This is a genomic window from Azospira sp. I09 (assembly GCF_009177135.1).
GTDB classification, from domain to species: Bacteria; Pseudomonadota; Gammaproteobacteria; order Burkholderiales; family Rhodocyclaceae; genus Azospira; species Azospira oryzae.
Genome location: NZ_AP021844.1, coordinates 2,024,016 through 2,134,843 on the forward strand (window position 1 = coordinate 2,024,016; position 110,828 = coordinate 2,134,843).

The window sequence follows — 110,828 nt, forward strand, 5'->3', positions numbered from 1 at the left end:
CAAGACCGGCACTCTCACAGAAGGCAAGCCTACGTTTGAGTGTGCCATTGGTGCCCCCGGTGTCGATCAACAGGAGGTATTACGTTTAGCTGCCAGTCTTGACCAGGGGAGCGAACATCCCTTGGCTGTTGCGATTGTTCAAGCAGCCCGGGATCAGAGTCTCAACCTGGAAAAGGTTGAGGGTTTCGAGTCCGCCAGCGGCATTGGCGTGAGAGGTATGCTCGCCGGCAAGCAGCTGGCTTTGGGCAATACGGTCCTGATGTCCCAGGATGGTGTGGAGGTAGCCCCCATGGCAGGGCAAGCAGAGACGCTACGCCAAGGAGGGGCCAGTGTCATGTACCTGGCAGCTGACGGCCGCTTGCTCGGAGTCCTTGCGGTATCTGACCCGGTCAAGGCCAGCACTCCGGAAGCATTAGCGGTCTTAAGGGAAGCGGGCCTCCGGGTGGTAATGGCAACCGGTGACGGTGACACCACTGCCCGGGCTGTTGGGCAACGATTGGGGATCAGTGAAGTCCATGGAGAAGTGAAGCCAGCAGACAAGTTGGCCTTGGTTGAACGCCTGCAGAGGGAAGGAAGGGTAGTCGCCATGGCCGGAGACGGCATAAACGATGCGCCTGCACTGGCCAAGGCTGATGTTGGGATTGCCATGGGAACCGGTACGGACGTGGCAATGAACAGCGCCCAGGTGACTCTTGTAAAAGGTGATTTGCGTGGTATCGCCCGTGCCCGCCTGCTATCGGCTGCTACGGTGGGTAATATGCGGCAAAACCTTGCCTTTGCCTTCTTGTACAACGCTTTGGGGGTGCCGGTAGCGGCAGGGATTCTCTATCCAGCATTCGGCTTGGTCTTGTCCCCGATTATCGCTGCGGCGGCCATGAGTCTTTCATCTCTCAGCGTGGTGAGTAATGCCTTACGACTACGTGGCATTAAGGCGGCAAACCTTACATAAAAGTAATGATGCGGTAATGGTTTTGACGGTTTTTCCGGTGCAAGATGGAAATCGTCCGGGGGCAACCGGACGTGATCCCAACTCAACTGTTCAAGGAGATTGTCATGAAAACCAAAATTACTCTTGCTGCGACCCTGGTTGCTGCTGTTGCTCTGTTTTCTAATGGCGCTTTTGCTGCTGCGGACTCCGACAAGGTAACGGCTCCCGAAGCAACGGCTACCAAGACCAAGCCCCATTCCCACATGGAGGAGAAGACTGGCGTTACCGCTCCTGCAAAGGATCAAAAGGAAGCCACTCCTGCTGAAGGTCAGAAGAAGGTTGCCAAGAAGCAGCACTTTCATCCGCGTGACGGCAAGTAAGTCACTAAGGTATGGGCCGGGTATCCCGGCTCGTCATCCCTATGTCGCCATATGAAAACCCTGGACACGGTAATCTCTGTTCATGCCGTCTTTTGGCTGATGCAGTTGGTAGTGATCCCAAGGAAATACGCTTTGGCTTCTGTCGGAATGTTTTGATGCGACGCTGGCAGATCCAATGCAACCACGGCTGTACGAGGGTGCAACCGCCGGCAGATCCTAAGAGTTCCCATTGGAAGAATTTTGGAGAAATGGATTCCATCAAGGCCATCCTCATTCATAACGAGTAAGTGATTGGTTGAGGAACGCCATAAGGAGTACCACGATGAGAACTGCATCCCAGTCTTCCTCTGACAGGGCGTATGGTGAATGTACTGCCAACAGCCGCCTCGGCTTGGCACCTGTCTTCAAGAAACGCCGACTGCATTTCATATCTCCTGTTCCGGAGGCAATTCGTATGGTTTGCGGCTTTCTTCTTGGGATGGAAGGGGTGAGGTCAGCCATTCCGGAGGGAGATGCTCTGTTGGTCGAATATGACCTGTTCCGGGTCACCTTGGCCCAGCTGGAGAAAACCTGCGCTGGTACTGGGCTCGTTCTGTGCAGCGGATTTCATGGTTGGATGCGAGCAATATGGCGCTTTACTGAAGACAATGAAATTCAGAATGCGGCCCATCCAATTAGTAGAGGATGTTGTAACCATCCTCCGGCCCATACCCGCTAAGGCGCCAGGATAAGGAGCCGCGAAATGCGAACTGAAAGCAAGACAAAGGACGACTCTGCTCATGCACGACATGGGCGAAAAATATGGTGGGGACGGTGGTTCTTTGCTGCAGCTGGATTGTTCTATCTGCTGTCTGAACACCAAGCCCATTTATTCGGCGTTCTACCCTACCTGCTGTTGCTGGCTTGTCCCTTTATGCATCTGTTCATGCACCATGGCCATCACGAACGCCATGCGCAGGAGGACGGGCACAACAACGAGCAAGATGAAAAGAAGGAGACTGGGCTATGAACCATGGTGAATCCGGTTACGGACTTTGGACTCTCGTACTCCTGAACTCCGCCTTCTTCATTTTTTTTGCTGCCAGCTTTTTTAAGCCTCAAACGAAACAGGATTGGCGGACGCTTGGGATGTTTTCAGCCTTTCTGGTTGCGCTCTTTACCGAGATGTATGGATTTCCGCTGACCATTTATCTGCTGTCTGGATGGTTGACGAAGTATTTCCCTGGGATCGACTGGCTATCTCATGATGCAGGTCATTTACCGGAAATGCTGTTCGGTTGGAAAAGTAACCCGCACTTTGGCCCCTTCCATTTGCTATCGACCGTATTCATTCTTGGGGGCTTCCTACTGCTAGCGAATGCCTGGCCAGTTCTCTACAAAGCACAAAGGAGCAGTACGCTGGCGACGGAGGGACCATATCGGCGGATTCGGCACCCACAATACCTAGCCTTTATTCTGATCATGTTTGGGTTTCTGTTGCAGTGGCCAACAATTATTACCCTTCTATTGTTCCCTCTTCTCGTGACGACCTACGTCAAACTAGCTCATCGGGAAGAGCAAGTTGGCCAAGCTATGTTTGGTGAGGCATGGCGCGATTATGCTGAGCACACTCCAAGGTGGATTCCCATAATCCGGGTTGAAGAGACTGGTGACTCCGCATAGAGGGGGGGCTTCTCCCGTCTAGGCAACTGCTATGGAATCTGACCGAAACGTGACCGGTTTGTAATTTCCCCGTTATGGGGGAGACAGGTTACCCCAGGCAAACTCTCCCTATGAGGCAATGAGCCTTTATGTTAGAGGGAGAAATCATGTCTGAGGTGACCCCATTCAGTAGCGCTAGAGCCCAGGTTGAGTCTCATCTGGATTTTGCCGGTCAACTGGCTATTTTAAATCTAGAGTACGCAGCCAAAGCACTCTCAAATCATCTCTCTACGGCCAAAGAATTTCTGCGCCAGCCAGCAGAGCTGGCTATTCTTGACTATGACCGGCCTGGGAAATGGCTAGTGGGTTTTAGTTGTTCTGCGATTGATTATTGGAAGACGCATTCCATCGATTGCTTTGAATATCAGTATCGGATTTCCCAGGTTCTAACCGCATATTCGGCGAAGGAAGATTCTGGAAGATAGATAACCCCCTGATACCGACAAACTATCACTCTCATGGCTGGGGCATCGTCAATTCCTCCTGTGGCCAATGCCTCTATGTCTTCGGCTCAAGGCGGACATGAGGGGCATGGGAATGGGGGGGGGAATGCTGAAGGCGGAGCCTTTTCTGGGGCTTTGAGCCAGGCGATTGCGCAACAGGCAGGTAGTCCCATGAGCACCCATGCTGCTCATGGTGGAGTTGGGTCCAGTGGTAATAGCCAAGGAATTGGGCACTCATCTGGAATGCTATCCAATAATGCTGCGGGGCACTCCGCGCATTTCCCGATCGGACAAGGGGGACATGGCAGTCACGATTTTCAGCAAAAAATGCTAGGGGTGCGTGCTTACCGGCAGCAACTCATTGCGTCGAACATCGCGAATGCTGACACCCCTGGCTATAAGGCCGTTGATATTGATATTGAGCAGGCTGCTGAGATCGTCCGAGGAGCTTCAGCATCTCTCCCGTTGGCAAATACTGTGCAAGGTCACTTATCTGGAAGCAAGCAGCCCCCTCCTTTTCCCCTCAAATATCATGTTCCCTATCAACCAGCAGCTGATGGGAATACAGTAGAGATGGATGTTGAGCGAGCAAAGTTTGCAGAGAATTCGACGATGTATGAATTCTCCTTGGATCGGGTCAGCGGCCATTTCAAGCACATGATGGAGATGCTGCAAAATTTGAAATGAAGCGTTCGGCTTTTTATCCCTAAATACGCCGGGATATATCCGATAAAGACCTAAGTTGCCGAGCAACTATGTTAGGCAGAATTTATAGGAATGTATGAAACGAAAACGGCTCCCAAAGGGAGCCGTTCAGATGGACATCAAAATTGATTAACCGCGATGCCCGCTGTGCAACAGATTATCAAGGCGCATGACCTCGTCACCATGCATCATGATCTTCTGGCCGTCTTTGGTTTCCATTACGGTGTCCTTCTTCATGCGTGTGGCACGACCGAACTTGTCCTCCATGCTCATTTTCCCATCTTTGAAGATGTAGAGAGTAGAGCCATCTTTCAACTCGATCGATTTCTCAACTTGAGAGGCGTCGACGGCGAAGGCGGATACACATGCGGTACTCAGGGCGGCAATGATTAGTGCTTTCTTCAGCATTTTTATCTCCTCATTTAGGTGTACTGCAGTTCCGATATTAGGGGTTTCATCCTGACAAACTGCCGTCACCAAGGTGACAATTGTGTCACCCCGGTGTCAGTGCATTAGCCCCCCTGATAGCTCGGATTTTCAGCTACATAGACCGTAATGCCATCTGCGCCAGGCATGATTTTCGAAAGAGGAAACGCGGCAGTTCCCAACGTATCAAAGGTCCAGACAACAGTCTTGCCTCCGACATTGATCTTGACGGTTTCCAGGCGAGTGACATTTACGTGCTTGGTACCGCTATCCACAGTGATTTCTCGATCGGCACTTTTGGTGGCGGCGTATCCAAATGCTGCTTGCTGATTTGCCGTCGGGCTTCCCGTGCTTTCTGCAACATGGCTAAGCCAATGAATGGCACCTGCCTCGGAGTAGTCTTCGTGGGCATAAGTCGTACCGACAGCCGCTAGACTCATAGCAGCGATTGCCATCAGTTGGGAAATCTTCGTCTTCATGGTTTTCTCCTTGTGACATCTAGTTAATTGAGGCGGACTATCGCGTCCAACCGTGATGCCATCTTAGGAGTCGTAAACCAACAGAACGCTGACCCAGGCGTTACGTTTATGAAAGCATTTTGATAAGAATTGTCAGGAATGCTTCCATAAACATTAAAGGCTATAGAAGTAGTAGCCAGGCCGTGACGGTGCGCTCACCACTTTTTTCGCAGCGCCTCCTTAGCAATTTCATTTTCCAGGAGCGACTCGGCCAGCAGTTTCTTCAGCCGGGTATTCTCGGCTTCCAATTCCTTCAAACGTTTGGCGTCAGAGACGTTCATCCCGCCAAACTTGCTGCGCCACAGGTAATAGCTGGCCTCCGAGAAGGCGTGCTTGCGGCATAGCTCCGCGATCGGTATCCCAGCCTCTGCTTCCCGCAGAAAACCAATGATCTGCTCTTCGGTGAATCGCTTCTTCATGTCCAATCTCCTTGTCGTGAGGGATTGGACTCTAAAGTCAGGTGCTACTCAATTCCGGGGGGACGTCGGCCGCACCATTCTGTTTGCCTACACTTCGAAAGTCGGACCGAACGGCGGTCTAATTGGCAATGTAAAATGTTTTCTCAAACAGCAGCACCCGTTCCTTCAGTTCGTCGATCTTGGGGGATTCACGTACACGGGAGCCGGCGAAACAAACCTAAAGGCGCCAGACGATGACGACTTCATTGTCATTGACGTGGATATCGCCGCACTCTATGTTGCGCTTAACTTCATTCACAAGGCCCTTGCGAAGTGAACGGCTCTAACCCGCCGCTCCAGGGGACGCCCTGCCGGCCTGCGGCCTCCGGTCGCTCCTGAGCTAGCAGGTTAGCCATCAGACAGAACTCATGGACTTCACATCGCCGCCAGAACGTTACTGGCATTGCTCCGTAAAGATTGCCGGGAAGAAGGACTATTCAGTAGTCAATGACCTTACCTTCCAGGAATTAGATCGGACGATTGTTTCCCCGTGGAACACGGGACGCACGTTCACCGTGTCTGGCACTCTGATTCGGTCCACCGAATCCGTCGAAGCCATCAAGATCACCCACACAGATCAGCCACGGTCCTACTACGCCGAGCGTCACAACGAGCGTATGCGTGCCAGCCGAATATCAGATTTGGCTACGAACCGTAGCTTGTTGCCTCTTTCGCTGGGAACAGACCTGACGTATGAGCTTCTATTTTCTGGCAAACAAGAGGCTACTCCAGAGCCAGATGTAAGGATGGTTGAACAACTCTGCAAGCGACTACCCCAGGCCGCCCGCATCTTGGCGGTCCGCTCTCGCAAAGGGAAAAAGGCCTATGAAATATCGGACGAGTACGACGTTCAAGACCTTCTTCATGCGTTGCTAAGAGCCTATCTTAAGTATTCGGTTCAAGAAGACCCACTGCCGAAAGTCGCTGGCGCCAAGTCAAGCCGAGCGGACATCTCAATAGAAGAGTTGGGGGTTCTCATTGAGGTCAAGTATGTACACGGTCCCGAGGATCAAAAACGCCTTTTCGAGGAGTACTCCCAGGACTTGGTCCTTTATGCCCAGTGGTCACACCTCCGAACTCTCGTGTACCTGATATACAACTCTGCCGACCTTCGTGATGGTGAAGCCTTTGAGAAGCTGTCCTCCACGCAAGAAATTGGAGGCAAGAGATTTGATGTCAAAGTGGTACTCGCCTGATGGCTAACAGACCATCAGCCGGACCTGCGCGAAAAGCCACGCAGGCCGGTTATTTTGAACGTTCCTAAATGTCCGCTTACTGAAATCCTGACTGGCCGCACCGTTAGCCAGACAACCGAAACTGATGGTTGTCGTCAACATTGAATGCAAAACGGGTATCGCACTACAAATGTAACTATTTGTTTTTACTGAAGAGGCTGTCTTCCAGTATATTTTCAGAAACCAACAATTGTTGTCGCCAGGTATAGCGAGAGACAGAAAATTGCCGGGGGAAGGAAGCTAAGCAACTGATCCAAAATACAAACATCCACCCGACCCACGGAACCGATCAATCCCCCCTCCGGTAGGCGGCAGAGCCCAATGGCAGGATCAGGACAGGGGCAGGACGGCGCCTGCCGGCGTGATGGGCGGGTAGTCCCCCTCGCCATCGGGCCAGGGCGTCAAAATCTCGAAACCGGTTTCGGTCACCAGCACCATGTGCTCCCACTGGGCCGAAAGGGAGCGATCTTTGGTCACGACCGTCCAGTCGTCAGGCAGATGGCGGATGGCGGCGCCGCCCGCATTGAGCATCGGCTCAATGGTGAAGATCATGCCCGGCTCCAGTTTCAGCCCCTTGCCGGGCTGGCCATAGTGGGGCACATGCAGGTCGTCGTGGTAGACCGTGCCGATGCCGTGGCCGCCGTATTCGCGGACGACACTGAAGTTCTCCCGCTGGGCGACGCTCTGGATGGCGTGGCCGATATCGCCGAGGGTGGCCCCCGGACGGACCTGCCGTATACCTGCCCGCATGGCTTCATAGGTCGTGCGCACCAGGCGCCGGGCCAGGATGCCGGGGTTGCCGACCAGGAACATCCTGCTCGTATCGCCGAACCAGCCGTCCTTGATGACGGCAACGTCGATGTTGACGATGTCCCCGTCCTTCAGCTTCTTGTCGGACGGAATGCCGTGGCAAACCACATGGTTTACCGAGGCGCAAATGGTCTTGGGGTAGCCGTGGTAGCCCACATTGGCAGGAGTCGCCTGCTGCACATGGACAATGTACTCGTGGCACAAGCGGTCCAGCTCATTGGTGGTAACTCCCGGCCGGATATGGCCGGCAATCATCCGCAGGACATCGGCAGCCAACATTCCGGCGCGTCGGGCCATGGCAATCTCGACCTCCGCCCGGATGGGTACGGCTCGCGCTGCGCTCATGCCGCCTGCGCCACCGCTGCATCCTTGTCGGCAGAACCGCCTTCGGCCTGCCGTTCTGCCTGAATCAGCAACTGGCAGATATCAGCGTAGGCCAGGCTCGGGTTGAGTTCCGCGAGCATCCCCACACGTAGCCAATGTTCCGCTTGCGCGTTGATGGAACGGCTCAAAGCGCCGCTGGTGAGACGCAAATTTTCGTGCATCTGCTCTGAAATTTTGACGATTCCCATGACACCTCAGAATATACGATTCATATACGAATCGTATACTAGCAAAAATATCTGTGCTCTGGTCCATCCTGTCCCCCCGGGTCCGGGCCGGGCTTTGCGGCGATTCCCGGACTCGCCCCCGGGCCGGGGCCGCCCCTATAATGGCAGGCTTCCCAGTCCCGCTGCGGGGCCCCGGACAGCCATGCGCCCCTTGCCGGTGGCGGACGACGGCCCGGCGGCGGCCCCGCCAGATTCCGATGCAGCCCATTCGCCTGACCCTGCTTTGCCTCGCCGCCTGTCTTGCGGCCTGCGCCGCGCCCACTGCCCCCACCGTCGTCAGCGCGCCGCGGCCGCCGGCCCCGGCCCGGCCCAGCGTGCCGCCCCCGGCCGAAGTGGTGGCCACGCCCCAGGCCCCCAGCGTCTATTTCTCCCCCGACGATGCCGAGGTGCCGCCGGCGGCGGCGCCCCTGCTCGACCAGATGGCCGAGGAGCTGCGGGCCGACCGGCTGCAGCGCCTGGTGCTGCGTGCCCACACGGATCACCTGGGCAGCAAGGAGTACTGCCTGGCCCTGTCGGAGAAATGGGCCTCCCTGGTGGAGGCCGCCCTGGTACGCCGTGGCGTCCGCGGCACCCAGATACTCATCCGCGCCCGGGGCAGGGAACTGGCGCCGGCCTGCGACAGCGAAGCCTGCCGCAGTTCCTGGCGCCGTGTCGAACTGGTGCTGCAGCCCTGACCCCCCTTTGGCGGCCATGCCGCCGGCCCGCCCCCCTCCCTGGAATTCCGCCATGCCCATGACCTACGAAGAATATCTGGACGAAGTCACCACCCTGATCACCGAGAAGTACGACCTGGAGGACGAGGCGGCCATCGCCCTGGTCATGGCCGCCCAGGACAAGGAATACTTCTGCCCCCACGACGACGATCCGGCCCTGCGCAACCTGGAGCAGGCCCACGCCGATGCCCGCAAGCTGTTCAAGGAACAGCAGAACTTCCTCGCCTGAAAAAAATATTTTTCACAGCGGCACCGCTCCGGAACGTCCGTCACCCCCCTGATGGACACCCGCCGGACCAATGCCGGCGCCGTTCTTTCCGCATTTGCACCACCCCCTCCCCCTCCCCGTCCGCGGTTAATCGCGGACGCGGCCACCTGGGCTGCCAAGCCCAAAAACCGAATCAAAACAGCGCTTCCGCAATTTACGCATTAATAAATCGATTGCACTAGTCGACATGAAACGCCCCATTGCAACGGCATAACCACCAAGAAAAATTGACGCAGCGCACAAATCGTTTTTCCATTAAATCATTCACTTACCGAGACTCGAAATTCTTCCGTCCTGACGCAAAAAGTTCTCATTGGAGTAAGGGAACTGTAAGTCTTCGGGGACATAGTTCGGCTCCATGGCCATTCCTTCGATTGGCCCGGAGGTTTTTTAGGAGGAGACAAATGAGTCAACAAGAGCTGACCAAGCGGATTCGGGCAAACCCGAAATTCCACGAGCTGAAAAGCAAGCGCAACGTCTTTGGCTGGACCCTGACCGTCATCATGCTGCTGGCCTACTACGGCTATATCGCCATCATCGCCTTCGACAAGGCGCTGCTGGCCCAGAAGCTGTCCGAAAACGGCGTCATGACCGTCGGCATTCCCGTCGGTGTCGGCCTGATCCTGTTCACCGTCGCCATCACCGGCCTCTACGTCCGCCGCGCCAACAGCGAGTTCGATGCCCTGACCGAGCAGATCGTCCAGGAGGAAATGAAGAAATGAAAAAACTGACCAACACCCTCGCCCTCGCCGGCCTGGGCCTGCTCAGCTCCCCGGTGTTCGCCGCGGCGCTGGAAGGCCAGGCCGAAAAGCAGGCCACCAACTGGACGGCCATTATCATGTTCGGCGCCTTCGTGCTGCTGACCCTGTGGATCACCAAGTGGGCTGCCTCCAAGACCAAGACGGCGGCTGACTTCTACACCGCTGGCGGCGGCATCACCGGTTTCCAGAACGGCCTGGCCATCGCCGGCGACTACATGTCCGCCGCTTCCTTCCTGGGTATTTCTGCCGCCGTGTTCGCCAACGGCTACGACGGCCTGATCTACTCCATCGGCTTCCTAGTGGGCTGGCCCATCATCATGTTCCTCATGGCCGAGCGCCTGCGGAACCTGGGCAAATTCACCTTTGCCGACGTGGCGGCCTACCGCTTCCAGGCCACGCCGATCCGCGCTCTGGCGGCTTCCGGCACCCTGGTGGTGGTGGCCTTCTACCTGATCGCCCAGATGGTGGGTGCCGGCCAGCTGATCAAGCTGCTGTTCGGCCTCGACTACTGGATGGCCGTGGTGCTGGTCGGCATCCTGATGATGGTCTACGTGCTGTTTGGCGGCATGACGGCCACCACCTGGGTGCAGATCATCAAGGCCGTGCTGCTGCTCTCCGGCGCTTCCTTCATGGTGTTCATGGTGCTGGCCAAGTACGGCTTCTCCCCTGAAGCCCTGTTCGCCGACGCCGTGCGCATCAAGACCGACCTGGCTGCCAAGGGCCTGCTGGCCAAGGCGCTGGAAACCGATCCGAGTGCCACTGCCGAGACGGTCGCTGCCGCTGCTGCCGCCAAGGGTCAGTCCATCATGGGCCCGGGCTCCTTCATCAAGGATCCCATCTCCGCCATTTCCTTCGGTATGGCCCTGATGTTCGGTACCGCCGGTCTGCCCCACATCCTGATGCGCTTCTTCACCGTGCCGGATGGCAAGGAAGCCCGCAAGTCCGTGTTCTGGGCCACCACCTGGATCGGTTACTTCTACATCCTGACCTTCATCATCGGCTTCGGCGCCATCGTGCTCGTCGGTACCAACCCCGAGTTCCTGGATGCCAAGGGCGTGCTGAAGGGCGGCGGCAACATGGCGGCTATCCACCTGGCCAACGCCGTGGGCGGCAACGTGTTCCTCGGCTTCATCTCTGCCGTGGCCTTCGCCACCATCCTGGCTGTGGTTGCCGGTCTGACCCTGTCCGGTGCCTCCGCCGTGTCCCATGACCTCTACGCTTCCGTGTTCCGTCACGGCAACGTGGATAGCGCCACGGAAATGCGCGTGTCCAAGATGACCACCGTTGCCCTGGGCATCATCGCGGTGGTGCTGGGTATCGCCTTCGAAAAGCAGAACATCGCCTTCATGGTGTCCCTGGCCTTCGCCATCGCCGCATCCGCCAACTTCCCGGTGCTCTTCATGTCCGTGCTGTGGAAGGATTGCACCACCAAGGGCGCCTTCTACGGCGGCTTCCTGGGCCTGATCACCGCTGTGGTCCTGACTGTCCTCTCCAAGTCCATCTGGGTCGACATCCTGGGCAACAAGACGGAAATCTTCCCCTACGCCTCCCCGGCCCTGTTCTCCATGGCTGCCGGCTTCATCGGCATCTGGCTGTTCTCCCTGATGGATCGCAGCGAACAGGCCGCCAAGGAACGCGTCGCCTACCTGGATCAGGAAATCCGCTCCGAAACCGGCATCGGTGCCGCAGCGGCCTCCTCCCACTAAGAAGCAAACCGACCCACCTCACAGCCCGGGGCTCGCCCCGGGCTTTTTTTTGCCCGTCCGGCTCACCCCATTTTGAATATTAGAAAACGCTGAATTTGCATATAATGGGCGCCGGCCTCATTCCTGCCCATCCCGACAAGAAGCAGCCCAAGTCCGACCCCGCCGCGTTTATTCCGGCCGCCCGTTATACGGAACCCACCGCCATGACCCACACCGCCCCCACGCCCGCCCGGCTCTCCCTCTTTCCCGTTTCCTTCTTCTCCACGGTGATGGGCACCGCCGGCCTTGCCATCGCCTGGCAGAAGGCCCACCTGGTCCTGGGGGCGCCGGCGGAAGTGGGGCAATGGTTGCGCTGGCTGGCTACCGCCGTGTGGCTGCTGACGGCCCTGGTGTACGGCCTCAAGTTCCTCACCCACCGGGTCGCCGTCCTCGGCGAATGGCGCCATCCGGTGCGCATCAACTTCTTCCCCACCATTTCCATCGGCCTGCTGCTCCTGGCCATCGCCTGGGCCGAGGACGCCCCCGGCCTCGCCGCCCCGATCTGGGGCCTGGGCGCCGGGCTGCATCTGGCGTTCACCCTGGCCATCATGGGCGGCTGGCTGCACCACACCCACTACGAGATCAAGCACGCCAACCCGGCCTGGTTCATCCCGGTGGTGGGCAACATCATCGTGCCCGTGGTCGGCGTGCGCTTTGCCCCGCCGGAGTTGTCCTGGTTCTTTTTCAGCATCGGGCTGGTGTTCTGGCTGGTGCTGCTGACCATCGTCATGTACCGGCTCTTCTTCCACGAGCCCCTGCCCCTGCGCCTCACCCCCACCCTGTTCATCCTCCTGGCGCCGCCCTCGGTGGGTTGCGTGGCCTGGATGAACCTGACCGGGGAGGTGGACGCCTTTGCCCGCATCCTGCTGCACACGGCCCTGTTCCTGGCCCTGCTGCTGTTCTCCAATGTGTTGCGCTTCCTGCGCGTGCCCTTCTTCCTCTCCTCCTGGGCCTATTCCTTCCCCCTGGCGGCGGTGACCATCGCCACCCTGGCCATGGCCGGCCGCACCCACAGCACCTTCTTCAGCGCCCTGGGCATGATCCTGCTCTCCATCCTCAGCCTGGTCCTGGGCCTGCTCATCGCCCGCACCCTGGTGGCCATCCGCCGCGGCGAAATCTGCCAGCCGGAATGAGGCCGGCGGCGGGCCGCCCGGGCCCGCCCCGTCTTACAGGGCGTCGCTGCCGCCCAGCTCCCCCACCTCGTTGGCCCAGGCCATGGCCATGATCATGGCCCGGTTGGTGGCCTCCGCCTCCAGGCCGGCGGCCTGGGCGGCGCTTTCGATGCGGGCCGACTCCAGGCTCTCGCAGGCTTCCGCCACCTCCAGCAGCTGGGCGTAGGGCCCCTGCCGCTGCAGCAGGGCCTGCTTCACCGCTGGCGGCAGGGTCAGCTGCCCCACCACTTCGGCCAGGGGCTGCTGCAGCAGCCGGTCCAGCAGGGAAAAGGAGCCGCACAGGAAAAGGGCGTCGTGCTCGGCCGGCGGGAAGCGGCCGGCCCCCAGCAATTCCATCAGCCGGCCCCGGGTCAGGGCGTGCTCCACCACCAGCCACTCGCCGAAGCCGCCGCCCTGGGGGGCGAACAGCAGCAGGGACAGCCAGCGGTAGAAGCGCCCCAGGCCCAGCACCACCAGGGCATGCTCGATGGAGGAAACAGGCGTGGTCAGACCGATGCCGGGGGAGTTGATGTAGCGCAGGATGCGGAAGGAAAGCAGGGGGTCCTGCTTCAGGGTTTCCGCCAGCTCCTTGTTCTCCGCCTCGTTGCGCACCAGGTTGAGCAGCTGGATGATGCGCATGCGGGAAGCGGCGCCCTTGGCCGGCGCCCAGGCTTCCTTGAGGGACACGGCGCGGCCCTGGAAATAGTCGAAGCCGCGCTGGAAGCAGAGATTGAATTCATCCGCCGTCTGCACATTGTCGGCGATAAGGTGCACCGTGTGGCCGTCCACCGTCTTCAGGGCGTAGGCCAGGTTGCGCAGGCGCTCGCCGTCGAAAGCCGCCACATCCACCGCCACGTAGTCGAGATGGGGCCGCAGGGCGGCCAGGGCGGCCTTGTCCGGCGGCACGTACATGCCCAGGAGAAAGCCTTCCTGGCGCAGCCGCACCAGGGTCGCCGGCGGCGGCAGGGCCTCGGCCTCCACGTCGGGAGGCAGGGCCAGCATGAGCACCGTGTTCTGCCGCGGCAGACGGGCCAGGGCGGCCGAATCCAGGGCATCGGGACTGACCGGGACGAAGGCCAGGCGCTGCCCGAGCACCCCGGATTCGCCGGAGGCCAATGCCAGTTCGTGGAACAGGGCCTCCTGCAGGCTGCGCTGGACGACGGCGCTGCGCCCGCCCAGGCGGGAAGCGAGGCGGGCCTCCAGATTGAACTCGTAGGCGGCCACCCGCTGCTGGCGATTGACGATGGGCTCGCGCCGCACGAAGGAATGGCGCTGCTCCTCCCCCGGCAGGGGGGCAGCCGGCGGCGTGGCGGGCGCGGCCGCGCCAGAGGCGGCAGGGGCAACAGGCGCGGCGGCCTCGGCGGCGGCCGGCACTTCGCTGCGGGAGCGGAACAGGCGGGAAAACATGGGCGGGCGGCTCCTCGGATGAAGCCGTCATTCTAGACCGGGAAACCCGGCTGCGGCAGGATCAGGCCGAGGGTTGGCGGGCCGCGCGCCAGAGGCTGGCCACCGCCGGCGAGAGCCGCTCGATGACGACGCCGCGGCGCTCGGCGGCGACGACGCAGAGGGCCAGGCCGTCCGCATCCACGGTCGTCACCTCGGAGAGGTCGATCTCAGCCACCCCCATCTTGTCCAGGGCGTGGAAGAAGTCGTTGCGCAGGGACAGGTTGAGGGCGCCGGCGATGCGCATCACCTTGCGTCCGGCCAGGGTGTGCATGGACAGCACGGAGGCGATGCCGTTGCGCAGGGAGTCCTGGATCGCGCCTTCCAGCTGGATCTCGGAAGCCGGCCCCAGGTCGAAGCGCACCCCCACCAGATCGCCCAGGCCGCGGCTGATGACGATGGGCACGGTGTCGATGCCCATGCCCTGGAGCGCGAACTCCAGGCCGAAGCGGTCGCCGATGGCCAGGGGCAGCTCGGTGCGCAGCAGGGCGCCGCCGAGGGAAACGTTGTGCAGTTCCGCCCGCAGGTTCTGGCCCTGGTGCCCCACATAGGCCGGCAAGGGCTTGGCGAAACGGATGCGGACGTGGCGACGCTGTTCTTGCATGATGGGCTGGGCGGGGGACGGTGGGATTCGCGCTATTATCGCCCCAAAGCCCCTCCCCGAACGCCGAATAATGCGCATATTCCACCGTAGTCCCTCCGCCACCGGCCGCCTGGCGCTTGCCCTGTGGCTGACCCTGCTCTGCAACCCGCTCCACACCTACGCCGCCGGGCAGATGCCGCCGGACACGGCCACTGTCCTGCCTCCCGAGGTCACCCGGGCCCTCAACGCCGCCGGTCTGCCTCCCGGCCAGTTCGCCGTCGCCGTGCAGGCGGTGGACGCTGCCGCGCCGCGCCTGCTGCACAACGCCGCCCGCCCCATGAACCCGGCCTCGGTGATGAAGCTGGTGACCACCTACGCCGCCCTGGAAAAGCTGGGCCCGGCCTACACCTGGAAGACCGAACTGCGCGGCGACAACGCCCCCCGGGACGGCCGCCTGGAAGGCAATCTCTACCTGGTCGGCAGCGGCGACCCGGCCCTCACCCTGGAACGCTTCTGGCTGCTGCTGCGGCAGCTGCGGGACCGGGCCGAGGTGCGTCAGATCGGCGGCGACCTGGTGGCCGACCGCCGCGCCTATCGCCTGCCCCCCTTCGACCCCGCCGCCTTCGACAACGAGCCCCTGCGGGCCTACAACGTCAATGCGGATGCGGCCCTGGTGAACTACACCGCCCTGCGCTTCACCCTGGTGCCGGACCTGGCCGCGGGCAGCGTGCGCCTGGTCCAGGAAGTGCCCCAGGAAGGCCTCGCGGTGAACGCCCGCATCGCCCCCGGCGCCGGCGAATGCGGCGACTGGCGCGAAAAGCTGACGGTGCGCTTCGACCCCGCCGGCAAGCGCCTCGACATCGGCGGCACCTTCCCCCTGGTGTGCGGCGAAAAGCCCCTGCATCTGGCCCCCCTGGCCGGGGACGCCTATCTCGCCGGCCTCTTCCGCCCCCTGTGGCGCGAACTGGGCGGCCAGTTTGCCGGCCAGGTGCGGGAAGGCCCCACCCCCGTGGGCGGCGTGCCCCTGCTGCGCTGGGAATCCCCCAGCCTGGCCGAGATCGTGCGCGACACCAACAAGTACAGCAGCAACGTCATGGCCCGCCACCTCTTCCTCGCCCTGGCCGACACCCCGGCCGGCGAGGCCGCCACCCTGGCCGGCGCCCGCCAGGGGCTGCGTCAGGTGCTGGCGGAAAAGGGCCTCAGCTTCCCCGAACTGGCGGTGGAAAACGGTTCCGGCCTCTCCCGGGACGACCGCATCGCCGCCCGCAGCCTGCTGCAACTGCTGCTGGCGGCCTGGAAGAGCCCGGTCATGCCCGAGTTCGTCGCCTCCCTGCCGCTGGCGGGCAGGGACGGCACCCTGAAGCGCCGCTTCGGCAACGGCAGCAGCGCCGGCCGCGCCCACCTCAAGACCGGCTCCATCGAAGGCGTGCGCGCCTGGGCCGGCTACGTCACCGACGCCGGAGGCCGCCGCTGGGCCCTGGTGGCCCTGGCCGGCGGGCCCAAGGCCGGCGCCGCCTGGGGTCCGGTGGAGGCCTTGCTGGAATGGGTGGCGACCCAAAGCCCAACGCCCCAGGCAGCCCCCAGCACCCCACTCTCCAACTGATCCCGCCAGGCCCCGGCGCCTAGGGCGCCGCTGCGGCTGCCGGTGCCAGGGCGGCGGCCACGGCCCGCACCCAGGCCTCGTCGTCCGCCGCCTCGTCCTGCCGCCACGGTCCCTGGCCGAAGACCCGGCGCCCGGTGGCCAGCCCCAGCTGGCGATAGCTCTCGAACTGGGCCTCGTCGAACCACTGGTCGGCGGTGGACTGGTGGGGGAAGTCAGGGTGGGTGGCGGCGTAGTTGCCCACGTCCACCGGCTCGTCCCCCAGCACCATGGGTTTCAGGTACACCAGCACGCCGCACTCCGGGGTCGGCGGCATCCCGGCCAGGGCCTGCCGCCCGTCGTCCCAGTAGCGGATGCGCCCCACCGCCAGCCGCTGCCGCGGCGCCGCCCCGGGCAGCAGCGAGCGCACGTCGATGTCGATCTCGGCCCCCAGGTCCACCCGGCACTTGCGGATGGCGTTGCCCAGGTCCTCGAACTGGAAGTTCCGGTCCTGGCCGCCGTCGCTGACCACGATCAGGCGGCAGCGGCGGCGCACCAGTTCGTACAGCCCCAGGTTCTCGAAATGGCCGCCGTCGGAGACATTGACGAAGCCGGTGTCCTCATTGACGCTGCCGAACAGCTCCCGCAGCAGGTACCACAGCCCCAGGGGCGGACTGCTGAGGGCGGTGAACGGTCCTGCCGGATTGGGGCACCAACGCCCCAGGCGGACATTGAGCAGGGCCATGACGAAGGCCATGGCCGGCTCGGTGTGGTAGCCCATGTTGGGGTTGGCGGCGGCCCCGGAGACGGCCATGGCCATGCCCAGATGGGCGCCCTCCCGGCTCATGTAGTCCCGGCTCGGCGCCAGGAACTCGCGCCACTCGGGGCTCTGGGACGAGGGCGGCAGGAGGAAGCCGCAGCGGTCCGGCGAGAAGATGAAGGGGGCCGCCTGGCGCTGCTGCCATTCCAGGGGTTCGCTGCCGGTGAGGTTGAGGGCGCCGTTGAGCAGGGGGATGGGGCGCTGGGCCGCCAGGTCCTGCAGGGGCAGGTCGTCCGCCGGGTCGAAATCGGTGAAACGGTCGCTGCGCCGCTGCGGATTGGAGGCCCCCAGATAGCAGCGGGTCAGCCGGTTGCGGTAGAACTGGTGCATGGAAAAGAGATTGACGTCGATCCGCGCCGACAGGGCCCAGGCGCCCAGCAGGCAGACGCTGGCCGCCAGCACCACCGCCGCCAGCCCGGGCATGGTTAGGGACGGCGCCAGGAACCAGGGCTGCTGCCCCGCCCCGGCCAGGGTGCGCAGGCCCCATTCCCCCAGCCAGGAAAGAAACAGCAGCAGGCCGCCGATGAAAATGTAGGGTGCCGCCTGCAGCAGCCGCTCCAGCCAGGGGTTGGCCCTCTTGCCGCCGGTGGCCGGGCTGCGTCCGGCGAGGGCGCCGGCCACCGTGCTGATCAGCCAGGCGAGGCCGCCCGCCGCCGCCAGGGTCTGGCCCAGCCAGCCGAGGAAGGCGCTGCCGTAGAAACTGACCAGGGCCACCAGGGACCAGCCCAGGCCGATGCCGATGGACATGCCGCCGGCCCGGCCGGCCCACTCCCGCGCCAGTTCGGCCAGGGCCCGCTTCATCAGGCCGATGTGCAGGGCGACCGCCAGGCAGAGGAACTCCCACAGGACGAAGGCCCCCAGCCCCACCGCCAGCCAGGGCCGGGACGGCGGCGGCAGGGCGGCGAGGAGCCGCACATAGCCGTAGACCAGGACGGCAAGCAGGGCCCCGGCCGGCAGGGCGGCCGCCAGGGAGACGCGGAAGGCGGTGCCGCCGCCCCGGGGCAGGGGCAGGTCGAGGCCGGCCGCCAGCAGCCACAGCAGGGGGTAGGCCAGGACCAGGGCCGCCCACAGCGCCCCGTCGCCGCCGGCCAGGGCCGGCAGCCAGGTCCCGTCGTTGAACAGGGCGGCGGCCAGCAGGGCCGCCAGCATGCCCGGCAGCACGGCGCCGCGCAGCACCTGCCCCTGGCTCGGCCCGGGACGGGACGATCCATCGCCGTCGGCGGCCGGGCGCCGGTACCAGGTCATGCCCCGGTACAGGCCCCGGGCGGCGACGGCCAGCAACAGCAGCACCGCCCCCCACAGCCAGGGCGAAGGCGGGCCGCCCTGCCACAGGGCAAGGACGACGCCCCGCGGCAGGAACAGCAGGCCGAGGAGGAAGAGGATGAAGACGCTCTGGGTCAGCAGCAGGTTGCGCGACAGGTTGGCCACCGCCGCCAGGGTATCCACGCTGAAGAGGCCGAAGCGGGGCGTCAGGTAGTTGCTGTAGCGGCGCAGGAAGGCAATGGCCGGATGCTCGCTGGCGCCGGTGGCCGTCTGGCTGGCGTCGTCCCGGCAGCCACCGGGTTGGCCGGCGGCGGCCACCGAGGGCGCGATGCCGACGGGGCCGGGCTGTTCCAGCTGCCGCACGGCCCGGCGGCTGTCCGCATCGGTACGGTGGATCAGGGCGGAGAGCCAGGTACCGATGTAGCCGCCGCCGGAAACGGTGGACAGGTAATCCACCCGGCGCAGCAGGCGGGCCTCGGCCATGGCCTGCAGCACGCCCAGGGCGAAGGTGGCGCTGCGGATGCCGCCGCCGGACAGGGCCAGGCCGCAGAAGGCCGCCGTGGCGGCCGGCTGGGGCGCCGGTGGTTCGGGCGGAGTCGCGGCGGCTTCGCCGAACCAGGCCTGGGCCCGGACACCGGCAGCCGTCACCGACGGGGGGGCGGCCGGGCGCAGACGCCGGGCCTCGTCCTCGAACTGGCGCCAGCTTTGGCTTCGCTGCGGGCCATCTTCCGGCAACAGGGGCGCGCTCATGGTTGCAGCTCCGCGCAGGGCTTGAGCACCTTGCACACGGGGGCGCTCTCCTCCTGGGCGCCGCCGAGGCGGGCCAGGCTCTTGCACGACACTTCCAGGCGGTCGGCCACGGCCTGCCAGGCCCCTTTCAGTTCCTTGCCGTCCACCTTGTTCTGGGGAGCGATGATGTCCAGGGCGGCGACGAAGCCGCGGCGGGAGGCGGAGCCGTAGATGGCATCGGCCATGCCGTCCTCCAGCACGTCGCCCACCTCGGCCAGCAGGCTCACCGGATTGCTGGCCAGCCCCCGCAGGCGCCGGGCGGTGGGCTTGATGCCGGCCTTGACCACGTCGGCCACGGCGATCAGGGCATCGGCCCGCTCCAGGGGATAGATGGCGGCCTTGCGCGCCGCCGGGGTCCACGCCAGGACCGAGCAGGCCTCGTGCAGTTCGGCCTCGGCGGTGCGGATGCGCTGCAGCAGGGCCGGCGCCAGCACGCCCCGGTCCTCGTGCTCCTCCAGGGCCCGGGTGCCGGCCTCGGCGAAGGTCAGCACGACGAAGTGGGCCGCCAGCTGCCGCACCCGGGCGCCGTCGTCGCCCTGGCCGGCATCGCCCAGCATCCTGGCGCAGGCACTGTTGTCGGCGACGGCGGTCTTGCCGCAGACCAGCTTGAGAAAGCTGTCCTGCACTTTTTCCAGCCCCTTCCTTTCCTCTGCGGCGCCGGCGCCGGCGGCACCGAGCAAAAGGCCCAGCAGGGCAAGGCAAAGGGAATGGCGGAAGGCGGCGATGGCAGAGGGATGCATGGCGTTCTCCTTGGCAGCGAATGGGCCGACGGGTCGGGAAAATCCATTATGGATAACCGTAAGGGTTTTTCCATTAAGCCATTTGGCATAGCCAAAGAATCACGGCGTCAGCCGCCGGCCGCCGGGCCAGTCCCGGAGCGACTTTCCCTGCACCGCCCCAGGAAGCGCGCCCCTATTGAATGAAAAAGCCCCGCCATCCCTTTAGGGACGCGGGGCCTGGCCCAGCATAGAAATTTCTGCTGACGCCGGTTCAGCACACCACCGGCAGGGGCCGCCACAGCCGGATGCCCTCGGGGCGGACGTCGGCGCCGTAGGCCAGCACCTCCACCCCCAGCCCCAGGACCCGGCGCAGGGTGCGGCCGTACTCCGGGTCGATGTGGTCCGCCGGCCGCACTTCATCCACGTCGCCCCGCTGCACGCAGAAGAACAGCACGGCCCGGTTGCCCTTGGCCACCTCGTCGGCCATTTCGTTGAGGTGCTTGGTGCCGCGCTCGGTGACGGCGTCGGGAAAATAGCCGATGCCGCCGGCAACGGCGGCGGTGACGTTTTTCACCTCCACATAGCATGGGGGACGACCTGCTTCAGTCAGCAGCAGGTCGATGCGGCTGCGCTTGCCGCCACGGCCGTTGTCGCCGCCGTAGGGCACCTCGCCGCGGATCGCCCCATAGCCGGCCAGCTCGGCCACCGCGCCGGCCTCGATGGCTTCCCGCACCAGGGCGTTGGTGCGGCCGGTGTGCAGGCCCACCAGGACGCCGTCCGCCTCCACCAGTTCCCAGGTCCAGGCCAGCTTGCGCTGGGGGTTGTCGCTGGGGGACAGCCACACCCGGCTGCCCGGATCCTTGCAGCCCTGCATGGAACCGGTGTTGGGGCAATGGGCGGTGACCACGCTGCCGTCGGCCAGTTCGACGTCGGCGAGGAAACGCTGGTAGCGCCGCAGCAGGCGGCCTTCGGTGAGCAGGGGCAGTTGCATGGGGAATGCTCCGGCGGCGGCTCCGGGGCCGCGGCGTGGGCGGGTGGCAGAAAAGGGAAAAGGCTCAGGCCGGATCGCGCCGGCACTCCGGCAGGCGGGCGCCGCAGGCCTGGCAGTAGGCGGCCTCCGGCGCCAGCCCTTCGGTCAGGCAGTCCGGACAGGTGCGGCTGGTGGGCGTGACCTGCAGGCGCTGGGCGGTGATCTCGGAGGTGACGATGCCGGTGGGCACCGCCAGGGTGCCCCAGCCGAGCAGCATCATGGCCGAGGAGATGAGACGGCCCACGTCGGTCTTGGGCGTGATGTCGCCGAAGCCGACGGTGGTCATGGTGGTGATGGCCCAATAGACGGCGGTGGGAATGCTGGTAAAGCCGTTGGCCGGGCCTTCCACCACATACATCAGGGTGCCCATGACCAGCACGATCATCAGCACCACCGAGAGGAACACCAGAATCTTGCGCCGGCTGGCCAGCAGGGCGCTGCCCAGCATCTGGTACTCGCCCAGGTAGGCGGTGAGCTTGAGCACCCGGAACATGCGCAGCAGGCGCAGGATGCGCACGTCGATGAGCAGGTGGGCCTCGGGCACCAGCAGCGCCAGGTAGGTGGGCAGGATGGCCAGCAGGTCCACCAGGCCGAAGAAGCTCAGGGCATAGCGCCAGGGCCGGCGCAGACAGGTCAGGCGGGCCAGGTATTCGGCGGTGAACAGCAGGGTGAAGCCCCACTCCAGGGTGGCGAAGAGGTCCTGGTGGCGGACGTTGAGGCTATGCACGCTGTCGGCCATGACCACCGCGACGCTGGCCAGGATGGCGAAGATGAGGCACTGGTCGAACAGGCGACCGGCCCGGGTCTCCGACTCGAATACCACCGAGTAGAGGCGCAGGCGCCAGCCGGCGAGGGGCTTGCCCAGGGAATCGGCGGCGGAATGGACGGCGGCGGCAGGGCTCATGGGCGGTCGCTTCGGAAAGTCGGGAAACAGGGGAACCAGCCCGCCATCTTAGCGCCGGCCGCCGGCCCGGGGAACCGGCCGGGCCTACAGCAGCTTCTGCAGGAACAGGGCCTGGCCGGCGGCCGGATCGAGCACGTAGGGGGCGAAGCCGGCCCGCTCGTAGGCGACCAGGGCGCGCCGGTTGTTGGACAGCACTTCCAGGGTCAGCTTGCAGCAGCCCAGTTCCCGGGCCCGCCCCTCGGCCCAGGCCAGCAGGACCTGGCCGATGCCGGCACCGCGGCGGGCGTCGCGCACGGCGATGTCGTGGATGTTGAGCAGGGGCCTGGCGGCGAAGGTGGAAAAGCCGGCGAAGCAGTTGATCAGGCCCACGGTCTCATCCCCCTGCCAGGCCAGGGCGCTGTGGAAATGGGGCACGCCGGCCAGGGCCGGCACCAGGGCCTGCCGTACCGCCGGGTCCAGCCCGCTGCCGCCGCCCATGGGGTCCCGGGCGTAGTGGTCGAGCAGGTCGAGCCAGGCCGCGGCCTGCTGCGGCTGGCTCAGGTCGGTGGGGCGGACCTCCACGGGCGGCATGGTCGGCATGGCGTCAGCCGGCCAGGGACTTGAGTTTGCCCAGCAGCTGGGGATAGCGCTTGTCGGCGGGAGCCAGGCGGTGGGCGGTTTCCAGGTACTGGCGGATTTCGTCCACCAGGGAGGGGCTGACCACGGTGCGCTGCATGAAGGTGATGCCCATGTGGGCGAAGTTGAACAGCACCCGCACGTTGCCCGGCAGGCGCTCGCAGGCGGTGCGCATGGCTTCCATGGCCTCGTCGAACTTGCCGTCCCGGGCCAGCAGCACGCCCTGGTTCATCAGCTGCACCGCTTCCTTGCGCGAGGCTTCCACCAGAGCCACGCCCTCCTCGCTCATGGCGCCGGTGTCGAACACCTGCTGGATGCGCTGCAGCAGGATGGCGTCGTCCGGGTTGTTGCGCACTTCGCCCTGGAGCAGGGCGGCGGCCTTTTCCTTCTCGCCGGAGACCATCATCAGCTCGGCCATCTCCACCACCGCGGCGCTCTCCAGGCGGGGCGCGCCGGGCTGGGCCAGCACCTCGTCCAGCTTGAGGGCCACCTTGCGTGCGGATTCCAGGTCACCGGCCCGGTGGTAGACCATGCCTTCGGTGGCCATGGCTTTGACCTTGACCTCCTCGGCGTCGAACTGCTTGGTCAGGGTGGACAGCACCTGCAGGGCTTCCTTGCTGTTGTTCTGGGCGCTGCAGGCCCGGGCCAGGCCCAGGTAGGCATCCGGCGTTTTCAGCACCGAGTGCTCGCCCAGGGCCACGCTCTTGCGGAAGGCCTTTTCGGCGTTTTCCACCTTGCCCAGCTGCAGGGACACTTCGCCCAGGTTCTTCTGCCGCATCACCGACAGGGGCGAGAGGCGGGCGGCGTTTTCCAGCACTTCCTCGGCCTTCTGCAGGTCGCCCCGGGCGTTGTGCACATTGGCCAGCCAGTCGTGGGCTTCCAGGTAGGTGCGGTTCTCCGCCACCAGGGTTTCCAGCAGGGCCTGGGCGTGGTCCAGTTCGCCGGCGGCCACATGCACCCGGGCCAGGCCGAGCTGGGCCCAGGGCACGTCCCGCTTGGCCAGCAGGGCGTTGTAGAGCAGGCGGGCCTGCTCGTGTTCGCCGGACACCAGCAGCAGGTGGCACTTCAGGCGCAGCAGTTCGCCCGCATTGGCCTTGTCCACCGCCAGGCGCTCGTCGCAGAGGCGGATGGCCAGGGGGAAGTCCATGGCCATGACGGCCTGGTCGATGTCCACGAAGGCGGCCTTCTTCACCCAGATCTTTTCCAGGCGCAGGCGCAGGGTGGATTCGGTGATGGGTTTGAGCAGGTAGGCGTCCGGCTGGTATTCGGCGGCGCCCATGACCACGTCGGCGGTCTTCTCGGCGGTGATCATGACCCAGGCGCAGCTGGGTCCCACCAGGTTGCGGTACTTGGCCTCCTCCAGCACCTGCTGGCCGTTCTTGCCGGCGCCCAGGTTGAAGTCGCAGAGGACGCCGTCGAAGCGGGTCTGGCTGAGCTGGCTGATGGCTTCGTTGCCGTTGGCGGCGGTGGCGATGACCTTGGGGTTCACCCCCATGGAGCGCAGGATGTCGCGCAGCACGGTGCGCATGCCCTGGAAGTCGTCGATGACGAGGAAGCTCTTGCTGCCGAAGTCGATGTTCTGGAAGTTGCTCATTGTTGTTCTGTTTTCCCTGGAGATGGGCCGTTCAGGGCAGGGTCAGGACGAAGCAGCCGCCGCCCCAGGCGCCGCCGTTTTCCAGGCGGATGGCGCCGTGGCGCCCCTTGTTGCGGTGCAGCCGGGCGGCCATGGCGGAGAAGTAGAGGCCCAGGCCGGTGCTGCCGCCCTGGAAGTCCACCCCGTTCATGGCGGCGACGCCGTCATCCAGCATTTTCTGGGGATAGCCGCGGCCGTCGTCCTCGACGCGCATTTCCAGGCCCTCCTCCGTCTCCCGCACCACCAGGCGCACCTTGCCCTTGGTGTAGTGGATGGCGTTGTTGAGGGCGTGGCCGATGATGCCGCCCACCAGGTCCGCATCGAAGGGCCACACCAGGTCCGACTCCACCACGGCCTCGAATTCCAGGCCGCGGAAGCGCAGCAGGGGCAGGTGCTGGGACACGGTCTCGGCGACGAAGTCCTCCAGCACCCAATCCTCCGGGGAGAAGGGATAGAGGTGGTTGCCCAGCTTGTAGAGGGCCAGCAGCTGGATCAGGTTGCCGTTGATCCGCTTGGTCTCGTACATCATGTGGGTCATTTCGCCGAACTCGGGCCGGCTGGGGTCGCTGTCGGCCAGCAGCTTCTCCATGCTGCCGATGAGGATGCTGATGGAGTTCTTCATGTCGTGCACCGACGAAGCGAGGAACACCGACAGGTCGGGGGAAGTATCGGGCGGGTTCATGGGCAGTATCCTGGCGTCACCGGAAGCGGAAAAATGCCAATTTTGTCACAGAGCGGCACTAATACCAAAGTAATATCGAACACCCTGCACCAGACCGGACCGCGCCGCCTCCCCGGGCTCTGGGGTCCAGGCTGGGCGCGGCCCAGCCCTCAGCGGCCGCTTACAGCCCGAGGCTCTGCCACAGTTCGTCCACCCGGGTCTTCACCGCCTCGTCCATGACGATGGGGCGGCCCCATTCCCGGCTGGTCTCGCCGGGCCACTTGTTGGTGGCATCCAGGCCCATCTTGGAGCCGAGGCCGGCCACCGGGGAGGCGAAGTCCAGATAGTCGATGGGGGTGTTGTCCACCAGGGTGGTGTCCCGGGTGGCATCCATGCGGGTGGTGAGGGCCCAGATCACTTCCTTCCAGTCCCGGATGTTCACGTCGTCGTCCACCACGATGATGAACTTGGTGTACATGAACTGGCGCAGGAAGCTCCAGATGCCGAACATCACCCGCTTGGCGTGGCCCGGGTACTGCTTCTTGATGCTGACCACGGCCAGGCGGTAGGAGCAGCCTTCCGGCGGCAGGTAGAAATCGACGATCTCGGTGAACTGCTTCTGCAGCAGGGGCACGAACACCTCGTTCAGCGCCACGCCCAGCACGGCGGGCTCGTCCGGCGGCTTGCCGGTGTAGGTGCTGTGGTAGATGGGGTTCTTGCGCATGGTGATGCGCTCGACGGTGAACACGGGAAACTCGGCCTGCTCGTTGTAGTAGCCGGTGTGGTCGCCGTAGGGCCCTTCCAGGGCCGTCTCGCCGGGGTGGATCACCCCTTCCAGGACGATCTCGGCGGAGGCCGGCACCTGCAGGTCATTGCCGATGCATTTGATCAGCTCGGTCTTGGCGCCCCGCAAAAGGCCGGCGAACTGGTATTCCGAGAGGCTGTCCGGCACCGGCGTCACGGCGCCGAGAATGGTGGCCGGATCGGCCCCCAGGGCCACCGCCACCGGATAGGGCTGGCCGGGATTTTTCTGGCAGTGGTCGCGGTAATCCAGGGCCCCGCCCCGGTGGGCCAGCCAGCGCATGATGAGCTTGTTGCGGCCGATCACCTGCTGCCGGTAGATGCCCAGGTTCTGCCGCTTCTTGAAGGGGCCCCGGGTGATGGTCAGGCCCCAGGTGATCAGGGGTGCCACGTCGCCGGGCCAGCAGTGCTGGATGGGCAGGCGGGAGAGATCCACCGCGTCGCCCTCCCACACCACCTCCTGGCAGGGGGCGGAGGACAGCACCTTTGGCGCCATGTTGAGCACCTGCTTGAAGAGGGGGAATTTCTCCCAGGCATCCTTCAGGCCCTTGGGCGGCTCCGGCTCCTTCAGCATGGAGAGCACCGTGCCCACCTCGCGCAGGGCCGAGACCGAATCCTGGCCCATGCCCATGGCCACCCGCCGGGGCGTGCCGAAGAGGTTGGCCAGCACCGGAATGGTGAATTCGCCGTTAGGCCCCACCGGCTTCTCGAAGAGGATGGCCGGCCCCTCGGCCCGCAGCACCCGGTCGCAGATTTCGGTCATTTCCAGGCGGGTGTCCACGGGCACGCTGACCCGCTTCAGTTCGCCCTGCTGTTCCAGTTGCGCGATGAAGTCGCGCAGGTCGCGGTATTTCATGGGAAGCCTATTTCAGGGGCAGCACGCCGAAGGGGTGAAGCCAGAAGTCCACGGCGATGCCGGCGAAAATGCTGGCACCGACCCAGTTGTTGTGCAGGAAGGCCTTGAAGCAGGGGCCGCCCTCCCGGGTGCGGATCAGGGTGTAGTGGTAAATGGCCAGGGCCACCGCCCCCAGCAGGCCGGCGTAGAAGGCCCAGCCCCGCTGCAGGCCGTAGCCAACCCAGGCGATGAGGGCGAAGGTGGCGCCGTAGCAGAACATCACCGCCGCCACGTCTAAGCGGCCGAAGGTGATGGCGGAGGTCTTGATGCCGATTTTCAGGTCGTCGGGGCGATCCACCATGGCGTACTCGGTGTCGTAGGCGACGGCCCAGAAGACGTTGGCCAGCAGCAGCCACCAGGCTTCCGCCGGCACCACGCCGAGCTGGGCGGCGTAGCTCATGGGGATGCCGAAGCCGAAGGCGATGCCCAGGTAGGCCTGGGGAATGGCGAAGAAGCGCTTGGTGAAGGGGTAGCTGGCGGCGAGGAACACCGCCACCGCCGCCAGGGCGAACACCAGGGGCGTCAGCAGCGGCAGCAGCAGCAGGAAGGAGAGCAGCACCAGGACGGCGAAAAGGCCCAGGGCCTCCCGCGGCGACACCGTCCGGGCCGCCAGGGGGCGGCTCTTGGTGCGGGCCACGTGGGGATCGAAGTCCCGGTCGGCGTAGTCGTTGATGACACAGCCGGCGGAGCGCATCAGCAGGGTGCCCAGGGCAAAGATCCACACCACCCACCACTGGGGCTGGCCCACGGCGGAAAGCCACAGGGCCCAGAGGGTCGGCCACAGCAGCAGCAGGGTGCCGATGGGCTTGTCCAGCCTCATTAATCGCTCGTAGTTATCGAGCTTTTCGCGGATTAAAGCTATATTTGTCACAGTCATGTCACAGGAGCGGTAAAACGTGGGCACAATCAGAACTCGGGGAGCTTACCAGTACCAAGCCCAAGTCAGAAGAGCGGGGTTCCCGCCACAGTCCAAGACCTTCGAGACGCGACGCGACGCTGAAAAGTGGGTGCGCTCGGTGGAACGAGAGATGGATACCGGCTCGTTCATCCCTCGCGACGAAGCTGCGCGAACCACGATCAAGGATCTCGCAAAACGGTACCGGGAAGAACTGACACCGAAAATGCGTGGGCAGCGCCAAGAGGAAAGCCGACTCAAGGCGGCAGAAGAAAAGTTCGGCGATTACAACCTGTCAGCCGTCACCCCGGCGATGGTGGCCAAGTGGCGCGACGAGTTGGGTAAGAAGCTGTCTCCGCAGACAGTCCAGCACTATTTGGCTGTGCTAAATCGCCTCTATAAGGCCGCAGCTCGCGATTTCGGCATCCCGTTGCCTCTTGGTAATCCCGTGGCGACCGTGCGCATGCCAACGATCGCCAACGCCCGGGAGAGACGACTGGAGGACGGTGAGGAAAAAAAGCTGATGGCTGCGCTTGACGCCAGCCGGGGAAAGCATCTCAAATCAGTAGTGTTGCTCGCGCTGGAGACCGCTATGCGGCGCGGCGAGCTGCTGGCCCTGCGATGGGAGTATGTGGATCTCAAGCGTCGTGTGCTGCACCTGCCCGAGACCAAGAATGGCACCTCCCGCGATGTCCCCCTCTCAACGAAAGCGGTAGCCGTCCTGGAGGGCCTCCCGCGCCACATCACCGGGCGGGTATTCGATACCAGTGAAACCGCGATTACAGAGGGTTTCCAGCGCGCCGCCAAGCGGGCATGCATCCCCGATTTCAGGTTTCATGATCTCAGACACGAGGCCACGAGCCGATTGGCCGAGAAGCTGCAAATGCACGAGCTGGGAAAGGTGACCGGCCACAAGTCACCGAGGATGTTGATGCGGTATTACCATCCCCGCGCCGAGGACTTGGCAAAGAAACTAGGCTAAACAGAATTCCAACGTACTAGTAGAATATTCCGCTTCTTACACGACAAAAGGGAGTCAAGGATGAGGTTTTTCCTCTTTGGGCTGGCGCTGCTCTCATCGATGCCGGCACTTGCATCGGACTGGCAATCTACCTATTACAACACGCGTCGAGGCAGTCTCTTCATCGATAAAGATAGCGTCGTCGAGGTGCAGGGAAGCGTGAGAAAGTTCTGGACTCTGTTTGCTCCACGAGTGACCGTAGGACAGCCAGGCGAAGGCTATGCGTACCACAAAGCGCTGCGCCAAATCGATTGCGCAAGCCGCACCTCAGCCCTTGTTCGTTCGATCTACCATGACGAAAACAATGCGCCGCACGAAGCCCAAGTCGACGACAAGGCGATGCGTGACATCGCCCCTGACAGCGAAGACGACTACCTGTGGCAGTACGTCTGCAAGCCTGAACGGCAAGGCAAACTCGGCACACCAGCCGGGAACATCTCACAGTTTCTCGATGATCAGGTGAAATTCACCAAAGAGAACCTGCTTACTCTAAAAAGAATGCAGGGTAAGTAACTATTTTTGACTACGCGCAACGGGAACCCTGATGCCATACCACATCCTCGAAGTGCAGAAAGTTGATGAAGATGGGCGCGTCCTATCGCGAGAGTATTTCGTCGTGAACGAAGAAGGCGACGTCATCGACGGACCTTTCATAACTCTAGCTGCAGCGGTCGAAGCTTTGAAGGAACTGGAAGCCGAGGATGCACCGCCGCCGCCAGGCGGCGGCAGCGGTCCAGGCTTTCACATATAGGGAAGGCGTAGCTGTTTTTGACCACGCGATGTCAAAAACAGCTACGTCATGCCTGCGCCGTGGTCGTTATTGACCACGATTCGCGTGGAATGCGGGAAGCGTGGTCAATAACAGCAGCAACTCCCCGCCGCCGTGGTCGTTTTCGACCACGGCAGCGAAAGTGAAGCCAAAAATGGCAACCCAGCAACTACGCCTCGTCTTCGCTAGCAGATTGCGCTTGCTCCCACGCCAGGAATTCCTCAATGTCCTCCAGGTAGTAGGCGCAGCCGGTCGGCGGCACCCCCATCCTGATGATGCGGATCTCCATCGCCCAATGCCATACTGCCTCGCGCATGCCGGGCGGCATGTCCGCGATCTGGATCTTCTCGAAACCGACCGGCTGACCACGATCATTAAGATCCGCCGTGACGGGGACTTCATGCCCCTGCCAGGTGACAGCGCCGACTTGCTTTTCGTGGATACCAAGTAGCCCCATAACCTTTCACCTTTCAGCTCGTACCTTCTGGCTCTTCATCGTACTGCAGCCCCCGGAACCCAATTCCCAAAAGGCGGCAAAGGTGGTTCGACCCGTAGCGCACCGTTGCCAAGAGGCGCAATCGGCGGAATCACCTGGTACTGAGCCGAGACAGCGCCGGCCGCATCGAAGACCACGGCCACTTGCATCTTCGCACCAGCCTGATCCACCCCAGGAACCGACCAGACCCAGACCGGACCGATCTCTGTCGGGGCGCAGCCCAGGACGCCGCTCACGGCGGCGGGCGACATGTGGGGACGAACCATCTGCACGGCTCCTGGGTTAATTGTGGCCGGCGTACACATAGCCCCACCGCTTGCAGCGCTACGTGCCGCACCACTCGCCGCTGCCATCAAGGCAATGGCCACAGCCGCTTGGGTGTCACTGTTATCCTCCCGAGCCGAAGATCTACCCGGCAGCAGCGGAATTTCCTGGTAGCGTGCCGAGGCTGCCACGCCAGCGCGATCGAACTGCACGGCGATCTGCTTTCTTAGCGCACCATCAACAAACCCCCACGTATAGATCTCTGAGGCCTGCGGCACACCTGACGCCGGAGGCAAAGCCGTGGGCGTACAACCAAGCAGCGCCGAGATACCATCCTGAGCCAACCCGACGACTCTTGGAGGCATGCCACTATGGATCGTCGTCGCCGTACATTGGGCCTCGGCGTTGGTGGTCACCACTGCCACCGCGCACAGCAGCACACGATAGAACGAAGTCATGCCGGTTCTCCCCGCATCTTTTCGACTGGCAGCCCCGACCCCACCATCAATCGCACGGCGTTGATCCAGAGCAACAAGCCGAGGCCTACGAGGAACATCGTCGGGAAACCAGCGATGGCCAGCATGAATGCCTGCCACGCCCGCGAGCCATTCCAATACCTACGCGTTTCCTCGACTGCCTTGTAAAGCGTACCCTCGACCTCGATCGCGTAAATTACGCTCGTCACGGTCGAAAAGAACAACGGCGTCGGCACCTTCACCCTGGCTACCCAAACGGTGCAGATCTCACCATCGCGCAACAGCGGCGCGAGTTCGCCAACGATCTTCACCCGCTTGAGATGGATCGAACCCACCCGCATGAAGCCGTAGAAGTCGGCGGCCTGGCCGTGCTGTACGGCCCCCAAAGCCAGCCGGCCGGAGATTTTTTCCACAGCGCTCATAGCGTTGCCTCCAGAATGAAATTTCCGTCAACTGTATGCATCCGGACATAGGCGATCAGGTGAGCCATCGCCCTACCGAATGCCTTATCGTCGTTCAGCAGCATCCGAACCGCATCTTGATTGCCGTCTTCCCCACCTGCCCTTTGGTGGGCCTCGGGGGGTGCGGGGGGAACGCCCGCGTCGTTGGTGGTGCTGGTGGTTTTCGTGGTCATGCTTGTTCTCCTTTCCTTGATGGTTCTGCCCTTCGGAGCCGCCTCACAAATCGCCGCGCAGGGAGCGCCCCGCAGGGCGATGGCGGGGTTTCGGGCTGGAGCAACGGGGCATGAAAACCGGGGCAGTCCGGCAAACGGAATAAAGTCCGGCGTAGCCGGTGGCCGCAGGCCATTTATGCCGGATCGCCGGCCGGTTGGCGTGACCCGTTGCAGGCGACGGTCTCACCGTCGCCGGTCTAAGCCCGCCGCCATCGAGCGACTGAGCAGCGATGGGCGGCTTTGAAGGGCAATCAAGGAAAGGGGAACGACCACGGAAACGGGTTCCAGCACCACGGCGCGGCCGGCCGTGCGCCGCGAGGCGCACCCAAGGGCTGCGCCACTCCCTCGCGACGCCGCAGGCGTGGCGAGGCCATACAGGCCCTTGGCAAGCCCGAACAGGGCGCGCAGCACGTGTCCGCGCAGCGGTGACGTGCGCAGGGCAAGCGGAGCGCGCAGCGCCTCTGGTGCGGAGGCGGCAGGGATCAGAAGGGCGCATAGCGTCCCCGCAGGGGATGAGCGCATAGCGAAACCCTGGCAGAGCCCGGCCGGCGTCAGCCGGGCTGCCCTGGATGTAGGGAACTTGCCCCATAAACATTCACCCTTGCCGATCCTGGGCATCTGGTAGCAGCTCGGCATTGGAAAAGCCGTTGGCCTCTCCGCCTGACTTACCGCCTGCCCCGGCTCCTTTTGGACTGGCAGCCCCTTTCGACCCCGAGGCGCCCTGCCCGGCACCTTTGGAACCCTGCTCCAAGCCGCCAGTGGTTTTCTCAACCTCCTTGATCCCAACACCTTGAGCACCGGCCTGAGATCCCACCCAGCGCATCACGTTGTCCGGCACTGACGAGATCAGCGCAAAGCAGGCATGGATGGCCATCGTCATCATCCCAACGTAAAGCGCTACCCAAGCCACCAGCGCGATCAGGCCGACACCGTTGGAGCCCGTTACGCCGGAAACCATGCCCAGGAACACCATATTTACCAATGCACCCGCCGGATACAGGAGCGCGGCCGACAGAACCAGACCAAGCACCAGCAGAGCCGGCTGGATCACCATCGCCAGGATGAGCATGTACCCCGGCCCCGCACGTCCAACCAGGTCATCACCGCCGGGATGGACGTGCATCGCCGCCATCAGCGGCGCCGCAAGGACGGCCTCCGCCACCGAGGCGAGCCAACGGATCACCCCTGCCACCCACCAGATGGTGGGCACGGCAGGCAGGTAGAAAGCCAACATCGCTCCCAGCGCCCACAAGGCCGAGGATGTCCACTCCACGGTGCCGTTGATCGTTCGCAGCGCTTCCGATAGGTCAAACACGTTGCCAACCGTGATACTGGCCAGCCGCGAGCCAGCGAAGCCGGCGATGGCGAAATACGCTGCCTTGAGGCCAGCTCCGATCAGCACAATATCGTTGCCCAGCACCCTCAATTGCTCAACCGGCGCGGTATTCGCACCAGCAATCCGGTCTGTTAGCGCCTCCAGGCCCTTCATCGCCGGAATCGAAAGCAACCGCCACACGTCCTCGACGCTGCGCACGTTCTTGGCGTCCTCGATGCTCATCTCCTGGAAGGCCTGCCGCGGCGCTGCCGAGCGATCCAGCATGTATTCGTCGGTGAACGCGATTGCGTCTCGATAGGTTTGCAGGGTCTCTTTCACCTCCAGGTCTTCGATCCGTACCGGCGTCGAAGCCGGCACCGTGTTCACGGCGGCCTGGATCGAGTCATTGACCTTGACCATGTGCGAATACCACGTTCCCGCCAACACCCAGCCTCCCTCCCGCGCCTTGTCCAGGAAGGCCTGCCTGCCAACGTCTGGCGAGGCATCCACGGCTGCCTTGGCTGCCTTGGCCAGGGCGTCTTCGTACCTGGCAGCCGCCTGGTCGAGGGCGCCCGGGGCCGGCTTTTTCCACGCCACGATCTGCCGTGCCACCGGACGGAGATCGGTGACCATCTGCCAAACGGCATTGGTATGGGCATCGAGGATCGGCTGACGCAGTACCCGGGTAGCGTCGCCATCCTTTTCGTCGGCGGCTGACGGCACCCACGAGACCGAGCCGCAAACGGCGGGATTCTGATAGTCGAGGGAACCCCAGCGGAACCGCGTCGCCTTCGCACCGTTTCCCTGGCCAACGTCTTCCAGCGGCAGGATTGTGATTCGGGTTTTCCGATCCGAGGCCTCAAATTGGGCATTCATCGCTGCCATGCAAACTTCTGCGCGGAGGATGTTGGCTGCCAGCGGCCGTGCATCGGGCACGCTGACCCTACCAAGGGTGCCGGTCTGGGTGAAGCGGTCGATGCCTGCGGTCCACGCCTGGTTGGCGACTCCGACCCCCTGCATGGCCAACCAGATCACCGCGCCCTGCAGCAAGCTGAACCCGCTGGCCAGCGGCAACAGCAAGGCGGTTCCGCCAACCGTGCGGAGGGGCACATATATTTCCGACATTTGCTTGCCCAGCATGACCCCATCATGCGCGGAATCAATCGTGCCTTTGATCGTCGTGTAGCAAACGAAGATCATTGCCAGGAATAGGATGGCAAGGTTGAACACGCCCATCATCGCGCCCAACATGCTCATACCGTCGCCGGTGCCGGCACCATCGACAATGGAACCGAAAACCTGGCGCAGGAAGCCAACGGAAATATCGTTGGCTGGCGGCGTAAAGGCGTGCAGACCAGGCGTGGCCGACGTAGCGTCGGCGGCCAGTGCTGGCACGGCTAGCAAAGCCAACAGGATAAGAATCGCGCGCATCACCACCTCCCCGGCGAGAAGAACCAGGGGCCAAAGCTGTACAGCTCCGCGTCGCGGATCTGGCATGCCCGGAAGCGCCAGGTGATGGCCTTGGAAAAGGCCAGGATCATCACACCAAAGCACAGGATGACGTGCAAGAGCGGCGCATCGCTCCAGGCTGCTCCTGCGAGCCACGCTGTGGCCAGCAGCAGCGCGGCTATCCAGGAGTGCGCCCGAAGGTTGAAGATGCGCCCTTGGTGAATAAGGTGTGCCTCATCCAGGCCAAGCCTGTCTACTGCTTCCTGGAAGGTCTCATGCCTGTAATTTCCGGGGCCGTCAGCGAGCTTTCGCCGTACCCAGCCGCCGACGGCGGCAACGTTGCCACCAATCCGCCCCAACTCGTGGGCCAAGCTGGTGATGCCCAGGGAGTAGGACCAGGCTTTGGCCACGCCCACGACGGCCCGGCGGGCGACCCCATGTTTCTTCTGTTCCATGATTTTCAAGCCTCCGCTTCCAAGAGATTCGAGAGAAAAATCCTTGCGGCATCGCGGCCGAAGGGCGTGCGGCAAGCCCGGTGATAGGCTTGTGCGAGGTCTTCGAGCGCCGGCGCAATCAGCACGGCGGTCGCGTCGGTAAATGCATGAAAGACCTTCGGCCGATCCTCAATGCCGGGGCCGTGGCGCTCGATCACGATTTCCGCCGCTAAGTCCTCCAGGATGCGGGCGTCGATTCGGTGACTTCCATTTGCTAAACTGGCTGCAGCCATGGTCAAACCTCCGTAATAGGTTGATGGTGGTGAGGCCGGCGCTGGGTGACCGCCCAGCGCGCGGCCGATATAAGCCCCGCGCTCACGCGATTAACGAGGACGCGGGGCATGGTTAGGGTTTGCGGCGCGCTCCCGGGCTTCCGCCTCATCGAGACCGGCAGCCAGCGCCGTGTAAAAGCGATGCTGTTCCTGCAGCGCATCTTCCTGGGCAGCGCTCAATCCCGGCTTGTTCATCAGATCCAGCAGCTCGTCCGCCTTCTGTTGCGCAACGATCTCGCGTTGCGCCTGGGCCTGACGTGCCTGTACCTTGAGGGTTTCTGCGGCGTCGGCCTCCGCCTGCAGGCGTGCACGCTCGCCGGCGGCGTCGGCCTCAAATACCGGCGCAATCGCCAGCTCCTGCCAGCGCTGCAGAGGCTTGAGCTTGCGCCGTTGCCAGACCTGCGCGAACTCGGCCTCCGGGTTTCTCCCTTTTTGGATCTCTCGCTGCCATTGCTCGATCTCACCCACACCGATCTTGATCGGTAGCAGGGATGCCATTAGTTGCTCACGCTCACGGTTCTGGCGCTGGGCGTCGGCCAGGCGCTGAGCTACAGCAGGTACTGCCAAGGCTTTCGCATGCACCGCCAGGAAGCCTTGCCAAGCCTTCTCTCGTTGGGCCTCCGCGCGCTTGCGCGTCAGGAGGCCAGCGGCTTTGGCCTTGGCGTCAGCTTCTCGGAAGGCCTGCCGGGCAGCGCGATATTCGGCACCGCCATGTTCGGCCGCCAGATCCTTCTCCAGCTTCGTGATGTCGATGTCGCGCAGCTCGGCAAGCCGTGCCTGTGCGGCCCTGTGTTCATTCAGGAGCGCTTGGCGGGCGCGTTCCAGGGCGTCGCCCCAGCGCCGCGCAGCGGCGTTCCGTTGATGGTCTGGTGTGGCGTCAGGGGTGAGCGACATTCCCCCTGCAGGTGTTCCGAGCATGGTTTTCCTCTCCTTTTCGAGTTGCGCGCGAAGAGCCGGCGACGGGACGTAGCCGGTGACCTGGAGACCGGCACGCGCTGCCTCCAGCCAGGCGCGGGCTTTAAAATCGTCCGTGCCAGTCAAATTGATGTTTTTCCAGTTCTTCAGCCGTGCCAGGGCAACGGCGGCCAGGATTTCCGGGTCACGTCCAGATTGGGTGAGCAGGCGATCGCCATGGTCTACGACATGGCCGCCGCCCTTGAGGGTGATGGCGATGCGGTCAGGCTGGCGATCGACGTAGGCCAGGCGCGCGGCCAGCGTCGCCTGGATCTCCTGCTGGTACTGCTGTTGCAGGAGGCGGGCCTTGTAGACTTGCCGGCGATCTAGCCCTTCGAAGGCGTAGAGTCCTCCACCACGAATGCCGTGCAATCGATGATTTCTGTCTCGATGTCCCGATACAGGGCGCTGCAGTACAGCGTCGCGCGGTTCTTGCTGTCCATGGCCAGGACGCGCGTCGCACAGTGTAGGCATACGCTGCGGGCCAAGGTGTCTGCTAGCCCGCAGGCCTGGACGATCCGCTCCACGGTCGTTCCAGGTTGAGAAGGCGCGCTTGGGCGCGGCGGCGGAGCCGCCGACGCCGGCGCGGTGCTGCTGCGAGCGAGGTTTTCCAGGTCGTCCAGGACGCTTTCCATTGCCATTCTCCTTCTGGTGGATGTTGGAACGAACCTCCCGGAGGGAGGCATTGAGGTGCTGAGCCTCACGGTTCTTGATGCCGCGCCAGGTAGCTTTACCGGCCTTTTCGAGCCGATGGGCCTTGCGACCGAGGTGTACGCCCGGGGCCTCGTCGAGGCCTCGGGCCTTGTTGCTGCGGTGATCAATCCGCGCATCGTGGCCAGCGGCGGCGAGGCGATGATTGGCTATCTCCTGCCAGTTCTCTCGCACGCGGCCGACCCACTCAGGGCCGCGCGCTTCGCCGCTGGACTCCTTCCGGCAGCCGCCTTTCTCGGGCGTCTTGGAGTTGTAGCGCTTGAAAAACTGGCCAGTGTCACGCTCGATACCGTCGAGGATGCGACCGCTAAACATCAGATGCGCATGGGGATTCCCCGACTTGTCATGAAGGCCCCATGAGTAAGGATGCAGGTCGCCGCATATCGAGCGTGCCAGCTCACGCGCCGCCTCGATTTGCTGTGCTTGCGTCAGCTCGCGAGGGAGCGCGAATTCAACCTCGTGATAGAGAGTGGCGTTTGCCCGCTCACGAACATCAGATAGCTCCCAGAATCGGCGCGGGTCACCGGCAGCCCAGGCGGGCATATTCCCGCTCTCGGCATAAGCCAACTCACCGTCATGGCGCTCGGCAAAGCGCCCAAGCCGCATGATGTAATCATGCTTCGCGACAGCCAGCCGATTCTCGGATCGACTGCCGCGCTTGACGGTAAGATGAAATATGCTCACGTTGCCGCCACGGTCAGCTCACGTTGCTGTTGCCCGCCGCAGGCGCGCACTGTTTCTCCGCAGGAGAAACAGGTAAGTGCGCCTCGTCTGCCGACGAGGAACGGATTTCCGCTGTCGCAATCTCAAAATCGCGAGCAGATAACACCTCGCGGCACGCCTCAACCCACTCGGCAGGATCAATCTTCCCGCCCTTCATCATGGCCTCGATGACAACACCGTAACGAATCAATCGTGCGGTTCGCTGCTTGCGCTCGGCCGATTTCTGGCGGGCCTGAATCTCGGCGATTCGGCGTTTGATCTGCGCTTCTCGGGCGCGTAGCTTTTCGATTTCGCCGCTCATGCTGCGGCCCCCTGTAACTTTGAGAGAAGGAATTTCACGAACTCGGCCTCGACTGGTTTTGATTTCAACCCATTGCGCCGGAACATCTGGAAGACGCACGAATTCGCACCGGCCAAGTGCACCGAGAACGCCTCAAGCACTTCTGACTGAGCCGTGCGATCAAGCGAATGGAAATGATCGAGTGCAGACGCCGCTTGCTCGGCACGCTCGGCTTCACGCGCGGCATCTATATCAAGCTGTTTCTGCCGGGTTTCGGCCGCTGCTGCCTCGGCCTCGGCCTTTTCGAGCTTCTGGAAAGCCGTGACGACAGTACTCAGGTATGGCGCGCGGTGGCCGGCAGCAGGAGCAAGGGCGTTGGCTACTTCCTCAACACGCACCGCGCCATAGCGCTCGGCAAGGTCCTGCAGGCCCTCGGCATCTGCCGGAGTCCAGATCTCAACACCGTGCTGTACCGTCTCATCGCCGCGACGCGGACGAACCTGTTTATCCAGAGCTGTAGCAGCAGCACGACCGGGACTGCCAGGCGCCTCCGCGCCTGGTGCTGCTTCTGCGTTGTTGTTGAAGTTGCTGTTGCTGTTGGGGGTCGGGGCCTTTGATTTTTCAGGGAAAACGGTATTTACCCCCTCGTGGCGTACCAAGACCCCTTTGATTACCGGCGACTCAATCTTGTCAAAGGCGATCCGCGCGGCCTGAGCCCACCTTCCGTTAAATTTGTGGAACCGGCACCAGCGACGAATAGCAACCTCGCGCGTCTGCTCGTCAAGGACAACGAGGCCTCGACGATGTAATTCGCGCAGGGCCTCGACGATGACGGGCTCATCCTGGCGGGCTGCGCCGGTCAGATGCTCAATGATTCCTGGGCGACCGACACCTATAACTGACACAAGGCTCGACGGTGCCGACCACAGCACATGGAGGATGTGCTTGTAGGAGACGACAAGATCCGTCACGCCAACCCAACCGTCGAGGTTAGTTGGCACCGGACGCGTGTCACTCATACCGAGGCCTCGACAGCGGCGGCGCGACGCGCCGCAACTTCTTCGGACTTGGTACGCCGGCCGACCTTCCTGGTCTGGTGCTGCTGGCGCTTTGCTTGAGCCTCGCGGTGCAGGGCTAGCCAAGCCAGAACGTCGGTTAGCAGCCAGCGCGGAGATTTTGTGCCTGGCGGGGTGCAGGCAGGAGGAAGCGTTGTCGGCTTGCGGCAGCGATCAGCCTGAAGCGACGCAACGGTACGACCAAGCAGGAGGGATAGATGGTCGTACCCGAAAGCTGGCGGGAAATCGACCTTGATTGCCGGCTCGCCGGCAGGATCATGGTTCGCAACGGACATGACTCAGCCCCTACGAAGCTCCTCCCCCAGTCGGTGGAGCAATCGAAGCGCTGAATCAAATGCACAGGCCTTACCCCAGTGCGCCCGCCCCTGTGCATTAGGGTCGCCTTATCGGGGATGCCGTTCGTTCGGTCTCGCTATGCTGGGCGAGCCAACCTACTAGGCTGCGTACTCTGAATACGCCAATGTAATTTGGAGGGAACACCCTTTATCAGCACCGTGGAGCCCTCCTTCATGGTGCTGCTCTTCTCAGCTACGGATGACTGGTCACGTAGCGCCGGGTCGGCTTCAAAACAAGGGCTAAGCTACCAAAGAAGAAAATGCATGTCAATAGATTGCTGTGACAAAGCATATTCCTGATTGCAATGATTCAAAAGGCCTGTCACTGCCACGTCACAGTAGACTGTGACAAACAAGAGAAAACGGTTGTCTATCGAATGCAAGCCAATGCAGCGAAATTCATTGCTATCACTGGAACTATGCCACTTGATGACCGCATGAATAGATGCCATGATGCGGCTTGTCCAGCCGCATCAGCTTTTCGTATTGGTCGAGACGGTGGCGCAGGGAAAGCGGGGCTTGGGAAGTGGTCATGGTCGGCAGGAAATCGCAGTCCGCAAGAACGGGATTTTAGTCCATCGCTCCGGGAGCGACGTGCGGCTCCACCTCGCCGCGCCGGCGGGCCAGCCACTTGCGGCCGAGGATTTCCCAGAAGACCCAGAGGCCGATGCCGGTGATGACCAGGGAGAAGATGGTTACCTGGAAGCCCTTCTGGGGATGCTCGCCCAGGGCCAGGACGCCCAGCACCAGGCTGGCCAGGCCGCCCACCAGCAAAAAGCCACCAATGGCCAAACCCACGAATCGCAGCAACAGGGACACGGCAGTCCTCCCTCGGCAAAAGCCGCATCCTAACATCCGCCCCCCGCCTGCCCCTAGGCGGACCAGCGGCGCTGCAGCGCGTCGGCGAAGGCGGCGGCCAGGGCCGAGGGCCGGGGCGGCAGCAGCAGGGCGGCCCGGGCCAGGGCGTCGGCATCGGCCAGGGGGACGAAGTGGACCCCGGGAGTGGCCAGGGAGGCCATGGCGGCGGGCACCACGGCGATGCCGAAGCCGGCCGCCACCAGGTTGAGCATGGCCGTCTTGCGCGAAGTCACCGGCGCCAGGCGGGGCGCAAAGCCCCGGGCCAGGCAGAGGTCGGTGACCCGCCGCGCCAGGCCGCCCCGCTCCCGGTGCACGGCGAAAACGAAGCATTCGTCGGCCAGGTCGCCAAGAGCCAGCAAGGACGCGCCTGCCAGGGCATGGCTGGCCGGCAGGGCCGCCCATAGCCGCTCTTCAGGCAGGGGCCTGATTTCTATACCGCCCTCCCGGCGCAGCAGGGGCAGGCGGGCCAGGCCCAGATCGACCCGGCCCTGGGCCACCGCCTCCTGCTGCTGCTCGGAGGACAGCCGGTCCACATCCACCCGCACCCGGGGCTGGTCCCGGGTGAAGTCCTGCAGGGCCGCCAGCAGGGGGCCGGCCAGGGGCGTGGAGCTGGAGTGCAGCAGGCGCAGCACGCCGCCCTCGCCCCGGTGCAGGCGGCGGGCATCCTCGGCGGCGCTGCGCAGTTCCTCCTCCAGGCCGCCCACCCGCTGGCGAAAGAGGGCGCCGGCCTCGGTCAGGCTGACGCCCCGGGGCTCCCGGCGCAGCAGGGCGAACCCCAGTTCCTCCTCCAGCTGGGCGATCTGGCGGCTCAGGGCCGGCTGGGCCACGTGCAGGGCAGCGGCGGCCGGGGTGAAGCCCCCCAGGTCGGCGACGCTGAGGAAGTAGCGGATCTGGCGCAGGCTAGGCATAACGAATCGGCATGGATGGCTAACAAATTTGATATTGGCGTTATAGCCAGACGCCGACCATCATGCAAGCCATCCGGGCCCGCCCTGTTTCGCGGCCAGCCGCCGCCGGGAGCCCGCCAGACAAGGATTCCATGCCATGCCTTTCGATACCCTGCTGCCGGCCGCCCTCCACGGTGCCCTGGCGGACCAGTTGCCCGCCCCCTCTGCCCTCGCCTTCGCCGCCCTGGCCCTGGTGGCGGCCTACACCATCTTTGCCCTGGTGGGCTTCGGCTCGGCCATGGTGGCCTCCGGCCCCCTGGCGGCGGTGATGCCGGTACCCCGCATCATTCCCCTGCTGGCCCTGCTCGACTGCGCCGGGGCCGCCGGCCGGGGCTGGCGCCAGCGCCGCCACATCGACCGGGCCCAACTGCTGCGTCTGGTACCGACCATGGCCCTCGGCCAGGCCCTGGGCATCGCCCTCCTCGGGCGCCTGCCGGGCCACTGGCTGGCGGCGGCCCTGGGACTCTTCATCCTGGCCTACGGCCTGTGGGGCTTGTGGCAGCCCCGGCCGCCGGCGCTGCTGCTGCGCTGGGGCGGGGTCTGCGGTGTGATCGGGGGGATTTTCGGCGGACTGTTCGGCAGCGGCGGCTTTCTCTACGCCGCCTATCTCAGCCGCCAGCCCCTGGAGCGGGAGGTGTTCCGCGCCACCCAGGCGGTGCTGATGGCCCTCAGCACCGGGCTGCGGGTGATCCTGTGCGCCCTGGCCGGGCTGCTGGACCCGAGCCTGCTGTTGCTGGCCCTGCTGGCGGTGCCGCCCATGCTGCTCGGCACCTGGCTGGGCCACCACCTGGATCTGCGGCTGTCGCCGGAGCGCTTCCTGCGCCTGCTCAACGGCACCCTGGCGGCCGCCGGCCTGGGCCTGCTGGCCCGGGCCGCCCTGGGCTAGGAACGGCAGCCCCGGGCCGGCGCTCCTCCGTCAGGTGCGGAAGTGGTGCACCGAGTCGCTCAGGCTGCGGGCCAGCTGCTGCAGCTGGGCCACGGCGCCGGCACTGGCCTGGACGGCGGAACTGTTCTGCTCGCTGATCTGGGCGATGAGCTCGATGCGGCGGGCGATCTCGGTGCTGGCGGCGCTCTGCTCCTGCAGGGCATCGCCGATTTCGTGCACGGCGCCGACCACCTTGTCGGCATAGCCGTGCAGGGCGGAAATGGTGCTGCCGGCCTCGGCCACCTTGCCCGATTCGCCCTGGACCAGGGTCACACCCCGTTCCATGTGCTCCACCGCCTGCTGGATGCCGTTGCGCACCACATCGACGGTGACGCCGATTTCCACGGTGGACTGGGCTGTGCGTTCGGCCAGCTTGCGCACCTCGTCGGCCACCACGGCGAAACCGCGCCCCTGTTCGCCGGCCCGGGCCGCCTCGATGGCGGCATTGAGGGCCAGCAGGTTGGTCTGGTCCGCCACTTCCTTGATCACGCCGACCACGGCGGCGATCTTCTCCGACTCGTGTTCCAGGGTGGCGATGCCCTGGGCCGACTCGGTGACGGAGGAGGCCACCCGTCCCATGCCTTGCACCACATTGCCCACCACTTCGTTGCCCTGGTGCGCCATGCGCCCCGATTCCTGGGCGTAGGAGCGGGCCTCGGCGGAATGGTCGCGCACCTGGGAGATGCCCACGGTCATCTCTTCCATGGCCGCGGCCACGGCGGACACCGCCTCGGTCTGTTCCGAGGTGCGCCCCACCACTTCCTCGGAGCTGCGCGCCAGGGTCTCGGCGGAGGCCAGGAGGGAATCGGCGTTCTGCCGGATCTGGGCCACCATGGCGGCCAGGCGGGTCTGCATGGAAGCCATGGCGGCCATCACGCTGCCCTCCTGGGGATTGGCGATGTGCAGGGTGAGATTGCCGGCAGCCACCTGCTCGGCCACCTGCATCACCTCGGAAGGATCGCCGCCCAGCTGGCGCCCCACCACCTGCAGCACCCGGGCCAGGAGGACGATGGCGATGACGATACTGGCCAGGGCCAGGCCGATCACCAGCCGCTCGGTACGCTCGATCTCGGCGATGCCCGCTTCCTTGCTCTCGTCCAGCTGGGTCTTCATGGCCTTCATCTGGTCCAGCAGATGGCCGCGGATCTTGCGCCAGAGGGGCGTCTCGCTGCTGTTGATGAGGGCCACCGCCTCGCTGCCGGCACCGCCCACCGCCGTCTCCACCACCTTGTCGATGAGGCTGCGCCGCTCCGCCGCCAGAGCCGCCACTTCCTGCAGCACCTTGGCCACCGGTGCCTCCGCCGGCACCAGGGCGCGGGCGTTCTGATAGTAGCCGTCGAACTCTTCCAGGGCCTTCTTCAGGTTGCCGTGACCGGTCTTGTTGGCCGGGTCCAGCACCACATTACGCAGGGCCTGGCCGCTCTGCAGCCCCTGGGCGTACATGCCGACGATGGCCCGTTCCAGGGCCATGTCCACCTCCACGTGGCGGATGAAGGTCTCCTTGGTCTGGTGCAGACCGTAGAGGCCGAAGCCGGTGGACAGCAAAAAAATGGCAAACACCACCCCCATGGCCCGTGCGATACGCGCTTTCAATCCCATGCCAGATATTCCATTCGATTATTAGAGTATTGGAAGATTAGAACTTACCAGCGGAATGATAGGGGCAAGCGCCCGGATTAACCAAGTGCCGCTCACCCCGGCGGGAATGCCGTACGGCGCACCCCGGGATGCTCAGACAGAGGGTTTGCCAGGCTTCCGCCACAGCCAGTTACGGCAGGCGAGCAGGAAATCAGGCGCCCGCAGGCAAAGGAAGATACAGACCACGCCATTGAGCAGGGCCGCCAGCAGGAACAACCGGGGAATAGAGAGGCCGGCACCCAGCAGGGCACCGGCGGCGAGGGAGCCGACCACCATGAACAGGGCATTGAGGATGTTGTTGGCGGCGATGATGCGGGCCCGGCAAGCCGGTTCGCCTCGCACCTGCAGCAGGGCGTAGAGGGGCACGATGAAGAGGCCGCCGAAGACACCGATACCGAACAGGGCCAGCACCACCGGCAGCAGGCCGGCACTGGCCAGCAGGGCGCCCAGGGCCAGGGGCGCACCGGCCGGCGCCGCCGCCGGGGAGACCAGGGAAACAGCTACGCCGAACAGGGTCAGCCCCAGTCCGCCCAGGGGCACCAGGCCCAGCTCCAGGCGGCGGGCAGAGAGGCGTTCACAAAGCAGGGAGCCGACGCCGATGCCGACGCTGAAGGTGGCCAGCAGCAGGGTCACGGTGGACTCGCCGCCCCCCAGCACCTGCTTGGCGAAGGCCGGAAACTGGGCCAAAAACAGGGCGCCGTAGAGCCAGAACCAGGAGATGGCCAGGATGGCGAGGAACAGCCGCCCATCCTGCCGGGCAAAGCCGATGTTGCGCCAGGTCTCCGTGAAAGGATTGGGGTTGAGCCGCAGCCCGGGTACCGGCGCCGGCGCCGACGGAATGGCCCGGCTGCACAGATAACCGGCCACGGCCACCACCAGGCCGCCCAGGCTGATCCAGCCGGGAGCGTTGCCGAGCCCGGCCAGGATGCCGCCGGCCAGGGTACCGAGCAGGATGGCGACGAAGGTGGCCGCCTCCACCAGGGCATTGCCGCCCACCAGCTCCTCCGGATAGAGATGCTGGGGCAGGATGGCGTACTTCACCGGTCCGAACAGGGTGGAATGGCAGCCCAGCAGGAACAGGGCCCCCAGCAACACGGGCAGGCTGTGCAGGACAAAGCCCAGGGTGGCCACCGCCATGATGGCGATTTCCAGCAGCTTCACCAGGCGGGCCAGGGCCGCCTTGTCGTACTTGTCTGCCAGCTGGCCGGCGCTGGCGGAGAAGAGGAAGAAGGGCAGGATGAAGATGCCTGCCGCCAGGTTGGCCAGGAGGCCCGGATCGAGGGCCGTCCAGCTGGCGGCCTGGAAGGTCAGCAGCACCACCAGGGCGTTCTTGAACAGGTTGTCGTTGAAGGCTCCGAGGAACTGGGTACCGAAGAAGGGCAGGAAGCGGCGTTGCCGCAGCAGGCCGAACTGGCCGGCCATGCTCAGCGGCCCCGGGCCTTCGGAGCGGCCTTACCTCCCGGCCGCCCGGCCCCGCGCCGGCCGCCCGGGGCCTTGGCACTGCCGGGGCCCTTGCCCCGGCTGGGCCCGCTGCCGATGCCGTAGTCCAGGTGCTTGGGCATTTTTGGCTTCTTCGGCTTCTTGATCACCTGGCCGGCGGGGCCGGTCTCGGGCACCCGGTGGTCCGGCTCGAAGCCGTGCTGTTCGATGCGGGAAAGGGGCTGGCCGATCAGCACCTCGATGGCGCCAAGCAGGTTCACTTCGTCGGCACAGACCAGGGACACGGCCTCGCCGCTGGCGCCGGCCCGGGCGGTGCGGCCGATGCGGTGCACGTAGTCTTCGGGGACGATGGGCAGGTCGAAGTTGACCACCCGGGGCAGGTCGTCGATGTCCAGACCACGGGAGGCCACGTCGGTGGCCACCAGCACCCGCACCTGGCCGGCCTTGAAGCTTTCCAGGGCGCGCAGGCGGGCCGGCTGGGGCTTGTCCCCGTGGATCGATTCGGCGGCGATGCCCTTGGCCGTCAGGGTCTCCACCAGCTCATCGACGCCCTTGCGCGTCTTGACGAAGACCAGCACCTGGTCCCACTTCTTGTTCTTGTAGAGATGGCAGAACAGGGCGCTCTTGCGCTTCTTGTCCACCGGCACCACCCACTGCTTGATGCCCCGGGCGGTGGCGTTGGGCCGGGCCGTCTCGATGGAGAGGGGCTTTTTCAGCAGCTGGTTGGCCATGCTGCGGATGGCGTCGGAGAAGGTGGCGGAAAAGAGCAGGGTCTGGCGCTGCTTCGGCAGCAGGGCGAAGAGGGCATTCAGCTCCCGGGCGAAGCCCAGGTCCAGCATGCGGTCGGCCTCGTCCAGCACCAGGGTGCGCACCTGGTCGAAACGCACCGCGTTCTGCCGGTGCAGGTCCAGCAGGCGGCCCGGGGTGGCCACCAGGATGTCCACGCCCTTGCGCAGCTTCATCATCTGGGGATTGATGCTGACCCCGCCATAGACGGCGTAGCTGCGCAGCACCAGGAACTGGCCGTAGGCGATGAAGCTGTCGCACACCTGCTGGGCCAGCTCCCGGGTCGGCACCAGGATCAGGGCCCGGGTGCTGTTGCTGGCGGTGGGTTCCGGATCGTGGGCCAGCCGCTGCAACAGGGGCAGGGCGAAGCTGGCGGTCTTGCCGGTGCCGGTCTGGGCCGCGGCCATCAGGTCGCCCCCGGCCAGGACGGCGGGAATGGCTTTCTCCTGGACCGGGGTCGGGGTCTGGTAGCCGAGCACGTCGAGGGCTTCCAGCAGGGGCGGCACGAGGTCGAGATCGGCGAAGGTCATGGGCGGTGTTTGGCTGGACATAGGGATTGCAGAATAAGGGGCGGCGCGGCTCAGTCGGCCAGGGGGCCGGCATGGGCGCCGTGGGTGGCCTCGAAGCGGCGGGCCAGTTCCTGGCGCAGCTGGCGGCGGGTGCAGGCGGCCTCGAAGCGGCGAAGCTCGTCCGGCGTCCGGGGCTCCAGGGGCGGCACCGGGGTCGGCTTGCCCTGGTCGTCCACCGCCACCATGGTGAAGAAGCAGCTGTTGGCGTGGCGCACCACCTGGGAACGAATATCCTCCGCCACCACCTTGATGCCCACTTCCATGGAGGAGGTGCCGGTGTGGTTCACGCTGGCCAGGAAGGTCACCAACTCGCCGACGTGGATCGGCTGGCGGAACATCACCTGGTCCACCGAGAGGGTCACCACATAGGCGCCGGCGTAGCGGCTGGCGCAGGCATAGGCCACCTGGTCGAGAAGCTTGAGGACGGCACCGCCGTGGACCTTGCCGCTGAAGTTGGCCATGTCCGGCGTCATCAGCACGGTCATCGACAATTGGTGGTTGGGCAGGCTCATGGCAGGTTCCGGGGCTGATCAAGGGACGGGCCGACGCAGCGTCGGCACCCCGCATTGTACCTGCCCCCGGCGCCTTGACGTCCCGCCCCTCTCTCCGCCAGGGTGAGACAATCAGGCCGCCAACGACAAAACAGGAGCCCACCCCATGGGCCCAGGAACCATGCCGAACCACCCCTCCCGCCGCCCCTTCGCCACCTCGTCGCGAGGGACGCCGTGATCGCCGGATTCGTTGCCGACTACGGCTATCTTGCCGTCTTCCTCGGCACCCTGCTGGAAGGGGAAACGGTGCTTCTGGCGGCGGGCTTCGCCGTACACCGGGGCATGCTGGACGGCAACCTGGTCTTCGCCACGGCGGTCCTCGGCGCCACTACCGGAGATCTCGGCGCCTTCCTTCTGGGACGTTGGCAAGGGGCGGCCCTGCTGGCCCGCTGCCCCGCCCTGGCCAGGCATACGGAGCGGGCCGAGCTACTGCTGGAGCGCTACCACGCCCCCTTCATCCTGCTGATGCGTTTCCTTTACGGCCTGCGCATTGCAGGCCCCCTGATCATGGGCCACGGCAACCTGCCCCTGCCCCGCTTCGCCGTCTTCAATCTGCTTGGCGCCATTCTGTGGGCCGCCCTGGTGATGGGTGCCGGCTACGCCTTCGGCATCGCCATCGAATCCTTCCTGGCCGACGTCAAGCGCCTGGAGGAGCCCCTGCTGCTGGGCATTCTGGCCGTTGGCCTGGGCGCCCTGCTGCTACGCAAATGGATGGGGGCCGCAGGGAACCGCAAGCACCGGCACTGCCGCCCCTGATGGGGCTGGCCCAGGCCGGCCCGTCCCTCAGGCCTTGAGCAGCTCTTCCCGGCTGCCCAGCCAGCGCCGCAGATGGCGCTCGGCCCGGGGCGGATCGTCCCGCAGCAGGCGTTCAGCTAGGTCTCGCGCTGCCTCCACCAGGTCGGCGTCCATTTCCAGGTCGGCGTAGCGCAGCAGGGGCACGCCGCTCTGGCGGGCGCCGACGAACTCGCCGGGGCCGCGCAGCTGCAGGTCCTGACGAGCGATCTCGAAGCCGTCGGTGTTCTCGTAGATGATTTTCAGGCGAGCCCGCCCGGTCTGGGACAGGGGCGTGGCATAGAGCAGGACGCAGGCCGACTCGTGGGCGCCCCGGCCCACCCGGCCCCGCAGCTGGTGCAGCTGGGCCAGGCCGAAGCGCTCTGCATGCTCGATCACCATGAGGCTGGCGTTGGGCACGTCCACCCCCACCTCGATCACCGTGGTGGCCACCAGAACCTGGATCTCCCCGGCGGCGAAGGCGGCCATGGTGGCGGCCTTCTCGTCGGGCTTGAGACGGCCGTGCACCAGGCCCACCGACAGTCCTTCCAGCTCCTCGGCCAGGATGGTGTGGGTGTCGATGGCGGCCTGCAGGTCCAGCTTCTCGCTTTCCTCGATCAGGGGACAGACCCAGTAGGCCTGGCGTCCGCTCTCCACGGCGTGGCGCACCGCCCCCACCACCTCGTCGCGGCGGGCGTCGGAAACCAGCTTGGTGCGGATGGGGGTGCGTCCCGGCGGCAGCTCGTCGATCACCGAGACATCCAGGTCGGCGTAGTAGCTCATGGCCAGGGTGCGGGGGATGGGCGTGGCGGACATCATCAGCTGGTGCGGGATGCCGGCCTTGCCCTTCTTGCGCAGTTCCAGGCGCTGGGCCACGCCGAAGCGGTGCTGCTCGTCCACGATGGCCAGCCCCAGGCGCAGAAAATCCACGTCGGCCTGAATCAGGGCATGGGTGCCCACCACCAGCTGGGCGCCGACGGCGGCCGCCTGCTGGGCGGCCTTTTTCTTCGCCGACTTGAGGCTGCCGGAGAGCCAGGCGACGGTAATGCCGAGGGGCTCCAGCCAGGCCGAGAGCTTCTTGTAATGCTGCTCGGCGAGGATTTCCGTGGGCGCCATGAACGCCGCCTGCCAGCCGCACTCGATGGCCTGGCAGGCGGCCAGGGCGGCGACGATGGTCTTGCCGCTGCCCACGTCCCCCTGCAGCAGGCGCTGCATGGGATGGGCCTCGGCCAGGTCCCGGGCGATTTCCTGCCACACCCGTTGCTGGGCTCCGGTGAGCTGGAAGGAAAGCTGGGCGAGCAGGCGCCGGGCCAAGTCGCCGGACGCCTTCAGCCGGGGCGAGCCCTGTTCCCGCCGCGCCAGATAGGCCCGGCGCAGGGACAGTTGCTGGGCCAGCAGCTCGTCGAACTTGATGCGGCGCCAGGCCGGATGGCGGTGGTTCTGCAGGGCGAATTCATCGACCCCGGGGGGCGGCGCGTGCAGCAGGCGGGCGCTGGCGGCGAAGGGCTCCAGGTCCAGGGTCCGCAGCTGCTCCTGGTCCAGGGTGTCGGCCAGGTCGGCCTCGGCCAGGGCCTTGCCGATAAGCTTGCGCAGGGCGGACTGGGCCAGGCCGGCGGTGGTGGGATAGACCGGCGTCAGGGACTGGGGCAGGGCACTCCCCTCCTCCACCGACTTGTAGCGGGGATGGACCATCTCGCTGCCGAAGAAGCCGCCCCGGATCTCGCCGAAGACCCGCAGCTTGCGGCCCTCGTCCCGGGCCGTTTCCAGTTGTTTGACCTGGCTGCCGTAGAAGTTGAGGAAGCGCAGCCACAGTTCCCCCGAGTCGTCCTCGCAACGGGCCACCAGCTGGCGCCGGGGACGGAACTGGATGGAGACGTCGGTGACCCGCACCTCCACCTGCACCGACTCGTCCCAGGGCGCCTCGTCCACCGGTACCACGGCCGTCTCGTCCTCGTAGCGCAGGGGAAAATGCAGCAGCAGATCATTGCGCGAGTGCAGCCCCAGCTTGCCCAGTTTCTGCTGCAGGGCGCTGGCCCCCTTGGCTGGCGCCTTGGCGGCCTTGGCCGGCCCGGCCTTCTTTTCCGCCAAGACGGTTCTACGCTTTAGCCGAGCACCAGCACGGCGTCGGCTTCCACCAGGGCGCCCCGGGGCAGGGACGCAACGCCGACGGCGGCCCGGGCGGGATAGGGCTGGCTGAAGTACTGGGCCATGACCTCGTTCACCTTGGCGAAATTGCCCAGATCGGTGAGGTACACATTGAGCTTGACGGTGTCGGCCAGGGAGCCGCCGGCGGCCTCGGCCACGGCCTTGAGGTTGTCGAAGACGCGCACGATCTGGGCGTCGATGCCTTCCACCATCTGCATGGAAGCCGGGTCCAGGCCGATCTGGCCAGAGAGGTAAACGGTGTCGCCAGCCTTCACGGCCTGGGAGTAGGTGCCAATGGCGGCGGGAGCCTTGTCGGTGGCGATGATCGTTTTGGCCATTTTGCTGTCCTTTAGAATGAAGCCTTGGAAAAAAGGAAATGGTAAATGACGACAGCGATCATCGCCAATCTGGAAAAACTGCTGGACGGTCCCCGGGACGGGGCCCTGCTGCGCTATTCCCTGGGCAACGAGTGGCTCAAGGCCGAACAGTGGGAGCAGGCCGCGGCCCGCTTCCGGGAGGCGGTGGACAAGGACCCCAAGTACTCCGCCGCCTGGAAGCTGCTGGGCAAGGCCCTGGCCGAGGGCGGCCGGCCGGCAGAAGCCCTGGCCGCCTACCGGCAGGGCATTACGGTGGCAGAAGGACGGGGGGACGTGCAGGCGGCCAAGGAAATGACGGTCTTCGCCCGCCGCCTGGGAAAGCTGCTGCAGTCGCCTGACGCCGGCCAGGACCAGGCCTGAGGTGAAGCCTGCTGCAGCATCCGGCCTGGAAGGCAGAAAGGACGCCACTCATAGGCATGGCGCGACCAGGAAGCGCATCCTGCCTGCCTCTCCCGGCAGGTCGTTTTCAATCTTGAGGGAATGCCGGCACCGCGACGGGCGCCGGTTGCAGCTTGTATCAGGCGGCAACGGCCGGCCCGGCAAGGTGGGCGCCGGGACCGCCGCCCGCCTTTAGCGCCGGTTGCCGGCGGGAGGCACCAGCACCGAGTCGATGCCCAGGGCCCGGAGCTTGGCCCGGGCCGCGTCGGCCTCTTCCTTGGACTTGAAGGGGCCCAGGTTCACCCGGGACTCGATGTTGGAAGGGATGCCGTTCAACTGCAGCTTGGCGTGCAGTTCCTCGGCCCTCTCGGTGCTGCTGAAGACGCCGGCCTGCACCACGTAGCCGGAGAACAGGCGGGGCGGCAACGGCTGGGGCCGTACCGGCATCGGCTGCACGTTGGCCGGTGCCGGCTGGGCAGCAGGCGTGCTGCCGGCCGGCGCAGCCGCCGCCGGTGTAGGCGTGACGCTGGCCACGGCGCCCTGACGGCCCTGGGCCGGCTGGCGGCCGCTATTCACCGGGCCGGAGGTGGCGCCGCGAATGGGCTGGGCGGCATGGGAAGCCGCCGGCAGGGCGGGCTTGGCGGCCACCTGGGGCGGCGGCGGCAGTTCGGGAGCCGGCTGGCCCTTGGTCACCGGCGCGGCGGACAGTTCGGGTTCGGCCGGCTTTTCCTCGGCCTTGGCTTCTTCGGCAGGCGGCGCCACGGGTTCCACCGGTTTCACTGGCTGGGCCACTTCTTTCGGGGCCGGTGCCGGCGCCACGGCCACCTCCTCTTCTTCCGGGGCCTTGGAGAGATGGTCGAACAGGGCCAGGGCAGCCAGCAGCACGGCGATCATGACGCCGGCGAAGGCCATGCGCCGCCCCAGGCGCTGCTTGATCTCGTCCTGGGGATCGACGGCGGGCGCTTCCTTGCGCTTGGCGGCCGTCTTGACGCCGGTCGTCTTGGTCGCCGGTTTCTTTTCTGCCATGGAGGTCCCTTTCCCTGGTTATTGGTGTGCGGCGCCCGGCCTCAATCGCCCTGGTTGCGGGCCAGGGCGACCACCAGGTCGGCCTCGGCCCGGGCGATGCCGCAGCGCTCGGCAATGGTTTCGGCGTCGTGCCCCAGCATGGCCATCTGCATGGCGTCGCTGTAGAGGGGCGACATGTTCTGGGAAGCCTTGATCTGGCCGACCTGGCCGCGCATCTCTTCGCGCAGGGTGGCGAACTCGTGGCGCAGCACCGCCACTTCCTCCCGCAGCTGGCCCAGTTCGAGCTGGACCGCCTTGTAGTACTGCTCTTCGGCAAAGTCCTTGGCCGGCGGTTCGTTCCAGGCGAAGGCGGGCTTTTCTGGGCGGCTGTAGACCGGGTCCGGATGCTCGTCGCCGGCCTCGTCGTCGCCATCGTCCCCGACCTCGCCCAGGCTCGGCGCCTTGGGCGTCGGCGCGGCGGCCTCCTGGCGGCGACGGGCCAGGCGCTTCAGACGCAGCAGCACAAACAGGATGTACAGCCCCAGGAGGGCGATGATGCCCACCACGGCTTCACGCCAGCCCATGCCGGCAGCCGCCAGCCAGGTGTCGAGATTCATGGGGTATGCCGCGCCTTGTCAGTCATGGGGCCGTATTATGCCAGAGGGCTCGTGCCGGCGCGGGCTCTTAACGCAGCCGCTCCAGGCCCCGCCTAGGCCGCCACCTTGTTGCGGTAGAAGGCCTTGTCGGCGATGTACACGGTGCGCTCGACGATGGTGTGCACCACCCCGTGACGGTCCTTCAGTTCCACCGTGTAGGTGCGTTCGCACTCCCCGTCCCGGGCGACGATCTCGCGCACCAGTTCGGTCTCCGCATCGTCGATGTGGAATTCGGCGAAAAGGGGCGCCCGGCCCGGCTTGCGGTAGCGGATGGCGCCGGCCTTGTCCCAGATGATGTAGTCGTGGCCCAGCTGCAGGGCCAGCAGGGTGGGATGGAGGCCGTCGGTGGTGGCGAACAGGGCGCCGCCGAAAATGGTGCCGACGGCGTTGCGGGTGCCCCGGTTGAGGGGCAGTTTGACCACGATGCGCTTCAGGTCGGCGGAAACGTGGATGACCCGGCCGCCGGTGGCGCGCCAGGCGGGAAACCAGTTGAAACCCCAGCGCAGGATGGCCGGGCGCCAGGCGGGAGGCAGCTTTTTCCACCATTTGGGCAGCATGGTCGGGAATCTCCTTGGGGAATGGCTTGGCGCAACGGGTGCGGCGCCGGCCGGCGCCCGCCCCGTGGCCTTTATCGGGGATGCAGCTTACAACAAGTCGGTAAACGCAAAAATGCCCCGGCCGGCACCGCCCCTGGAGGAGAACGGCACCGGCCGGGGCGCGCTGCGCCTTACAGGGCCTCGAACAGGCCCGCGGCACCCATGCCGGTGCCGATGCACATGGTGACCATGCCCCACTTCTTGTTTTCCCGGCGCATGCCATGCACCAGGGTGGCGGTGCGGATGGCGCCGGTGGCGCCCAGGGGATGGCCGAGGGCGATGGCGCCGCCCTGGGGATTGATCTTGGCCGGGTCCAGACCCAGCTCCCGGGTCACCGCCAGGGCCTGGGCGGCGAAGGCCTCATTCAGCTCGATCCAGTCCAGGTCGTCCTGCTTGATGCCGGCCTGGGCCAGGACCTTGGGAATGGCGGCAATGGGGCCGATGCCCATGATCTCCGGCGGCACGCCGGCCACGGAGAAGCCGGCGAAGCGGGCCAGGGGCTGCAGGTTGAACTGCTTGAGGATCTTCTCGGAGACCAGCAGCACGGCACCGGCGCCGTCGGACATCTGGGAGGAGTTGCCGGCGGTGACGCTGCCCCGGGCGTTGAACACCGGCTTCAGCTTGGCCAGACCCTGCAGGCTGGAATCGGGACGGGGGCCTTCGTCGGTGTCGCAGACCTTGTCGACGATGCGCACGGTGCCGCTCTTCAAGTCAGGCAGGTGGGCGCGCACGGTGTAGGGGCTGATCTCGTCCTTGAACTTGCCGGCGGCGATGGCGGCCACGGCCTTCTGGTGGGAGGCCACGGCGAAGGCATCCTGGTCGTCGCGGCTGATGCCCCACTTCTGGGCCACCTTCTCGGCGGTGAGGCCCATGCCGTAGGCGATGGCCACGTTCTCGTCCTTCTCGAAAATGGCCGGGTTGAGGGATACCTTGTTGCCCATCATCTGGGACATCAGGCTCATGGTCTCGGTGCCGGCGGCCAGCATCACATCTGCTTCACCGAGACGGATGCGGGCGGCGGCATCGGCCACGGCCTGCACACCGGAGGAGCAGAAGCGGTTGATGGTCAGGCCCGGCACGGTGTCCGGCAGGCCGGCCAGCAGCAGGCCGATGCGGGCCACGTTCATGCCCTGCTCGGCTTCCGGCATGGCGCAGCCGACGATCACGTCTTCCACCAGGGCCGGGTCCAGCTGGGGCACCTGGGCCATGACGGACTTGAGGGCGTGGGCCAGCATGTCGTCGGGACGGGTGGTCTTGAACATGCCGTTGCGCTTGGCCACCGGCAGACGGGTGGCGGCGACGATGTAGGCGTCTTGGATTTGTTTGGTCATTGTTTGTCTCCTTCCCCTTAATTGCGCAGGGGCTTGCCGGTCTCAAGCATGTGCTTGATGCGGGCCTGGGTTTCCGGGGTCTTCAGCAGTTCGACGAATTCGCGGCGCTCCACGGTGAGCAGCCATTCGTCGTCCACCCGGCTGCCCTGCTCCACGTCGCCGCCGCACAGGGCGATGGCGGCGGAGCGGGCCACCCGGTAATCGTGGGCGGAAATGAAACCGCCCTCCTTCATGTTCACCAGCATCATCTCCAGGGTGGCAATACCGGGACGACCGGCCACCGGGATGTTGCGGGCCCGCAGGGGCGGACGGTAGCCGGCCTGGGCCATGGCCCGGGCGCGGCCCAGGGCCACGTGCAGCAGTTCGTGGGCGTTGAAGACCACGTCGTCCGACTCCTTGGCGAAGCCCATTTCCTGCACTTCCAGGGCGCTCTTGGCCACCTTGGCCATGGCGATGGTCTGGAAGACGTTCTGCAGGAAGGGGAACAGTTCGCCGCCAGCCTGGCGGGCACCGAACTGGGCGGCGCGGATGGCGAATTCCTTGCAGCCGCCGCCGGCGGGAATCAGGCCGACGCCCGCTTCCACCAGACCGACGTAGCTTTCCAGGGCCATGACCCGGTGGGCAGCATGCATGACGAACTCGCAGCCGCCGCCCAGGGCCATGCCCTGCACAGCCGCCACGGTGGGCACCTGGGCGTGCTTGAAGGCCATGGAGGCGCGCTGGAACTTGGCCACGGTGGCCTCCAGCTTGTCGAACTCGCCCTTGGCGCAGGCTTCGCCCACCTGCTGCAGGTTGGCGCCGACGGCGAAGGGGGCTTCGTGCCAGATGACCAGGCCGTCGAAGTCCCGCTCGGCCCGGCTGACTGCTTCGAGCACGCCGTCCAGCACCTCGTCGCCGATGGCGTGCATCTTGGAGGTGATGGAGAGAATGGCGATCTTCGGGTCCTGGGCATGGGTCCACAGGCGCACCCCGGCGTTTTCCCAGACAGTCTCACCCTTGGCGGCGGGAGCCTCGCCCAGCACGGTCTCGGGATAGAGCTGGCGGCCGTACACCGGCAGGGCGGAACGGGGCTTGAGGCCCTGTTCGGCGGCGGACCAGGAGCCGGCGGGTTCATGCACCCCGTCCCGGGCCATGACCCAGGCGGGCAGGGGCGCCGTGCTCATGGCCAGGCCGGCATCGATGTCGGCCTGCACGGCGGCGGCAATGGCTTTCCAGCCGGCCGCCTGCCAGGTCTCGAAGGGGCCCATGGCCCAGCCAAAGCCCCAGCGCATGGCGAAATCCACATCCCGGGCGTTGTCGGCGATGGATTCCAGGTGGAAGGCGCAGTAGTGGAAGACGTCCCGGTAGATGGCCCACAGGAACTGGGCCTGCTTGTGGCCGGAGGCGCGCAGGGCGGCGAACTTCTCGGCCGGGTTCTTGATCTTGAGGATCTCGGCCACTTCCGGGGCAATCTCGCCGGCGGAGGTACGGTAGTCCTGCTTGGCCAGGTCCAGCACCTGGATTTCCTTGCCCTGCTTACGGAAGATGCCGCACTTGGTCTTCTGGCCCAGGGCGCCCTTCTCGATCAGGGCGGCCAGCCAGGCCGGGGCCTGGAAGTGGCTGTGCCACGGATCGCCGGGCAGGGTGTCCTGCATGGTTTTGACCACGTGGGCCAGGGTGTCCAGGCCCACCACGTCGGCGGTGCGGTAGGTGGCGCTCTTGGGACGGCCGATCTTGGGGCCGGTCAGGGCATCCACCTCGTCGAAGCCCATCTCCAGGCGCTGGGTGTGGTGCATCACCGCCAGGATGGAGAAGACACCGACCCGGTTGGCGACGAAATTGGGGGTGTCCTTGGCCCGCACCACGCTCTTGCCGAGGCGGGAGACCAGCCAGGTTTCCAGGCGGTCCAGCATGGCCGGATCGGAGTCGGTGGTGGCGATGATTTCCACCAGGGGCATGTAGCGCGGCGGATTGAAGAAGTGGATGCCGCAGAAGTTAGCCCGCTTCTCCGCCGGCACGGTGGAGGACAACTTGTTGATGGACAGGCCCGAGGTGTTGGAGGCAACGATGGCGCCGGCCTTCAGGTGGGGCGCGATCTTGCGGTAGAGGTCTTCCTTCCACTCCATCTTCTCGGCGATGGCCTCGATCACCAGGTCGCACTCGCCCAGCAGGGCCAGGTGCTGCTCGTAGTTCGCGGCATCGATGTGGGCCAGGCGCTCCTTGCTCGCCAGGGGGGCCGGGTCCAGCTTCTTCAAGCCGTCCAGGGCCTTCTTGACGATGCCGTTGGGGTCGCCCTCCTTGGCCGCCAGGTCGAAAAGCACCACCGGCACATCGGCGTTGGCGAGATGGGCGGCGATCTGGGCCCCCATCACGCCGGCGCCGAGCACGGCAGCCCGGCGGACGATCAGTTTGCTGTTCTCACTCATGGTCTTCTTGTCTCCTTCACTTCACTAGTTGTTCCCGCATGGCGCGCTTGTTCAGCTTGCCAACGCTGGTTCGAGCCAGACTCTCGAGGAATCTGACGTTTTCCGGTACACCGTACTTGGAAATATGGCCCTGGTCGGCAAAGACCTTCACATGGGCTTGGATATCTGCGGCCGACACCTGGTCGGCGAATTCGGGCTTGAGCACCACCAGGGCCAGGGGGCGTTCGCCCCACTTCTCGTCGGGCACGCCGATGACGGCCACTTCGCTGACCCCCGGGTGGCGGCCGATGAGGTCCTCCAGTTCGAGGGAGGAGACCCACTCGCCGCCGGTCTTGATCACGTCCTTGATGCGGTCGGTGACCTGCAGGTAGCCCTGGGGGTCGATGTGGCCGATGTCCTGGGTGTGCAGCCAGCCGCCGTCCCACAGATGCTCGGAGGCCTCCGGGTTGTAGAGGTAGCCCTGGGTCAGCCAGGGGGCGCGCACCACCACCTCGCCGGCGCTCTTGCCGTCCCGCGGGCAGTCACCCATCTGGGCATCCACGGTGCGCAGGGCCACCAGGGGCACGGGCCGGCCGGTCTTGACCCGTACCGCCACGTTGGCATCGGCATCGGCCAGCAGCGCCGGATCTTCCATCTGGGCCAGGGTCAGGATGGGACAGGTCTCGGACATGCCGTAGCCGGTGAACACATCGATGCCCCGCTCCAGGGCCGCCTTGGCCAGACCCGTGGTGAGGGCGGAGCCGCCGATGATGACCTTCCACCTAGAAAGGTCCACCTGCTTGCCATAGGGCGTCAGCAGCAGCATGTGCAGGATGGTGGGGACGCAGTGGGAGAAGGTGACCTGCTCCTTCTCGATCAGCTTGAGGATGGCCTCGGGCTGGTAGCGCCCCGGATAGACCTGCTTCACCCCCGCCAGGGTGGCGATGTAGGGCATGCCCCAGGCGTGCACATGGAACATGGGGGTCAGGGGCATGTAGATGTCGTCCCGGTGGAATCCCCCCTGCTTGGGCGCCAGGGCCAGGGCAGAGCAGACGGCCAGGGTGTGCAGCACCAGCTGGCGGTGGCTGAAATAGACGCCCTTGGGCAGGCCGGTGGTGCCCGTGGTGTAGAAGGTGGTGGCCCGGGTGTTTTCGTCGAAATCGGGAAAGTCGTAGTGGTCCGGGCAGTCGGCCAGCAGGGCTTCGTACTCGCCGGCAAAGCCTTCCGGCAGGTCGCCGCCTTCGTCGTCCAGCAGAACGAAGCGTTTCACCGTGGCCAGCTCGCCGCGGATTTGCGCCAGCACCGGCAGGAATTCCCGGTTCACCAGCAGCACGCTGGCCTGGGCATGGTTCAGGGTGTACAGGATCTGGTCCGGTGACAGGCGGATATTCACCGTCTGCAGCACGGTGCCCAGCATGGGCACGGCGAAGAAGCATTCCAGGTAGCGATGGCTGTCCCAGTCCATCACTGCCACCGTATCGCCACCCTGGATGCCCAGGCGGCTCAGGGCATGGCCCAGGCGGTGGATGCGGCGGGCCATGTCGGCGTAGGTATGGCGCCGCTTGTCGGCGTAGACGATTTCCTGATCCGGTGCCGTGGCCAGGGGCGTGTGCAGGAGCTGTTTGATCAGCAGCGGATAGGCATAGGCGGAGGGCGTGACCGGGATGGCTTGCATGGGCATGGTTGGGGTCTCCTGATGTTGTTCTGGCTTATCGCCCGTTGGCGAAGGCAAACGCCATTACGCCAATAGACCTATCGCGCCGCAGATTGGCGTCATAGGCGGCGGCAGCGCCAGCCTCAACGGGTTCCTGAAAACACGATGGAATCTGTGTTTCAGGGGAGATTCTACGAACAACACGCCCCACACCGGATTGCCGCTTAGGCCGATTTAATTGCATAATCGGCCATTCATTGTGCCGCAGTGCACAAGAAATTCGTGCCCATGACCGCTTCATCATCGACCACCGTTCCCATCAGTTTCGTCGCCAACCTGCTGGCCGGCACTACCCTGCCGCCGGCACGGCAAACGGCCCTGGTACACCAGGCGGGCATTGCCCCGGCCTTGCTCGGCGCGGAAACCGCCCGCGTCACCACGGACCAGTTCGCCACCCTCTACCGCCTCCTGGCCCGTGAGTTGGACGACGAATTGCCGGGGATGTTCTCCCGCCCGGTACGGGCCGGCGCCTTCAAATTCCTCTGCCTGAGCCTGCTCGAATCGGCCAACCTGCAGACCGCCCTGTTCCGCTTCACCCGCTTCTTCCACCTGGTGCTGGACGACTTCGCCATCGACCTGTCGCGCCAGGACGGCCTGGTGCGCATGGCCCTCATCCCCCAGACGTCGGCGGCGGTGGGCAATACCTTCGGCCAGGAAATCATGCTCAAACTGATCCACGGCGTCGCCTCCTGGCTCACCGGCCACAGGATGGCCCTGGCCCGGGTGGACTGCGCCTACCCACGGCCGCGCCATGCCTCGGAATATGTTTTCCTCTATCCGGGGCCGGTGCATTTCGACCAGGAGCGGTCGGCCCTGTACTTCGAGGCCAGCGCCCTGGCGACGCCGATCCGCCAGGACCGGAAATCCCTCGGCACCTTCCTCAGCAAGGCGCCGGGGGGCTGGCTGTTCGTCTCCTTCGCCGAACGCCTGGTCAGCCAACGGGTGCGGGAAACCCTGGAGAAGCACCTCGGGACGCCCGTCTGCGTCGAAACGGTGGCGCGCAGCCTGCACACCTCGGTGCGCAGCCTCACCCGCCACCTGGCGGCAGAAGGCTGCACCTTCCAGTCCATCAAGGACGAACTGCGCCGGGACGTGGCCATCCAGCGCCTGACCCAGAGCCAAACCCCCATCGCCGTCATCGGCACCGAAGTGGGTTTCGACGACCCGACCACCTTCCACCGCGCCTTCAAGAAATGGACGGGCAGCACGCCGGCAGCCTACCGGCTGCGGCGATGAACGGCGGAGGGAGAGGACTGGCATCGGACACGGCACCAAATTCAAACGAACGTTTGAATTATAGGCTTTGACCTTGGGCCGTCAAGGGGAAATACAAAGAAAAACGCCCCGGAGGACCGGGGCGTTTGGGCGCATCAGCACAGGAAGCGATAGGGCTGCTTAGAAGCTGGAGGAGTACTGGATACCGAGAATGTCGGCACTGGCCTCGTAGCTGCCAACCACAATCCCCTGTAGCGGATTCTGGCTGTTGTTGATCTGAGAATCCTTGACGAACAGATGGGCATAACCCACATCCAGACGGGAGGTCTTGCTCGGTGCGAACTGGGCGCCGACGGACAGCCAGATGCGGTTGTTGTCCGGCAGAGAGGTAAGGCGCTCTGCATCCTTCACAGGAGACTGATCGTAGGCCACACCAAACTTCAGCTTCCACGCATCTGAATACTTGTAGGTAGCGCCGAGGGCGGCCCGCCAGGTATTGCGGAAATCGGTATCCAGGGTCTGTGCAACCGCGCCGCTGGTACGAACAATATCCAATTTAGGAATTTTTCCCCAGCCGGTCCAGGAGAGGTCACCCAACAGATCCCAACGGTCATTCAGGGCATGGGTCAGACTGAGGATGAAGGTATCAGGCGTCTTCAAATCGGCGGTCACATTGCCCGCCCCCCCAGGAATAGCAGTGGCGATATCGCCCTCCAGCTTGTACTTGATGTCCGAACGGTAGGACACCCCCAGGCGGGTCGCCGGGGAAAGCTGGAACAGGGCCCCGGCATTCCAGCCCCAAGCGCTGTCCTTGGCATTCAGGGTCACAAGAGCACCAGGAGCGCCTTGGCGCACATACTCTGCATCGAACTTCTGCCAGTTCAAACCGAAGCCGACGGAAACCTTGTCGTTAAGCCGGTAGGCGACGGAGGGGTTGATATTGAGGGTTTTGATGTCGAACTTGATGGACTGATAGCGGCCGACCCAGTTTCGATCATATTCGGTCTTGAGGCCGAAGGGAGCACCGATACCCACGCCGACATACAGGTCCTTGGACAGAGCCCAGGACATGTAACCGTTGGGCACATAGCCCCAGTCACCCGCATCGCCGCCATTGCCGCCAGTTGCCGCACCACCACCAAACGCTGCAGGATTGGTGGTTCCGTTGTTGGTGAACTTGTAGCTGGGACGGATGGCGTTGAGGCCCACGGACACTTCCCGGTCCTGCAGCTTGGTCATGCCGGCCGGATTGAAATAAATGGTGCTGGCGTCCTCGGCCACGGCGGCGGAACCGGCGTAGGCATTGCCCAGGCCGCTGGCGTTCTGCTCCAGCAGCTGGAAGCCGGAAGCGCTCGCGGTACCGTACAGCCCTCCCAGCACCAAGGCCGGCAGCAACTTCATAGAAGTCTTCAACATCGATTGGTCTCCTCTTTTGTGGTTGTGTGGGAAATGGACTTCCCGGATAAAACACCTGCTTTCAGCCCTCCGCCGGCATCTCCCGCTTGTTGCCGCTGACATCGATGGCGACGTAGGTCAGGGTGGCTTCCGTCACCTTGACCGTGATGGGCTTGAAATAGTTGCGTTCGGCATAAACCTCCACATTGAGCGTGATGGAAGTTTTGCCGACCCGGACGATGTCGGTGTAGAAGCTCACCACATCGCCGGTGGAAATCGGTTGCTTGAACTGGAAGGCATTGACGGCCACCGTGGCCACCCGTCCGCGGGCCCGACGCATGGCGGCGACGCCGCCGGCAATGTCCACCTGGGACATGACCCAGCCGCCGAAGATGTCGCCGTTCGGATTCATGTCCGACGGCATGGTCATCAGGCGCAGGGTGGGTTGCTTTTCGGGCAGTTGGACGGGGATTTCAGGCATGTCGGCTCCTAGCGTAGTTGAGGGGTCCGCCCGTGAAGGGGGCGAAACCGGTGCCGAATATTACGCCGGCGTCCGCCAGCTCGGCATCCGCTACGACACCTGCATCGACCAATTGTTGCGTCCGCTGCAGCAGGGGCTGCACCAACCGTTCGGCCAGACCGGCCGGCACTGCGCCCGCCGCCCCCTTCTGGATCTTGCCGGCCGGATAGGCGTAGAAACCCTTGCCGCTCTTGCGCCCCAGATCGCCGCGCTCGAAGCGCTGCACCAGGCACTTGGGCGGCTCCGTACCGTTGCCGGCCAGGGCCTTGCCGGCCGCCATGGCAATATCCAGGCCGACGGTATCGGCCAGTTCGATGGGGCCCATGGGCATGCCGAAGGCCAGGGCCGCTTCATCCACCGTCTCCGGGGCGATGCCCTCGTCCACGCAGCGCATGGCTTCCAGCAGGTAGGGGCCGAGCACGGCATTGACCAGGAAACCAGGGGCGCTCTGCACCGGCAGGGGCAGCTTGTCGATGCCGCGCACGAAGGCGCAGGCCTGGCGCGTCACTTCCACATCGCCGCCCGCGGCCGTCACCACCTCCACCAGGGGCATCTTCGCCACCGGGTTGAAGAAGTGGATGCCCACCAGGCGTTCCGGCCGCTGCAGGACGGTACGGATGCCCTCCAGCTTCAGGCTGGAGGTGTTGGTGGCCAGCACGGCATCGGGCTTCATCCGGGCCTCCAGGCCCTTGAGCAGGCTGTGCTTGGCTTCCAGGTTCTCGAAGATGGCCTCGATGACCACGTCGGCGTGGGCGGCACCATGGCCTTCCGGATCGGGGATGAGCCGGTCCATGACGGCGCGCAGCTGCAGCTTGTCCCTGATGCGCCGGGCAAAGCCGGCGTGGGCCCGCTTGATGGCCGGAGCGATGCGCTCCACGTTCTGGTCCTGCAGGGTCACGGTGAGGCCGCGGCCGGCGCACCAGGCGGCGATGTCGCCCCCCATGACGCCGGCCCCCACCACGTGCACCCGTTTGGCGACGAAAGCGGAATCCTTGCCGAAAGCCTTCAGCCGCTCCTGCAGGTGGAATACCCGCACCAGGTTGCGGGCGGTGGCGGAACGGACGATGCGATCGGTGATCTCCGGCGCCGCCAGGGCGTTGCCGTCGTACTTGGCCCACAGGTCGATGATGGCGTAGGGTGCCGGATAGTGTTCGGGACGGGCCCGCTTGGCCACCTGCTTGCGCGCCTGGCCCGCCACCACGCCGCGCAGGGGGCCCAGGAAGAGGCGCTGCAGCAACGGCAGGGGCTTGCGGGACGGTGGGTTGAGGGCCAGCTGGCGGGCAGCGGATTCCATCACCCGGGGCGGCACGCACTCGTCGGCCAGGCCCAGGCGCTTGGCCTTTTTCGCATCCACGGTCTTGCCGGCCAGCATCAGGTCCAGGGCCACGGCGGGACCGACCCGCCGGGGCAGGCGCAGCATGCCACCCCAGCCGGGGAAGATGCCGAGCATGACTTCGGGCAGGCCCAGCTTGGTGCCCGGCTCGTCCACCACCAAAAGGGTACGGCAGGCCAGGGCCAGTTCCAGGCCGCCGCCCAGGCAGTGGCCCCGCACCAGGGCCAGGGTCGGATAGGGTACGGCGGCGAGGCGGTTGAACAGCTCCCAGCCCCGGGCCACCATGGCCTTGGCGGCCTCCGGCGAATCCAGCTGGTCGAATTCGGAAATGTCGGCCCCGGCAATGAAGCCGGCGCTCTTGGCGGAGCGGATGATGAGGGCCTTGGGCGGCTGACGATCGAGCTCGTCCAGCACGCCGGAGAGTTCGGCCATGACGGCCTTGGACAGGGAATTGGCACTCTCCCCGGCCTTGTCCAGGGACAGCCAGGCGAGGCCGTCGGCCTCCCGGGTGAGGTGCCAGTGCTGTTGGGTCAGGGAGGTTTGGGTATGCATGTTCATGGTCTACCTTCAGTGAAAGGTATGGCTACCGGCGGCAAAGGCCAGGGACACCGCCCCCGTGCCCACGTTGACCGCGGCGGTGTTGCTCATCATGGAAATCAGGATCTCGGCGCCCTTCTCCTGCACCGCCGCCGCCAGGTCGGCATAGCCGGGCAGGCCGGGCACGGTGGCCGGATCGCCGCCGTAGCTGATGCAGACGTGGGGCGACTCCAGGCCGGCCCGCACCTGCCGCGCCGCATTGGCGAAGAGGCGCTGCACGCCGGCCTCGAAGCCGCGCACCTTGGCGATGGAGCGGGTGACGTCCCGGTTGCAGTGCAGGATGGGCTTCATGTCCAGCATCTGGCCGAGCTTGTAGGTGCCCCAGTTGATGCTGCTGTCGCCCTTCTTGGCGGCCCGCTTGTAGATGTGGAAGAGGTCCGCCGGCACCAGGTAGGTGTGGATGTGGTCCACCAGCTGGCGCAGGCGGGTGCCGATCTCGCTGGGCGTGCCGCCGAGACGGATCAGGCGCACCGCTTCCGCCGCCAGCACGGCCTGGCCGGTGAACAGGTTGCGGCTGGAGAGCACGCACAGGCCGAAGCGGCCCGGCTTGCCGATTTCCCGGCGCGGGTCCTTGTACTTGGTGAGGACGGTGCGCGAGGCCTGCATGGCATGGTCGTAGATGGGGCTGCGCTCGCTGGTGATGGTGAGGACGAAGACGTAGTCGTAGTCGATCACCATCTTGTCCAGGAACACCTGCTCGATCTGGGCCGGGCTGTAGGGGAAGGACTCGGCAAAATCCTCGCTGCGCCGGTCCACATGGGTGGCGTAGAAGCGATGGGTCTCGTCCGGGTCGCGCCGGTCTTGGATCACCGCGCCGCCGATGCGCAGGGAGATGGGCAGGACCACGATCTCGTGCTCGTCGAGGAACTGCCGGGGCAGGTCGCAGCAGGAATCGACAATGATGCCGATGCGCATGGCGGCCTCAGCAGGTTTCCACCAGCATGGCACCGCCCTGGCCGCCGCCGATGCAGATGCTGGCGACGCCCTTCTTGCCGCCCCGGGCTTTCAGGGCATGCAACAGGTGCAGCACGATGCGGGCGCCGGAGGCGCCCACCGGATGGCCCTGGGCCACGGCACCGCCATCCACGTTGAGCCGGTCCTGGTCCAGGCTGCCCAGGGCACCGGGCAGGCCCAGTTCCTCGCGGCAGTAGATATCGTCTTCCCAGGCCCTGAGGCAGCCCAGCACCTGGGCGGCGAAGGCCTCGTTGATTTCCATCAGGTCCACATCGTTGAGCCCCAGGCCGTGACGCTGCAGGATGGGGGTCACCGCATGCACCGGGCCCAGGCCCATCTGGGAAGGATCGAGGCCGGCCCACTGGGCGTCCACGATGCGGCCCAGGGGCTCGAGCTTCCAGCGCTTGACGGCGCTTTCGGAAGCCAGCAGCAGCCAGGCGCCGCCGTCGGTGATCTGGGAACTGTTGGCCGGAGTGACCCGGCCGTATTTTTTGTCGAAGAAGGGCTTGAGCTTCTTCATCCCGTCCATGCTGGCATCGGCCCGCACGCCATCGTCCTCGGCATAGACGGTGCCGTCGTTGCCGACCAGGGGCACGATCTCGCCGAAGGCCTGCTTGGCCCGGCCGGCCATGACCCGCTGATGGGAGCGCACGGAAAAGGCATCCATCTCTTCCCGGCTGATGCCGAAGCGCCAAGCCAGGTTTTCCGCCGTCTGTCCCATCAAGAGGCCTACCACCGGATCGGTCAGGCCCTTCATCAGGCCGATCACCGGATTAAGCAGCACGCTGGGGCGCAGCTTGAGGAAGTGCCCGGCCTTCTGGCCCAGGGTCTTCATCTGCATCATGCCGGCGAACCACAACACCATGGCGTCGTTGTACAGCAGGGGCGCCCGGGACAGGGCGTCCACGCCGCCGGCCAGGACCAGTTCGGAACGACCGGACTGGATGTTGGCCATGGCCGAATCCAGGGCCTGCATGCCGGAGGCGCAGTTGCGCATCACCGTCCAGCCCGTCACCTTGTTGCCGCAGCCCAGGCGCAAGGCCGCCACCCGGCCGATATTCACCTCGTCCGGGCTGGGGCTGGCGCAGCCCAGCACCACCTCGTCCAGATCCTCCGGAGCAAAGGGCTGGCGGGCCAGAAGGGCCCGCCCGGCCTGCACGGCAAGATCGGCGGCCGAGAACGGGCCGGGCCCGTTCTTCGCCTTGAGGAACGGGGTGCGTGCCCCATCCACCACGTAGACCGGCTCAAATGCTTGCTGCTGGGCCATGTCTCTCTCCTTTGGTTTTGTCTTTTACGTTTCTGCTTGTAATCGTCCCGGGGTCACCCACAAGGGGCGCCCCGGGATCGTGGGTCCTGCTGGCAGGGCGGTTCAGGCCGCCTTGCGCACTTCCGGCTTGTTGAGGGCCGTGGCCACACCGAAGTCGGGGGCAAAGTCGTCCACACGGATGACGATGTCCCGCAGCTCGTTGCGCCGCTTGATCACTGCGTACTCGGCGGCGGACAGGACGCCGACCTCGTAGGCGGCCAGGGCCACGTCGCGCACGTTGGCGAGGGGGTTGCCGTCGAACTTGCCGCTCTTTTCCGCTTCTCGGATCTTGGCCTCGATGGGCTCGGCTTCCAGGGTGGCGGTCAGGGCCAGCTCGATGGCGCCCACGGCATCCGCTTCCGTCTTGGCGACGAAGCAGCCGGCGGTGAGGCGCTCCCGGGTGGCGCTGGGGGAGATCAGGGCCTTGGCCACCTGATGGCCGATGTCGTCGGACGGCACCACATGGGGACGGCCGAAGGGGAAGATGACCTTCTTCAGGAACCAGCCCACCAGCGGGCTCGGGTAGTTGGCGAGGACGCCGTCAAAGGCTTCCTGGGCCTGCACCAGGGAATCCTGCACCGACCAGTGCATCAGGGCTGCATCGGCCTGCTGCCGGCCTTCCGCCTCGTAGCGCTTCAAGGTGGCGGAGATCAGGTACATCTGGGCCAGGATGTCGCCGAGACGGGCGGAGATTTTTTCCTTGCGCTTCAGACCGCCGCCCAGGACCAGCATGGAGACGTCGGAAAGGAAGGCGAAGGCAGAGGAGAAGCGGGTCAGCTGCTGGTAGTAGCGGCGGGTCTCCGGCGCCACGTCGGCACCGACGCCGGCGAAGCGGGCACCGGTCAGGCCCAGCAGCAGGGCGCGCACGCCGTTGCCGATGGAGAAGCCCATGTGGCCGAACAGGGCCTTGTCGAAGCCGACCAGGTCGTTCTTCTGGGCGGCCTGCATTTCGGCCAGCACGAAGGGATGGCAGCGGATGGCGCCCTGGCCGAAGATGATCAGGCTGCGGGTGAGGATGTTGGCGCCTTCCACGGTGATGCCGATGGGAATCTGCTGGTAGGCGCGGCCGAGGAAGTTGGAGGGGCCGAGGCAGATGCCCTTGCCGCCGATCACGTCCATGCCGTCATTGACCACCTTGCGGGCCCGTTCGGTGACGTGGTACTTGGCGATGGCGGAGACCACGGAAGGCTTCTCGCCCAGATCGACGGCGCCGGCGGTCATGACCCGGGCGGCGTCCATCATGTAGGTGTAGGCGCCGATGCGGGTGAGGGCCTCTTCCACGCCTTCGAACTTGCCCACGGCCATCTTGAACTGGCTGCGCACCCGGGCGTAGGCGCCGACGGCGCGGGCGGTGAGCTTGGCCATGCCGGTGTTGGAGGACGGCAGGGAGATGGAGCGGCCGGCAGCCAGGCACTCCATCAGCATGCGCCAGCCCTGGCCGGCCATCCTGGGACCGCCGATGATGAACTCCAGGGGCATGAACACTTCCTTGCCCCGGGTCGGACCGTTGTGGAAGGCGGCGTTCAGGGGGAAGTGGCGGGCGCCGATTTCCACGCCGGGGTGGTCGTTGGGGACCAGGGCGCAGGTGATGCCGATATCCTTCTTGTCGCTCAGCAGGCCCTGGGGATCGTAGAGACGGAAGGCCAGGCCGAGCACGGTGCACACCGGGCCCAGGGTGATGTAGCGCTTGTCCCAGGTGACCTTCATGCCCAGCACTTCCTGGCCCTGCCACATGCCCTTGCAGACCACGCCGTAGTCGGGGATGGAGGCTGCATCGGAACCGGCCCAGGGGCTGGTGAGGGCGAAGGCGGGCACGTCGATGCCCTTGGCCAGGCGGGGCAGGTAGTGGTTCTTCTGCTCGTCGGTGCCGTAGTGCAGCAACAGCTCGGCCGGGCCGAGGGAGTTGGGCACCATGACGGACACGGCCAGGGCGGAGGAACGGGTGGACAGCTTGGTCACCACCTGGGAATGGGCGTAGGCGGAGAATTCCAGGCCGCCGTACTTCTTCGGGATGATCATGCCGAGGAAGCCCTTGTCCTTGATGTACTGCCACACGTCGGGCGGCAGGTCATACAGCTCGTGGGAGACCTTCCAGTCGTCGGTCATGGCGCAGGCCTGATCGACCTCGTTGTCCATGAAGGCCTGTTCTTCGGCCGTCAGCTTGGGCTGGGGATAGGCCATCAGCTTCTGCCAGTCGGGCTTGCCGCGGAACAGCTCGCCCTCCCACCAGACGCTGCCGGCTTCCAGCGCCTCCCGCTCCGTGTCGGACATCTGGGGCAGGATGCGCTTGTAAATGGAGAAAAGAGGCCGGCTGATCAGGGCCCGACGCAGAGGACGGACACTGATCAGCACGGCTAACGTCAAGAGTGTTGCCACACTCAACAGAGGGATGATGCTCATGGATGCTGTCTCCTTTTATGGTCTCGCGGCCAATCTGTGTCGGCTCTTCGAGTTGTTATTCCGTGGTTACGACAAGGTTTGCAACTTCAGCTTTCGAACTGGGGCAACTGGGCACGCAGGCCGCCGAGGAGGAAGGACATGAGCCGGGGCAGCAGCTTGTCCAGCCCCTCGTCCGCCTCCTGGGGCTCGATGCCCCAGTCGGTGACGATGCGCAGGGCGTCCGTACCGGCGATGGCGTAGGACGTGGCGCCGAGCATGAAATGGAAGCGCCAGACGATTTCCGCCTTGGGCACATCCGGCAGGGCCTTGAACAGGGCCTGCTTGTAACGGTCCACCACCCCGGCGTATTCCTCGGCGAAGAAGGCGCGGATGAAACCGGAGGGTTCGGTCATGGTACGGCCGATCAGGCGCAGGAAGGTGCGCCCGCCCAGGGCCTCGTGCTCGGCCATGCGGATCAGGGTGCCGAAGAAGGCATCGACGATCAGGGACGGCTTGAGGGGCTTGCCGGCGGCTTCGGCCTCCAGCTCGTCGAGGATGCGCAGGCGCTCCTGGTTGAGCCAGGTGAGACGGCGGCGGAACACTTCCTGGATCAGCTGTTCCTTGGAGCCGAAGTGGTAATTCACCCCGGCCAGATTGACCCCGGCGGCGCCGGTGATCATGCGCATGGAGGTCCCTTCGAACCCGTTCTCGGTGAACAGGTGTTCGGCGGCGTCAAGAATGCGCTCCCGGGTATCGGCGCTGTTCTTGGCATCGGCGGGCGGCAGGGACTGGGCAGCTTGGGTCATGTTGGGGCGAGCTGAATTCAAACGAGTGTTTGAATCATATGTTTAAAAAAAATGAAGTGCAATAGATTCGGTAAAGTTTTTTCAAGAGGTCTTTACACGGCCACCGGCACCGGTCTAAAAGCCAATAGGGACGCCACTTTCCAGGCATGGCAGGCCAGCAGGCCCGCCCCTTCTGCCTCCCGGGCCGGCGCCATTGCGTTACCACACCCCTGCCCGTCCCGCTGTCAGGAAATCCCGCACAAGTGCCGGGGCCCGGCGGCGGCCCCCTGCTAGAATTGGGCCATGCGCCGCTCATCCTCTGCCCACCTGCCCCGCCCTGCCGGCGAAGTCCATGCCTGGCCCACCATCCGCACCCTGTTTCCCTATCTGTGGCAGTACAAGTGGCGGGTTTCCGCCGCCCTGATCGCCCTGGTCAGCGCCAAGCTGGCCAGCGTCGCCGTGCCCCTGGTGTTCAAGCAGATGATCGACAGCCTGTCGCCCCAGGAGACGGCCCTGGTCCTGCCGGTGCTGCTGCTCCTGCTCTACGGCGGCCTGCGCTTCGGCACCGCCCTGTTCACCGAGCTGCGGGAAATGCTCTTCGCCCGGGTCACCCAGCGGGCGGTGCGGCGCATCGCCCTGGAGGTATTCCGCCACCTGCACTCCCTGTCCCTGCGTTTCCACCTGGACCGCCAGACCGGCGGCGTCTCCCGGGACATCGAACGGGGCTCCCGCTCCATCTCCAGCCTGATCAGCTACACCCTCTATTCCATCCTGCCCACCCTGGTGGAGCTGGGCCTGGTGCTGGGCATCCTGCTGACCCACTACGACTGGGTCTTCGCCGCCATCACCTCCGCCTCCCTGGTGGCCTACATCGTGTTCACCGTGCAGGTGAGCAACTGGCGCATCGGCATCCGCCGCGCCGTCAATGAAATGGACTCGGCCGCCAACTCCCGGGCCATCGACAGCCTGCTCAACTACGAGACGGTGAAGTACTTCAACAACGAGGACTACGAGGCCAGGCGCTACGACAGCCAGATGCAGCAGTGGGAAGACGCCGCCACCCGCAGCCAGGTCACTCTCTCCTTCCTCAACCTGGGGCAGCAGGCCATCATCGCCGCCGGCGTCACCCTGATGATGTGGCGCGCCACCGCCGGCGTGGTGGCCGGCACCATGACCATCGGCGACCTGGTGCTGGTCAATGCCTTCCTCATCCAGCTGTACATGCCCCTCAACTTCCTCGGCGTGGTGTACCGGGAAATCCGCCAGGCCCTCACCGACATCGAGCGCATGTTCAAGCTGCTCGGCGAAAACCGGGAAGTGGCCGACGCGCCGGACGCCATCGCCCTGCCCCCGGGCCCGGCGGAGGTGCGCTTCGAGGCGGTGGATTTCGCCTACGATGCAGCCCGCCCGATCCTGCACGACCTGTCTTTCACCATTCCCTCGGGCCACACCCTGGCGGTGGTGGGCCACTCCGGCGCCGGCAAGTCCACCCTGTCGCGCCTGCTCTACCGCTTCTACGACGTCAGCGGCGGCGCCATCCGCATCAACGGCCTGGACCTGCGCCAGATGACCCAGGACAGCCTGCGCAGCGCCATCGGCATCGTCCCCCAGGACACGGTGCTGTTCAACGACACCCTCATCTACAACATCCAGTACGGCCGCCCCGGCGCCACCCGGGAGGAAGCCATTGCCGCCGCCCGGGCCGCCCAGCTGGAAGCCTTCGTCGAATCCCTGCCGGAGAAGTGGGAAAGCCGGGTGGGCGAACGGGGCCTCAAGCTTTCCGGCGGCGAGAAGCAGCGGGTGGCCATCGCCCGGGCCCTGCTGAAGAACCCGCCCATCCTCATTTTCGACGAGGCCACCTCGGCCCTGGACTCCAAGACCGAGAAGGCCATCCAGGCCCAGCTGGAGCTGGCGGCCCGGGGCCGCACCACCCTCATCATCGCCCACCGCCTGTCCACCGTGATGGAGGCGGACGAAATCCTGGTGCTGGAGGCCGGCCGCATCGTCGAACGGGGCCGCCACGCCGAGCTGCTGGCCGCCGGCGGCGCCTACGCACAGATGTGGGCCCTGCAGCAGCAGGAAGAACTGGGCGCCGCCCTGGCAGACGACGCCCCCAGCCTGGAGCCGGCCTGATGCGCCGAACCGTGCCGGCACCGGCGGCGATGACGGCGGCCGCCTGACCATGTCCAGATCCGCCCACCCCAGCCTGCCCTCCCGCGCCCGCCGCCGGCTGCGGCGCCAGCCCCTGCCGCCGCGGCTCACCGCCCTGGTGGTGCTGGTGGTGCCCATGGCCATGACCCTGTTCAGCTGGCAGCAGCTGCGCCACATCGAACAGCAGCAGGCCAGCGCCGCCTTCTCCCGGGAAGCCTCCCGGGTCTCCGCGGCGATGGAGGAACGGCTCAACGACTACGCCCAGGTGCTGCGCGGCGGCTCCGGCTTCCTCCACGCCACCCCCAATCCATCCCGCCAGGCCTGGCACCAGTTCAGCGAACAGCTGGAACTGTCGCGCAAGGTGCCGGGCATGCTGGTGCTGGGCTACCTGCCCCGGGTGGCGGCAGCCGACTTGCCGGCCTTCACCCAGCGCATGCGGGAGCGGGAAGGCGTCACCGGTTTTTCGGTGCGCCCCCCCGGGCCCCGGGATGAATACTACCCGGTGGCCTTCATGGCGCCGGAGGCGCCCCTGCGCAGCGCCTTCGGCTTCGACGTGGCCTCCGAACCGACCCGCCGGGAGGTGCTGCAGGCCGCCCGGGACATGGGCGTGGTGGCCATGTCCGGCCCCATCCGCCTGATGGCGGACCCGGAACATGCTTCCCCCAGCCTGCTCATGGTCGCCCCCCTGTACAGCACCAACGGCGTGCCGACCATCCAGGAGCAGCGGCGGCAGGCACTGCAGGGCTATGTCTTCACCCTGTTCCGGGTGGATGAATTCGTCGACAGCCTCAGCCTCAGCGGCAGCGCCCAACTCAATATCCGCATCAGCGACGACAGCGGCGGCAGCAGCCAGATCAAACACCTCTACGGTGCCAGCGGCAGCGGCCCCAGCAATCCCCTGTCCGAGGAGCGCAGCTTCTACTTCGGCGGCCGTTCCTGGCAGCTGCACCTGGAAAGCCAGGACCCGCCGGAGCAGGGCCCCGAGCTGCCCAGTTCCCGCATCCTGCTTTTTTCCGGCACCGCCATCAGCATGCTGCTGGCCCTCCTGACCCTGCGTCTGGGCAGCCGGCGCAGCTTCGCTGAACAGCTGGCCCGCCGCCTCAGCCACGAATGGGCAGAGGCCAACAGCCGCCTCACCGGCGTCTTCGCCGCCCTGCCCGACCTCATGTTCGAGCTGGACCGGGACCGCTGCTTCCGCCACTATCACGCCCCCAACGAAGGCGAGCTGTTCGTGCCGCCCCACAGCTTCCTCGGTCGCCATCCCCGGGACATCCTGCCGGCCTCCCTGGTAACGCAGCTGGAGCAGTGCTGCGACCGGATCGATGCCGGTGTGCGCCTGCAGATCATGGAGTACCAGCTGCCCCGCCACGACGGCGAGATCGGCGAGTACGAGGCCCGCATCACGGCCATCGGCGAAGGCGGCTACCTGATGGTGGTGCGCAACGTCTCCGAGGTGCGCCGCACCCAGCAGGCCCTGCTGCAGGCCAACGCCCGCATGAAGTCGGTGTTCGACTCGGCCACCGAAGTCTCCATCATCACCACCGACACCGAAGGTCTGATCACGGTGTTCAACCGGGGGGCGGAGAAGATGCTCGGCTACAGCGCTGCGGCCATGGTCGGCCAGGCCACCCCCGCCATCCTGCACCTGCCGGAGGAGGTGGAGGCCAGGGCTGCCGAACTGAGCCGGGAATTCGGCTGGAAGATCCAGGGCTTCGAGGTCTTCGTCACCCGGGCCCGCCTCACCGGAGCGGAGCGGCGCGAGTGGACCTATGTGCGCCAGGACGGCAGCCACCTGACGGTGAGCCTGGTGGTGACGGCCGTCTACGATGAAGCCCACAACGTCACCGGCTTCCTCGGCGTGGCCGTGGACATTACCGCCCTGAAGACGGCGGAGGCCGAGTTGCGCCGACACCGGGACCATCTGCAGGAGCTGGTCAGCGAGCGCAGCGCCGACCTGCTGGTGGCCAAGGAGGCGGCGGAGTATGCCAACCACACCAAGTCCGAATTCCTCGCCAACATGTCCCATGAACTGCGCACCCCGATGCACGCCATCCTCAGCTTTGCCGGCCTGGGCCTGAGTCGGGCCGGCAGCATTCCGGGGGCGGAAAAGCTCAACCACTATTTCCAGCGCATCCGGGAAAGCGGGGAGCGGCTTCTGGCCCTGGTGAACGACCTGCTCGACCTGTCCAAGCTTGAGGCGGGCAAGATGTCCTTCGAGCCGCGGCCGGTGAATCTGCGCCCCCTGATCCGGGAGGCCGCCGGCGAAATGGAGTCCCTGCTGCAGGAGAAGAGCCTGCATCTGGTGCTCGACGAACGGGGGCCGGCAGAGGTTTACTGCGACCCCCTGCGCTTCGGCCAGCTGATCCGCAACCTGCTCTCCAACGCCATCAAGTTCTCCCCCGTTGGCGGCGTCATCCAGGTGGGCTTTGCCCCCACCACGCTCTCTTCGGGCCGCCGCAGCGGCGACCGGGGCAATCGCAGCGCCGTGGAGATGACGGTGCGCGACGAAGGGGTCGGCATTCCGGTGGACGAACGGGAACTGGTCTTCGACAAGTTCGCCCAGAGCAGCAAAACCAAGACCGGCGCCGGCGGCACCGGCCTCGGGCTGGCAATATGTCGCGAAATCGCCCTGGCCCATCGCGGTACCATTGTGGCCAGAGGCAACGACGGCCCCGGCACCTGCCTCGCCGTGACCCTGCCGACCCCGGAAGCCAGCCCCTCCATCGAGGATAGAGCATGACCCATCACCTGCTGATAGTGGACGACGAGCCCCTCAACCTGGAAATCCTGTCCGAGTATTTCGACGGCCAGGGCTACCGCCTGAGCATGGCGGAGAACGGCGAGGTGGCCTGGGCCATGCTGAGGCAGCACCCGGACGTGGATCTGGTGCTGCTCGACCGCATGATGCCCGGCATCGATGGCGTCGAGTTGCTCAAGCGCATCAAGGCCGACCCGGAACTGAAGCCCATTCCGGTCATCATGCAGACTGCCGCCTCCGCCCCAGAACAGGTGCGGGAAGGACTGCTGGCCGGCGCCCTGTACTACCTGACCAAGCCCTACGAGCGGGACTCCCTGCTCTCCATCGTGCGTGCCGCTCTCACCGACGGCAACACCCGCCGCGATCTGCAACAGCGCCTGCGCGAGCACACCAATGCCCTGCGCCTGATGGAGTCGGCCCGTTTCAGCCTGTCCACCCTGGACGAAGTCGGCTGCCTGGCCGTCTTCCTGGCCCAGGCCTGTCCCGAACCGGAAGGGGCCGTCCTCGGACTGTCCGAGTTGCTGGTCAATGCCATCGAGCACGGCAACCTGGGCATTTCCTATGAGGAGAAATCATCCCTGAAACGCAGTGACCGCTGGCAGGAGGAAATCAGCCGCCGCCTGCAATTGCCGGAGAATGCAGGCAAGCGGGTGGATGTCACTTTCGAACGGGACGGGAGCACCATCCGCATCTGCATCACCGACCAGGGCGAGGGCTTCGACTGGAGCCGCTACCTGGATTTCGATCCGGCCCGGGCCTTCGACCCCAACGGCCGCGGCATTGCCATGGCCCGCCTGGGCAGCTTCCAGGACCTGCAGTACCAGGGCAAGGGCAACGTGGTCCTGGCCACCATCGGCGAGACGCTCCCGTGACGCGCAAGAGCCCGCCACTGCGCATTCTGGTGGCCGACGACTCCCCCAGCATCCGCCAGATTCTGCTGGCCCTGCTGGGGCGCCAGGGACACCAGGTGATCGCAGCCGAGGACGGCCAGCAGGCCCTGGATCTGTTCCACCGCCACCAGCCCGACCTGCTGCTGCTCGACATCATGATGCCTGTCCTCGACGGCATGGAGGTGGCACGGCGTATCCGGGCAGAAAAGCTGGATCGCTGGGTGCCCATCATTTTCCTCTCGGCCCTGGACCGGCGCGAGAATCTGGTGGCGGGCCTGGAGGCTGGCGGCGACGACTTCCTCGCCAAGCCCCTGGATTTTGCCCTGCTCGATGCCCGCATCCGCTCCATGCACAAGGCCCTGGACCTGCAACGCCAGGCGCGGGAGTCCTATCGGCAGTTGAAGGCCATTTCCGACAACGTCCTCGACGCCATCGTCACCATCGACGTCCACGGCCGCATCCTCTCCTGCAATCAGGCCACCGAACGGATTCTCGGCTGGCGCCCGGAGGAACTGCGGGGCCAGAACGTCAATGTGCTGATGCCCGAGCCCTATCACTCGAGCCACAACGACTACATGCGGGCCTACGTGGAAGGCGGCCCGCCCAATGTCTTCGGCTACGGGCGCGAACGCCCCGCCCTGCGCAAGGACGGCACCGTCTTCCCCGCCGAGCTGGCGGTCACGGAAATCCGCGACGGTTCCCAGCGCATTTTCATCGGCCTGCTGCGGGACGTGACCGAACGCAAGAATGCCGAAATGAAGCTGATGGAGAATGCGGCGGCCCTGCAGCAGTACTACGATCAAGCAGAAGAGGAAAACCAGTTGGCCGCCCGCCTGCTGGACAAGCAGATGCTGCGCCCTGGACTGCAGGATAGCCATGTGCGCTACTGGCTCAGCGCCGCCAAGAACTTCAGCGGCGACGTGGTTGCCGCCACCCGCACCCCGGATGGTTCTCTGGTAGCCCTGCTGGCAGATGCGACGGGCCATGGCCTGACGGCGGCCATCAGCACCCTGCCCCTTCTCACCGTCTTCTATGGCATGGCGAATCGGGGGCTGCCCCTGGAAAGCATGGTGGGGGAGATGAACCGGCACCTGAAGGCATCCCTGCCCACCGGCCATTTTGTGGCGGCCAATGTGGTTCTCCTTGATCCGGCTAGCGGCACCGGCCAGGCCTGGTGTGGAGGCATGCCGGAATCGTTGTTGTTGGACGGCGACGGGGAAGTCGTCCGGACCTTCGCCTCCCGCCACCTGCCATTCGGCATCCTCGGCACAGATGAATTTGAGACAAGCATTGACACCTTCCCGTGCACACCAGGGCATCAGCTGATGCTCTATTCCGACGGCTTTAAGGAAGCCGAGGGGAAGAACGGTGCCCAGCTTGGCCACGCCGGCTTGCGCGAAATCCTGCGGGGCGTGCCCCCCGAACAACGGCTAACCGCCCTGCAACAGGCATTGGCCGAGCACCTGGCCGGCAGCCCTGCTCAGGACGACATTTCCGTTTTGCTCCTGGATTGCTGACGCAACACGGAGGCAAAGTGTCGGCCCTGGGGCAAACGCAGGACGAAAAAAAAAGCCAGGCAAGCGCCTGGCTTTTTTCGTGGGATACTTCAGCCTTAGGCTGCAGCTTCCTCGGCAACTTCCACAGCTTCGCCTTCCGGGCGATCCAGCAGTTCGACCAGAGCCATCGGGGCGTTGTCGCCCTGACGGAAGCCGCACTTCAGGATGCGCAGGTAGCCGCCGTTGCGGGTGGCAAACCGGGGACCCAGCACGTCGAAGACCTTGACGACCATATCGCGGTCGCGCAGGCGGTCGAAGGCCAGACGGCGGTTAGCCAGGCTGGGCTTCTTGCCCAGGGTGATGATCGGTTCCACCACGCGGCGCAGTTCTTTGGCCTTGGGCAGGGTGGTCTTGATCACTTCGTGCTTGAGCAGGGAATTGCTCATGTTGCGCAGCATGGCCAGACGGTGGGCGCTGGTCCGGTTCAGCTTGCGAAGACCGTTACGGTGACGCATTTTCTAATCCTCTCTCGTTCGGGCCGCGTTAGACTTTTTCCAGACCCGCGGGCGGCCAGTTTTCCAGCTTCATGCCCAGAGTCAGGCCGCGGGCGGCCAACACTTCCTTGATTTCATTCAGCGACTTGCGACCCAGGTTCGGGGTCTTCAGCAGCTCGTTCTCGGTCCGCTGAATCAGATCACCGATGTAATAGATGTTCTCGGCCTTGAGGCAATTGGCGGAGCGCACCGTCAGTTCCAGGTCATCCACCGGGCGCAGCAGGATCGGATCCACCTGCACCGGCTTCTGGGCCTCGACCATGGGGGCAGTGCCTTCCAGGTCGGCGAACACAGACAGTTGCTCCATCAGGATGCGGGCCGCAGTGCGGATCGCTTCCTCGGGCTCGATAACACCGTTGGTCTCGATGTCCATGACCAGCTTGTCCAGGTCGGTACGCTGCTCGACGCGAGCGCTTTCAACCAGATAGCTGACACGACGGACCGGGCTGAAAGAAGCATCCAGCACCAGTTGGCCGATATTCTTGGTATCACCCAGATTGCGCATGGTACCGGGGACATAGCCGCGGCCCTTTTCCACCTTGATCTCCATGGACAGCTTGCCGCCGGAGGAGATGTGGGCGATCACGTGATCGGGGTTGATGATCTCGACGTCGTGGGTGGTCTCAATATCGGAGGCGCGGACAATGCCCTCGCCATCCTTACTGAGCTTCAGCACGACTTCGTCGCGACCGTGGAGCTTGAAAACGATACCCTTCAGATTGAGAAGGATATCAACGACATCTTCCTGCACGCCATCGATGGTCGAGTACTCGTGCAGGACGCCGTCGATGCTCACGTCGGTCGGCGCGTAGCCGGGCATCGAGGAAAGCAGAATACGCCGCAGGGCATTGCCCAGGGTGTGACCGTAGCCGCGTTCAAACGGCTCCATCACAACCCGGGCCTGTACCGGCGACAGGCTCTGCACATCGATGATGCGCGGTTTCAGAAGTCCAGTGCTTTGCATGTGCTGTCCTTTGCCTGTTCAGTCAGCCTGCCTGGCATTACTTCGAATAAAGTTCGATGACCAGGCTTTCGTTGATGGTGGAAGGCAGTTCGGAACGGATCGGAGCAGCCTTGAAGGTGCCCTTGCCATTCTTCGCGTCCACATCCAGCCACTCGGGGAAGCCACGGGATTCGGCAGCCGCCAGGGCTGCCTTCACACGCAGGGAACCACGAGAGCGCTCGGTCAGCTCCACCACGTCGCCGGGGCGAACTTGGTAGGAGGGGATGTTCACACGCTTGCCATTCACCAGCACGCCGTTGTGACGGACGATCTGGCGGGATTCGGAGCGGGAGGCGCCGAAGCCCATGCGATAGGCCACGGAATCCAGACGGGACTCCAGCAGCTGCAGCAGGTTTTCGCCGGTCACGCCCTTACGACGGTCGGCTTCTTTGTACACGCTACGGAATTGGCCTTCCAGCACGCCGTAGATGCGACGGATCTTCTGCTTTTCACGCAGATGCACGCCGTAGTCGGACAGGCGCTGGCCAGACTTCTGGCCATGCTGACCGGGGGCGTAGGCACGGCGCTCAACAGAGCACTTGTCGGTGTAGCACTTCTCGCCTTTGAGAAAGAGCTTTTCGCCTTCGCGGCGGCACTGACGGCATTTCGGATCGAGGTTACGAGCCACGAGTCACTCCTTAAATGCGACGCTTCTTCGGCGGACGGCAGCCGTTATGCGGCACAGGCGTCACGTCGGAGATTGCGGTGATCTTCATACCCAGGGCGTTCAGGGCGCGCACGGCGGATTCGCGGCCGGGGCCGGGTCCCTTGATGCGCACTTCCAGATTCTTCACGCCACACTCTTGAGCAGCCTTGCCGGCAGCCTCGGCTGCCACCTGAGCGGCAAACGGAGTGGACTTGCGAGAGCCCTTGAAGCCAGCACCACCGGAGGTTGCCCAAGACAGGGCATTACCTTGACGGTCGGTGATGGTGATGATGGTGTTGTTGAACGAGGCGTGAATATGGGCAATGCCCTCGGCCACGTTCTTCTTGACCTTTTTACGTACTTTGGCAGCAGTCTTAGCCATTTCCTATCCTCTTATTTGCCCTTTTGGACAGCCTTGCGCGGGCCCTTGCGGGTACGCGCGTTGGTGCGGGTACGCTGACCACGCACGGGCAGACCCTTGCGGTGACGCAGGCCACGATAGCAGCCAAGGTCCATCAGACGCTTGATGCTCATGGTCACTTCACGGCGGAGGTCACCCTCGACAGTGAACTTACCAACTTCATCACGCAGGCGTTCCATCTCGGCGTCGGACAGGTCCTTCACCTTGGTCGAACGAACGACACCCGCTGCGTCACAGATCTTCTGTGCGCGGGTGCGACCAACGCCGAAAATCGCGGTCAACGCGATCTCAGCGTGTTTGTGGTTGGGAATATTTACCCCAGCGATACGGGCCATTAAGTCACCCCGGAAAAGCGAAACCTACAATTATACCGATGAATCGTACTTCGATTCAACCCGAATATCGACGCAACACCAGCTTTCGCCGGTTGCAATTAGCCCTGGCGCTGCTTATGGCGCGGATCAGTGCAAATCACGCGCACAATGCCATTGCGACGAATGATCTTGCAGTTGCGGCAAATCTTTTTTACCGATGCCAGCACTTTCATTTTTAGCTCCTTGATTCAGGGCGCTTGGCGCAGCCAGCCATTAACCCGATTACTTCTTAGCGTAGAGATTCTTGAAACCTTATTTGGCGCGGAAAACGATGCGGGCCCGGGATAAATCATAGGGCGTCAACTGCACCGTCACCTTGTCGCCTGGCAGGATACGGATGTAATGCATCCGCATCTTGCCGGATATGAAGCCGAGGACCATGTGGCCGTTTTCCAGCTTCACTCTGAACGTCGCATTGGGAAGGTTTTCTACCACCTCCCCCTGCATTTCAATCAGATCTTCCTTCGCCATCCTAGCTCTGGTCTGTCTGGAGCCGGCCTACTTCATTGCCGGGAAGCCACCGCCCTTGAAGTTAGCTTTCTTGAGCAGGCTTTCGTATTGATGGGACATGACATAGGCCTGGACCTGGGACATGAAATCCATGGTCACGACCACGATAATCAGCAAGGAAGTACCACCGAAATAGAACGGCACGTTCCACTTCAAAATCAGAAACTCGGGCAGCAGACACACCAGGGTGATGTAGCCGGCGCCAACCAGGGTCAGGCGCATGAGAATCTTGTCAATGTAGCGGGCAGTCTGCTCGCCAGGACGAATCCCGGGCACGAAGGCCCCGCTCTTCTTCAGGTTGTCCGCGGTTTCCTTGGAGTTGAACACCAGGGCGGTATAGAAGAAGCAGAAGAAGACGATCGCGGCGGCGTAGAGCATCACGTAGATCGGCTGGCCAGGCGACAGGGTGGCGGCAAAGTCCTTCAGCCAGCGCATGGATTCGCCGGAACCGAACCAGCCGGCAACGGTCGCCGGGAAAAGAATGATCGAGGAAGCGAAGATGGGGGGAATGACACCAGCCATGTTCAGCTTCAGCGGCAGATGGGAGCTCTGACCGCCATAAACCTTGTTGCCAACCTGGCGCTTGGCATAGTTGACCAGAATCTTGCGCTGGCCCCGCTCGACGAACACCACAAAGGCGGTGACGAAGAACACCAGAATCGAAATCACGATTGCGGTCAGCGGATGCATGGCACCGGTACGAACCAGCTCCAGCAGGCCGCCGATGGCGTTGGGCAGCCCCGCAGCGATACCGGCAAAGATGATGATGGAAATACCGTTGCCCAGGCCACGTTCGGTAATCTGTTCGCCCAGCCACATCAGGAACATGGTGCCCGTCAGCAGGGTGGCCACGGTCGTCAGGCGGAACAGGAAGCCAGGCTCCAGGACCAGCCCGGGCTGTGCCTCGAGGGCAATTGCGATGCCCAACCCCTGAAACAGGGCGAGCGCCACGGTGCCATAGCGGGTGTACTGGGTAATCTTGCGCCGCCCGGCTTCACCCTCCTTCTTCAGCGCCTCGAGCTGAGGGCTGGCCACCGCCATCAACTGCATGATGATGGAGGCAGAGATGTAGGGCATGATGCCCAGGGCGAAAATGGTAAAGCGAGACAGGGCGCCACCGGAGAACATGTTGAACATGCCCAGGATGCCGCCCTGCTGGCTTTGGAAGAGTTCGGCCAGCACATTGGCGTCAATCCCGGGAACCGGGATGTGGGCGCCGATGCGATAAACGACCAGGGCACCAAGCAGGAACCACAGACGGCGTTTCAGATCGCCGAACTTGCCGCCTTTGCTGACTACGTTATTGGTCGCCAAAACCGAACTTCCTCGCGCTACGTTAGAAACGATTACTCAGCCACGGAGCCGCCGGCAGCCTCAATGGCGGCCTTGGCACCCTTGGTGGCACCCACGCCCTTGAGCGCAACCTTGCGGCTGATCTCACCGGACAGGATGACCTTGGCGGACAGTGCATTGCCAGCCACCAGACCGGCCTGCTTCAGTACCAGCAGATCGATCTCGTCGACGGGCAGACCCTGGATCTCGGACAGACGAACTTCCACGTTGCGGGCATTCGTCAGGGAGACGAAACCGCGCTTCGGCAGACGGCGGTGCAAAGGCATTTGACCGCCTTCGAAACCGACCTTGTGGAAGCCGCCGGAACGGGACTTCTGACCCTTGTGGCCACGGCCGCAGGTCTTGCCCAGGCCGGAGCCGATACCGCGACCGACGCGCTTCTTGGCGTGCTTGGCGCCTTCTGCGGGCTTGATGGTATTCAGTTGCATGTTAGCCCTCGCACTTCAGCAGGTACGAAACCTTGTTGATCATGCCGCGCACAGCAGGCGTGTCCTGCAGCACGGAAGAGGAGTTCAGCCGGCGCAGGCCCAGGCCGCGCACGGTGGCGCGGTGGTCCTGCTTGGTGCCGATCAGGCTCTTGACGAGCGTAACCTTGATAGTCTTCTCAGCCATTTCTTACCCCAGGATGTCTTCAACGGACTTGCCGCGCTTGGCAGCAATTTCCGCCGGAGTGTTCATCGCCAGCAGGCCGTTCAGAGTGGCACGGACGATGTTGTAAGGATTGGTGGAGCCGTGAGCCTTGGCCACAACGTTGGTCACACCCATCACTTCGAACACGGCGCGCATGGCACCGCCGGCGATGATGCCGGTACCGTCGGCAGCGGGCATCATCAGAACGGTGGAGGAACCATGCTTACCAACAACGGCGTGCTGCAGGGTGCCGTTCTTCAGGCTGACTTTTTCCATCTTGCGACGGGCTTCGTCCATTGCCTTTTGCACGGCAACGGGCACTTCGCGGGACTTGCCCTTGCCCATGCCAACGCCGCCGTCGCCATCACCCACCACGGTCAGGGCAGCAAAGCCCAGAATCCGACCGCCCTTCACCACCTTAGTGACGCGGTTGATGGAGATCATCTTTTCGCGCAGACCGTCGTCGCGCTCGTCTGCCTGCTGGGGCTTCTTGGTTTGCGGTTTTGCCATAATTAACCTCGAACTTTCCTTCAGGCCGATCAGAACTTCAGACCGTTTTCGCGTGCAGCTTCAGCCAGGGCCTTGACACGACCGTGGTACTGGAAGCCGGCACGGTCGAAAGCGACCTGCTCGATGCCCGCCTTCTTGGCGCGCTCGGCGATGAGCTTACCGATGGTGGCAGCAGCATTCACATTGCCGCCATTCGGCAGATCCTTGCGCACTTCAGGTTCCAGGGAAGAGGCAGCAGCCAGAACCTTGGACCCGCAGGGAGAAATAACTTGAGCATAGATGTGGCTGTTGGTGCGGAACACGCACAGACGGACGGCCTTCAGCTCGGCGATTTTGGCCCGGGTTTTACGGGCACGACGCAAGCGCGACTGTTTTTTGTCAATCATTTCGCCACCTTACTTCTTCTTGGTTTCCTTGAGCGCGACCACTTCGTCGGCATACCGCACGCCCTTGCCCTTATAGGGTTCAGGCTTACGATAAGCGCGAACTTCAGCCGCTACCTGCCCCACCGCCTGCTTGTCCACACCCTTGATGAGGATTTCAGTCTGGCTCGGAGTCTCCACCTTGACGCCAGCAGGCATCTTGTGGGCCACCGGATGGGAAAAGCCGAGGGTCAGGTTCAGGGTGTCGCCCTGGGCCTGAGCACGGTAACCCACGCCGACCAGCGTCAGCTTGCGCTCAAAACCCTTGGTAACACCGGTCACCATATTGTTCAGATTGGCACGCATGGTGCCCCACAGAGCACCAGCACCTTCAACGCCTTCCACCGGGGAGCAAACCAGTTGCTCGCCCTCGACCTTCACGACCACAGCCGGGTTGGCCTTCAGCTTCAGCACGCCAAGGGGGCCCTTGACGGAGATCTCTTCACCCAGAGCAACTTCCACACCCTTGGGCAGCGAAATCGGATTCTTACCTACACGGGACATGGTTCCCCCTTACGCAACGATGCAGAGGACTTCGCCACCCACGTTCTGGGTGCGTGCCTTGCGGTCGGTCATGACGCCCTTGGGGGTGGACACAATTGCCACGCCCAGGCCATTCATAACACGCGGAATATCCTGGCTGCCCTTATAGACACGCAGACCAGGCCGGGAGACGCGCTCAATGCGCTCAATAACCGGGCGGCCGGCGTAGTACTTCAGGGCAATCTCCAGAGAAGCCTTGCCTTCGATTTCGCGCACGGCGAAATCATCAATATAACCTTCGCCCTTAAGGACGTCGGCAATCGCCACTTTCAGCTTGGAGCAGGGCATCGTTACGGATGCCTTCTCGGCCTGCTGGGCGTTGCGGATGCGGGTCAGCATGTCCGCGATCGGATCGCTCATAGCCATCTTTATTCCTCCTGCTTACCAGCTGGCCTTGGTCATACCGGGAATCTCGCCCTTGAAGGCGGCTTCACGGAGCTTGTTGCGGCACAGGCCGAACTTGCGGAAAACACCGCGCGGACGACCGGTTACTTGGCAACGATTGCGCAGACGGGCGGGGCTGGAATTGCGCGGCAGTGCCTGCAGCTTCAGACGAGCCTCGAAGCGCTCGGCGTCAGAAAGGCTCTGATTGTCGATAACGGCCTGCAGGGCAGCACGCTTGGCAGCGTACTTTTCCACGAGCGCGCGACGCTTCTCTTCGCGATTGATGAGTGACAGTTTTGCCATTATCGCCTCAATTCTTGAAGGGGAACTTGAAGGCAGACAGGAGGGCCTTGGCTTCCTCGTCGCTCTTCGCGGTGGTGGTAATGCTGATATTCATCCCGCGCAGAGCATCGATCTTGTCGTACTCGATTTCGGGGAAAATGATCTGCTCTTTCACGCCCATGTTGTAGTTGCCACGGCCGTCGAAGCCCTTGCCAGCCACGCCGCGGAAGTCACGCACGCGGGGCAGGGAAACGGTGATCAGGCGATCCAGGAACTCGAACATGCGGGGGCCACGCAGGGTGACCATGCAACCGATGGGGTAGCCGTCACGAATCTTGAAGCCAGCGATGGACTTGCGGGACTTGGTGACAACGGGCTTCTGACCAGCGATCTTCTGCATGTCGCCGACGGCATTTTCCAGGATCTTCTTATCCTGAACAGCTTCGCCGACACCCATGTTCAGGGTGATCTTGGTGATGCGCGGCACTTCCATAACGGACTTGTAGCCGAACCGCTTGGTCAGCTCAGGCACCACGCTAGCTTTGTAGTAGTCGAAAAAACGCGCCATGACTATTCCTTAAGCGTCCAGGGTTTCGCCATTGGACTTGAACACGCGCACTTTCTTGCCGTCTTCAAGAATCTTGAAGCCAACGCGGTCAGCCTTCTGGGTCGCAGCATTGAACAGCGCGACGTTAGAGATGTGAATGGGCATGTCTTTGTCAACGATGCCACCAACCACGCCCTTGATGGGATTGGGCTTGACGTGCTTCTTGGCACGGTTCACACCCTCGACCACCACATGCTCAGCATCGACACGGCGAGCAACGGTACCGCGCTTGCCCTTGTCTTTGCCGGCGATGACGACAACCTCGTCACCCTTGCGAATCTTTTCCATCACCGCTCCTTACAGCACTTCGGGCGCCAGGGACACGATCTTCATGAAGCGCTCGGTACGCAATTCGCGCGTAACCGGCCCGAAGATACGGGTACCAATGGGCTCCAGCTTGGCATTGAGGAGCACCGCCGCGTTGTTGTCGAACTTGATCAGCGAGCCATCGGGACGACGCACACCCTTGGCGGTACGAACCACCACGGCGTTATACACGTCACCCTTTTTCACGCGACCACGGGGAGCGGCATCCTTGATGGACACCTTGATGATGTCACCAACGGCCGCATAGCGACGCTTGGAGCCGCCCAGGACCTTGATACACATCACCGAACGCGCACCGGTATTATCGGCGACGTCCAGAATCGTCTGCATCTGAATCATTATTAACTCCAACTTTTCCCGCAACGGATCGCAGGCAGTCTTGGACCCCGAAGGGGGGAGGAACTAAAACAAAGGAGCCCGGCTGACACCGGGCACCTCGAAGAAGCGGGATAGTACACGCTCCTGAGAAAACGCGCAAGCCCTTTCGGGCTTGCCCATCATTAGATGATGGTTGCCTTTTCCAGCAGCTTGGTAACGCGCCAGGCCTTGGTGCGGGACAGAGGACGGGTTTCCTCGATCTCCACCAGGTCGCCAGCCTTGGCTTCGTTGTTTTCGTTGTGCGCGTGATACTTCTTGGACTTGGTCACGATCTTGCCGTAAACCGGGTGCTTCACGCGACGTTCGATCAGGACGGTGACGGTCTTTTCCATCTTGTCGCTGACCACGCGACCGATCAGGGTACGCTTGATGCTGGTGGTCTCGCTCATTGCTGTACCGCCTTTTCACGCATAAAGGTACGAACACGCGCAATATCCTTGCGCACCTTGTTCAGCTGGCTGGTATTGGCCAGCTGCTGCGTCGCAGCCTGCATGCGCAGGCTGAACTGGGCCTTCAGGAGCTCAACCAGCTCCGTGTTCAGCTCTTCGACGCTCTTCGCTTTCAACTCATTGGCTTTCATGGATTACCCCAACTGACGGGTCACGAAGGTGACAGCGAAGGGGATCTTGGCAGCAGCAAGGGCGAACGCCTCGCGAGCCAGAGCCTCATCCACACCGTCCATCTCGTACAGAACCTTACCCGGCTGAATTTCAGCCACGTAGTATTCCGGATTACCCTTACCGTTACCCATACGGACTTCGGCAGGCTTCTTGGAAATGGGCTTGTCCGGGAACACGCGGATCCAGATACGGCCGCCCCGCTTGATGTGACGGGTCATGGCACGACGCGCAGCTTCGATCTGACGGGAAGTCAGACGCCCGCGGGCGATGGCCTTGAGACCGAATTCACCAAAGCTAACCTTGGCACCGCGGGTAGCCAGACCGGTGTTACGGCCCTTCTGCTCCTTGCGGTATTTTCTGCGATTAGGCTGCAGCATCGTTGTTACCTGCCTTTCTTACGCGCTTGGCGGGGGCCTTGTCGCCCTCCGCAGCCTTGGCCTCACCTTCAGCCTTGGCCTTCACAGTACGAGTGGTCTTGGGCTTGTCAGCACCTTCGCCAGGCTTGGCGGAGCGACGGGGCTTGCGCTGTTCGTCGGCACCAGCTTCCGGAGCCACGACAGCGGGCTGGCCGTTGGCGGACATTTCACCCTTGAACACCCAGACCTTGATACCGATGATGCCGTAGGTGGTGCGGGCTTCGGAGGTAGCGTAGTCGATGTCGGCGCGCAGGGTGTGCAGGGGCACACGACCTTCGCGGTACCATTCGGTACGGGCGATTTCAGCACCGTTCAGACGGCCGGAGCTCATGATCTTGATGCCCTGGGCACCCAGACGCATGGCGTTCTGCATGGCACGCTTCATGGCACGACGGAACATGATCCGCTTTTCGAGCTGCTGGGCGATGGAGTCGCCGATCAGCTGGGCATCGAGTTCCGGCTTGCGGATTTCTTCGATGCTGACGTGGACCGGCACACCCATGATGCGCTGCAGTTCGGCGCGCAGGTTGTCGATCTCTTCACCCTTCTTGCCGATAACCACGCCCGGACGGGCGGAGAAGATGGTGACGCGGGCGTTCTTGGCGGGGCGCTCGATGAGAACGCGGCCGACGGACGCATGTGCCAGCTTCTTCTTGAGGTAGTCACGGACCCGGATGTCTTCGTTCAGCATGGTGGCGAAGTTCTGACTGTTCGCGTACCAGCGGGAAGCCCAGTTACGGTTCACGCTGAGGCGGAACCCGGTAGGATTAATCTTCTGTCCCATAACTCTTCCTCAGTTCCCGACGGTCACGAAAATGTGGCAGGTCTGCTTGATGATGCGATTGCCACGACCCTTCGCCCGAGCGGTGAAGCGCTTCAGAGACGTACCCTGTTCGACGTGAATGGTCTTGACCTTCAGTTCGTCGATATCGGCGCCGTCATTATGCTCGGCGTTGGCGATGGCAGACTCCAGAACCTTCTTAACGATCTTTGCGCCCTTTTGGGGAGCAAAGCCCAGGATGTTAAGCGCCTGGCCCACCGGCTTACCGCGAACCAGGTCAGCCACGAGGCGACCCTTCTGGGCGGAGAGGCGGACGCCGCGCAAAATAGCACGAGTTTCCATTTGCACTCCTTTACTTCTTCGCCTTCTTGCCGGCGGTATGACCCTTGAAAGTACGGGTCAGGGAGAATTCGCCGAGCTTGTGGCCGACCATGTTTTCGGTGACATACACCGGAATATGTTGCTTGCCGTTATGCACGGCAATGGTCAGACCGACGAAATCCGGCAGCACGGTGGAGCGGCGAGACCAGGTCTTGATCGGCCGCTTGTCGTTGCCAGCACGAGCGGCGTCGACTTTCTTCAGCAGGTGGGCATCGACGAACGGGCCCTTTTTTACAGAACGTCCCATAGATCTCTACCCCTTAACGCTTGTGACGACGCTGCACGATCATGGAGTTCGTGCGCTTGTTACGACGGGTACGATAACCCTTGGTCTTGGTACCCCAAGGACTAACCGGATGCATACCAGCTGCGGTACGGCCTTCACCACCACCGTGGGGGTGATCAACCGGGTTCATGACCACGCCACGAACGGTCGGACGAACACCGCGCCAGCGCATAGCACCGGCCTTACCGATGGAACGCAGGGAGTGCTCTTCGTTACCGACTTCACCGATGGTGGCACGACATTCGACGTGCACACGGCGGATTTCACCGGAGCGCAGACGCAGCTGAGCGTAAGAGCCTTCACGAGCCAGCAGTTGCACGGAAGTACCAGCGGCGCGAGCCAGCTGAGCACCCTTGCCGGGCAGCATTTCCACGCAGTGAATAGTGCTACCCACCGGAATGTTGCGAATCGGCAGGGCGTTGCCAGACTTGATCGGAGCTTCGGAGCCGGAGATCACTTGCTGGCCGACCACCATGCCCTTGGGGGCAATGATGTAACGGCGCTCGCCGTCGGCGTAGCACAGCAGAGCCACGTTGGCGGAACGATTGGGATCGTACTCGAGGCGCTCGACCTTGGCCGGAATGCCGTCCTTGTTGCGCTTGAAGTCGACAACACGGTAGTGCTGCTTATGACCGCCGCCCTTGTGGCGAACGGTGATGCGACCGTTGTTGTTACGACCGGAACCGCGGGTCTGCTTCTCGAGCAGGCCGGCGAACGGCTTACCCTTGTACAGATCGGGGTTGACGACCTTCACGACGGCACGGCGGCCGGCGGAAGTCGGTTTAACTTTGATCAATGCCATGTTCTTACTCCCCGGCCGCGAAATTGATTTCCTGGCCCGGCTTCAGGCTGACGTAAGCCTTCTTCCAGCTCTTGCGGCGGCCGATGAAACGACCGAAGCGCTTTTCCTTGCCCTTGACGTTGGCCACCTGAACGGACTCGACCTGCACCTTGAAGAGCAGCTCGACAGCAGCCTTGATTTCCGGCTTGGTTGCGTCGGAGGCAACCTTGAAAACCACCTGCTCGTTCTTATCGGCGATGAAAGTCGCCTTTTCGGAGATTTGCGGCGCCAGCAGCACCTGCAGCAGACGTTCTTGGCTCATCCCAGCAGCTCCTCAAACTTGGCCACAGCGCCCTTGGTCACGAGGACCTTGGGGAAGCGCACCAGGGACACGGGATCGGCTTCGCTAACGTCCAGAACCAGCACATTGGGCAGGTTGCGGGAAGCCAGGAAGACGTTCTCATCCAGGGAATCGGTAATCACCAGCACGGACTCGTAGCCCATGCCCTTGATCTTCTGGGCGAACAGCTTGGTCTTGGGAGCCTCGACAGAGAGGTTTTCCACCACAGCCAGACGGTCATCACGGACCAGCTGGGAAAGGATGGAAGCCAGACCAGCGCGGTACATCTTCTTGTTCACCTTCTGGGAGAAGTTCTCCTCAGGGGAATTCGGGAAAATGCGACCGCCTCCGCGCCACAGCGGGCTGCCATTGCTACCGGAACGTGCGCGACCGGTACCCTTCTGGCGCCAGGGCTTGGTGGTGGTGTGCCGAACTTCGGAGCGATCCTTCTGCTTGCGGTTGGCGCTACGGGCATTGGCCTGATAGGCAACAACCACCTGGTGCACCAGCGCTTCGTTGTACTCGCGGCCGAACAGGGCATCGGAAGCCTGCAGCTTGGCAGCTTCCTGACCGTTTTCGTTGATAACTTTCAGTTCCATCACGCCCCCTTAAGCCTTGACTGCCGGACGCACGATGACGTCGGAGCCCTTGGAGCCGGGAACAGCGCCTTTCACCAGCAGCAGCTGGCGCTCGACGTCGACCCGAACCACTTCCAGGCACTGCACAGTGCTCTTCACAGCACCCAGGTGACCGGCCATGCGCTTACCCGGGAACACGCGACCCGGATCCTGCGCCATACCGATGGAACCAGGAGCATTGTGAGACACGGAGTTACCGTGGCTGGCGCGGTTGGAGCTGAAGTTGTGACGCTTGATAGCGCCGGCAAAACCCTTACCCTGGGAGGTGCCGGTGATATCGACCTTCTGGCCAACAGCGAAGATGGTGACAGCGATCTGATCGCCAGCCTTCAGGCCAGCGAGCTGCTCAGCGGTCACGGGGAATTCTTTGAGCACGTGCCCAGCTTCAACACCAGCCTTGGCCAGATGACCAGCCAGAGACTTGTTGACGCGGGAGGCACGACGCTTGCCGAAAGTCACCTGAACGGCGGCATAGCCGTCGGTTTCAGGCGTTTTGATCTGGGACACACGGTTGTTCGACACGTCCAGCACAGTCACCGGGACGGTAGCACCGTCATCAGTGAATACGCGCGTCATGCCGACCTTGCGCCCAACAAGGCCTAGACTCATGGTTATTCTCCAAATGCCGGCTGCGATTGGCCGACAAGTAAGTCAAAATGGGCGACTCCAAACGGAGTCGCCCGCGGAAAAGCGGTGGATTATATACGCAACCAGTCGCTTATTGCAACTTGATTTCGACGTCAACACCAGCCGGCAGGTCGAGCTTCATCAGAGCATCAACAGTCTTGTCGGTCGGATCGATGATGTCCATCAGGCGCAGATGGGTCCGGATCTCGAACTGATCGCGGGAAGTCTTGTTCACGTGCGGGGAACGCAGCACGTCGTAACGCTGGATGCGGGTGGGCAGGGGCACGGGGCCGCGAACCACAGCACCGGTACGCTTGGCGGTTTCAACGATTTCCTGAGCAGATTGGTCGATCAGGCGGTAGTCGAAGGCCTTCAGACGGATACGGATTTTCTGGTTTTGCATGATATTTCCCAAAGAGCGATGGGGCGGGCGAAAGCCCGCCCCGAATGTAAAAATTACTCGATGATCTTGGCAACCACACCGGCGCCGACGGTACGGCCGCCTTCGCGGATAGCGAAGCGCAGACCTTCTTCCATGGCGATCGGGGCGATCAGCTTCACGGTCATCTGAATGTTGTCACCAGGCATGACCATTTCCACACCTTCGGGCAGGGAGATGGCGCCGGTCACGTCAGTGGTCCGGAAGTAGAACTGGGGACGGTAGTTGTTGAAGAACGGGGTGTGACGACCACCTTCGTCCTTGGACAGAACATACACTTCGCCAGTGAAGTGGGTGTGGGGGGTGATGGAACCGGGCTTGGCCAGCACTTGGCCGCGCTCGACTTCTTCACGCTTGGTGCCGCGCAGCAGCACGCCCACGTTGTCACCAGCCTGGCCTTGGTCCAGCAGCTTGCGGAACATTTCCACGCCGGTGCAGGTGGTCTTGGTGGTGGGCTTGATACCCACGATTTCGATTTCTTCGCCGACCTTGACGATGCCGCGCTCGACACGACCGGTCACCACGGTACCGCGGCCGGAGATGGAGAACACGTCTTCGATGGGCAGCAGGAAGGGCTTGTCCACAGCCCGCTCGGGGGTGGGGATGTAGCTGTCCAGAGCATCGGCCAGGGCCAGAATGGCGGGTTCGCCGATGTCGGACTGATCACCTTCCAGCGCCTTCAGGGCGGAGCCCTTGACGATGGGGATGTCGTCGCCGGGGAAGTCGTACTTGGAGAGCAGCTCGCGCACTTCCATTTCGACCAGTTCCAGCAGTTCGGCGTCATCCACCATGTCGCACTTGTTCAGGAACACGATGATGTAGGGCACGCCCACCTGACGGGCCAGCAGGATGTGCTCGCGGGTCTGGGGCATGGGGCCGTCAGCGGCGGAACAGACCAGAATGGCGCCGTCCATCTGGGCAGCACCGGTGATCATGTTCTTCACGTAGTCGGCGTGACCCGGGCAATCCACGTGAGCGTAGTGACGGGTGGCGGTTTCGTATTCGACGTGGGCGGTGTTGATGGTGATACCGCGGGCCTTTTCTTCGGGCGCAGCGTCGATCTGGTCGTAAGCCTTGGCTTCGCCACCGAACTTCTTGGACAGAATGGTGGTGATAGCAGCAGTCAGCGTGGTCTTACCGTGGTCAACGTGACCGATGGTGCCCACATTAACGTGCGGCTTCGTACGTTCAAACTTTTCCTTGGCCATCTTTCAATTCCTCAATTCGCAAAAATTCGATTACTTCTTGTTAATCACGGCTTCGGCGACGTTCTTCGGCGCCTCGGAGTAGTGCTTGAACTCCATGGAGTAGGTCGCACGACCCTGGGTCAGGGAGCGCAGCTGGGTGGCGTAGCCGAACATCTCAGCCAGGGGCACTTCAGCCTTCACTTCCTTGATGCCGCCGGGCAGATCATCCATACCCTGGACGATGCCGCGACGACCGGACAGGTCGCCCATGACGTTACCCATGTAGTCTTCCGGGGTTTCAACGACAACGGCCATCATCGGCTCCAGCAGCGTGGGCTGGGCCTTGCGCATACCTTCCTTGAATGCCATGGAGGCAGCCATGCGGAATGCGTTTTCGTTGGAGTCCACGTCGTGGTAGGAACCGTCGAACAGGGTGAACTTGATGTCAACCACCGGGAAGCCGGCCAGCACACCGCTGGAGATGGCGTCTTGCAGACCCTTGTCCACCGCGGGAATGAATTCGCGGGGCACGGTGCCGCCCTTGATGGCGTCAACAAACTCGTAGCCCTTGCCGGCTTCGTTCGGCTCGATCTTGAGCCAGACGTGACCGTACTGACCGCGACCGCCGGACTGCTTGACGAACTTGCCTTCCTGTTCGACAGCCTTCTTGATGCATTCGCGGTAGGCCACCTGGGGAGCACCCACGTTGGCTTCGACGCTGAATTCGCGCTTCATGCGGTCGACGATAATTTCCAGGTGCAGTTCGCCCATACCGGAAATGATGGTCTGACCGGACTCTTCGTCGGTACGCACGCGGAAGGACGGGTCTTCGGCGGCCAGACGATTCAGGGCGATACCCATCTTCTCTTGGTCAGCCTTGGTCTTGGGCTCGACAGCCACGTGAATCACGGGATCCGGGAATTCCATGCGCTCGAGAATGATCGGAGCATCCGGATCGCACAGGGTTTCACCGGTGGTCACTTCCTTCAGGCCCACGCAGGCGGCGATGTCGCCGGCCAGAACTTCCTTGATTTCCTCGCGGTTGTTGGCGTGCATCTGCAGGATGCGGCCGATGCGTTCCTTACGACCCTTGATCGGGTTGTAAATGGTGGAGCCGGAGGTCAGGACGCCGGAGTACACGCGCACGAAGGTCAGCTGGCCGACGTAGGGGTCGGTCATCAGCTTGAAAGCCAGAGCGGAGAACTTGGAGTCGTCGGAAGCAACGCGGCAATCCTTCTCGCCGTTTTCCTTTTCACCTTCAACGGGGGGAATATCCACCGGGGAGGGCAGCAGCTGAATAACAGCATCCAGCATGCGCTGCACGCCCTTGTTCTTGAAGGCGGTACCGCACAGCATGGGCTGGATTTCGCAGTTGATGGTGCGAGTACGCAGGCCCAGCAGGATGTCAGCCTCAGGCAGATCACCCTCTTCCAGGTACTTGTTCATCAGCTCTTCAGATGCCTCGGCAGCAGCCTCGACCATCTGTTCGCGCCAGGTCTGGGCAGTCTCGACCAGATCAGCGGGAATGTCCTTGTACTCGAACTTCATACCCTGGGAGGCTTCGTCCCAGATGATGGCCTTCATCTTGATCAGATCGACCACGCCGGTGAAGGTATCTTCGGCACCGATCGGAATCACGATCGGCACGGGATTGCCCTTCAGGCGGACCTTCATCTGCTCGACGACCTTGAAGAAATTGGCGCCGGAGCGGTCCATCTTGTTCACGAAAGCCAGACGGGGAACCTTGTACTTGTTGGCCTGACGCCACACAGTCTCGGACTGGGGCTGAACGCCACCCACAGCACAGTAAACCATGCAGGCACCATCCAGCACACGCATGGAACGCTCCACCTCGATGGTGAAGTCCACGTGCCCCGGGGTGTCGATGATGTTGAAGCGGTGCTCGGGGAAGGAGTTGTCCATCCCCTTCCAGAAGCAAGTGGTAGCAGCGGAGGTAATGGTAATACCACGCTCCTGCTCCTGCTCCATCCAGTCCATGGTGGCAGCACCGTCGTGCACTTCACCGATTTTGTGGTTCACACCGGTGTAGTACAGGATGCGCTCGGTGGTAGTCGTCTTACCGGCGTCAATGTGAGCGCTAATACCGATATTGCGGTAGCGCTCGATGGGAGTTTTGCGAGCCACGTTAGTAACCTTCGCTGTAAACGTTTGTCAGGAGACGGTTAGAAACGGTAGTGGGCGAAGGCCTTGTTGGCTTCGGCCATACGATGCACTTCGTCACGCTTCTTCACGGCGCCGCCGCGGTTTTCGGCCGCTTCCAGCATTTCGGCAGCCAGACGCAGACCCATGGTCTTTTCGGAACGCTTGCGGGCGGCCTCGCGCAGCCAACGCATGGCCAGAGCCATACGGCGGGCGGGACGAACTTCCACGGGCACCTGGTAGTTGGCACCACCGACGCGACGGGACTTCACTTCCACCATGGGACGCACGTTGGCGATGGCGGAGGCAAACACTTCCAGAGGATCCTTGCCGGACTTGGAAGAAATCTGCTCGAAGGCACCGTAGACGATGCGCTCGGCCACGGACTTCTTGCCGCTTTGCATCACGGCATTCACAAACTTGGAGACATCCACGCTGCCGAACTTGGGATCGGGCAGGATGTCGCGTTTCGGTACTTCACGACGACGGGGCATAACAACCTCACTAGTTCACAATTCAGTTGCGACATTTCCGGAATAGAAATGACACATGGCCGCCCATGTGGGGGCGGCCACTTACTAAAACGACCTGATTAGGCCGCCTTCGGACGCTTGGCCCCGTACTTGGAACGGGACTGCTTACGATCCTTGACGCCCTGGGTATCCAGGGAGCCGCGCACGGTGTGGTAACGCACACCAGGCAAATCCTTCACACGACCACCGCGAATCAGGACCACGGAGTGCTCCTGCAGGTTGTGGCCTTCACCACCGATGTAGGAAATGACTTCGAAGCCATTAGTCAGACGAACCTTGCACACCTTACGCAGTGCGGAGTTCGGCTTCTTCGGAGTGGTGGTGTAAACACGGGTGCACACGCCACGCTTCTGGGGGCACTTTTCCAGAGCAGGAACCTTGCTCTTGGTAATTTCGGCCACCCGGGGCTTGCGCACGAGTTGGTTGATGGTCGGCATAACAAATCCTCATTTAGGCGGCTTTGCCGCCAAAACACTGAAACAGCGGGCTGACTGCCCGCCTCGCCTCAGCGATTTTTTTATCCAAACAAAGGCAATGATTAGCCTTTGCCGCGAAAAGACCCGAGATTTTATTGGGAAGCAACCCTCGAGTCAACGGTTGCTTCCCAAAGATCAGACGGCGTCGTTGCCGGCAGGCACTTCCTCGACAGCCACATCCTCCCCGCCCAGGACCCGGTCGAGGCCCTGGTCGTTGCCAGCAGCCTGCTGACGACGGGAATTGTGGTAGGCAAGACCGGTACCGGCAGGAATCAGGCGGCCGACGATGACGTTTTCCTTCAGGCCGCGCAGTTCGTCGCGCTTGCCCATGATGGCCGCTTCCGTCAGCACGCGGGTGGTTTCCTGGAAGGAAGCCGCGGAGATGAAGGAGTCGGTGGACAAGGAGGCCTTGGTGATACCGAGCAGCATGTAGTCGTAGCTGGCGGGCAGCTTGCCTTCGGCAACGACGCGATCGTTCTCGTCCAGCACATCGGCGCGTTCGACCTGTTCGCTCTTGATGAAGCGGGTATCGCCCGGCTCGGTGATGGTGACCCGACGCAGCATCTGGCGCACGATCACTTCAATGTGCTTGTCGTTGATCTTCACGCCCTGCAGACGGTACACATCCTGCACTTCATCGGTGATGTAGCGGGCCAGGGCTTCGACACCCTTGAGCTTGAGGATTTCATGGGGATCGGGCTCGCCGTCCACAATGACCTCGCCCTTGTTCACCACCTGACCGTCGTGCACCATGACGTGCTTGTCCTTGAGGATCAGATACTCGTGGGCGACACCGTCCAGATCGGTGATGACCAGACGCTGCTTGCCCTTGGTGTCCTTGCCGAAGGAAACGGTACCGGTGTACTCGGCCAGCATGCCCACATCCTTGGGCGTACGGGCTTCGAACAGCTCAGCCACACGGGGCAGACCGCCGGTAATGTCGCGGGTCTTGGCGGATTCTTGCGGAATCTTCGCCAGCACGTCGCCAACACCCACCTGCTGGCCATCGGCCACGGTGATGATGGAGCCCACCTGGAAGGTGATGGTCACGGCGTGCTCGGTGCCATGCATCTTCACTTCCTGGCCGTTCTCGTCCAGCAGCTTGACCTGGGGACGCAGGCCCTTGGCCTGGGCCTTGCCGCCGCGCTTGGGATCGATCACCACCAGGGTGGACAGGCCGGTCACATCGTCGATCTGCTTGGCGACGGTGGAGCCTTCTTCCACGTTCTCGAACTTGATGGTACCGGCGTACTCGGTAATCATCGGACGGGTATGGGGATCCCAGGTCGCCAGCACGGCACCGGCCTTCACCACCTGGCCGTCATCGGCGGTCAGGATGGCGCCGTAGGGCACCTTGTGACGTTCGCGCTCGCGGCCGTTGTCGTCGGTCACCAGCACTTCGCCGGAACGGGTGAAGACGATCTTCTCACCCTTGACGTTGGTCACATAGCGCATGGTGGCGGTGAAGCGCACCACACCGTTGGACTTGGTATCGACCCGGTCGGCCACGGCAGCACGGGAAGCCGCACCGCCGACGTGGAAGGTCCGCATGGTCAGCTGGGTACCCGGTTCGCCGATGGACTGGGCGGCGATGACGCCGACAGCCTCACCCACATTGACCAGGGAACCGCGGCCCAGATCGCGGCCGTAGCACTTGGCGCACAGACCGTAACGGGTGTCGCAGGTCAGGGGGGTACGGACCTTGACTTCATCGATGCCCAGCTTGTCGATCAGATCGCACAGATCCTCGTCCACCAGGGTACCGGCTTCGATGACGGTTTCTTCGCTTTCCGGATTCACCACGTCAGCCACGACCACGCGGCCCAGAATACGGTCGCGCAGCGGCTCGATCACCTCACCGCCCTCGATCAGGGCCTTCATGGTGACGCCGTTCTGGGTGCCGCAATCGTCCTCGGTCACCACCAGATCCTGGGTCACATCCACCAGACGGCGGGTCAGGTAGCCGGAGTTGGCGGTCTTCAGTGCCGTATCGGCCAGACCCTTCCGCGCACCGTGGGTGGAGATGAAGTACTGAAGCACGTTCAGGCCTTCACGGAAGTTGGTGGTAATCGGCGTTTCGATAATGGAGCCGTCCGGCTTGGCCATCAGGCCCCGCATACCGGCCAGCTGGCGAATCTGGGCCGCGGAACCCCGGGCGCCGGAGTCGGCCATCATGTAGATGGAGTTGAAGGACTCCTGCTTCACGGTCTTGCCGTGACGGTCCACCACCTCTTCATGACCCAGCTGCTCCATCATGACCTTGGCCACCTGATCGCCGGTACGGCCCCAGATATCCACGACCTTGTTGTAGCGCTCACCGAAGGTCACCAGACCGTTGGTGTATTGGGTTTCGATTTCCTTAACTTCCTTCTCGGCCTCGGCGATGATGGTGTGCTTTTCGGTCGGCACACGCATGTCGTCGGAGCAGAAGGAGATGCCAGCACGGGTAGCCAGAGCGTAGCCGTTCTGCATCAGCTTGTCGGCGAACACCACTGTTTCCTTCAGGCCGCAACGGCGGAAGGAGGTGTTGATCAGCTTGGAGATTTCCTTCTTCTTCAGGGCCTTGTCGATGACGCTGAAAGGCAGGCCCTTGGGCAGGATCTCGGAGAGGATGGCACGGCCGCAGGTGGTGTTGTAGCGGGTGATCTTCTCCACCCACTCGCCGCTTTCGCCGCGCACATATTCCTTCAGACGCACGGAAACCTTGGCATGCAGGTCGGCCAGGCCGGAATTCACGGCCCGCAGCACTTCGCTGACGTCAGCGAAGTTCATGCCTTCGCCCTTGGCGTTGATGCGGTCGCGGGTGGCGTAGTACAGACCCAGCACGATATCCTGGGACGGCACGATGATCGGTTCGCCGTTGGCCGGGGAGAGCACGTTGTTGGAGGCCAGCATCAGGGTGCGGGCTTCCATCTGGGCTTCCAGGGACAGGGGCACGTGGACAGCCATCTGGTCGCCGTCAAAGTCGGCGTTGAAGGCGGCACACACCAGGGGATGCAGCTGGATGGCCTTGCCTTCGATCAGGGTCGGCTCGAAAGCCTGGATACCCAGACGGTGCAGGGTCGGCGCACGGTTCAGCATGACCGGATGTTCGCGGATGACGTCTTCCAGGATGTCCCACACCACGGGCTCCTGGGATTCGACCATCTTCTTGGCCTGCTTGATGGTGGTTGCCAGGCCCATCAGTTCCAGCTTGTGGAAGATGAAGGGCTTGAACAGCTCCAGGGCCATCAGCTTGGGCAGGCCGCACTGGTGCAGCTTGAGCTGGGGACCCACCACGATCACGGAACGACCGGAGTAGTCCACCCGCTTGCCCAGCAGGTTCTGACGGAAGCGGCCGCCCTTGCCCTTGATCATGTCGGCCAGGGACTTCAGGGGGCGCTTATTGGCGCCGGTCATGGCCTTGCCGCGGCGACCGTTGTCCAGCAGGGAGTCCACGGACTCCTGCAGCATGCGCTTTTCGTTGCGCACGATGATTTCCGGCGCCTTCAGCTCCAGCAGGCGCTTCAGACGGTTGTTCCGGTTAATGACGCGACGGTAGAGGTCGTTCAGGTCGGAAGTGGCGAAACGGCCGCCGTCCAGGGGCACCAGCGGGCGCAGGTCCGGGGGCAGCACGGGCAGCACTTCCAGGATCATCCAGTCGGGCTTGATGCCGGACTTCTGGAAGCCTTCGAGGATCTTCAGGCGCTTGGCGATCTTCTTGTTCTTGGCTTCGGAACCGGTGGTTTCCAGTTCGCTGCGCAGACGCTCGACTTCGTGATCCAGGTCCAGGGTACGCAGCAGTTCGCGCACGGCCTCGGCACCCATCAGGGCGATGAAGTCGTCACCGTACTCTTCCACCTTGGCCAGGTAGTCGTCTTCGGTCAGCAGCTGGCCCCGGTTGAGGGAGGTCATGCCGGGCTCGATCACCACGTAGGCTTCGAAGTAGAGGACCCGCTCGATGTCGCGCAGGGTCATGTCCAGCACCATGCCGAGACGGCTGGGCAGGGACTTGAGGAACCAGATGTGGGCGGTCGGGCTGGCCAGCTCGATGTGGCCCATACGCTCGCGGCGCACCTTGGCCAGGGTTACTTCGACGCCGCACTTCTCGCAGATGACGCCACGATGCTTGAGGCGCTTGTACTTGCCGCACAGGCACTCGTAGTCCTTGATCGGGCCAAAGATCTTGGCGCAGAACAGGCCGTCACGCTCCGGCTTGAAGGTGCGGTAGTTGATGGTTTCCGGCTTTTTAACTTCGCCGTAGGACCAGGACCGGATCTTGTCCGGCGACGCGAGACTGATGGTGATCGCGTCGAATTCTTCTTCCTGGGTTACCTGCTTAAACAGATCGAGCAGTGCTTTCATTGTTCACTCCAACCGGGGTGTGAATCCAAAAATTCCGTGTATCGGGCCAATTTGCTGCGTGGGGCGGTTTAGTACCGTTCCAGGTCGATGTCGATCGCCAGGGAGCGGATTTCCTTCACCAGCACGTTGAAGGATTCCGGCATGCCGGCATCGATCTTGTGCTCGCCCTTGACGATGTTTTCGTAAACCTTGGTACGACCATTCACATCGTCCGACTTCACGGTCAGCATTTCCTGCAGCACGTAGGAGGCGCCGTAGGCTTCCAGGGCCCACACTTCCATTTCACCGAAGCGCTGGCCGCCGAACTGGGCCTTACCGCCCAGGGGCTGCTGGGTCACCAGGCTGTACGGGCCGGTGGAACGGGCGTGCATCTTGTCGTCCACCAGGTGGTGCAGCTTCAGGTAATGCATGTAGCCCACCGTCACCTGACGCTCGAAGGCGTCGCCGGTACGGCCGTCGTGCAGGGTGATCTGGCCGGATTCGGGCATGCCCGCGAGACGCAGCATGGCCTTGATTTCGGCTTCGTCGGCACCGTCGAACACCGGGGTGGCGAAAGGCACGCCGGTGGTCAGGTTGCCGGCCAGTTCCATGATTTCCTGGTCGTTCAGCTCGTTCAGGTTTTCCTTCTTGCCTTCGGAGTTGTAAATCTCTTCCAGGAACTTGCGCACTTCGGCAGCCTTGGCGCCGGCCTGCAGCATGTCGCCGATCTTGTAGCCCAGGCCCTTGGCGGCCCAGCCCAGGTGCACTTCCAGAATCTGGCCCACGTTCATCCGGGACGGCACACCCAGGGGGTTCAGCACGATATCCACGGGACGGCCGTCGGCCATGTAGGGCATGTCTTCCACGGGCACGATGCGGGAAACCACACCCTTGTTACCGTGGCGGCCGGCCATCTTGTCGCCGGGCTGCAGGCGGCGCTTCACGGCCACGTAGACCTTGACCATCTTCTGCACGCCCGGGGGCAGTTCGTCGCCCTGGGTCAGCTTCTTGCGCTTCTCTTCGAAGGCAATGTCGAAGTCCTTGCGGGTCTGCTCCAGGGATTCCTTCAGCTGTTCCAGTTGCTGGGCGACTTCCTCGTCGGCCATGCGCACGTCGAACCAGTTGTGGGGATCGATGCCGTCCAGGTATTCCTGGGTCACGACAGTGCCCTTGGCCAGCTTCTTCGGACCGCCGTTGGCCGGCTTGCCGGTGATCAGGCGGCCGACACGGGCGAAGGTGTCACGCTCCACGATACGCATCTGATCGGCCAGATCCTGCTTGTAGCCACGCAGATGGTCGTCGATGATGGACTGGGCGCGCTTGTCGCGTTCGATGCCTTCGCGGGTGAACACCTGCACGTCGATGACGGTGCCGGCGATACCGGACGGCACGCGCAGGGAGGTGTCCTTAACGTCGGAGGCCTTCTCGCCGAAGATGGCGCGCAGCAGCTTTTCTTCCGGCGTCAGCTGGGTCTCGCCCTTGGGGGTGACCTTACCCACCAGCACGTCGCCGGCTTCCACTTCGGCGCCAATGTACACCACGCCGGATTCGTCCAGACGGGACAGCTGTACCTCGCCCAGGGAGGCGATGTCGCGGGTGATTTCCTCGGGTCCGAGCTTGGTGTCGCGGGCCACCACGGTCAGTTCTTCGATGTGGATGGAGGTGTAGCGGTCTTCCGCCACCACGCGCTCGGAGATCAGGATCGAGTCTTCGAAGTTGTAGCCGTTCCAGGGCATGAAGGCGATCAGCATGTTCTGACCGAGGGCCAGTTCGCCCTTGTCGGTAGAAGCGCCGTCGGCCACCACGTCACCCTTGGCGATGATGTCGCCCATCTTCACCAGCGGACGCTGGTTGATGTTGGTGTTCTGGTTAGAACGGGTGTACTTGGTCAGGTTGTAGATGTCCACGCCGACTTCGCCCGGCACGGTTTCATCGTCATGCACACGGACCACGACGCGGGAAGCATCCACGTAATCCACCACGCCGCCACGCAGGGCCTGCACGGCAGTGCCGGAGTCCACGGCCACGGTGCGTTCGATGCCGGTACCGACCAGGGGCTTCTCCGGACGCAGGCAGGGCACGGCCTGACGCTGCATGTTGGCGCCCATCAGGGCCCGGTTCGCATCGTCGTGCTCGAGGAAGGGGATCAGGGAGGCAGCGACGGAAACGATCTGGCCCGGGGCCACGTCCATGTACTGGACGCGGGACGGTTCGGCCAGAATGGTTTCACCCTTTTCGCGGCAGGTCACCAGCTCGTCCACCAGGGTGCCGTCGGCACCCAGGGCGGCGTTGGCCTGGGCCACCACGTAAGCGCCTTCTTCAATGGCGGAGAGGTATTCGATCTGGTCGGTCACCTTGCCGTCCACCACCTTGCGGTAGGGGGTTTCCAGGAAACCGTAGGAGTTGGTGCGGGCGAACAGGGCCAGGGAGTTGATCAGGCCGATGTTCGGACCTTCCGGCGTTTCGATCGGGCAGACGCGTCCGTAGTGGGTCGGATGTACGTCGCGCACTTCGAAGCCGGCGCGTTCGCGGGTCAGACCGCCCGGGCCCAGGGCGGAAACGCGCCGCTTGTGGGTGATCTCGGACAGGGGGTTGGTCTGGTCCATGAACTGGGACAGCTGGCTGGAGCCGAAGAATTCCTTGATGGCGGCGCTGATCGGCTTGGCGTTGATCAGGTCGTGGGGCATCAGGTTGTCGGACTCGGCCTGGGACAGGCGCTCCTTGACGGCGCGCTCGACGCGCACCAGACCGGCGCGGAACTGGTTCTCAGCCAGTTCGCCGACGGAACGCACGCGGCGGTTGCCCAGGTGATCGATGTCGTCGATTTCGCCGCGACCGTTGCGCAGTTCCACCAGCAGCTTGATGGATTCGACGATGTCGCGGGGCGACAGGGTCAGCTGCTCGCGCACTTCGACGTTGGCGCCCAGGGCCTTCAGTTGGGCGGCCAGGGTGTGGGCGGCTTCTTCGGTCAGGTTTTCGGCAGCGGCACGGGAACCATACTGAAGCTCGTTCAGGATTTCCTGGACGGTGCCCTGATTGGCGCCGGTGAACTCGGCGATGGCCTTGGCCAGCGCTTCGGTCTTGTGCGGAGCGTTCTTGATGGTGACCTTGTACTCGACCACATCGGGACGGCCGATGCGGCGGTTGAACTTCATGCGGCCCACGCCGGACAGATCGTAGCGATCGTCGGAGTAGAAGAGACCGTTGAAGAGGATCTCCACGGCTTCTTCGGTGGGCGGCTCGCCGGGACGCATCATGCGGTAGATGGCGACGCGGGCGGCCTGCTTGGTGGCGGTATCGTCAGCACGCAGGGTGTTGGAGATGAAGGCGCCACGGTCCAGGTCGTTGGTGTACAGGGTCTGGAATTCGGCCACGCCGGCATCCCGCAGCTTGGCCAGCAGGGACTCGGTGATTTCATCGTTGGCATTGGCGATGACTTCGCCGCTGTCCTTGTCGATGATGTTGTGACCGATGACGCGGCCGACCAGGAAGTCGTCGGGCACGGCGATGTGCTTGATGCCGGCAGCGTCCAGATCGCGGATGTGCTTGGCGGTGATGCGCTTGTCCTTCGGCACGATGACCTTGCCGGCCTTGTCGCAGAAATCGAAACGGGCGGTTTCGCCGCGCAGACGCTCGGGCACCAGGGTGAAGTCGGCGCCGTTCTTCAGCAGCTTGAAGTCGTCGAATTCGAAGAAGCCGGCCAGGATCTGCTCATTGGTCAGGCCGATGGCCTTGAGCAGGGTAGTGACGGGCATCTTGCGGCGACGGTCAACGCGGAAGAAGAGGATGTCCTTCGGATCGAATTCGAAGTCCAGCCAGGAACCGCGGTAGGGAATCACGCGGGCGGAGAACAGCAGCTTGCCGGAAGAATGGGTCTTGCCGCGGTCGTGCTCGAAGAACACGCCGGGGGAACGGTGCAGCTGGGAGACGATGACCCGCTCGGTACCGTTGATGACGAAAGAACCGGTGGTGGTCATGAGCGGAATCTCGCCCATGTACACTTCCTGCTCCTTCACTTCCTTCACGGTATCCGGAGCTTCCCGGTCCATGATCACCAGGCGCACCTTGGCGCGCAGGGCGGAGGCGAAGGTCAGGCCCCGTTGCTGACATTCCTTGACGTCGAAGGCGGGTTCGGCCAGCTGGTAGCTGACGAACTCCAGCCGGGCATTGCCGGAATGGGAAACGATGGGGAAGATGGAGCCGAAAGCGGCCTGAAGCCCTTGATTGCGACGCTTGGCGGTGGGCAGTTCCGCCTGCAGGAAGGCCGTATAGGATTCCAGCTGGGTGGCCAGCAAGAACGGCACGTCGAGCACGCTTGCACGCTTGGCAAAACTCTTGCGGATGCGTTTTTTCTCGGTGTAGGAGTAGGTCATGGTCGCTCCGAGCTCAGAAAGCAAAATTCCTCAAAAGAGGTTGGATCCGCCGATGTTCCCGGCGGCTGCAACGGATAAACGCAAGCTTCATCTTTTCTGCCTGTCCGGCGCCGGCGCCGGGAGATGATGCTTGCGTTTATACGTTGCGCAGTACTGGGTGATGCTGTTGGAACCGTTGAAACGCCTGGGCGTTTCAGAAAAGCACAAATGGGCTGGCGGCAAAAATGCCGCCAGCCCATGGCAAGCGAGTCGAATTTACTTGACTTCGACCTTGGCGCCAGCTTCTTCCAGCTGCTTCTTCAGGGCTTCAGCGTCAGCCTTGGAGATGCCTTCCTTCACAGCCTTGGGAGCGCCGTCGACGACGTCCTTGGCTTCCTTCAGGCCCAGGCCGGTAGCAGCGCGGACGACCTTGATGACTTCAACCTTCTTGTCGCCGGCAGCAGCCAGGACCACGGTGAACTCGGTCTGCTCTTCAGCAGCAGCGCCACCGGCGGCAGCGCCGGGAGCGGCCACGGCCATAGCGGCAGCGGAAACGCCAAACTTCTCTTCGAAAGCCTTGACCAGGTCGTTCAGGTCCATAACGGTCATGGAACCGACGGCTTCCAGGATGTCTTCTTTGGTAATAGCCATTTAGATAACTCCTAATTCAAATCGGATATGCAAGTGTTCGACAGGCCGATCAGGCAGCAGCGCCTTCGGCTTCGCGCTTCTTGGCGAGAGCGCCCATGGCCACGGCAAAGCCGGACACGGGAGCCTTCATCACGCCCAGCAGCTTGGCCAGCAGCTCGTCGCGGCTCGGGATGGAAGCCAGGGCTTGCACGCCAGCCTTGTCCATCACCTTACCGGCGTAAGAGCCAGCCTTCAGCACCAGCTTGTCGTTGGTCTTGGCAAAGTCGTTGAGGACCTTGGCAGCGGCAACAGGGTCAGCGGAAACGCTGTAAATCAGCGGACCAACCATGTGCTCAGCCAGGCCGGCGAAGGCGGTGTCAGCCACCGCACGACGCACCAGGGTGTTCTTCAGCACACGCAGGTAAACACCAGATTCGCGGGCCTTTTTCCGCAGCACGGTGAGATCGCCCACCTCGATACCGCGGTACTCAGCCACGACGATGGTCTGGGCGTTGGCTACCTGTGCCGACACCTCTGCCACGACGGCTTTCTTGTCATTAAGATTGAGACCCATAGGTCTTTCCTCCTTTCAAGTCTAAACACGGCGGCTCGGAAGCCGAATCCGCCGCACCCACGGCGACCTGAATCAGGGAATCATGCCGGAAACCGGCCAAAATCCTGTTTCGGGAACACCGTCTGCGCAGGCCCCTCGCGGAACTTAAGCTACCGGGAAGAGAACTTCCCGGCGGCACCTGCGGTCTTTGACGATCCGCGGCCCCACCCCGGAGGGAGAGGCCACGGCCCAAAGTTCTTTTTGCTGCGAAATGCCTTAGGCGACCAGGGTGGCCTGGTCCACGCGCACGCCGGGGCCCATGGTGCTGGACACGGCGACCTTGCGCAGGTACTGGCCCTTGGAGGAAGCGGGCTTGGCCTTGTTCAGCGCATCGATCAGGGCCTTCAGGTTCTCTTCCAGCTTTTCAACCGGGAAGGAAGCACGGCCGATGGTGGCGTGGATGATGCCGCCCTTGTCGGTACGGTACTGAACCTGACCGGCCTTGGCGTTCTTCACGGCGGTAGCCACGTCCATGGTCACGGTGCCGACCTTGGGGTTCGGCATCAGGCCGCGGGGGCCCAGGATCTGACCCAGGGCGCCGACGACACGCATGGCGTCGGGAGTGGCGATGACCACGTCGAAATTCAGGTTGCCGCCCTTGACCTGTTCGGCCAGGTCGTCGAAACCGACCACGTCGGCGCCGGCAGCCTTGGCAGCCTCGGCCTTGTCGCCCTGGGCGAACACGGCGACGCGAACACTCTTGCCGGTACCGGCGGGCAGCACCACGGAGCCACGAACCAGCTGGTCGGACTTGCGAGCGTCGATACCCAGGTTCACGGCCACGTCGATGGATTCATCGAACTTGGCGGTGGCGGTTTCCTTGGCCAGGGTCAGGGCTTGGGCAACGGCATAAGCCTTGTTGCGGTCGATCTTGCCCTGCAGGGCCTTTTGCTTCTTGGTCAGCTTTGCCATGTTACAGACCCTCCACCGTGATGCCCATGGACCGGGCGGAGCCGGCGATGGTGCGAACAGCTGCTTCCAGGTCGGCAGCGGTCAGATCGGGAGACTTGGCCTTGGCAATGTCCTCGCACTGGGCGCGGGTGATCTTGCCAACCTTGTCGGTATGGGGCTTAGCGGAGCCCTTTTGAATGCCGGCGGCCTTCTTGATCAGAATGGTGGCCGGGGGAGTCTTCATCACGAAGGTGAAGGACTTGTCCGCGAAAGCGGTGATCACCACGGGGATGGGCAGACCGGGTTCCACACCTTGGGTCTGGGCGTTGAAGGCCTTGCAGAACTCCATGATGTTGAGGCCGCGTTGGCCCAGGGCGGGGCCGATGGGGGGCGACGGATTCGCCTTGCCGGCCGGCACTTGCAGCTTGATAAAGCCGATGATTTTCTTTGCCATGATGGCTCCTAACTGGATGAGTATTAGCGCGGGTTGGGCGGCTGACGCCGCCTACTGACGCTCCTCTTGCTCGGAATTGGCGGGTTCCGGCCCCCGTCCTGCTGAATTCTTGGCGAAGCGAAACGACTCAGGACTTCTCGACCTGGCCGAACTCCAGCTCCACCGGCGTGGCGCGACCGAAGATGGTCACGGAAACACGCAGCTTGCTCTTCTCGTAATTGACGTCCTCGACGGAGCCGTGGAAGTCGGTGAACGGACCTTCCTTGACCCGCACCACTTCGCCGATCTCGAACAGCGTCTTGGGACGGGGCTTCTCCACCCCTTCCTGCATCTGCTGCATGATCTTGTCCACTTCCTTCTCGGAAATGGGGGTGGGTTTGGTGGCGGTGCCGCCGACGAAGCCGGTGACCTTGGAAGTGTTCTTCACCAGGTGCCAGGTATCGTCGTTCATTTCCATTTCCACCAGCACGTAGCCGGGGAAGAACTTGCGTTCGGAAATGCTCTTTTGGCCGCCCTTCATTTCCACGACTTCTTCGACGGGAACGAGGATGCGACCAAACATGTCTTCCATGCCAGCGCGCTGGATGCGATCCACCAGGGCACGCTGCACGCTCTTCTCAAAACCGGAATAGGCGTGAACTACATACCAGCGTTTGCTCATGATTTTTTCCAACCCAGGACCACATCATAGAGGAGCCATTCCAGACTCTTGTCCGTCAGCCAGAGAAAGATGGCCATGACGACCATGAAGACGAATACCACGCCGGTCGTCTGCAACGTTTCCTTGCGGCTCGGCCAGACAACCTTTTTGGATTCGGCAACAGCCTCCCGGCCGAAAATGAAAAAGCGCATTCCGGGCTCGGTTTTCCAGGCCACGGCGGCAGCCGCGACCAGACCAACCAGAACCACCAGAACGCGCAGGATCATTGCCTGCTCGGAGAGGACATAAAAGCCGGCCACGCCAGCGGCAAGCAACAGAAGCGCCAGCGCAAACTTGATCTTGTCGGCCATGTATCTCGCGTCTTATTGGATGGCAGGGGCGGAGGGTCTCGAACCCCCAACCTTCGGTTTTGGAGACCGACGCTCTGCCAATTGAGCTACGCCCCTGCAGCAGAGACTACAAAAGCGCCCCGAGGGTCGGGACGCTTTTACTTAAACCGAGTAAAAATTACTCGATGATCTTGGCAACCACACCGGCGCCGACGGTACGGCCGCCTTCGCGGATAGCGAAGCGCAGACCTTCTTCCATGGCGATCGGGGCGATCAGCTTCACGGTCATCTGAATGTTGTCACCAGGCATGACCATTTCCACACCTTCGGGCAGGGAGATGGCGCCGGTCACGTCAGTGGTCCGGAAGTAGAACTGGGGACGGTAGTTGTTGAAGAACGGGGTGTGACGACCACCTTCGTCCTTGGACAGAACATACACTTCGCCAGTGAAGTGGGTGTGGGGGGTGATGGAACCGGGCTTGGCCAGCACTTGGCCGCGCTCGACTTCTTCACGCTTGGTGCCGCGCAGCAGCACGCCCACGTTGTCACCAGCCTGGCCTTGGTCCAGCAGCTTGCGGAACATTTCCACGCCGGTGCAGGTGGTCTTGGTGGTGGGCTTGATACCCACGATTTCGATTTCTTCGCCGACCTTGACGATGCCGCGCTCGACACGACCGGTCACCACGGTACCGCGGCCGGAGATGGAGAACACGTCTTCGATGGGCAGCAGGAAGGGCTTGTCCACAGCCCGCTCGGGGGTGGGGATGTAGCTGTCCAGAGCATCGGCCAGGGCCAGAATGGCGGGTTCGCCGATGTCGGACTGATCACCTTCCAGCGCCTTCAGGGCGGAGCCCTTGACGATGGGGATGTCGTCGCCGGGGAAGTCGTACTTGGAGAGCAGCTCGCGCACTTCCATTTCGACCAGTTCCAGCAGTTCGGCGTCATCCACCATGTCGCACTTGTTCAGGAACACGATGATGTAGGGCACGCCCACCTGACGGGCCAGCAGGATGTGCTCGCGGGTCTGGGGCATGGGGCCGTCAGCGGCGGAACAGACCAGAATGGCGCCGTCCATCTGGGCAGCACCGGTGATCATGTTCTTCACGTAGTCGGCGTGACCCGGGCAATCCACGTGAGCGTAGTGACGGGTGGCGGTTTCGTATTCGACGTGGGCGGTGTTGATGGTGATACCGCGGGCCTTTTCTTCGGGCGCAGCGTCGATCTGGTCGTAAGCCTTGGCTTCGCCACCGAACTTCTTGGACAGAATGGTGGTGATAGCAGCAGTCAGCGTGGTCTTACCGTGGTCAACGTGACCGATGGTGCCCACATTAACGTGCGGCTTCGTACGTTCAAACTTTTCCTTGGCCATTGCGGTACCTCGAATTTAGAAAATGTAAAAAAAACTTCGGGGCAATCAGTGGTGCCCATGGGCAGGATTGAACTGCCGACCTCTCCCTTACCAAGGGAGTGCTCTGCCACTGAGCTACATGGGCATCCGCTTTCAACCAACCGTGCGGAGTGGAGCGGGTGAAGGGAATCGAACCCTCGTCTTAAGCTTGGAAGGCTTCAGCTCTACCATTGAGCTACACCCGCGTTCGATTTTTCACCCACGACGCCCAAACTTCAGAACCGGACATCGCTAACCGCAACAAAAACTTGGTGGAGGAGGAAGGATTCGAACCTTCGAAGGCAGAGCCGTCAGATTTACAGTCTGATCCCTTTGACCGCTCGGGAACTCCTCCAAAACGAAGCCGCGAATTATGGCTATGCCGGTTGCCCGTGTCAAGCCCTGCATCGCGAAGCGAGGGCGCATTATAGCAAAAGATTCCCATACGTCCAGCCCGATTTGTACGAATTCGCTTCCCGCCCCTCTCGGCCTAGAATGCCGCCTTTGCTCAAGCCCCCACATTACCTATGACCACAACCTCCGCGCCCCTGCCCGCCGCCCTCGTTGAAGCCCTGCGCCAGCAGTTCGGCACCCGTTACTCCCAGGGCGAATCCGTGCGCCTGCAGCATGGCCGCGATGAATCCAAGCACGAGCCCATGCTGCCCGACGGCGTGGTGTTCGCCGAAAGCACCGAGGAAGTGGCAGCCATCGTCCGCCTCTGCCGCGAATATCGCGTACCAGTCATTCCCTACGGGGTCGGCAGCTCCGTCGAAGGCCATGTGCTGGCGGTGCACGGCGGCATCAGCATCGACCTCTCCGGCATGAACCGGGTGCTGTCCATCCATGCCGAGGACCTGGACGTCACCGTCCAGGCCGGCGTCACCCGCAAGCAGCTGAACGACGAACTCAAGGGCACCGGCCTGTTCTTCCCCATCGACCCGGGCGCCGACGCCACCCTGGGCGGCATGGCCGCCACCCGGGCCTCCGGCACCAATGCCGTGCGCTACGGCACCATGCGGGAAAACGTGCTGAGTCTGACCGTGGTCACCCCCGAGGGCAAAATCGTCCGCACCGGCAGCCGGGCCCGCAAGTCCTCCGCCGGCTACGACCTGACCCGCCTTTTCGTCGGCTCCGAGGGCACCCTGGGCATCATCACTGAGCTGACGGTGAAGCTGTACCCCATTCCGGAAGCCATGTCCGCCGCCGTTTGCGCCTTTCCCTCGGTGGATGCCGCCGTGGACACGGTGATCCAGACCATCCAGCTGGGCGTGCCGGTGGCCCGGGTGGAACTGCTGGACGCCCTCACCCTGCAGGCCATCAACCGCTATTCCAAGACCACCCTGCCGGAAGCGCCAACCCTGTTCTTCGAATTCCACGGCAGCGACAGCGGCGTCCAGGAGCAGGCCGAACTGACCCAGGAAATCGCCCAGGGCAACGGCGGCCAGGACTTCCAGTGGGCCACCCGTCAGGAAGACCGCAGCCGCCTGTGGCAGGCCCGCCACGACGCCTATTTCGCCTGCCTGCAGCTTAAGCCCGGCGCCCGCTGCTTCCCCACCGACGTCTGCGTCCCCATCTCCCGTCTGGCCGAATGCATCCACGCCACCAACGAGGACATCGCCCAGGTTTCCCTGCCCATCGCCCTCTTCGGCCACGTGGGCGACGGTAATTTCCATCTGGTGGTGCTGGTGGATACGGACAACCCCAAGGAAATGGCCGAGGGCGAATGGATCAGCCAGCGCGTGGTGGAACGGGCCATCGCCATGGAAGGCACCTGCACCGGCGAACACGGCATCGGCCTGGGCAAGCAGCACTACCTGCTGCAGGAGCACGGGGAAGACGGCGTGGCCCTGATGCGTACCCTGAAGACCGCCCTGGACCCCCACAACCTGATGAACCCGGGCAAGATCCTGCCGCCCCAGGCCTGAGACGCCACCTCCCCCACCAAGGGCGCTGCGGCGCCCTTTTTCATTGCATCTGCCGTTACGCGCCGCGCCTGCTGCAACGCAACGTTACGCGCCCTCCGCGGTCCCATACAATGCCTGCGTCGCCCACCCGCGACGCATGACAAGACCGGCACCGCCCACAAGGCAGCGACCGGACAGACCAACCTGCCAACGCGATCCTGTCCGCCCGCAAACGGGATGAAGGCGAGACGCCGGCGACCAATGGAGGAGCAAATCGCATGAGCGATCTCTCTTTGCACGTCCCCAAGGAGCTGGCGTCCGCCAGCCTGGACGACAAGTACACCACCCTTTCCGGCCGCGCCTTTCTCACCGGCACCCAGGCCCTGATCCGCCTGCCCATGCTGCAGCGGCTGCGGGACCAGGCCCAGGGGCTCAACACTGCCGGCTTCATTTCCGGCTACCGGGGCAGCCCTCTCGGCGGTCTGGACCAGGGCCTGTGGAAAGCCCAGAAATATCTGGCGGAAAACCACATCACCTTCCAGCCGGGGGTCAATGAGGACCTGGCCGCCACCGCCGTCTGGGGCAGCCAGCAGGTCAATCTCTTCCCCGGCGCCAAGTACGACGGGGTGTTTGCCCTGTGGTACGGCAAGGGCCCGGGGGTGGACCGCAGCGGCGACGTCTTCCGCCACGCCAACGCCGCCGGCAGCTCCCGGCACGGCGGCGTGCTGGTGGTGGCCGGCGACGACCATGCCGCCAAGTCCTCCACCCTGCCCCACCAGACCGAGCACGTCTTCAAGGCGGTGATGATGCCGGTGCTGTATCCGGCCAACGTCCAGGAGTACCTGGAATACGGCCTGCACGGCTGGGCCATGAGCCGCTATTCGGGCTGCTGGGTGGCCTTCAAGGCCCTGGCGGACACGGTGGAAACCTCGGCCTCGGTGTGGGTGGACCCCATGGCCCTGGACATCCGCCTGCCGGATGATTTCGAACTGCCGGCCGACGGCCTCAACATCCGCTGGCCCGACCCGCCTTTG

General features: G+C 63.7%; 116 protein-coding genes, 4 tRNA genes and 1 pseudogene (2 of these 121 cut by a window edge). 27 read left to right on the forward strand and 94 right to left on the reverse strand.

The features are described from left to right. The 6 genes from AZSP09_RS09370 to flgB all read left to right on the forward strand — a co-directional run. Positions 1-949: the final stretch of a heavy metal translocating P-type ATPase gene (locus tag AZSP09_RS09370; protein WP_152089869.1), read on the forward strand. The gene continues 1,334 nt to the left of window position 1, outside the view; only the last 949 of its 2,283 coding nucleotides appear in the window; its start codon lies beyond the left edge, outside the window; it ends in the stop codon at positions 947-949. A 104-nt stretch (positions 950-1,053) separates the two neighbouring features. Beyond that, complete coding sequence (locus AZSP09_RS09375; RefSeq protein WP_014236180.1) at positions 1,054-1,308, forward strand: hypothetical protein; 255 nt, start codon at positions 1,054-1,056, stop codon at positions 1,306-1,308. A 742-nt stretch (positions 1,309-2,050) separates the two neighbouring features. Further along, complete coding sequence (locus AZSP09_RS09385) at positions 2,051-2,317, forward strand: DUF2933 domain-containing protein (RefSeq protein WP_152089870.1); 267 nt, start codon at positions 2,051-2,053, stop codon at positions 2,315-2,317. Next, positions 2,314-2,970, forward strand: coding sequence for a methyltransferase family protein (locus tag AZSP09_RS09390; protein WP_152089871.1), 657 nt, complete (start codon positions 2,314-2,316; stop codon positions 2,968-2,970). The genes AZSP09_RS09385 and AZSP09_RS09390 overlap by 4 nt, the downstream gene beginning before the upstream one ends. 146 nt (positions 2,971-3,116) lie before the next feature. Continuing rightward, entirely contained in the window at positions 3,117-3,434 is a 318-nt protein-coding gene (locus AZSP09_RS09395) for a hypothetical protein (protein WP_133247277.1), read from the forward strand. 189 nt (positions 3,435-3,623) lie between these two features. After that, positions 3,624-4,139: a flagellar basal body rod protein FlgB gene (flgB, locus tag AZSP09_RS09400; RefSeq protein ID WP_232058775.1), complete on the forward strand. Its 516-nt coding sequence runs from the start codon at positions 3,624-3,626 to the stop codon at positions 4,137-4,139. A 147-nt stretch (positions 4,140-4,286) separates the two neighbouring features. Here flgB and copK read toward each other — a convergent pair whose 3' ends face one another. The 3 genes and pseudogenes from copK to AZSP09_RS09415 all read right to left on the reverse strand — a co-directional run. Next, a complete protein-coding gene (copK, locus tag AZSP09_RS09405) occupies positions 4,287-4,565 on the reverse strand; it encodes a periplasmic Cu(I)/Cu(II)-binding protein CopK (protein WP_014236184.1) in 279 nt (92 codons plus the stop codon). A gap of 104 nt (positions 4,566-4,669) precedes the next feature. After that, positions 4,670-5,062, reverse strand: coding sequence for a CzcE family metal-binding protein (locus AZSP09_RS09410; RefSeq protein ID WP_014236185.1), 393 nt, complete (start codon positions 5,060-5,062; stop codon positions 4,670-4,672). A gap of 180 nt (positions 5,063-5,242) precedes the next feature. Further along, positions 5,243-5,520, reverse strand: a pseudogene (locus AZSP09_RS09415) (transposase); the annotation flags it as partial. Between AZSP09_RS09415 and AZSP09_RS09420 the strand changes: the two are divergent. Then, positions 5,519-5,836, forward strand: coding sequence for a hypothetical protein (locus AZSP09_RS09420; RefSeq protein ID WP_152089872.1), 318 nt, complete (start codon positions 5,519-5,521; stop codon positions 5,834-5,836). The pseudogene AZSP09_RS09415 and the gene AZSP09_RS09420 sit on opposite strands and share 2 nt — an antisense overlap. Positions 5,837-5,927: 91 nt before the next feature. Further along, entirely contained in the window at positions 5,928-6,755 is an 828-nt protein-coding gene (locus AZSP09_RS09425) for a hypothetical protein (RefSeq protein WP_152089873.1), read from the forward strand. A 369-nt stretch (positions 6,756-7,124) separates the two neighbouring features. Here the strand turns inward: AZSP09_RS09425 and map are convergent, their stop codons facing one another. Beyond that, positions 7,125-7,949: a type I methionyl aminopeptidase gene (map, locus tag AZSP09_RS09430; RefSeq protein ID WP_152089874.1), complete on the reverse strand. Its 825-nt coding sequence runs from the start codon at positions 7,947-7,949 to the stop codon at positions 7,125-7,127. After that, positions 7,946-8,176 carry a ParD-like family protein gene (locus tag AZSP09_RS09435; protein ID WP_152089875.1) on the reverse strand — a complete coding sequence of 77 codons (231 nt, stop codon included), beginning with the start codon at positions 8,174-8,176 and terminating at the stop codon, positions 7,946-7,948. The genes map and AZSP09_RS09435 overlap by 4 nt, the downstream gene beginning before the upstream one ends. A 236-nt stretch (positions 8,177-8,412) precedes the next feature. Here AZSP09_RS09435 and AZSP09_RS09440 point away from each other — a divergent pair, with 236 nt between their 5' ends. The 5 genes from AZSP09_RS09440 to AZSP09_RS09460 all read left to right on the forward strand — a co-directional run bounded on the left by AZSP09_RS09440 (position 8,413) and on the right by AZSP09_RS09460 (position 12,835). Next, the gene (locus tag AZSP09_RS09440; protein WP_172974735.1) at positions 8,413-8,889 is read left to right on the forward strand and encodes an OmpA family protein; all 477 of its coding nucleotides are present in this window, start codon (positions 8,413-8,415) and stop codon (positions 8,887-8,889) included. Positions 8,890-8,947: 58 nt separating this feature from the next. Further along, positions 8,948-9,157 (forward strand): hypothetical protein, encoded by a 210-nt coding sequence (locus tag AZSP09_RS09445; RefSeq protein WP_152089877.1) that lies wholly within the window; start codon positions 8,948-8,950, stop codon positions 9,155-9,157. A gap of 443 nt (positions 9,158-9,600) precedes the next feature. Continuing rightward, complete coding sequence (locus AZSP09_RS09450; protein ID WP_152089878.1) at positions 9,601-9,918, forward strand: DUF485 domain-containing protein; 318 nt, start codon at positions 9,601-9,603, stop codon at positions 9,916-9,918. Next, entirely contained in the window at positions 9,915-11,663 is a 1,749-nt protein-coding gene (locus AZSP09_RS09455; protein ID WP_130459201.1) for a cation acetate symporter, read from the forward strand. Before AZSP09_RS09450 ends, AZSP09_RS09455 begins: the two co-directional genes overlap by 4 nt. A gap of 104 nt (positions 11,664-11,767) precedes the next feature. Further along, on the forward strand, positions 11,768-12,835 hold the full coding sequence (locus AZSP09_RS09460) for an SLAC1 anion channel family protein (protein ID WP_014235411.1): 1,068 nt from the start codon (positions 11,768-11,770) through the stop codon (positions 12,833-12,835). 33 nt (positions 12,836-12,868) lie between these two features. Here the strand turns inward: AZSP09_RS09460 and AZSP09_RS09465 are convergent, their stop codons facing one another. Next, complete coding sequence (locus AZSP09_RS09465; RefSeq protein ID WP_152089879.1) at positions 12,869-14,260, reverse strand: EAL and HDOD domain-containing protein; 1,392 nt, start codon at positions 14,258-14,260, stop codon at positions 12,869-12,871. 61 nt (positions 14,261-14,321) lie between these two features. Further along, a complete protein-coding gene (locus tag AZSP09_RS09470) occupies positions 14,322-14,900 on the reverse strand; it encodes a PilZ domain-containing protein (RefSeq protein WP_014235413.1) in 579 nt (192 codons plus the stop codon). A gap of 70 nt (positions 14,901-14,970) precedes the next feature. Here AZSP09_RS09470 and dacB point away from each other — a divergent pair, with 70 nt between their 5' ends. After that, the gene (gene dacB, locus AZSP09_RS09475; protein WP_152089880.1) at positions 14,971-16,482 is read left to right on the forward strand and encodes a D-alanyl-D-alanine carboxypeptidase/D-alanyl-D-alanine endopeptidase; all 1,512 of its coding nucleotides are present in this window, start codon (positions 14,971-14,973) and stop codon (positions 16,480-16,482) included. A gap of 19 nt (positions 16,483-16,501) precedes the next feature. Here the strand turns inward: dacB and AZSP09_RS20145 are convergent, their stop codons facing one another. The 9 genes from AZSP09_RS20145 to ubiA form a co-directional block, all read right to left on the reverse strand. Then, complete coding sequence (locus AZSP09_RS20145; protein ID WP_152089881.1) at positions 16,502-19,291, reverse strand: patatin-like phospholipase family protein; 2,790 nt, start codon at positions 19,289-19,291, stop codon at positions 16,502-16,504. Next, positions 19,288-20,070 (reverse strand): hypothetical protein, encoded by a 783-nt coding sequence (locus AZSP09_RS09485; RefSeq protein WP_130459206.1) that lies wholly within the window; start codon positions 20,068-20,070, stop codon positions 19,288-19,290. The genes AZSP09_RS20145 and AZSP09_RS09485 overlap by 4 nt, the downstream gene beginning before the upstream one ends. 250 nt (positions 20,071-20,320) lie before the next feature. Continuing rightward, a complete protein-coding gene (gene sfsA / locus AZSP09_RS09490; protein ID WP_130459207.1) occupies positions 20,321-21,040 on the reverse strand; it encodes a DNA/RNA nuclease SfsA in 720 nt (239 codons plus the stop codon). A gap of 64 nt (positions 21,041-21,104) precedes the next feature. After that, on the reverse strand, positions 21,105-21,983 hold the full coding sequence (locus tag AZSP09_RS09495; RefSeq protein WP_152089882.1) for an ion transporter: 879 nt from the start codon (positions 21,981-21,983) through the stop codon (positions 21,105-21,107). An 84-nt stretch (positions 21,984-22,067) separates the two neighbouring features. After that, a complete protein-coding gene (locus tag AZSP09_RS09500) occupies positions 22,068-22,562 on the reverse strand; it encodes a GNAT family N-acetyltransferase (RefSeq protein WP_232058776.1) in 495 nt (164 codons plus the stop codon). Between the two features lie 4 nt (positions 22,563-22,566). After that, on the reverse strand, positions 22,567-24,192 hold the full coding sequence (locus AZSP09_RS09505) for a tetratricopeptide repeat-containing response regulator (protein ID WP_152089883.1): 1,626 nt from the start codon (positions 24,190-24,192) through the stop codon (positions 22,567-22,569). Between the two features lie 31 nt (positions 24,193-24,223). Beyond that, a complete protein-coding gene (locus AZSP09_RS09510; protein WP_152089884.1) occupies positions 24,224-24,913 on the reverse strand; it encodes a sensor histidine kinase in 690 nt (229 codons plus the stop codon). Positions 24,914-25,073: 160 nt separating this feature from the next. Beyond that, positions 25,074-26,549, reverse strand: a complete 1,476-nt coding sequence (gene ubiD / locus AZSP09_RS09515; RefSeq protein WP_152089885.1) for a 4-hydroxy-3-polyprenylbenzoate decarboxylase — start codon at positions 26,547-26,549, stop codon at positions 25,074-25,076. Positions 26,550-26,556: 7 nt separating this feature from the next. Then, complete coding sequence (gene ubiA / locus AZSP09_RS09520; protein WP_152089886.1) at positions 26,557-27,465, reverse strand: 4-hydroxybenzoate octaprenyltransferase; 909 nt, start codon at positions 27,463-27,465, stop codon at positions 26,557-26,559. A gap of 151 nt (positions 27,466-27,616) precedes the next feature. Between ubiA and AZSP09_RS09525 the strand changes: the two genes are divergently transcribed. Genes AZSP09_RS09525 through AZSP09_RS09535 form a run of 3 tightly spaced genes read left to right on the forward strand, consistent with a single transcriptional unit; the run spans position 27,617 to position 29,255 of the window. Next, a complete protein-coding gene (locus AZSP09_RS09525; RefSeq protein WP_197739010.1) occupies positions 27,617-28,465 on the forward strand; it encodes a site-specific integrase in 849 nt (282 codons plus the stop codon). A gap of 60 nt (positions 28,466-28,525) precedes the next feature. Continuing rightward, on the forward strand, positions 28,526-29,017 hold the full coding sequence (locus AZSP09_RS09530) for a surface-adhesin E family protein (protein ID WP_152089888.1): 492 nt from the start codon (positions 28,526-28,528) through the stop codon (positions 29,015-29,017). Positions 29,018-29,048: 31 nt separating this feature from the next. Beyond that, on the forward strand, positions 29,049-29,255 hold the full coding sequence (locus tag AZSP09_RS09535; protein ID WP_152089889.1) for a hypothetical protein: 207 nt from the start codon (positions 29,049-29,051) through the stop codon (positions 29,253-29,255). A 187-nt stretch (positions 29,256-29,442) separates the two neighbouring features. Here the strand turns inward: AZSP09_RS09535 and AZSP09_RS09540 are convergent, their stop codons facing one another. The 13 genes from AZSP09_RS09540 to AZSP09_RS09600 form a co-directional block, all read right to left on the reverse strand. Further along, entirely contained in the window at positions 29,443-29,730 is a 288-nt protein-coding gene (locus AZSP09_RS09540) for a hypothetical protein (RefSeq protein WP_152089890.1), read from the reverse strand. Between the two features lie 35 nt (positions 29,731-29,765). Beyond that, positions 29,766-30,491: a hypothetical protein gene (locus tag AZSP09_RS09545; RefSeq protein WP_152089891.1), complete on the reverse strand. Its 726-nt coding sequence runs from the start codon at positions 30,489-30,491 to the stop codon at positions 29,766-29,768. After that, complete coding sequence (locus tag AZSP09_RS09550) at positions 30,488-30,931, reverse strand: hypothetical protein (RefSeq protein ID WP_152089892.1); 444 nt, start codon at positions 30,929-30,931, stop codon at positions 30,488-30,490. The genes AZSP09_RS09545 and AZSP09_RS09550 overlap by 4 nt, the downstream gene beginning before the upstream one ends. Further along, the gene (locus AZSP09_RS09555; RefSeq protein WP_152089893.1) at positions 30,928-31,143 is read right to left on the reverse strand and encodes a hypothetical protein; all 216 of its coding nucleotides are present in this window, start codon (positions 31,141-31,143) and stop codon (positions 30,928-30,930) included. The genes AZSP09_RS09550 and AZSP09_RS09555 overlap by 4 nt, the downstream gene beginning before the upstream one ends. A 634-nt stretch (positions 31,144-31,777) precedes the next feature. Beyond that, positions 31,778-33,928 carry a DotA/TraY family protein gene (locus AZSP09_RS09560; RefSeq protein WP_172974736.1) on the reverse strand — a complete coding sequence of 717 codons (2,151 nt, stop codon included), beginning with the start codon at positions 33,926-33,928 and terminating at the stop codon, positions 31,778-31,780. Beyond that, positions 33,928-34,410, reverse strand: coding sequence for a hypothetical protein (locus AZSP09_RS09565; RefSeq protein WP_152089895.1), 483 nt, complete (start codon positions 34,408-34,410; stop codon positions 33,928-33,930). The genes AZSP09_RS09560 and AZSP09_RS09565 overlap by 1 nt, the downstream gene beginning before the upstream one ends. Beyond that, the gene (locus AZSP09_RS09570) at positions 34,407-34,673 is read right to left on the reverse strand and encodes a hypothetical protein (protein WP_152089896.1); all 267 of its coding nucleotides are present in this window, start codon (positions 34,671-34,673) and stop codon (positions 34,407-34,409) included. Before AZSP09_RS09570 ends, AZSP09_RS09565 begins: the two co-directional genes overlap by 4 nt. A gap of 90 nt (positions 34,674-34,763) precedes the next feature. Then, positions 34,764-37,061: a MobA/MobL family protein gene (locus AZSP09_RS09575; RefSeq protein WP_152089897.1), complete on the reverse strand. Its 2,298-nt coding sequence runs from the start codon at positions 37,059-37,061 to the stop codon at positions 34,764-34,766. A 13-nt stretch (positions 37,062-37,074) separates the two neighbouring features. Continuing rightward, positions 37,075-37,401 (reverse strand): hypothetical protein, encoded by a 327-nt coding sequence (locus AZSP09_RS09580; protein ID WP_152089898.1) that lies wholly within the window; start codon positions 37,399-37,401, stop codon positions 37,075-37,077. Then, positions 37,398-38,399: a hypothetical protein gene (locus AZSP09_RS09585; RefSeq protein ID WP_152089899.1), complete on the reverse strand. Its 1,002-nt coding sequence runs from the start codon at positions 38,397-38,399 to the stop codon at positions 37,398-37,400. The genes AZSP09_RS09580 and AZSP09_RS09585 overlap by 4 nt, the downstream gene beginning before the upstream one ends. Continuing rightward, complete coding sequence (locus tag AZSP09_RS09590; RefSeq protein ID WP_152089900.1) at positions 38,396-38,731, reverse strand: DNA-binding protein; 336 nt, start codon at positions 38,729-38,731, stop codon at positions 38,396-38,398. The genes AZSP09_RS09585 and AZSP09_RS09590 overlap by 4 nt, the downstream gene beginning before the upstream one ends. A gap of 630 nt (positions 38,732-39,361) precedes the next feature. Next, positions 39,362-39,610, reverse strand: a complete 249-nt coding sequence (locus AZSP09_RS09595) for a hypothetical protein (RefSeq protein WP_014235424.1) — start codon at positions 39,608-39,610, stop codon at positions 39,362-39,364. Between the two features lie 53 nt (positions 39,611-39,663). Next, complete coding sequence (locus AZSP09_RS09600; RefSeq protein ID WP_152089901.1) at positions 39,664-40,557, reverse strand: LysR family transcriptional regulator; 894 nt, start codon at positions 40,555-40,557, stop codon at positions 39,664-39,666. A gap of 136 nt (positions 40,558-40,693) precedes the next feature. Here AZSP09_RS09600 and AZSP09_RS09605 point away from each other — a divergent pair, with 136 nt between their 5' ends. Continuing rightward, a complete protein-coding gene (locus AZSP09_RS09605) occupies positions 40,694-41,482 on the forward strand; it encodes a sulfite exporter TauE/SafE family protein (protein ID WP_152089902.1) in 789 nt (262 codons plus the stop codon). A 30-nt stretch (positions 41,483-41,512) separates the two neighbouring features. Here the strand turns inward: AZSP09_RS09605 and AZSP09_RS09610 are convergent, their stop codons facing one another. The 4 genes from AZSP09_RS09610 to AZSP09_RS09625 form a co-directional block, all read right to left on the reverse strand. Then, entirely contained in the window at positions 41,513-43,120 is a 1,608-nt protein-coding gene (locus AZSP09_RS09610; protein ID WP_014235427.1) for a methyl-accepting chemotaxis protein, read from the reverse strand. Between the two features lie 132 nt (positions 43,121-43,252). After that, a complete protein-coding gene (locus tag AZSP09_RS09615; protein ID WP_152089903.1) occupies positions 43,253-44,581 on the reverse strand; it encodes an MFS transporter in 1,329 nt (442 codons plus the stop codon). Positions 44,582-44,583: 2 nt separating this feature from the next. Next, the gene (locus tag AZSP09_RS09620; protein ID WP_232058778.1) at positions 44,584-45,936 is read right to left on the reverse strand and encodes a DEAD/DEAH box helicase; all 1,353 of its coding nucleotides are present in this window, start codon (positions 45,934-45,936) and stop codon (positions 44,584-44,586) included. Between the two features lie 29 nt (positions 45,937-45,965). Next, positions 45,966-46,466: an acyl-CoA thioesterase gene (locus AZSP09_RS09625; protein ID WP_152089904.1), complete on the reverse strand. Its 501-nt coding sequence runs from the start codon at positions 46,464-46,466 to the stop codon at positions 45,966-45,968. A 213-nt stretch (positions 46,467-46,679) separates the two neighbouring features. On the opposite strand from AZSP09_RS09625, the gene AZSP09_RS09630 reads away from it, so the two are divergent. Continuing rightward, a complete protein-coding gene (locus AZSP09_RS09630) occupies positions 46,680-47,261 on the forward strand; it encodes a DedA family protein (protein ID WP_152089905.1) in 582 nt (193 codons plus the stop codon). A gap of 27 nt (positions 47,262-47,288) precedes the next feature. On the opposite strand, the gene recG is transcribed toward AZSP09_RS09630, so the two are convergent. Next, a complete protein-coding gene (gene recG, locus AZSP09_RS09635) occupies positions 47,289-49,364 on the reverse strand; it encodes an ATP-dependent DNA helicase RecG (protein ID WP_152089906.1) in 2,076 nt (691 codons plus the stop codon). A gap of 14 nt (positions 49,365-49,378) precedes the next feature. After that, positions 49,379-49,759 carry a RidA family protein gene (locus tag AZSP09_RS09640; protein ID WP_152089907.1) on the reverse strand — a complete coding sequence of 127 codons (381 nt, stop codon included), beginning with the start codon at positions 49,757-49,759 and terminating at the stop codon, positions 49,379-49,381. Between the two features lie 45 nt (positions 49,760-49,804). Between AZSP09_RS09640 and AZSP09_RS09645 the strand changes: the two genes are divergently transcribed. Further along, positions 49,805-50,158, forward strand: coding sequence for a tetratricopeptide repeat protein (locus AZSP09_RS09645; protein WP_152089908.1), 354 nt, complete (start codon positions 49,805-49,807; stop codon positions 50,156-50,158). 210 nt (positions 50,159-50,368) lie between these two features. On the opposite strand, the gene AZSP09_RS09650 is transcribed toward AZSP09_RS09645, so the two are convergent. From AZSP09_RS09650 to AZSP09_RS09675, 6 genes are all read right to left on the reverse strand, one after another. After that, on the reverse strand, positions 50,369-51,202 hold the full coding sequence (locus tag AZSP09_RS09650) for an SPOR domain-containing protein (protein WP_152089909.1): 834 nt from the start codon (positions 51,200-51,202) through the stop codon (positions 50,369-50,371). Between the two features lie 41 nt (positions 51,203-51,243). Further along, a complete protein-coding gene (locus tag AZSP09_RS09655; RefSeq protein ID WP_152089910.1) occupies positions 51,244-51,798 on the reverse strand; it encodes a DUF2802 domain-containing protein in 555 nt (184 codons plus the stop codon). Between the two features lie 92 nt (positions 51,799-51,890). Beyond that, complete coding sequence (locus tag AZSP09_RS09660; protein ID WP_014235436.1) at positions 51,891-52,394, reverse strand: DUF4442 domain-containing protein; 504 nt, start codon at positions 52,392-52,394, stop codon at positions 51,891-51,893. Between the two features lie 170 nt (positions 52,395-52,564). After that, positions 52,565-53,764, reverse strand: a complete 1,200-nt coding sequence (locus tag AZSP09_RS09665) for an acetyl-CoA C-acyltransferase (RefSeq protein ID WP_152089911.1) — start codon at positions 53,762-53,764, stop codon at positions 52,565-52,567. Between the two features lie 17 nt (positions 53,765-53,781). Then, positions 53,782-56,169, reverse strand: coding sequence for a 3-hydroxyacyl-CoA dehydrogenase/enoyl-CoA hydratase family protein (locus AZSP09_RS09670; protein WP_152089912.1), 2,388 nt, complete (start codon positions 56,167-56,169; stop codon positions 53,782-53,784). A 16-nt stretch (positions 56,170-56,185) separates the two neighbouring features. Next, on the reverse strand, positions 56,186-57,829 hold the full coding sequence (locus AZSP09_RS09675) for a fatty acid--CoA ligase (protein ID WP_152089913.1): 1,644 nt from the start codon (positions 57,827-57,829) through the stop codon (positions 56,186-56,188). A gap of 261 nt (positions 57,830-58,090) precedes the next feature. Here AZSP09_RS09675 and AZSP09_RS09680 point away from each other — a divergent pair, with 261 nt between their 5' ends. Further along, positions 58,091-59,098 carry an AraC family transcriptional regulator gene (locus tag AZSP09_RS09680; protein WP_152089914.1) on the forward strand — a complete coding sequence of 336 codons (1,008 nt, stop codon included), beginning with the start codon at positions 58,091-58,093 and terminating at the stop codon, positions 59,096-59,098. A gap of 159 nt (positions 59,099-59,257) precedes the next feature. On the opposite strand, the gene AZSP09_RS09685 is transcribed toward AZSP09_RS09680, so the two are convergent. The 7 genes from AZSP09_RS09685 to AZSP09_RS09715 all read right to left on the reverse strand — a co-directional run bounded on the left by AZSP09_RS09685 (position 59,258) and on the right by AZSP09_RS09715 (position 68,367). Continuing rightward, the gene (locus AZSP09_RS09685) at positions 59,258-60,493 is read right to left on the reverse strand and encodes an OmpP1/FadL family transporter (protein ID WP_152089915.1); all 1,236 of its coding nucleotides are present in this window, start codon (positions 60,491-60,493) and stop codon (positions 59,258-59,260) included. A 61-nt stretch (positions 60,494-60,554) separates the two neighbouring features. Then, positions 60,555-60,953, reverse strand: a complete 399-nt coding sequence (locus AZSP09_RS09690) for an acyl-CoA thioesterase (RefSeq protein ID WP_152089916.1) — start codon at positions 60,951-60,953, stop codon at positions 60,555-60,557. Next, positions 60,946-62,877 (reverse strand): 3-hydroxyacyl-CoA dehydrogenase NAD-binding domain-containing protein, encoded by a 1,932-nt coding sequence (locus AZSP09_RS09695; RefSeq protein ID WP_442858685.1) that lies wholly within the window; start codon positions 62,875-62,877, stop codon positions 60,946-60,948. The genes AZSP09_RS09690 and AZSP09_RS09695 overlap by 8 nt, the downstream gene beginning before the upstream one ends. Positions 62,878-62,892: 15 nt before the next feature. Then, on the reverse strand, positions 62,893-63,837 hold the full coding sequence (locus AZSP09_RS09700; protein WP_014235444.1) for a DegV family protein: 945 nt from the start codon (positions 63,835-63,837) through the stop codon (positions 62,893-62,895). Between the two features lie 7 nt (positions 63,838-63,844). Further along, positions 63,845-65,143 carry an acetyl-CoA C-acetyltransferase gene (locus tag AZSP09_RS09705; protein ID WP_152089918.1) on the reverse strand — a complete coding sequence of 433 codons (1,299 nt, stop codon included), beginning with the start codon at positions 65,141-65,143 and terminating at the stop codon, positions 63,845-63,847. Between the two features lie 102 nt (positions 65,144-65,245). Further along, positions 65,246-67,582: an acyl-CoA dehydrogenase gene (locus tag AZSP09_RS09710; RefSeq protein WP_152089919.1), complete on the reverse strand. Its 2,337-nt coding sequence runs from the start codon at positions 67,580-67,582 to the stop codon at positions 65,246-65,248. 86 nt (positions 67,583-67,668) lie between these two features. After that, positions 67,669-68,367: a TetR/AcrR family transcriptional regulator gene (locus tag AZSP09_RS09715; protein ID WP_152089920.1), complete on the reverse strand. Its 699-nt coding sequence runs from the start codon at positions 68,365-68,367 to the stop codon at positions 67,669-67,671. A 282-nt stretch (positions 68,368-68,649) separates the two neighbouring features. Here AZSP09_RS09715 and AZSP09_RS09720 point away from each other — a divergent pair, with 282 nt between their 5' ends. Genes AZSP09_RS09720 through AZSP09_RS09735 form a run of 4 tightly spaced genes read left to right on the forward strand, consistent with a single transcriptional unit; the run spans position 68,650 to position 75,662 of the window. Then, complete coding sequence (locus AZSP09_RS09720) at positions 68,650-70,479, forward strand: ABCB family ABC transporter ATP-binding protein/permease (RefSeq protein ID WP_152089921.1); 1,830 nt, start codon at positions 68,650-68,652, stop codon at positions 70,477-70,479. A 49-nt stretch (positions 70,480-70,528) separates the two neighbouring features. Further along, on the forward strand, positions 70,529-73,237 hold the full coding sequence (locus tag AZSP09_RS09725) for a CHASE domain-containing sensor histidine kinase (protein ID WP_152089922.1): 2,709 nt from the start codon (positions 70,529-70,531) through the stop codon (positions 73,235-73,237). Then, the gene (locus tag AZSP09_RS09730; protein ID WP_152089923.1) at positions 73,234-74,127 is read left to right on the forward strand and encodes an ATP-binding response regulator; all 894 of its coding nucleotides are present in this window, start codon (positions 73,234-73,236) and stop codon (positions 74,125-74,127) included. Before AZSP09_RS09725 ends, AZSP09_RS09730 begins: the two co-directional genes overlap by 4 nt. Beyond that, on the forward strand, positions 74,124-75,662 hold the full coding sequence (locus AZSP09_RS09735) for a SpoIIE family protein phosphatase (protein WP_152089924.1): 1,539 nt from the start codon (positions 74,124-74,126) through the stop codon (positions 75,660-75,662). The genes AZSP09_RS09730 and AZSP09_RS09735 overlap by 4 nt, the downstream gene beginning before the upstream one ends. A gap of 95 nt (positions 75,663-75,757) precedes the next feature. Here the strand turns inward: AZSP09_RS09735 and rplQ are convergent, their stop codons facing one another. The 46 genes from rplQ to AZSP09_RS09965 all read right to left on the reverse strand — a co-directional run bounded on the left by rplQ (position 75,758) and on the right by AZSP09_RS09965 (position 108,245). After that, a complete protein-coding gene (gene rplQ, locus AZSP09_RS09740) occupies positions 75,758-76,156 on the reverse strand; it encodes a 50S ribosomal protein L17 (RefSeq protein ID WP_014235452.1) in 399 nt (132 codons plus the stop codon). 28 nt (positions 76,157-76,184) lie between these two features. Beyond that, positions 76,185-77,159 (reverse strand): DNA-directed RNA polymerase subunit alpha, encoded by a 975-nt coding sequence (locus AZSP09_RS09745; protein ID WP_014235453.1) that lies wholly within the window; start codon positions 77,157-77,159, stop codon positions 76,185-76,187. Between the two features lie 37 nt (positions 77,160-77,196). Next, complete coding sequence (gene rpsD / locus AZSP09_RS09750; RefSeq protein WP_014235454.1) at positions 77,197-77,826, reverse strand: 30S ribosomal protein S4; 630 nt, start codon at positions 77,824-77,826, stop codon at positions 77,197-77,199. Between the two features lie 10 nt (positions 77,827-77,836). After that, complete coding sequence (gene rpsK, locus AZSP09_RS09755) at positions 77,837-78,226, reverse strand: 30S ribosomal protein S11 (RefSeq protein WP_014235455.1); 390 nt, start codon at positions 78,224-78,226, stop codon at positions 77,837-77,839. Between the two features lie 11 nt (positions 78,227-78,237). Then, the gene (gene rpsM / locus AZSP09_RS09760) at positions 78,238-78,600 is read right to left on the reverse strand and encodes a 30S ribosomal protein S13 (protein WP_014235456.1); all 363 of its coding nucleotides are present in this window, start codon (positions 78,598-78,600) and stop codon (positions 78,238-78,240) included. 98 nt (positions 78,601-78,698) lie between these two features. Further along, the gene (rpmJ, locus tag AZSP09_RS09765; RefSeq protein ID WP_014235457.1) at positions 78,699-78,812 is read right to left on the reverse strand and encodes a 50S ribosomal protein L36; all 114 of its coding nucleotides are present in this window, start codon (positions 78,810-78,812) and stop codon (positions 78,699-78,701) included. 79 nt (positions 78,813-78,891) lie between these two features. Further along, the gene (gene infA / locus AZSP09_RS09770) at positions 78,892-79,110 is read right to left on the reverse strand and encodes a translation initiation factor IF-1 (protein ID WP_014235458.1); all 219 of its coding nucleotides are present in this window, start codon (positions 79,108-79,110) and stop codon (positions 78,892-78,894) included. A 27-nt stretch (positions 79,111-79,137) separates the two neighbouring features. After that, positions 79,138-80,463, reverse strand: a complete 1,326-nt coding sequence (secY, locus tag AZSP09_RS09775) for a preprotein translocase subunit SecY (protein WP_014235459.1) — start codon at positions 80,461-80,463, stop codon at positions 79,138-79,140. A 32-nt stretch (positions 80,464-80,495) separates the two neighbouring features. Further along, complete coding sequence (gene rplO, locus AZSP09_RS09780) at positions 80,496-80,930, reverse strand: 50S ribosomal protein L15 (RefSeq protein ID WP_014235460.1); 435 nt, start codon at positions 80,928-80,930, stop codon at positions 80,496-80,498. A 1-nt stretch (position 80,931) separates the two neighbouring features. Then, entirely contained in the window at positions 80,932-81,114 is a 183-nt protein-coding gene (gene rpmD, locus AZSP09_RS09785) for a 50S ribosomal protein L30 (protein WP_014235461.1), read from the reverse strand. A 3-nt stretch (positions 81,115-81,117) separates the two neighbouring features. Then, the gene (gene rpsE / locus AZSP09_RS09790) at positions 81,118-81,642 is read right to left on the reverse strand and encodes a 30S ribosomal protein S5 (protein ID WP_014235462.1); all 525 of its coding nucleotides are present in this window, start codon (positions 81,640-81,642) and stop codon (positions 81,118-81,120) included. A gap of 29 nt (positions 81,643-81,671) precedes the next feature. Next, entirely contained in the window at positions 81,672-82,025 is a 354-nt protein-coding gene (gene rplR, locus AZSP09_RS09795; RefSeq protein ID WP_130459319.1) for a 50S ribosomal protein L18, read from the reverse strand. Between the two features lie 12 nt (positions 82,026-82,037). After that, positions 82,038-82,568 carry a 50S ribosomal protein L6 gene (rplF, locus tag AZSP09_RS09800; RefSeq protein ID WP_014235464.1) on the reverse strand — a complete coding sequence of 177 codons (531 nt, stop codon included), beginning with the start codon at positions 82,566-82,568 and terminating at the stop codon, positions 82,038-82,040. A 9-nt stretch (positions 82,569-82,577) separates the two neighbouring features. Then, positions 82,578-82,973 (reverse strand): 30S ribosomal protein S8, encoded by a 396-nt coding sequence (gene rpsH / locus AZSP09_RS09805; RefSeq protein WP_014235465.1) that lies wholly within the window; start codon positions 82,971-82,973, stop codon positions 82,578-82,580. Between the two features lie 15 nt (positions 82,974-82,988). Continuing rightward, positions 82,989-83,294, reverse strand: coding sequence for a 30S ribosomal protein S14 (gene rpsN, locus AZSP09_RS09810; protein ID WP_014235466.1), 306 nt, complete (start codon positions 83,292-83,294; stop codon positions 82,989-82,991). A gap of 7 nt (positions 83,295-83,301) precedes the next feature. After that, entirely contained in the window at positions 83,302-83,841 is a 540-nt protein-coding gene (rplE, locus tag AZSP09_RS09815; protein WP_152089925.1) for a 50S ribosomal protein L5, read from the reverse strand. A gap of 9 nt (positions 83,842-83,850) precedes the next feature. Next, entirely contained in the window at positions 83,851-84,168 is a 318-nt protein-coding gene (gene rplX / locus AZSP09_RS09820) for a 50S ribosomal protein L24 (protein ID WP_014235468.1), read from the reverse strand. A 9-nt stretch (positions 84,169-84,177) separates the two neighbouring features. Next, positions 84,178-84,546: a 50S ribosomal protein L14 gene (gene rplN / locus AZSP09_RS09825; protein WP_014235469.1), complete on the reverse strand. Its 369-nt coding sequence runs from the start codon at positions 84,544-84,546 to the stop codon at positions 84,178-84,180. A gap of 161 nt (positions 84,547-84,707) precedes the next feature. Continuing rightward, positions 84,708-84,974, reverse strand: a complete 267-nt coding sequence (gene rpsQ / locus AZSP09_RS09830; protein ID WP_014235470.1) for a 30S ribosomal protein S17 — start codon at positions 84,972-84,974, stop codon at positions 84,708-84,710. Further along, positions 84,971-85,165: a 50S ribosomal protein L29 gene (gene rpmC / locus AZSP09_RS09835; RefSeq protein WP_014235471.1), complete on the reverse strand. Its 195-nt coding sequence runs from the start codon at positions 85,163-85,165 to the stop codon at positions 84,971-84,973. Before rpmC ends, rpsQ begins: the two co-directional genes overlap by 4 nt. Positions 85,166-85,168: 3 nt before the next feature. After that, a complete protein-coding gene (rplP, locus tag AZSP09_RS09840; RefSeq protein WP_014235472.1) occupies positions 85,169-85,582 on the reverse strand; it encodes a 50S ribosomal protein L16 in 414 nt (137 codons plus the stop codon). Further along, the gene (rpsC, locus tag AZSP09_RS09845; protein ID WP_130459234.1) at positions 85,569-86,405 is read right to left on the reverse strand and encodes a 30S ribosomal protein S3; all 837 of its coding nucleotides are present in this window, start codon (positions 86,403-86,405) and stop codon (positions 85,569-85,571) included. Before rpsC ends, rplP begins: the two co-directional genes overlap by 14 nt. Positions 86,406-86,414: 9 nt before the next feature. Beyond that, the gene (gene rplV, locus AZSP09_RS09850; RefSeq protein ID WP_014235474.1) at positions 86,415-86,744 is read right to left on the reverse strand and encodes a 50S ribosomal protein L22; all 330 of its coding nucleotides are present in this window, start codon (positions 86,742-86,744) and stop codon (positions 86,415-86,417) included. Positions 86,745-86,754: 10 nt separating this feature from the next. After that, the gene (gene rpsS / locus AZSP09_RS09855; protein ID WP_014235475.1) at positions 86,755-87,030 is read right to left on the reverse strand and encodes a 30S ribosomal protein S19; all 276 of its coding nucleotides are present in this window, start codon (positions 87,028-87,030) and stop codon (positions 86,755-86,757) included. 13 nt (positions 87,031-87,043) lie between these two features. Then, the gene (gene rplB / locus AZSP09_RS09860) at positions 87,044-87,871 is read right to left on the reverse strand and encodes a 50S ribosomal protein L2 (RefSeq protein ID WP_014235476.1); all 828 of its coding nucleotides are present in this window, start codon (positions 87,869-87,871) and stop codon (positions 87,044-87,046) included. A gap of 4 nt (positions 87,872-87,875) precedes the next feature. Then, the gene (gene rplW / locus AZSP09_RS09865) at positions 87,876-88,172 is read right to left on the reverse strand and encodes a 50S ribosomal protein L23 (protein ID WP_014235477.1); all 297 of its coding nucleotides are present in this window, start codon (positions 88,170-88,172) and stop codon (positions 87,876-87,878) included. Next, positions 88,169-88,789, reverse strand: coding sequence for a 50S ribosomal protein L4 (gene rplD / locus AZSP09_RS09870; protein WP_014235478.1), 621 nt, complete (start codon positions 88,787-88,789; stop codon positions 88,169-88,171). The genes rplW and rplD overlap by 4 nt, the downstream gene beginning before the upstream one ends. A 9-nt stretch (positions 88,790-88,798) precedes the next feature. Next, positions 88,799-89,437 (reverse strand): 50S ribosomal protein L3, encoded by a 639-nt coding sequence (rplC, locus tag AZSP09_RS09875; RefSeq protein ID WP_014235479.1) that lies wholly within the window; start codon positions 89,435-89,437, stop codon positions 88,799-88,801. A gap of 109 nt (positions 89,438-89,546) precedes the next feature. Further along, on the reverse strand, positions 89,547-89,858 hold the full coding sequence (gene rpsJ, locus AZSP09_RS09880; RefSeq protein ID WP_014235480.1) for a 30S ribosomal protein S10: 312 nt from the start codon (positions 89,856-89,858) through the stop codon (positions 89,547-89,549). Between the two features lie 53 nt (positions 89,859-89,911). Next, positions 89,912-91,102, reverse strand: a complete 1,191-nt coding sequence (gene tuf, locus AZSP09_RS09885) for an elongation factor Tu (RefSeq protein ID WP_014235481.1) — start codon at positions 91,100-91,102, stop codon at positions 89,912-89,914. A gap of 30 nt (positions 91,103-91,132) precedes the next feature. Further along, positions 91,133-93,226 carry an elongation factor G gene (gene fusA, locus AZSP09_RS09890; protein WP_014235482.1) on the reverse strand — a complete coding sequence of 698 codons (2,094 nt, stop codon included), beginning with the start codon at positions 93,224-93,226 and terminating at the stop codon, positions 91,133-91,135. 38 nt (positions 93,227-93,264) lie between these two features. Further along, positions 93,265-93,735, reverse strand: coding sequence for a 30S ribosomal protein S7 (gene rpsG, locus AZSP09_RS09895; RefSeq protein WP_152089926.1), 471 nt, complete (start codon positions 93,733-93,735; stop codon positions 93,265-93,267). Between the two features lie 98 nt (positions 93,736-93,833). After that, on the reverse strand, positions 93,834-94,211 hold the full coding sequence (rpsL, locus tag AZSP09_RS09900) for a 30S ribosomal protein S12 (protein WP_014235484.1): 378 nt from the start codon (positions 94,209-94,211) through the stop codon (positions 93,834-93,836). Between the two features lie 174 nt (positions 94,212-94,385). Further along, positions 94,386-98,594: a DNA-directed RNA polymerase subunit beta' gene (gene rpoC, locus AZSP09_RS09905; protein WP_014235485.1), complete on the reverse strand. Its 4,209-nt coding sequence runs from the start codon at positions 98,592-98,594 to the stop codon at positions 94,386-94,388. A 68-nt stretch (positions 98,595-98,662) separates the two neighbouring features. Continuing rightward, positions 98,663-102,946, reverse strand: a complete 4,284-nt coding sequence (rpoB, locus tag AZSP09_RS09910; protein ID WP_152089927.1) for a DNA-directed RNA polymerase subunit beta — start codon at positions 102,944-102,946, stop codon at positions 98,663-98,665. Positions 102,947-103,201: 255 nt separating this feature from the next. Continuing rightward, a complete protein-coding gene (gene rplL / locus AZSP09_RS09915; RefSeq protein WP_014235487.1) occupies positions 103,202-103,576 on the reverse strand; it encodes a 50S ribosomal protein L7/L12 in 375 nt (124 codons plus the stop codon). A 49-nt stretch (positions 103,577-103,625) separates the two neighbouring features. Further along, positions 103,626-104,129 (reverse strand): 50S ribosomal protein L10, encoded by a 504-nt coding sequence (rplJ, locus tag AZSP09_RS09920; RefSeq protein ID WP_014235488.1) that lies wholly within the window; start codon positions 104,127-104,129, stop codon positions 103,626-103,628. A gap of 255 nt (positions 104,130-104,384) precedes the next feature. After that, positions 104,385-105,080 carry a 50S ribosomal protein L1 gene (gene rplA / locus AZSP09_RS09925; protein WP_014235489.1) on the reverse strand — a complete coding sequence of 232 codons (696 nt, stop codon included), beginning with the start codon at positions 105,078-105,080 and terminating at the stop codon, positions 104,385-104,387. A 1-nt stretch (position 105,081) separates the two neighbouring features. Continuing rightward, the gene (rplK, locus tag AZSP09_RS09930) at positions 105,082-105,513 is read right to left on the reverse strand and encodes a 50S ribosomal protein L11 (protein ID WP_014235490.1); all 432 of its coding nucleotides are present in this window, start codon (positions 105,511-105,513) and stop codon (positions 105,082-105,084) included. A 127-nt stretch (positions 105,514-105,640) separates the two neighbouring features. Further along, positions 105,641-106,174 carry a transcription termination/antitermination protein NusG gene (gene nusG / locus AZSP09_RS09935; RefSeq protein ID WP_014235491.1) on the reverse strand — a complete coding sequence of 178 codons (534 nt, stop codon included), beginning with the start codon at positions 106,172-106,174 and terminating at the stop codon, positions 105,641-105,643. Further along, positions 106,171-106,524, reverse strand: a complete 354-nt coding sequence (gene secE / locus AZSP09_RS09940; RefSeq protein WP_014235492.1) for a preprotein translocase subunit SecE — start codon at positions 106,522-106,524, stop codon at positions 106,171-106,173. The genes nusG and secE overlap by 4 nt, the downstream gene beginning before the upstream one ends. A gap of 20 nt (positions 106,525-106,544) precedes the next feature. Next, positions 106,545-106,620, reverse strand: a tRNA-Trp gene (locus AZSP09_RS09945). Positions 106,621-106,681: 61 nt separating this feature from the next. Then, positions 106,682-107,872, reverse strand: a complete 1,191-nt coding sequence (gene tuf, locus AZSP09_RS09950; protein WP_014235481.1) for an elongation factor Tu — start codon at positions 107,870-107,872, stop codon at positions 106,682-106,684. Between the two features lie 49 nt (positions 107,873-107,921). Then, positions 107,922-107,996: transfer RNA gene (locus AZSP09_RS09955), tRNA-Thr, on the reverse strand. A 26-nt stretch (positions 107,997-108,022) separates the two neighbouring features. Beyond that, positions 108,023-108,096: transfer RNA gene (locus tag AZSP09_RS09960), tRNA-Gly, on the reverse strand. Positions 108,097-108,160: 64 nt separating this feature from the next. After that, positions 108,161-108,245: transfer RNA gene (locus AZSP09_RS09965), tRNA-Tyr, on the reverse strand. Positions 108,246-108,417: 172 nt separating this feature from the next. On the opposite strand from AZSP09_RS09965, the gene AZSP09_RS09970 reads away from it, so the two are divergent. Together AZSP09_RS09970 and AZSP09_RS09975 are read left to right on the forward strand one after the other, a co-directional pair. Then, on the forward strand, positions 108,418-109,815 hold the full coding sequence (locus AZSP09_RS09970; RefSeq protein WP_152089928.1) for an FAD-binding oxidoreductase: 1,398 nt from the start codon (positions 108,418-108,420) through the stop codon (positions 109,813-109,815). Between the two features lie 257 nt (positions 109,816-110,072). Next, a protein-coding gene (locus AZSP09_RS09975; protein WP_152089929.1) for an indolepyruvate ferredoxin oxidoreductase family protein crosses the window boundary here: on the forward strand, positions 110,073-110,828 show its beginning. The gene runs 2,796 nt beyond the window's last position; the window shows 756 of its 3,552 coding nt (coding positions 1-756); it begins with the start codon at positions 110,073-110,075; its stop codon lies off the right edge, out of view.

Coding starts and splice junctions, on each gene's coding strand:
- AZSP09_RS09375 (WP_014236180.1), top strand. CDS start 1,054: ATGAAAACCAAAATTACTCTTGCTGCGACCCTGGTTGCTGCTGTTGCT.
- AZSP09_RS09385 (WP_152089870.1), top strand. CDS start 2,051: ATGCGAACTGAAAGCAAGACAAAGGACGACTCTGCTCATGCACGACAT.
- AZSP09_RS09390 (WP_152089871.1), top strand. CDS start 2,314: ATGAACCATGGTGAATCCGGTTACGGACTTTGGACTCTCGTACTCCTG.
- AZSP09_RS09395 (WP_133247277.1), top strand. CDS start 3,117: ATGTCTGAGGTGACCCCATTCAGTAGCGCTAGAGCCCAGGTTGAGTCT.
- flgB (WP_232058775.1), top strand. CDS start 3,624: ATGAGCACCCATGCTGCTCATGGTGGAGTTGGGTCCAGTGGTAATAGC.
- copK (WP_014236184.1), bottom strand. CDS start 4,565: ATGCTGAAGAAAGCACTAATCATTGCCGCCCTGAGTACCGCATGTGTA.
- AZSP09_RS09410 (WP_014236185.1), bottom strand. CDS start 5,062: ATGAAGACGAAGATTTCCCAACTGATGGCAATCGCTGCTATGAGTCTA.
- AZSP09_RS09420 (WP_152089872.1), top strand. CDS start 5,519: ATGTCCAATCTCCTTGTCGTGAGGGATTGGACTCTAAAGTCAGGTGCT.
- AZSP09_RS09425 (WP_152089873.1), top strand. CDS start 5,928: ATGGACTTCACATCGCCGCCAGAACGTTACTGGCATTGCTCCGTAAAG.
- map (WP_152089874.1), bottom strand. CDS start 7,949: ATGAGCGCAGCGCGAGCCGTACCCATCCGGGCGGAGGTCGAGATTGCC.
- AZSP09_RS09435 (WP_152089875.1), bottom strand. CDS start 8,176: ATGGGAATCGTCAAAATTTCAGAGCAGATGCACGAAAATTTGCGTCTC.
- AZSP09_RS09440 (WP_172974735.1), top strand. CDS start 8,413: ATGCAGCCCATTCGCCTGACCCTGCTTTGCCTCGCCGCCTGTCTTGCG.
- AZSP09_RS09445 (WP_152089877.1), top strand. CDS start 8,948: ATGACCTACGAAGAATATCTGGACGAAGTCACCACCCTGATCACCGAG.
- AZSP09_RS09450 (WP_152089878.1), top strand. CDS start 9,601: ATGAGTCAACAAGAGCTGACCAAGCGGATTCGGGCAAACCCGAAATTC.
- AZSP09_RS09455 (WP_130459201.1), top strand. CDS start 9,915: ATGAAAAAACTGACCAACACCCTCGCCCTCGCCGGCCTGGGCCTGCTC.
- AZSP09_RS09460 (WP_014235411.1), top strand. CDS start 11,768: ATGGGCGCCGGCCTCATTCCTGCCCATCCCGACAAGAAGCAGCCCAAG.
- AZSP09_RS09465 (WP_152089879.1), bottom strand. CDS start 14,260: ATGTTTTCCCGCCTGTTCCGCTCCCGCAGCGAAGTGCCGGCCGCCGCC.
- AZSP09_RS09470 (WP_014235413.1), bottom strand. CDS start 14,900: ATGCAAGAACAGCGTCGCCACGTCCGCATCCGTTTCGCCAAGCCCTTG.
- dacB (WP_152089880.1), top strand. CDS start 14,971: ATGCGCATATTCCACCGTAGTCCCTCCGCCACCGGCCGCCTGGCGCTT.
- AZSP09_RS20145 (WP_152089881.1), bottom strand. CDS start 19,291: ATGAGCGCGCCCCTGTTGCCGGAAGATGGCCCGCAGCGAAGCCAAAGC.
- AZSP09_RS09485 (WP_130459206.1), bottom strand. CDS start 20,070: ATGCATCCCTCTGCCATCGCCGCCTTCCGCCATTCCCTTTGCCTTGCC.
- sfsA (WP_130459207.1), bottom strand. CDS start 21,040: ATGCAACTGCCCCTGCTCACCGAAGGCCGCCTGCTGCGGCGCTACCAG.
- AZSP09_RS09495 (WP_152089882.1), bottom strand. CDS start 21,983: ATGAGCCCTGCCGCCGCCGTCCATTCCGCCGCCGATTCCCTGGGCAAG.
- AZSP09_RS09500 (WP_232058776.1), bottom strand. CDS start 22,562: ATGCCGACCATGCCGCCCGTGGAGGTCCGCCCCACCGACCTGAGCCAG.
- AZSP09_RS09505 (WP_152089883.1), bottom strand. CDS start 24,192: ATGAGCAACTTCCAGAACATCGACTTCGGCAGCAAGAGCTTCCTCGTC.
- AZSP09_RS09510 (WP_152089884.1), bottom strand. CDS start 24,913: ATGAACCCGCCCGATACTTCCCCCGACCTGTCGGTGTTCCTCGCTTCG.
- ubiD (WP_152089885.1), bottom strand. CDS start 26,549: ATGAAATACCGCGACCTGCGCGACTTCATCGCGCAACTGGAACAGCAG.
- ubiA (WP_152089886.1), bottom strand. CDS start 27,465: ATGACTGTGACAAATATAGCTTTAATCCGCGAAAAGCTCGATAACTAC.
- AZSP09_RS09525 (WP_197739010.1), top strand. CDS start 27,617: ATGGATACCGGCTCGTTCATCCCTCGCGACGAAGCTGCGCGAACCACG.
- AZSP09_RS09530 (WP_152089888.1), top strand. CDS start 28,526: ATGAGGTTTTTCCTCTTTGGGCTGGCGCTGCTCTCATCGATGCCGGCA.
- AZSP09_RS09535 (WP_152089889.1), top strand. CDS start 29,049: ATGCCATACCACATCCTCGAAGTGCAGAAAGTTGATGAAGATGGGCGC.
- AZSP09_RS09540 (WP_152089890.1), bottom strand. CDS start 29,730: ATGGGGCTACTTGGTATCCACGAAAAGCAAGTCGGCGCTGTCACCTGG.
- AZSP09_RS09545 (WP_152089891.1), bottom strand. CDS start 30,491: ATGACTTCGTTCTATCGTGTGCTGCTGTGCGCGGTGGCAGTGGTGACC.
- AZSP09_RS09550 (WP_152089892.1), bottom strand. CDS start 30,931: ATGAGCGCTGTGGAAAAAATCTCCGGCCGGCTGGCTTTGGGGGCCGTA.
- AZSP09_RS09555 (WP_152089893.1), bottom strand. CDS start 31,143: ATGACCACGAAAACCACCAGCACCACCAACGACGCGGGCGTTCCCCCC.
- AZSP09_RS09560 (WP_172974736.1), bottom strand. CDS start 33,928: ATGCGCGCGATTCTTATCCTGTTGGCTTTGCTAGCCGTGCCAGCACTG.
- AZSP09_RS09570 (WP_152089896.1), bottom strand. CDS start 34,673: ATGGCTGCAGCCAGTTTAGCAAATGGAAGTCACCGAATCGACGCCCGC.
- AZSP09_RS09580 (WP_152089898.1), bottom strand. CDS start 37,401: ATGAGCGGCGAAATCGAAAAGCTACGCGCCCGAGAAGCGCAGATCAAA.
- AZSP09_RS09585 (WP_152089899.1), bottom strand. CDS start 38,399: ATGAGTGACACGCGTCCGGTGCCAACTAACCTCGACGGTTGGGTTGGC.
- AZSP09_RS09590 (WP_152089900.1), bottom strand. CDS start 38,731: ATGTCCGTTGCGAACCATGATCCTGCCGGCGAGCCGGCAATCAAGGTC.
- AZSP09_RS09600 (WP_152089901.1), bottom strand. CDS start 40,557: ATGCCTAGCCTGCGCCAGATCCGCTACTTCCTCAGCGTCGCCGACCTG.
- AZSP09_RS09605 (WP_152089902.1), top strand. CDS start 40,694: ATGCCTTTCGATACCCTGCTGCCGGCCGCCCTCCACGGTGCCCTGGCG.
- AZSP09_RS09610 (WP_014235427.1), bottom strand. CDS start 43,120: ATGGGATTGAAAGCGCGTATCGCACGGGCCATGGGGGTGGTGTTTGCC.
- AZSP09_RS09615 (WP_152089903.1), bottom strand. CDS start 44,581: ATGGCCGGCCAGTTCGGCCTGCTGCGGCAACGCCGCTTCCTGCCCTTC.
- AZSP09_RS09620 (WP_232058778.1), bottom strand. CDS start 45,936: ATGTCCAGCCAAACACCGCCCATGACCTTCGCCGATCTCGACCTCGTG.
- AZSP09_RS09625 (WP_152089904.1), bottom strand. CDS start 46,466: ATGAGCCTGCCCAACCACCAATTGTCGATGACCGTGCTGATGACGCCG.
- AZSP09_RS09640 (WP_152089907.1), bottom strand. CDS start 49,759: ATGGCCAAAACGATCATCGCCACCGACAAGGCTCCCGCCGCCATTGGC.
- AZSP09_RS09645 (WP_152089908.1), top strand. CDS start 49,805: ATGACGACAGCGATCATCGCCAATCTGGAAAAACTGCTGGACGGTCCC.
- AZSP09_RS09650 (WP_152089909.1), bottom strand. CDS start 51,202: ATGGCAGAAAAGAAACCGGCGACCAAGACGACCGGCGTCAAGACGGCC.
- AZSP09_RS09655 (WP_152089910.1), bottom strand. CDS start 51,798: ATGAATCTCGACACCTGGCTGGCGGCTGCCGGCATGGGCTGGCGTGAA.
- AZSP09_RS09660 (WP_014235436.1), bottom strand. CDS start 52,394: ATGCTGCCCAAATGGTGGAAAAAGCTGCCTCCCGCCTGGCGCCCGGCC.
- AZSP09_RS09665 (WP_152089911.1), bottom strand. CDS start 53,764: ATGACCAAACAAATCCAAGACGCCTACATCGTCGCCGCCACCCGTCTG.
- AZSP09_RS09670 (WP_152089912.1), bottom strand. CDS start 56,169: ATGAGTGAGAACAGCAAACTGATCGTCCGCCGGGCTGCCGTGCTCGGC.
- AZSP09_RS09675 (WP_152089913.1), bottom strand. CDS start 57,829: ATGCCCATGCAAGCCATCCCGGTCACGCCCTCCGCCTATGCCTATCCG.
- AZSP09_RS09680 (WP_152089914.1), top strand. CDS start 58,091: ATGACCGCTTCATCATCGACCACCGTTCCCATCAGTTTCGTCGCCAAC.
- AZSP09_RS09685 (WP_152089915.1), bottom strand. CDS start 60,493: ATGTTGAAGACTTCTATGAAGTTGCTGCCGGCCTTGGTGCTGGGAGGG.
- AZSP09_RS09690 (WP_152089916.1), bottom strand. CDS start 60,953: ATGCCTGAAATCCCCGTCCAACTGCCCGAAAAGCAACCCACCCTGCGC.
- AZSP09_RS09695 (WP_442858685.1), bottom strand. CDS start 62,877: ATGCATACCCAAACCTCCCTGACCCAACAGCACTGGCACCTCACCCGG.
- AZSP09_RS09700 (WP_014235444.1), bottom strand. CDS start 63,837: ATGCGCATCGGCATCATTGTCGATTCCTGCTGCGACCTGCCCCGGCAG.
- AZSP09_RS09705 (WP_152089918.1), bottom strand. CDS start 65,143: ATGGCCCAGCAGCAAGCATTTGAGCCGGTCTACGTGGTGGATGGGGCA.
- AZSP09_RS09710 (WP_152089919.1), bottom strand. CDS start 67,582: ATGAGCATCATCCCTCTGTTGAGTGTGGCAACACTCTTGACGTTAGCC.
- AZSP09_RS09715 (WP_152089920.1), bottom strand. CDS start 68,367: ATGACCCAAGCTGCCCAGTCCCTGCCGCCCGCCGATGCCAAGAACAGC.
- AZSP09_RS09720 (WP_152089921.1), top strand. CDS start 68,650: ATGCGCCGCTCATCCTCTGCCCACCTGCCCCGCCCTGCCGGCGAAGTC.
- AZSP09_RS09725 (WP_152089922.1), top strand. CDS start 70,529: ATGTCCAGATCCGCCCACCCCAGCCTGCCCTCCCGCGCCCGCCGCCGG.
- AZSP09_RS09730 (WP_152089923.1), top strand. CDS start 73,234: ATGACCCATCACCTGCTGATAGTGGACGACGAGCCCCTCAACCTGGAA.
- rplQ (WP_014235452.1), bottom strand. CDS start 76,156: ATGCGTCACCGTAACGGTCTTCGCAAGCTGAACCGGACCAGCGCCCAC.
- AZSP09_RS09745 (WP_014235453.1), bottom strand. CDS start 77,159: ATGCAAAGCACTGGACTTCTGAAACCGCGCATCATCGATGTGCAGAGC.
- rpsK (WP_014235455.1), bottom strand. CDS start 78,226: ATGGCTAAGACTGCTGCCAAAGTACGTAAAAAGGTCAAGAAGAACGTG.
- rpsM (WP_014235456.1), bottom strand. CDS start 78,600: ATGGCCCGTATCGCTGGGGTAAATATTCCCAACCACAAACACGCTGAG.
- rpmJ (WP_014235457.1), bottom strand. CDS start 78,812: ATGAAAGTGCTGGCATCGGTAAAAAAGATTTGCCGCAACTGCAAGATC.
- infA (WP_014235458.1), bottom strand. CDS start 79,110: ATGGCGAAGGAAGATCTGATTGAAATGCAGGGGGAGGTGGTAGAAAAC.
- rplO (WP_014235460.1), bottom strand. CDS start 80,930: ATGCAACTGAATACCATCAAGCCCGCAGAAGGCGCCAAGCACGCCAAG.
- rpmD (WP_014235461.1), bottom strand. CDS start 81,114: ATGGCTGAGAAGACTATCAAGGTTACGCTCGTCAAGAGCCTGATCGGC.
- rpsE (WP_014235462.1), bottom strand. CDS start 81,642: ATGGCAAAACCGCAAACCAAGAAGCCCCAGCAGGCAGACGAGCGCGAC.
- rplF (WP_014235464.1), bottom strand. CDS start 82,568: ATGTCCCGTGTAGGTAAGAATCCGATTTCGCTGCCCAAGGGTGTGGAA.
- rpsH (WP_014235465.1), bottom strand. CDS start 82,973: ATGGCTATGAGCGATCCGATCGCGGACATGCTGACCCGCATCCGCAAC.
- rpsN (WP_014235466.1), bottom strand. CDS start 83,294: ATGGCAAAACTGTCACTCATCAATCGCGAAGAGAAGCGTCGCGCGCTC.
- rplE (WP_152089925.1), bottom strand. CDS start 83,841: ATGGCGCGTTTTTTCGACTACTACAAAGCTAGCGTGGTGCCTGAGCTG.
- rplX (WP_014235468.1), bottom strand. CDS start 84,168: ATGGAAAAGATTCGCAAGGGTGACGAGGTTGTCGTCATCGCCGGCAAA.
- rplN (WP_014235469.1), bottom strand. CDS start 84,546: ATGATTCAGATGCAGACGATTCTGGACGTCGCCGATAATACCGGTGCG.
- rpsQ (WP_014235470.1), bottom strand. CDS start 84,974: ATGAGCGAGACCACCAGCATCAAGCGTACCCTGATCGGTCGCGTGGTC.
- rpmC (WP_014235471.1), bottom strand. CDS start 85,165: ATGAAAGCCAATGAGTTGAAAGCGAAGAGCGTCGAAGAGCTGAACACG.
- rplP (WP_014235472.1), bottom strand. CDS start 85,582: ATGCTGCAGCCTAATCGCAGAAAATACCGCAAGGAGCAGAAGGGCCGT.
- rpsC (WP_130459234.1), bottom strand. CDS start 86,405: ATGGGACAGAAGATTAATCCTACCGGGTTCCGCCTCAGCGTGAACCGT.
- rplV (WP_014235474.1), bottom strand. CDS start 86,744: ATGGAAACTCGTGCTATTTTGCGCGGCGTCCGCCTCTCCGCCCAGAAG.
- rpsS (WP_014235475.1), bottom strand. CDS start 87,030: ATGGGACGTTCTGTAAAAAAGGGCCCGTTCGTCGATGCCCACCTGCTG.
- rplB (WP_014235476.1), bottom strand. CDS start 87,871: ATGGCATTGATCAAAGTTAAACCGACTTCCGCCGGCCGCCGTGCCGTC.
- rplW (WP_014235477.1), bottom strand. CDS start 88,172: ATGAGCCAAGAACGTCTGCTGCAGGTGCTGCTGGCGCCGCAAATCTCC.
- rplD (WP_014235478.1), bottom strand. CDS start 88,789: ATGGAACTGAAAGTTATCAACGAAAACGGTCAGGAAGCTGCCAAGCTG.
- rplC (WP_014235479.1), bottom strand. CDS start 89,437: ATGAGTCTAGGCCTTGTTGGGCGCAAGGTCGGCATGACGCGCGTATTC.
- rpsJ (WP_014235480.1), bottom strand. CDS start 89,858: ATGCAAAACCAGAAAATCCGTATCCGTCTGAAGGCCTTCGACTACCGC.
- tuf (WP_014235481.1), bottom strand. CDS start 91,102: ATGGCCAAGGAAAAGTTTGAACGTACGAAGCCGCACGTTAATGTGGGC.
- rpsG (WP_152089926.1), bottom strand. CDS start 93,735: ATGCCCCGTCGTCGTGAAGTACCGAAACGCGACATCCTGCCCGATCCC.
- rpsL (WP_014235484.1), bottom strand. CDS start 94,211: ATGCCGACCATCAACCAACTCGTGCGCAAGCCCCGGGTGGCCGAAATT.
- rpoC (WP_014235485.1), bottom strand. CDS start 98,594: ATGAAAGCACTGCTCGATCTGTTTAAGCAGGTAACCCAGGAAGAAGAA.
- rpoB (WP_152089927.1), bottom strand. CDS start 102,946: ATGACCTACTCCTACACCGAGAAAAAACGCATCCGCAAGAGTTTTGCC.
- rplL (WP_014235487.1), bottom strand. CDS start 103,576: ATGGCTATTACCAAAGAAGACATCCTGGAAGCCGTCGGTTCCATGACC.
- rplJ (WP_014235488.1), bottom strand. CDS start 104,129: ATGGGTCTCAATCTTAATGACAAGAAAGCCGTCGTGGCAGAGGTGTCG.
- rplA (WP_014235489.1), bottom strand. CDS start 105,080: ATGGCAAAGCTGACCAAGAAGCAAAAGGCCCTGCAGGGCAAGATCGAC.
- rplK (WP_014235490.1), bottom strand. CDS start 105,513: ATGGCAAAGAAAATCATCGGCTTTATCAAGCTGCAAGTGCCGGCCGGC.
- nusG (WP_014235491.1), bottom strand. CDS start 106,174: ATGAGCAAACGCTGGTATGTAGTTCACGCCTATTCCGGTTTTGAGAAG.
- secE (WP_014235492.1), bottom strand. CDS start 106,524: ATGGCCGACAAGATCAAGTTTGCGCTGGCGCTTCTGTTGCTTGCCGCT.
- tuf (WP_014235481.1), bottom strand. CDS start 107,872: ATGGCCAAGGAAAAGTTTGAACGTACGAAGCCGCACGTTAATGTGGGC.
- AZSP09_RS09970 (WP_152089928.1), top strand. CDS start 108,418: ATGACCACAACCTCCGCGCCCCTGCCCGCCGCCCTCGTTGAAGCCCTG.